General features: G+C 67.6%; 108 protein-coding genes (2 of these 108 cut by a window edge). 54 read left to right on the forward strand and 54 right to left on the reverse strand.

Annotation, left to right across the window (positions count from 1 at the left end; all coding sequences use genetic code 11):
* Positions 1-1,927 carry the start of an ATP-dependent helicase gene (locus ACWZHB_RS21670; RefSeq protein ID WP_427909247.1) on the reverse strand. The gene continues 1,967 nt to the left of window position 1, outside the view, so 1,927 of the gene's 3,894 nt are visible here — the first part of the coding sequence; it begins with the start codon at positions 1,925-1,927; its stop codon lies off the left edge, out of view.
* Positions 1,928-2,015: 88 nt separating this feature from the next.
* Between ACWZHB_RS21670 and ACWZHB_RS21675 the strand changes: the two genes are divergently transcribed.
* The 4 genes from ACWZHB_RS21675 (at position 2,016) to ACWZHB_RS21690 (ending at position 5,421) form a co-directional block, all read left to right on the forward strand.
* Positions 2,016-2,804, forward strand: a complete 789-nt coding sequence (locus ACWZHB_RS21675; RefSeq protein WP_427903670.1) for an alpha/beta fold hydrolase — start codon at positions 2,016-2,018, stop codon at positions 2,802-2,804.
* A 4-nt stretch (positions 2,805-2,808) separates the two neighbouring features.
* Complete coding sequence (locus ACWZHB_RS21680; protein WP_427903671.1) at positions 2,809-3,099, forward strand: MGMT family protein; 291 nt, start codon at positions 2,809-2,811, stop codon at positions 3,097-3,099.
* Between the two features lie 144 nt (positions 3,100-3,243).
* Entirely contained in the window at positions 3,244-4,986 is a 1,743-nt protein-coding gene (locus tag ACWZHB_RS21685; protein WP_427903672.1) for an NTP transferase domain-containing protein, read from the forward strand.
* Between the two features lie 276 nt (positions 4,987-5,262).
* A complete protein-coding gene (locus tag ACWZHB_RS21690) occupies positions 5,263-5,421 on the forward strand; it encodes a hypothetical protein (protein WP_266292381.1) in 159 nt (52 codons plus the stop codon).
* A 50-nt stretch (positions 5,422-5,471) separates the two neighbouring features.
* On the opposite strand, the gene ACWZHB_RS21695 is transcribed toward ACWZHB_RS21690, so the two are convergent.
* Genes ACWZHB_RS21695 through ACWZHB_RS21710 form a run of 4 tightly spaced genes read right to left on the reverse strand, consistent with a single transcriptional unit; the run spans position 5,472 to position 10,676 of the window.
* Positions 5,472-7,298 carry a dipeptide ABC transporter ATP-binding protein gene (locus ACWZHB_RS21695; protein ID WP_427903673.1) on the reverse strand — a complete coding sequence of 609 codons (1,827 nt, stop codon included), beginning with the start codon at positions 7,296-7,298 and terminating at the stop codon, positions 5,472-5,474.
* Positions 7,295-8,146, reverse strand: coding sequence for an ABC transporter permease (locus tag ACWZHB_RS21700; RefSeq protein WP_427903674.1), 852 nt, complete (start codon positions 8,144-8,146; stop codon positions 7,295-7,297). The genes ACWZHB_RS21695 and ACWZHB_RS21700 overlap by 4 nt, the downstream gene beginning before the upstream one ends.
* Positions 8,143-9,102, reverse strand: a complete 960-nt coding sequence (locus ACWZHB_RS21705; RefSeq protein ID WP_427903675.1) for an ABC transporter permease — start codon at positions 9,100-9,102, stop codon at positions 8,143-8,145. Before ACWZHB_RS21705 ends, ACWZHB_RS21700 begins: the two co-directional genes overlap by 4 nt.
* Positions 9,099-10,676 carry an ABC transporter substrate-binding protein gene (locus ACWZHB_RS21710; RefSeq protein WP_427903676.1) on the reverse strand — a complete coding sequence of 526 codons (1,578 nt, stop codon included), beginning with the start codon at positions 10,674-10,676 and terminating at the stop codon, positions 9,099-9,101. Before ACWZHB_RS21710 ends, ACWZHB_RS21705 begins: the two co-directional genes overlap by 4 nt.
* Positions 10,677-10,850: 174 nt before the next feature.
* Here ACWZHB_RS21710 and ACWZHB_RS21715 point away from each other — a divergent pair, with 174 nt between their 5' ends.
* From ACWZHB_RS21715 to mtnC, 4 genes are all read left to right on the forward strand, one after another.
* Positions 10,851-13,304 (forward strand): arylsulfatase, encoded by a 2,454-nt coding sequence (locus ACWZHB_RS21715; RefSeq protein WP_427903677.1) that lies wholly within the window; start codon positions 10,851-10,853, stop codon positions 13,302-13,304.
* 93 nt (positions 13,305-13,397) lie between these two features.
* Positions 13,398-15,143 carry an S-methyl-5-thioribose-1-phosphate isomerase gene (gene mtnA / locus ACWZHB_RS21720; RefSeq protein ID WP_427903678.1) on the forward strand — a complete coding sequence of 582 codons (1,746 nt, stop codon included), beginning with the start codon at positions 13,398-13,400 and terminating at the stop codon, positions 15,141-15,143.
* Positions 15,140-15,709 (forward strand): 1,2-dihydroxy-3-keto-5-methylthiopentene dioxygenase, encoded by a 570-nt coding sequence (locus tag ACWZHB_RS21725; RefSeq protein WP_427903679.1) that lies wholly within the window; start codon positions 15,140-15,142, stop codon positions 15,707-15,709. The genes mtnA and ACWZHB_RS21725 overlap by 4 nt, the downstream gene beginning before the upstream one ends.
* The gene (gene mtnC, locus ACWZHB_RS21730) at positions 15,706-16,401 is read left to right on the forward strand and encodes an acireductone synthase (protein WP_427903680.1); all 696 of its coding nucleotides are present in this window, start codon (positions 15,706-15,708) and stop codon (positions 16,399-16,401) included. The genes ACWZHB_RS21725 and mtnC overlap by 4 nt, the downstream gene beginning before the upstream one ends.
* 85 nt (positions 16,402-16,486) lie before the next feature.
* On the opposite strand, the gene ACWZHB_RS21735 is transcribed toward mtnC, so the two are convergent.
* Both ACWZHB_RS21735 and ACWZHB_RS21740 read right to left on the reverse strand, forming a co-directional pair.
* Positions 16,487-18,031 carry an alanine/glycine:cation symporter family protein gene (locus tag ACWZHB_RS21735; protein ID WP_427903681.1) on the reverse strand — a complete coding sequence of 515 codons (1,545 nt, stop codon included), beginning with the start codon at positions 18,029-18,031 and terminating at the stop codon, positions 16,487-16,489.
* Between the two features lie 114 nt (positions 18,032-18,145).
* A complete protein-coding gene (locus tag ACWZHB_RS21740) occupies positions 18,146-19,051 on the reverse strand; it encodes a hypothetical protein (RefSeq protein WP_427903682.1) in 906 nt (301 codons plus the stop codon).
* A gap of 218 nt (positions 19,052-19,269) precedes the next feature.
* Here ACWZHB_RS21740 and ACWZHB_RS21745 point away from each other — a divergent pair, with 218 nt between their 5' ends.
* Positions 19,270-20,103, forward strand: coding sequence for an alpha/beta fold hydrolase (locus tag ACWZHB_RS21745; protein ID WP_427903683.1), 834 nt, complete (start codon positions 19,270-19,272; stop codon positions 20,101-20,103).
* Here ACWZHB_RS21745 and ACWZHB_RS21750 read toward each other — a convergent pair.
* A complete protein-coding gene (locus tag ACWZHB_RS21750; protein WP_427903684.1) occupies positions 20,100-20,891 on the reverse strand; it encodes a helix-turn-helix transcriptional regulator in 792 nt (263 codons plus the stop codon). The two genes, ACWZHB_RS21745 and ACWZHB_RS21750, sit on opposite strands and share 4 nt — an antisense overlap.
* 686 nt (positions 20,892-21,577) lie before the next feature.
* Between ACWZHB_RS21750 and ACWZHB_RS21755 the strand changes: the two genes are divergently transcribed.
* From ACWZHB_RS21755 to ACWZHB_RS21775, 5 genes are all read left to right on the forward strand, one after another.
* Complete coding sequence (locus ACWZHB_RS21755; protein WP_427903685.1) at positions 21,578-25,288, forward strand: nitrate reductase subunit alpha; 3,711 nt, start codon at positions 21,578-21,580, stop codon at positions 25,286-25,288.
* An 11-nt stretch (positions 25,289-25,299) separates the two neighbouring features.
* On the forward strand, positions 25,300-26,979 hold the full coding sequence (narH, locus tag ACWZHB_RS21760) for a nitrate reductase subunit beta (RefSeq protein WP_427903686.1): 1,680 nt from the start codon (positions 25,300-25,302) through the stop codon (positions 26,977-26,979).
* Complete coding sequence (gene narJ / locus ACWZHB_RS21765) at positions 26,976-27,656, forward strand: nitrate reductase molybdenum cofactor assembly chaperone (RefSeq protein WP_427903687.1); 681 nt, start codon at positions 26,976-26,978, stop codon at positions 27,654-27,656. The genes narH and narJ overlap by 4 nt, the downstream gene beginning before the upstream one ends.
* Positions 27,653-28,408: a respiratory nitrate reductase subunit gamma gene (gene narI / locus ACWZHB_RS21770; RefSeq protein ID WP_427903688.1), complete on the forward strand. Its 756-nt coding sequence runs from the start codon at positions 27,653-27,655 to the stop codon at positions 28,406-28,408. Before narJ ends, narI begins: the two co-directional genes overlap by 4 nt.
* Positions 28,409-28,512: 104 nt before the next feature.
* Positions 28,513-29,232: a maleylpyruvate isomerase family mycothiol-dependent enzyme gene (locus tag ACWZHB_RS21775; RefSeq protein ID WP_427903689.1), complete on the forward strand. Its 720-nt coding sequence runs from the start codon at positions 28,513-28,515 to the stop codon at positions 29,230-29,232.
* Between the two features lie 116 nt (positions 29,233-29,348).
* Here the strand turns inward: ACWZHB_RS21775 and ACWZHB_RS21780 are convergent, their stop codons facing one another.
* From ACWZHB_RS21780 to ACWZHB_RS21805, 6 genes are all read right to left on the reverse strand, one after another.
* Positions 29,349-29,696 carry a hypothetical protein gene (locus ACWZHB_RS21780; RefSeq protein WP_427903690.1) on the reverse strand — a complete coding sequence of 116 codons (348 nt, stop codon included), beginning with the start codon at positions 29,694-29,696 and terminating at the stop codon, positions 29,349-29,351.
* A gap of 187 nt (positions 29,697-29,883) precedes the next feature.
* Complete coding sequence (locus ACWZHB_RS21785) at positions 29,884-31,623, reverse strand: N-acyl-D-amino-acid deacylase family protein (RefSeq protein ID WP_427903691.1); 1,740 nt, start codon at positions 31,621-31,623, stop codon at positions 29,884-29,886.
* Positions 31,624-31,636: 13 nt separating this feature from the next.
* Entirely contained in the window at positions 31,637-33,283 is a 1,647-nt protein-coding gene (locus tag ACWZHB_RS21790) for a class I adenylate-forming enzyme family protein (protein WP_427903692.1), read from the reverse strand.
* Between the two features lie 11 nt (positions 33,284-33,294).
* Positions 33,295-34,338 carry an NAD(P)-dependent alcohol dehydrogenase gene (locus ACWZHB_RS21795; protein WP_427909248.1) on the reverse strand — a complete coding sequence of 348 codons (1,044 nt, stop codon included), beginning with the start codon at positions 34,336-34,338 and terminating at the stop codon, positions 33,295-33,297.
* A gap of 2 nt (positions 34,339-34,340) precedes the next feature.
* Positions 34,341-35,489, reverse strand: a complete 1,149-nt coding sequence (locus ACWZHB_RS21800; RefSeq protein WP_427903693.1) for a serine hydrolase domain-containing protein — start codon at positions 35,487-35,489, stop codon at positions 34,341-34,343.
* Positions 35,486-36,859: a flavin-containing monooxygenase gene (locus ACWZHB_RS21805; protein WP_427903694.1), complete on the reverse strand. Its 1,374-nt coding sequence runs from the start codon at positions 36,857-36,859 to the stop codon at positions 35,486-35,488. The genes ACWZHB_RS21800 and ACWZHB_RS21805 overlap by 4 nt, the downstream gene beginning before the upstream one ends.
* A 115-nt stretch (positions 36,860-36,974) precedes the next feature.
* Here ACWZHB_RS21805 and ACWZHB_RS21810 point away from each other — a divergent pair, with 115 nt between their 5' ends.
* Entirely contained in the window at positions 36,975-37,592 is a 618-nt protein-coding gene (locus ACWZHB_RS21810; protein ID WP_427903695.1) for a TetR/AcrR family transcriptional regulator, read from the forward strand.
* Between the two features lie 2 nt (positions 37,593-37,594).
* Here the strand turns inward: ACWZHB_RS21810 and ACWZHB_RS21815 are convergent, their stop codons facing one another.
* Positions 37,595-40,192, reverse strand: coding sequence for a LuxR C-terminal-related transcriptional regulator (locus ACWZHB_RS21815; RefSeq protein ID WP_427903696.1), 2,598 nt, complete (start codon positions 40,190-40,192; stop codon positions 37,595-37,597).
* A gap of 145 nt (positions 40,193-40,337) precedes the next feature.
* Entirely contained in the window at positions 40,338-40,559 is a 222-nt protein-coding gene (locus tag ACWZHB_RS21820; RefSeq protein WP_427903697.1) for a hypothetical protein, read from the reverse strand.
* A 176-nt stretch (positions 40,560-40,735) separates the two neighbouring features.
* Here ACWZHB_RS21820 and ACWZHB_RS21825 point away from each other — a divergent pair, with 176 nt between their 5' ends.
* Complete coding sequence (locus tag ACWZHB_RS21825) at positions 40,736-41,164, forward strand: Ig-like domain-containing protein (protein WP_427903698.1); 429 nt, start codon at positions 40,736-40,738, stop codon at positions 41,162-41,164.
* A 55-nt stretch (positions 41,165-41,219) separates the two neighbouring features.
* Here the strand turns inward: ACWZHB_RS21825 and ACWZHB_RS21830 are convergent, their stop codons facing one another.
* The 13 genes from ACWZHB_RS21830 to ACWZHB_RS21890 form a co-directional block, all read right to left on the reverse strand.
* Positions 41,220-41,669, reverse strand: coding sequence for a VOC family protein (locus ACWZHB_RS21830; protein WP_427903699.1), 450 nt, complete (start codon positions 41,667-41,669; stop codon positions 41,220-41,222).
* An 80-nt stretch (positions 41,670-41,749) separates the two neighbouring features.
* Positions 41,750-42,082, reverse strand: a complete 333-nt coding sequence (locus ACWZHB_RS21835) for a TfoX/Sxy family protein (RefSeq protein ID WP_427903700.1) — start codon at positions 42,080-42,082, stop codon at positions 41,750-41,752.
* 33 nt (positions 42,083-42,115) lie between these two features.
* Complete coding sequence (locus tag ACWZHB_RS21840; RefSeq protein WP_427903701.1) at positions 42,116-43,081, reverse strand: alpha/beta hydrolase; 966 nt, start codon at positions 43,079-43,081, stop codon at positions 42,116-42,118.
* Positions 43,082-43,137: 56 nt separating this feature from the next.
* Positions 43,138-43,815: a DUF6875 domain-containing protein gene (locus ACWZHB_RS21845; protein WP_427903702.1), complete on the reverse strand. Its 678-nt coding sequence runs from the start codon at positions 43,813-43,815 to the stop codon at positions 43,138-43,140.
* On the reverse strand, positions 43,812-47,891 hold the full coding sequence (locus ACWZHB_RS21850; RefSeq protein WP_427903703.1) for an amino acid adenylation domain-containing protein: 4,080 nt from the start codon (positions 47,889-47,891) through the stop codon (positions 43,812-43,814). Before ACWZHB_RS21850 ends, ACWZHB_RS21845 begins: the two co-directional genes overlap by 4 nt.
* A 57-nt stretch (positions 47,892-47,948) precedes the next feature.
* Positions 47,949-48,077 (reverse strand): hypothetical protein, encoded by a 129-nt coding sequence (locus ACWZHB_RS21855; protein ID WP_427903704.1) that lies wholly within the window; start codon positions 48,075-48,077, stop codon positions 47,949-47,951.
* A 175-nt stretch (positions 48,078-48,252) separates the two neighbouring features.
* Complete coding sequence (locus tag ACWZHB_RS21860) at positions 48,253-48,951, reverse strand: hypothetical protein (RefSeq protein ID WP_427903705.1); 699 nt, start codon at positions 48,949-48,951, stop codon at positions 48,253-48,255.
* Positions 48,952-49,031: 80 nt separating this feature from the next.
* Complete coding sequence (locus ACWZHB_RS21865; protein WP_427903706.1) at positions 49,032-49,766, reverse strand: sirohydrochlorin chelatase; 735 nt, start codon at positions 49,764-49,766, stop codon at positions 49,032-49,034.
* Positions 49,763-51,007: a uroporphyrinogen-III synthase gene (locus tag ACWZHB_RS21870; protein WP_427903707.1), complete on the reverse strand. Its 1,245-nt coding sequence runs from the start codon at positions 51,005-51,007 to the stop codon at positions 49,763-49,765. The genes ACWZHB_RS21865 and ACWZHB_RS21870 overlap by 4 nt, the downstream gene beginning before the upstream one ends.
* Positions 51,004-51,384 (reverse strand): nitrite reductase small subunit NirD, encoded by a 381-nt coding sequence (gene nirD, locus ACWZHB_RS21875; RefSeq protein ID WP_427903708.1) that lies wholly within the window; start codon positions 51,382-51,384, stop codon positions 51,004-51,006. Before nirD ends, ACWZHB_RS21870 begins: the two co-directional genes overlap by 4 nt.
* 63 nt (positions 51,385-51,447) lie before the next feature.
* Positions 51,448-53,997 (reverse strand): nitrite reductase large subunit NirB, encoded by a 2,550-nt coding sequence (gene nirB / locus ACWZHB_RS21880; protein WP_427903709.1) that lies wholly within the window; start codon positions 53,995-53,997, stop codon positions 51,448-51,450.
* A 29-nt stretch (positions 53,998-54,026) separates the two neighbouring features.
* The gene (locus tag ACWZHB_RS21885) at positions 54,027-55,481 is read right to left on the reverse strand and encodes a nitrate/nitrite transporter (protein ID WP_427909249.1); all 1,455 of its coding nucleotides are present in this window, start codon (positions 55,479-55,481) and stop codon (positions 54,027-54,029) included.
* A 337-nt stretch (positions 55,482-55,818) separates the two neighbouring features.
* Positions 55,819-56,964: an MFS transporter gene (locus ACWZHB_RS21890; protein WP_427909250.1), complete on the reverse strand. Its 1,146-nt coding sequence runs from the start codon at positions 56,962-56,964 to the stop codon at positions 55,819-55,821.
* 407 nt (positions 56,965-57,371) lie between these two features.
* Here ACWZHB_RS21890 and ACWZHB_RS21895 point away from each other — a divergent pair, with 407 nt between their 5' ends.
* The 8 genes from ACWZHB_RS21895 to ACWZHB_RS21930 all read left to right on the forward strand — a co-directional run bounded on the left by ACWZHB_RS21895 (position 57,372) and on the right by ACWZHB_RS21930 (position 64,798).
* Entirely contained in the window at positions 57,372-58,043 is a 672-nt protein-coding gene (locus tag ACWZHB_RS21895) for a FadR/GntR family transcriptional regulator (protein WP_427903710.1), read from the forward strand.
* 168 nt (positions 58,044-58,211) lie between these two features.
* Positions 58,212-59,693: an MFS transporter gene (locus ACWZHB_RS21900; protein WP_427903711.1), complete on the forward strand. Its 1,482-nt coding sequence runs from the start codon at positions 58,212-58,214 to the stop codon at positions 59,691-59,693.
* A 155-nt stretch (positions 59,694-59,848) separates the two neighbouring features.
* Positions 59,849-60,172, forward strand: coding sequence for a hypothetical protein (locus tag ACWZHB_RS21905; RefSeq protein ID WP_427903712.1), 324 nt, complete (start codon positions 59,849-59,851; stop codon positions 60,170-60,172).
* Positions 60,169-61,095 carry an SCO2523 family variant P-loop protein gene (locus ACWZHB_RS21910; RefSeq protein ID WP_427903713.1) on the forward strand — a complete coding sequence of 309 codons (927 nt, stop codon included), beginning with the start codon at positions 60,169-60,171 and terminating at the stop codon, positions 61,093-61,095. The genes ACWZHB_RS21905 and ACWZHB_RS21910 overlap by 4 nt, the downstream gene beginning before the upstream one ends.
* On the forward strand, positions 61,096-62,097 hold the full coding sequence (locus tag ACWZHB_RS21915) for an SCO2522 family protein (RefSeq protein WP_427903714.1): 1,002 nt from the start codon (positions 61,096-61,098) through the stop codon (positions 62,095-62,097).
* A gap of 13 nt (positions 62,098-62,110) precedes the next feature.
* Complete coding sequence (locus tag ACWZHB_RS21920; RefSeq protein WP_427903715.1) at positions 62,111-63,103, forward strand: SCO2521 family protein; 993 nt, start codon at positions 62,111-62,113, stop codon at positions 63,101-63,103.
* A gap of 294 nt (positions 63,104-63,397) precedes the next feature.
* On the forward strand, positions 63,398-63,943 hold the full coding sequence (locus tag ACWZHB_RS21925) for a GNAT family N-acetyltransferase (protein WP_427903716.1): 546 nt from the start codon (positions 63,398-63,400) through the stop codon (positions 63,941-63,943).
* A 3-nt stretch (positions 63,944-63,946) separates the two neighbouring features.
* Positions 63,947-64,798, forward strand: a complete 852-nt coding sequence (locus tag ACWZHB_RS21930; RefSeq protein WP_427903717.1) for a hypothetical protein — start codon at positions 63,947-63,949, stop codon at positions 64,796-64,798.
* 3 nt (positions 64,799-64,801) lie between these two features.
* Here the strand turns inward: ACWZHB_RS21930 and ACWZHB_RS21935 are convergent, their stop codons facing one another.
* The 8 genes from ACWZHB_RS21935 to ACWZHB_RS21970 all read right to left on the reverse strand — a co-directional run bounded on the left by ACWZHB_RS21935 (position 64,802) and on the right by ACWZHB_RS21970 (position 73,702).
* On the reverse strand, positions 64,802-65,779 hold the full coding sequence (locus tag ACWZHB_RS21935) for an SCO2521 family protein (protein WP_427903718.1): 978 nt from the start codon (positions 65,777-65,779) through the stop codon (positions 64,802-64,804).
* A 69-nt stretch (positions 65,780-65,848) separates the two neighbouring features.
* Complete coding sequence (locus tag ACWZHB_RS21940; protein ID WP_427903719.1) at positions 65,849-66,868, reverse strand: SCO2522 family protein; 1,020 nt, start codon at positions 66,866-66,868, stop codon at positions 65,849-65,851.
* On the reverse strand, positions 66,868-67,791 hold the full coding sequence (locus ACWZHB_RS21945; protein ID WP_427903720.1) for an SCO2523 family variant P-loop protein: 924 nt from the start codon (positions 67,789-67,791) through the stop codon (positions 66,868-66,870). The genes ACWZHB_RS21940 and ACWZHB_RS21945 overlap by 1 nt, the downstream gene beginning before the upstream one ends.
* Before the next feature lie 4 nt (positions 67,792-67,795).
* On the reverse strand, positions 67,796-69,652 hold the full coding sequence (locus ACWZHB_RS21950) for an SCO2524 family protein (RefSeq protein ID WP_427903721.1): 1,857 nt from the start codon (positions 69,650-69,652) through the stop codon (positions 67,796-67,798).
* Between the two features lie 255 nt (positions 69,653-69,907).
* The gene (locus ACWZHB_RS21955; RefSeq protein WP_427909251.1) at positions 69,908-70,450 is read right to left on the reverse strand and encodes a GNAT family N-acetyltransferase; all 543 of its coding nucleotides are present in this window, start codon (positions 70,448-70,450) and stop codon (positions 69,908-69,910) included.
* Positions 70,360-71,211: a TIGR02569 family protein gene (locus ACWZHB_RS21960; protein WP_427903722.1), complete on the reverse strand. Its 852-nt coding sequence runs from the start codon at positions 71,209-71,211 to the stop codon at positions 70,360-70,362. Before ACWZHB_RS21960 ends, ACWZHB_RS21955 begins: the two co-directional genes overlap by 91 nt.
* A 111-nt stretch (positions 71,212-71,322) precedes the next feature.
* Entirely contained in the window at positions 71,323-72,504 is a 1,182-nt protein-coding gene (gene moeZ / locus ACWZHB_RS21965; protein ID WP_427903723.1) for an adenylyltransferase/sulfurtransferase MoeZ, read from the reverse strand.
* Positions 72,505-72,613: 109 nt separating this feature from the next.
* The gene (locus ACWZHB_RS21970; protein ID WP_427903724.1) at positions 72,614-73,702 is read right to left on the reverse strand and encodes a DUF3152 domain-containing protein; all 1,089 of its coding nucleotides are present in this window, start codon (positions 73,700-73,702) and stop codon (positions 72,614-72,616) included.
* Positions 73,703-73,898: 196 nt separating this feature from the next.
* Here ACWZHB_RS21970 and ACWZHB_RS21975 point away from each other — a divergent pair, with 196 nt between their 5' ends.
* Positions 73,899-74,582 (forward strand): TetR/AcrR family transcriptional regulator, encoded by a 684-nt coding sequence (locus tag ACWZHB_RS21975; RefSeq protein WP_427903725.1) that lies wholly within the window; start codon positions 73,899-73,901, stop codon positions 74,580-74,582.
* Between the two features lie 57 nt (positions 74,583-74,639).
* Here the strand turns inward: ACWZHB_RS21975 and ACWZHB_RS21980 are convergent, their stop codons facing one another.
* On the reverse strand, positions 74,640-74,867 hold the full coding sequence (locus tag ACWZHB_RS21980) for a DUF3107 domain-containing protein (protein ID WP_427903726.1): 228 nt from the start codon (positions 74,865-74,867) through the stop codon (positions 74,640-74,642).
* A gap of 100 nt (positions 74,868-74,967) precedes the next feature.
* Positions 74,968-75,504, reverse strand: coding sequence for a YceI family protein (locus ACWZHB_RS21985; RefSeq protein WP_427903727.1), 537 nt, complete (start codon positions 75,502-75,504; stop codon positions 74,968-74,970).
* 100 nt (positions 75,505-75,604) lie between these two features.
* Between ACWZHB_RS21985 and ACWZHB_RS21990 the strand changes: the two genes are divergently transcribed.
* Positions 75,605-76,477: a helix-turn-helix transcriptional regulator gene (locus ACWZHB_RS21990; protein WP_427903728.1), complete on the forward strand. Its 873-nt coding sequence runs from the start codon at positions 75,605-75,607 to the stop codon at positions 76,475-76,477.
* Here the strand turns inward: ACWZHB_RS21990 and ACWZHB_RS21995 are convergent, their stop codons facing one another.
* Positions 76,478-77,167: a ferritin-like fold-containing protein gene (locus ACWZHB_RS21995; protein WP_427903729.1), complete on the reverse strand. Its 690-nt coding sequence runs from the start codon at positions 77,165-77,167 to the stop codon at positions 76,478-76,480.
* 28 nt (positions 77,168-77,195) lie between these two features.
* Positions 77,196-78,248, reverse strand: coding sequence for an alpha/beta fold hydrolase (locus ACWZHB_RS22000; RefSeq protein ID WP_427903730.1), 1,053 nt, complete (start codon positions 78,246-78,248; stop codon positions 77,196-77,198).
* Between the two features lie 481 nt (positions 78,249-78,729).
* On the opposite strand from ACWZHB_RS22000, the gene ACWZHB_RS22005 reads away from it, so the two are divergent.
* From ACWZHB_RS22005 to ACWZHB_RS22025, 5 genes are all read left to right on the forward strand, one after another.
* Positions 78,730-80,421 (forward strand): DEAD/DEAH box helicase, encoded by a 1,692-nt coding sequence (locus ACWZHB_RS22005; RefSeq protein WP_427903731.1) that lies wholly within the window; start codon positions 78,730-78,732, stop codon positions 80,419-80,421.
* 110 nt (positions 80,422-80,531) lie between these two features.
* Complete coding sequence (locus ACWZHB_RS22010) at positions 80,532-81,767, forward strand: Rv3212 family protein (protein ID WP_427903732.1); 1,236 nt, start codon at positions 80,532-80,534, stop codon at positions 81,765-81,767.
* Positions 81,768-81,790: 23 nt separating this feature from the next.
* Positions 81,791-82,408, forward strand: a complete 618-nt coding sequence (locus ACWZHB_RS22015; RefSeq protein ID WP_427903733.1) for an acid phosphatase — start codon at positions 81,791-81,793, stop codon at positions 82,406-82,408.
* A complete protein-coding gene (locus ACWZHB_RS22020; protein WP_427903734.1) occupies positions 82,405-82,890 on the forward strand; it encodes a GNAT family N-acetyltransferase in 486 nt (161 codons plus the stop codon). Before ACWZHB_RS22015 ends, ACWZHB_RS22020 begins: the two co-directional genes overlap by 4 nt.
* Positions 82,891-82,895: 5 nt before the next feature.
* Positions 82,896-83,573, forward strand: a complete 678-nt coding sequence (locus ACWZHB_RS22025; protein ID WP_427903735.1) for an endonuclease V — start codon at positions 82,896-82,898, stop codon at positions 83,571-83,573.
* Here the strand turns inward: ACWZHB_RS22025 and ACWZHB_RS22030 are convergent, their stop codons facing one another.
* Positions 83,574-83,963, reverse strand: coding sequence for a hypothetical protein (locus tag ACWZHB_RS22030; protein ID WP_427909252.1), 390 nt, complete (start codon positions 83,961-83,963; stop codon positions 83,574-83,576).
* Between the two features lie 147 nt (positions 83,964-84,110).
* Between ACWZHB_RS22030 and ACWZHB_RS22035 the strand changes: the two genes are divergently transcribed.
* Together ACWZHB_RS22035 and ACWZHB_RS22040 are read left to right on the forward strand one after the other, a co-directional pair.
* A complete protein-coding gene (locus ACWZHB_RS22035) occupies positions 84,111-85,055 on the forward strand; it encodes a diacylglycerol/lipid kinase family protein (protein WP_427903736.1) in 945 nt (314 codons plus the stop codon).
* Between the two features lie 251 nt (positions 85,056-85,306).
* Positions 85,307-85,561: a WhiB family transcriptional regulator gene (locus tag ACWZHB_RS22040; protein ID WP_266292507.1), complete on the forward strand. Its 255-nt coding sequence runs from the start codon at positions 85,307-85,309 to the stop codon at positions 85,559-85,561.
* A 114-nt stretch (positions 85,562-85,675) separates the two neighbouring features.
* Here the strand turns inward: ACWZHB_RS22040 and ACWZHB_RS22045 are convergent, their stop codons facing one another.
* Both ACWZHB_RS22045 and ACWZHB_RS22050 read right to left on the reverse strand, forming a co-directional pair.
* On the reverse strand, positions 85,676-87,190 hold the full coding sequence (locus ACWZHB_RS22045; RefSeq protein WP_427903737.1) for a sensor histidine kinase: 1,515 nt from the start codon (positions 87,188-87,190) through the stop codon (positions 85,676-85,678).
* 27 nt (positions 87,191-87,217) lie between these two features.
* Positions 87,218-87,433, reverse strand: a complete 216-nt coding sequence (locus tag ACWZHB_RS22050) for a biotin/lipoyl-binding carrier protein (protein WP_387222929.1) — start codon at positions 87,431-87,433, stop codon at positions 87,218-87,220.
* Positions 87,434-87,518: 85 nt separating this feature from the next.
* Between ACWZHB_RS22050 and ACWZHB_RS22055 the strand changes: the two genes are divergently transcribed.
* Positions 87,519-87,593 (forward strand): 50S ribosomal protein bL37, encoded by a 75-nt coding sequence (locus tag ACWZHB_RS22055; RefSeq protein WP_022597109.1) that lies wholly within the window; start codon positions 87,519-87,521, stop codon positions 87,591-87,593.
* 81 nt (positions 87,594-87,674) lie between these two features.
* Here ACWZHB_RS22055 and rsrA read toward each other — a convergent pair whose 3' ends face one another.
* Both rsrA and ACWZHB_RS22065 read right to left on the reverse strand, forming a co-directional pair.
* Positions 87,675-87,932: a mycothiol system anti-sigma-R factor gene (rsrA, locus tag ACWZHB_RS22060; RefSeq protein ID WP_427909253.1), complete on the reverse strand. Its 258-nt coding sequence runs from the start codon at positions 87,930-87,932 to the stop codon at positions 87,675-87,677.
* Between the two features lie 20 nt (positions 87,933-87,952).
* A complete protein-coding gene (locus tag ACWZHB_RS22065; protein WP_427909254.1) occupies positions 87,953-88,660 on the reverse strand; it encodes a sigma-70 family RNA polymerase sigma factor in 708 nt (235 codons plus the stop codon).
* Between the two features lie 170 nt (positions 88,661-88,830).
* Between ACWZHB_RS22065 and ybaK the strand changes: the two genes are divergently transcribed.
* The 6 genes from ybaK to ACWZHB_RS22095 all read left to right on the forward strand — a co-directional run bounded on the left by ybaK (position 88,831) and on the right by ACWZHB_RS22095 (position 93,778).
* Positions 88,831-89,307 carry a Cys-tRNA(Pro) deacylase gene (gene ybaK / locus ACWZHB_RS22070; protein WP_427903738.1) on the forward strand — a complete coding sequence of 159 codons (477 nt, stop codon included), beginning with the start codon at positions 88,831-88,833 and terminating at the stop codon, positions 89,305-89,307.
* An 89-nt stretch (positions 89,308-89,396) separates the two neighbouring features.
* Entirely contained in the window at positions 89,397-89,708 is a 312-nt protein-coding gene (locus tag ACWZHB_RS22075; protein WP_427903739.1) for a hypothetical protein, read from the forward strand.
* A 161-nt stretch (positions 89,709-89,869) separates the two neighbouring features.
* On the forward strand, positions 89,870-90,889 hold the full coding sequence (locus ACWZHB_RS22080) for a FecCD family ABC transporter permease (protein ID WP_427903740.1): 1,020 nt from the start codon (positions 89,870-89,872) through the stop codon (positions 90,887-90,889).
* Positions 90,883-91,959, forward strand: a complete 1,077-nt coding sequence (locus tag ACWZHB_RS22085) for a FecCD family ABC transporter permease (RefSeq protein ID WP_427903741.1) — start codon at positions 90,883-90,885, stop codon at positions 91,957-91,959. The genes ACWZHB_RS22080 and ACWZHB_RS22085 overlap by 7 nt, the downstream gene beginning before the upstream one ends.
* Positions 91,956-92,771 (forward strand): ABC transporter ATP-binding protein, encoded by an 816-nt coding sequence (locus ACWZHB_RS22090; protein ID WP_427903742.1) that lies wholly within the window; start codon positions 91,956-91,958, stop codon positions 92,769-92,771. Before ACWZHB_RS22085 ends, ACWZHB_RS22090 begins: the two co-directional genes overlap by 4 nt.
* Before the next feature lie 23 nt (positions 92,772-92,794).
* The gene (locus ACWZHB_RS22095; protein ID WP_427903743.1) at positions 92,795-93,778 is read left to right on the forward strand and encodes an ABC transporter substrate-binding protein; all 984 of its coding nucleotides are present in this window, start codon (positions 92,795-92,797) and stop codon (positions 93,776-93,778) included.
* A gap of 3 nt (positions 93,779-93,781) precedes the next feature.
* Here the strand turns inward: ACWZHB_RS22095 and entS are convergent, their stop codons facing one another.
* The gene (gene entS, locus ACWZHB_RS22100; RefSeq protein WP_427903744.1) at positions 93,782-95,023 is read right to left on the reverse strand and encodes an enterobactin transporter EntS; all 1,242 of its coding nucleotides are present in this window, start codon (positions 95,021-95,023) and stop codon (positions 93,782-93,784) included.
* Entirely contained in the window at positions 95,020-95,787 is a 768-nt protein-coding gene (locus ACWZHB_RS22105; RefSeq protein ID WP_427903745.1) for an SOS response-associated peptidase, read from the reverse strand. Before ACWZHB_RS22105 ends, entS begins: the two co-directional genes overlap by 4 nt.
* A 111-nt stretch (positions 95,788-95,898) precedes the next feature.
* On the opposite strand from ACWZHB_RS22105, the gene aroA reads away from it, so the two are divergent.
* Together aroA and rsgA are read left to right on the forward strand one after the other, a co-directional pair.
* Positions 95,899-97,191 (forward strand): 3-phosphoshikimate 1-carboxyvinyltransferase, encoded by a 1,293-nt coding sequence (gene aroA / locus ACWZHB_RS22110; protein WP_427903746.1) that lies wholly within the window; start codon positions 95,899-95,901, stop codon positions 97,189-97,191.
* Positions 97,167-98,192, forward strand: a complete 1,026-nt coding sequence (rsgA, locus tag ACWZHB_RS22115; protein WP_427909255.1) for a ribosome small subunit-dependent GTPase A — start codon at positions 97,167-97,169, stop codon at positions 98,190-98,192. The genes aroA and rsgA overlap by 25 nt, the downstream gene beginning before the upstream one ends.
* A 27-nt stretch (positions 98,193-98,219) precedes the next feature.
* Here the strand turns inward: rsgA and ACWZHB_RS22120 are convergent, their stop codons facing one another.
* Positions 98,220-99,074: an Ig-like domain-containing protein gene (locus ACWZHB_RS22120; protein WP_427903747.1), complete on the reverse strand. Its 855-nt coding sequence runs from the start codon at positions 99,072-99,074 to the stop codon at positions 98,220-98,222.
* Positions 99,075-99,252: 178 nt separating this feature from the next.
* On the opposite strand from ACWZHB_RS22120, the gene ACWZHB_RS22125 reads away from it, so the two are divergent.
* On the forward strand, positions 99,253-99,570 hold the full coding sequence (locus ACWZHB_RS22125; RefSeq protein ID WP_427903748.1) for a hypothetical protein: 318 nt from the start codon (positions 99,253-99,255) through the stop codon (positions 99,568-99,570).
* On the opposite strand, the gene ACWZHB_RS22130 is transcribed toward ACWZHB_RS22125, so the two are convergent.
* The 3 genes from ACWZHB_RS22130 to ACWZHB_RS22140 all read right to left on the reverse strand — a co-directional run bounded on the left by ACWZHB_RS22130 (position 99,567) and on the right by ACWZHB_RS22140 (position 104,422).
* A complete protein-coding gene (locus tag ACWZHB_RS22130; RefSeq protein WP_427903749.1) occupies positions 99,567-100,658 on the reverse strand; it encodes a hypothetical protein in 1,092 nt (363 codons plus the stop codon). The genes ACWZHB_RS22125 and ACWZHB_RS22130 overlap by 4 nt on opposite strands.
* A gap of 169 nt (positions 100,659-100,827) precedes the next feature.
* The gene (locus ACWZHB_RS22135) at positions 100,828-102,354 is read right to left on the reverse strand and encodes a serine/threonine-protein kinase (RefSeq protein ID WP_427903750.1); all 1,527 of its coding nucleotides are present in this window, start codon (positions 102,352-102,354) and stop codon (positions 100,828-100,830) included.
* A 133-nt stretch (positions 102,355-102,487) separates the two neighbouring features.
* Positions 102,488-104,422 carry an N-6 DNA methylase gene (locus ACWZHB_RS22140; RefSeq protein ID WP_427903751.1) on the reverse strand — a complete coding sequence of 645 codons (1,935 nt, stop codon included), beginning with the start codon at positions 104,420-104,422 and terminating at the stop codon, positions 102,488-102,490.
* A gap of 336 nt (positions 104,423-104,758) precedes the next feature.
* On the opposite strand from ACWZHB_RS22140, the gene ACWZHB_RS22145 reads away from it, so the two are divergent.
* The 3 genes from ACWZHB_RS22145 (at position 104,759) to ACWZHB_RS22155 (ending at position 106,431) form a co-directional block, all read left to right on the forward strand.
* A complete protein-coding gene (locus ACWZHB_RS22145) occupies positions 104,759-105,349 on the forward strand; it encodes a DUF4352 domain-containing protein (RefSeq protein WP_427903752.1) in 591 nt (196 codons plus the stop codon).
* Positions 105,350-105,455: 106 nt separating this feature from the next.
* Positions 105,456-105,914 carry a MarR family winged helix-turn-helix transcriptional regulator gene (locus ACWZHB_RS22150; protein ID WP_427903753.1) on the forward strand — a complete coding sequence of 153 codons (459 nt, stop codon included), beginning with the start codon at positions 105,456-105,458 and terminating at the stop codon, positions 105,912-105,914.
* A 73-nt stretch (positions 105,915-105,987) separates the two neighbouring features.
* Positions 105,988-106,431: a hypothetical protein gene (locus ACWZHB_RS22155; protein ID WP_427903754.1), complete on the forward strand. Its 444-nt coding sequence runs from the start codon at positions 105,988-105,990 to the stop codon at positions 106,429-106,431.
* A 31-nt stretch (positions 106,432-106,462) separates the two neighbouring features.
* On the opposite strand, the gene ACWZHB_RS22160 is transcribed toward ACWZHB_RS22155, so the two are convergent.
* Complete coding sequence (locus ACWZHB_RS22160; protein ID WP_427903755.1) at positions 106,463-106,795, reverse strand: ArsR/SmtB family transcription factor; 333 nt, start codon at positions 106,793-106,795, stop codon at positions 106,463-106,465.
* A 95-nt stretch (positions 106,796-106,890) separates the two neighbouring features.
* Here ACWZHB_RS22160 and ACWZHB_RS22165 point away from each other — a divergent pair, with 95 nt between their 5' ends.
* From ACWZHB_RS22165 to ACWZHB_RS22195, 7 genes are read left to right on the forward strand one after another with little or no spacing between them, the layout of a single operon-like run.
* Positions 106,891-108,474, forward strand: a complete 1,584-nt coding sequence (locus ACWZHB_RS22165; protein WP_427903756.1) for an ABC transporter substrate-binding protein — start codon at positions 106,891-106,893, stop codon at positions 108,472-108,474.
* Positions 108,435-109,466: an ABC transporter permease gene (locus ACWZHB_RS22170; protein ID WP_427909256.1), complete on the forward strand. Its 1,032-nt coding sequence runs from the start codon at positions 108,435-108,437 to the stop codon at positions 109,464-109,466. Before ACWZHB_RS22165 ends, ACWZHB_RS22170 begins: the two co-directional genes overlap by 40 nt.
* The gene (locus tag ACWZHB_RS22175; protein WP_427903757.1) at positions 109,459-110,313 is read left to right on the forward strand and encodes an ABC transporter permease; all 855 of its coding nucleotides are present in this window, start codon (positions 109,459-109,461) and stop codon (positions 110,311-110,313) included. The genes ACWZHB_RS22170 and ACWZHB_RS22175 overlap by 8 nt, the downstream gene beginning before the upstream one ends.
* The gene (locus tag ACWZHB_RS22180) at positions 110,310-111,293 is read left to right on the forward strand and encodes an ATP-binding cassette domain-containing protein (protein WP_427903758.1); all 984 of its coding nucleotides are present in this window, start codon (positions 110,310-110,312) and stop codon (positions 111,291-111,293) included. Before ACWZHB_RS22175 ends, ACWZHB_RS22180 begins: the two co-directional genes overlap by 4 nt.
* Complete coding sequence (locus ACWZHB_RS22185; protein WP_427903759.1) at positions 111,293-111,934, forward strand: ABC transporter ATP-binding protein; 642 nt, start codon at positions 111,293-111,295, stop codon at positions 111,932-111,934. Before ACWZHB_RS22180 ends, ACWZHB_RS22185 begins: the two co-directional genes overlap by 1 nt.
* 52 nt (positions 111,935-111,986) lie before the next feature.
* The gene (locus ACWZHB_RS22190; protein ID WP_427903760.1) at positions 111,987-113,384 is read left to right on the forward strand and encodes an FAD-binding protein; all 1,398 of its coding nucleotides are present in this window, start codon (positions 111,987-111,989) and stop codon (positions 113,382-113,384) included.
* Between the two features lies 1 nt (position 113,385).
* On the forward strand, positions 113,386-113,544 hold the full coding sequence (locus ACWZHB_RS22195) for a hypothetical protein (RefSeq protein WP_427903761.1): 159 nt from the start codon (positions 113,386-113,388) through the stop codon (positions 113,542-113,544).
* 13 nt (positions 113,545-113,557) lie between these two features.
* Here ACWZHB_RS22195 and ACWZHB_RS22200 read toward each other — a convergent pair whose 3' ends face one another.
* A complete protein-coding gene (locus ACWZHB_RS22200; protein ID WP_427903762.1) occupies positions 113,558-114,712 on the reverse strand; it encodes a cytochrome P450 in 1,155 nt (384 codons plus the stop codon).
* A 167-nt stretch (positions 114,713-114,879) separates the two neighbouring features.
* On the opposite strand from ACWZHB_RS22200, the gene ACWZHB_RS22205 reads away from it, so the two are divergent.
* Positions 114,880-115,343, forward strand: partial view of a 3-oxoacyl-ACP synthase III family protein gene (locus ACWZHB_RS22205; protein WP_427903763.1) — the beginning only. Its footprint extends 565 nt past the window's final position; the window shows 464 of its 1,029 coding nt (coding positions 1-464); it begins with the start codon at positions 114,880-114,882; its stop codon lies off the right edge, out of view.

A 115,343-nucleotide genomic window follows, 5' to 3' on the forward strand; every position in this document is an offset into this window, starting at 1 on the left:
CGGGCTCCGGCATTTCCGGCGGTGGCGCGGCTTCGTCCCAGAGCAGGAACTGATCGGCACCGTCGGTGAACGGTTCGGCCAGCGCACCTGTTCGCTCCAGGTCGAGCACGCTGCGCCGCACCCCACGACGCAGCCGGCGCAACGCGATCTGATCGGCCCCACCGAGCGGCCCGGACAGCAGATCCATCGCATCGTCCGGCGAGAACATCGCGTCGATCGCCCGCCGCGAACCCGGCCGCGAGGAATCCCCCGCCAGCAACACCCGCAGTGCCAGCACCATCCACGCCGCCCCACGCCGCCGCGCCAACGGCTCGGCCACCGCGGGCCTGCGCACCGGTACCCCCGAGGCCAGCAAAGCCCGCCGCAACGGCGCCAGCGACAACGGCACCGACCGCACGATCACCGCCATCGACGACCACGCGACCCCATCGGTGAGGTGCGCGCGGCGCAGATGATCGGCGATCAGCGCCGCCTCCTTGGCGGGGGTCGACAACACCCGCACCCGCACACTCGACTCGTCGACGGGCGGCAGGTCCTCGGGCGGCACCCAGTCGTCATCGGGCGGCGGTTCGTCATCGGGCGGCAACGGTTCCGGCACCGCCCATGCGGCGGAATCGCTGAGCGACGAACCATCGAGTCCTGTCGCACGGTGGGCCGATTCGCCGCGCTGCGGAACGCTCGAGTCGTGCCGGTCCGAGTCCTCGGCGGCGAACCGCTCCCCGCCGGGCCGAGTCGGGTCGAGGTGCGCGACCAGATCCGCGGCGCGTTCGCCCGTCGAATCGCCGCCCGGTATTCCCCTCGACTCCGGCTGGTCGTTCTCCTGCCCCGGCAATACCCGGTGCCGCGCGCTGCCCGGCAATCTCGCCGCGATCCGCGCATTCGCCAAGCGGATCGGCGCACCGCTTCGATAGTTGTGGCGCAAGGTGATTCGCCGCTGCGCGATGGTGTCGATGTCGGTGAGGAAGTGCGAATCCGCGCCGCGGAAGGTGAACACCGCCTGGTCCGGGTCGCCGGTGACGACGGTGCTCGCGCTGCCGCTGCCGATCGCGCGCACGAGCATCGCGGCCTGCGGGTCGAGGTGCTGTGCGTCGTCGACGAGCAGGTAGCGGATCCGATCCCGTTCGGCGGCAAGCAGATTCCGGTCACCGGCGAGGGCATCGAGCGCCGCGCCGACGAGTTCCGCGGCATCGAGAGCGGGTGCGGTGGCCTCCGGCGCGGCGACACCGACCGACCAGCGCAGCATCGACGCCTGTTCATAGCGCTGGAAGAACCGCCCGGCCGCCACCCACGCATCGTTGTCGTGTGCGCGACCGAGCGCCATCAAGTCCTCGGGTCCGAGGCCGCGCTCGGTGGCGCGCAGCATCAGATCACGCAGCTGCTCGGCGAATCCGCCAAGCGCCAGCGCCGGCTGCAACCGCGGCGGCCACAATCCACCCGCCCCGTCTTCGATATCGGCGAGATCGCCGCGCAGCATCTCGCGCAGGACCGCGTCCTGTTCCGCGCCGGTGAGCAACCGCGGCGGCGGGTTCCCGTGCAGATCGGCATGCCGACGCAGCACCGAGAAGGCATAGGAGTGCAGCGTGCGCACCATCGGTTCGCGGCTCGCCCCCGGGATACCACCCGCGGCCGGGCCGAGCTGATGCGTGATCGCGTCGCGCAAGGCGGCGGCCGCGTGTTTGGTGTGGGTGAGGACCAGCACCGATTCCGGGTCGGCGCCCGCGACGATCCGGGCGGTCACCAGGTCGACGAGCAGCGCGGTCTTACCCGTCCCCGGCCCGCCGAGAACCTGCCACGGCCGCCATCCCGGCCGTGGTGGCGCGGGCTGGGCCTGCTCGGCGAACAGCGCGCGAACCGACGCACCCCAGGCCCGCGGCCGGGGCGCCCGCGTTGTCCGGCGCACGAGTCGCACCGAGCTATCCGATCGCACCACATCGGCTATTGCAACAGACCAGTCCGACACACCGGCGCACCCCTACCGGCAGGACACGCTGCGAGACAGCGCCCGACCGGCCAGAATGGCAGTCGTGTCGTCGCTTCATGTGCACCGTTTCGGCCCCGCCGACGGTCCCCTCGTCCTCGCCCTGCACGGTCTCACCGGCCACGGCAACCGGTGGGAAACCCTCGCCACCGAGCACCTGCCCCAGGCCCGGATCATCGCCCCCGACCTGCGCGGACACGGCCGTTCCACCTCGCTGCCGCCGTGGGATTTCGAAACGATCGTCGACGACCTCGCCGAGCTGCTGCGCGCCGAGACCGGCGGTGGAGCCGTCGTGGTCGGCCATTCCTTCGGCGGCGCCATCGGCATCCATCTGGCCCGGCGACACCCCGCCCTCGTGCGCGCGCTGGTCCTGCTCGATCCCGCCATCGGCATCGACGCGAAGCTGATCGAACAGGTCGCCCTCGCCAACCTCGCCTCCCCCGATTACACCGACGTCTCCGAAGCGCGCTCCGACAAGCAGGTCAGTGCGTGGGGACCCGACGAGGTGGATCCCGAGGTGCTGGAACGGGAGCTGGCCGAACACCTCGTGCCCACCGAGGGCGGCCGGGTCGGCTGGCGCGTCTTCCAGCCCGCGATCACCTCGTACTGGGGTCAGCTGGCGCGCGAGTTCGTGCTGCCGCCCGCCGACCTGCCGACCGTGCTGGTGCGGGCCGCGAAGGTGCAGCCGCCGTATGTCACCGCGGAGTTCCTGGCCGCCCTCGCCGCCCACCTCGACAACTTCACCGCCGAGGTCTGGGACTGCGATCACATGGTCGCCCAGGCCCGCCCCGCCGAGACGGCCGCGCTGATCGCCGAGGTCCTGTAGCCCGATGGCAGTCACGACGGAGGAACAGGTGGAGAAGGTCCGCGAACTCGTCGCCGCGATCCCGCCGGGCCGCGTCTGCACCTACGGCGATATCGCCGCCGCGGCCGGGCTGTCCTCGCCCCGCACGGTCGGCTGGATCATGCGCACCGACTCCGCCGACCTCCCGTGGCACCGCGTTATCGGCGCGTCCGGCCGCCCGGCCTCGCACCTGGCCGCTCGTCAACTGCGGCTCCTGGGCGAGGAAGGTGTCGCGATCGTGGACGGCCGAGTCGACCTGCGGTCGGCAAGACTCTGACCCCCGCGCCGGACACCGTCGCCGCATCGGGAGCCGGCAACGCTCGGGACGCGGCGGTCGGCGGGCCCACGCTGACGCTCCAGCATCCGCGGACAGGCCTACTAGCATGGCATTCGTGCCGATTACCCGATCCAGGATCAGCCGATGACCGCCGCCGACGCCATCGTGCTCGCGGGCGGGCGAGCCAGCCGGATGGGCGGGGTGGACAAACCGGCGATCATGATCGGCGGGCGGTCGATGCTCGACGCCGCGCTGGATTCGGTGCGCGAATGCGGTGAGGTGGCCGTGGTCGGACCGCATCGTCCAGAACTCGACTCGCGGTTCCGGCAGGTTCGTGAGGTGCCGCCCGGTTCCGGGCCCGTCGCGGCGGTCGGTACCGGCCTCACCGCGCTCGACTCCACGGCCGCCTTCGTCGTCGTGCTCGCGGCCGATCTGCCCTTCGTTACCGGCGACACGGTGGGTCGATTGCTCTCCCGCGCAACCGAATCCACCGCCGACGCCGTCTTCGCGATCGACGATTCGGGCCGGCCGCAATATCTCGTCGGAGTGTGGCGGCGCAGTGCGCTGACCGCGGCGCTGGCCGGACTCGACTCACTGGTGAACCAGCCGATGAAGGCCATCGTGCCCGCCGAGACCATCCTGATCGAGCTACCGGATATCGCCGACTGCGATACCGAGGACGAGGTCCGCCGCGCGCGCGAATCCTTGGCCACCGACCGTGCGTCGACCCGCCTCGACCTCACCGAAGCACGGGAACGCATCAGCACCGGCCTGACGCTCCTGGTCGCCTACGAGGCCGCGCTGAGCGAAGTCCCCGGTGCCGCACTGGCCGCACCGATCACCGCCGCGGGCCCGCTCCCCCGCTTCGACGTGTCCGCCATGGACGGTTACGCCGTCCGTGGCGACGGCCCATGGCGATTGCGCCGCGACGTCGGGTTCGCCGGTGGCGCAAGGCCGGAGGGACTGCGCCACGGCGAAGCGGTGCGCATCGCCACCGGCGCCCACGTCCCGGACGGCACCACGTCGGTCCTGCGCGACGAGTTCACCGCCATCACCGCCGACGAACTGACCCGCCGCCACGGCACTCCGATCCGTGACGATGTCCGCAAGAGCGGTGAGGACAGGAAGGCCGGTGATCTCGTCGCCCCCGCCGGTACCCGGGTCACCGCCGCCTTGCGCTCGGCCGCAGCCTCCGTCGAGGTCACCACCGGTTCGGTCCGCGGACCGGTTCGCGCTCGAATTGTCATGACCGGCGATGAGATTCGCAGCGCGGGCCCCCTGCAGACCGGCCAGACCCGCGATTCGATCGGTCCCGTCCTGCCAGACCTGCTCGCGGGCTGCGGCGTTCGCGTCATCGACCGCGTCCACCTGCGTGACACCGCCCACGGCTTCGACGACATGCTCACCGACACCAGCGATTTCGACCTGCTGGTCGTAGTCGGTGCCACCGGCGGCGGTGCGGCGGACCAACTGCGCACCGCCATCGCCCGAGCCGAGGCGCGCATCCTCGTCCCCCGACTCGCCCTGCGCCCAGGCGGTTCCACCGTTGTCGCCGAACTCGCCACCGGCCCAACCGTTCTCGGCCTTCCCGGCAACCCCTTCGCCGCCATCGCCGTGCTGCTCGCTCTCACCCCCGCCATCGTCGCCGCCCGCACCGGCGCCGAACTCCCCCGAAAAATCCTCGGCCCACTCCACAACGCCGCCGCGATCACCGCCCCCGTCCACCGCATCACCCCCGCCCGCTACGCCCCCACCGGCGGCTGGCTCGGCGACCCCACTGTCCGCACCGCCCACCTGGCCGGCCTGATAGACCGCGACGGCCTGGTAATCGTCCCCCCGAACGCTCCCGACGGATCAACCGTCGAATTCCTCCCGCTCCCGTCCTGAAAACGCTGTCCAGCATTCCCGCATCTGCACTAATGGCGACTTCCCGATTTCGCGGGTCGATTGGTCCGATGCCTGCGTCCGATACGGAAAAGTTCGCTTGACACGCCGAATTCACACAGGTCAGGAACCTATTTTCGGCGCAGGTCTATCGTCGAGCCGTAATGGTGCTTATTGTGAGATGGTCAGGCGTGGGACGCCCCGCACGCGAGGTGGATTGCGTCGGACAGTGCGTTTGAAAGGCTTTATCCTTTATCCCTCGGAAAGGACCGTGTGGAGATGGCTGACAAGTCTCGAAAAGCACCGAAGAAAATGCCCAAGCAGATGCCGCGCCAGCAGCAGGAGCAGCGGCAGGAGCAGGGGCAGGACTCGCAAGGGATGCCGCGAGCAGGTCAGGACGATCGGCGTGATCAGCAGCGCCGCCCCGGCCATCACTGATATACGTGTGTCGACGAGCCGCCGGTATCGCTACCGGCGGCTCGTCCACGTCAGGCCCCGATACTCGCTGGCGCGCCTGCCGCGGATTCGTCCCGCCCGCGCCGCGCCGTCGACGGATCGGGAACGGGAACCGCGTCGAGCAGGCGGCGGGTGTACTCCTGAGCCGGTGCGGCGAATACCGCGCGCACCTCGCCGGTTTCGACGATCCGGCCCTGCCGCAGCACCACTACCCGGTCGGCGACCTGGTGCACCACGGCCAGATCGTGACTGATGAACAAGCTGGCGAAACCGTATTCGGCGCGCAGGTCGGCGAACAGGTCGAGCACCTGCGCCTGCACCGACACATCGAGCGCGCTGGTGGGCTCATCAGCTACCAACAGTCGCGGTGCCAAGGCCAGCGCGCGCGCCAACGCCACCCGCTGACGCTGCCCACCGGACAACTCCCCCGGCCTGCGCTGCGCGTAATCCCTTGGCAGCCGCACCGATTCGAGCAGGTTCTCGACCTTGGTCCGCAACAGCGCGCCCGACGCTGCCCGATGTACCTGCAACGGTTCGGCGATGGCGGCGGCGATACTGCGTCGGGGATCGAGCGAGGCACTCGCGTCCTGATGCACCAGCGCGACGTGCTTGCGCAGCCCACGCAGCTCACGCCGTGACAACCCCGCCAGCGAAACACCCTGCAGCTCGACTCGTCCCGAAGTTGCCGGTACGAGTCCGAGCGCGGTGCGCCCGAGAGTGCTCTTACCCGACCCGGATTCACCGACGAGACCGAGCACTTCCCGCGGTCCGAGGGTCAGCGAAATATCCTGCAGTGCGGGGAACGACGCGGCGCCGTGCCGTCCTGGATACACCACCGACAGATCGTCGATCCGCAGCACCTCGCGGTACTCGGATTCACCTCGCCCGCCACCCTTTTCGGCGACAACGGCAGGCTCCCGCGCGACCACCCGCCGCAGTATCCGGCGCACATTCCCTTCCGGGGGTGCCACCGCGACATCGTCCTCCGGCTCGACCACGAGTGGTGTCTGCTCGTCGGCGTCATCGGGCGGGCCGACCACGCCGGCGTCGGTGATCTGAGGCCGCACCGCGGGTAACCGTGGCACCGCGGCCAGCAGCGTCCGGGTGTATTCCTCGCCCGGATCGGCGAACAACCCGAACACCGTCTGCTCCTCGACCACCCGCCCCGCGCGCAGCACCACGACCCGGTCGGCGATCTCCGCGACCACGCCGAGGTTGTGGGTGATGAACAGGATCGCGGTGCCGCGCCGACGTTGCAGGGAGCGCAGCAGGTCGAGGATCTCGGCCTGCACAGTGACATCGAGAGCGGTGGTCGGCTCGTCGGCGATCAGCAATTCGGGCTCACCGGACAGCGCGAGTGCGATGACCACGCGCTGCTTCTGCCCGCCGGAGAGCTGATGCGGGAACCAGTCGATCCGCTTCGCCGGTTCCGGAATATCCACGGCGGCAAGCAGTTCGACTGCTCGGGCCCGCGCGGCGGCTTTGTCGGTGACACCGTGCGCACGCAGTGCCTGCGCGAGCTGGGTGCCGATCTTCTGCACCGGGTTCAGCGCGGTCTGCGGTTCCTGAAAGACCATGGCGGCCTTGGTTCCGCGCAGCTCCCGCAACGCCGATTCGGCGGCACCGACGACCTGCGCGCCCGCGAGCCGGACCGATCCGCCCGCCCGCGCGGTGCCCGGCAACAGCCCGAGCACCGATCGCGCGGTGAGCGATTTCCCCGAACCGGATTCACCGACCAGCGCGACCACCTCGCCCCGGCGCACCCGCAGACTCACCCGGTCGACGACCGTCTTGTCCCCGAATCCCACTGTCAGCTCATCGATCTCGAGCACCGGATCGAGCTCGGATGGTGCGCTCATGCCAATCTCCTTGCCCGGCCCAATGCTTGGGCGATCAGCAGAAATCCCAGGGTCAACGCGGCCACCACGACCAACGGCCCGATCGCTATCCACGGATTCGCGTCGAGGTTGGCGATCGAGGCGGCGATCAGACCACCCAGCGACGGCTGCGGTGGGAGCACGCCGATGCCGATGAAGCTCATCGCGCCTTCGATGAACACCGCCACCGACAGCGACAGCGCGAACTGCACACCCAGCGGCTCGATCACATTGGGCAGCACATGTTTTCGCAGCGTCCACCAGGTGTCGGCCCCGATCACCTCTGACGCTTCGACGAACGGCTGTTCGCGCACGGCCAGCACCGCCGTGCGGATCTGACGTCCGAAGATCGGGATCTCGGCGGCGATGATCACGATGACCACCGCGTGCCAGCCCGGCCCGGTGATCGCGGCGAGCGTGATCCCGAGGATCAGGGTGGGGAAGGCCAGAATCAGGTCGAACACCCGCTGGACGGTCACGTCCGCGACCGGGTGGGCGGTGGCAGCGAGTCCGATCAGCGCCCCGATCACCGCGCCGGCCGGCACCGCGAGCAGCGCGATCAGCAGGTCGATCCGGATTCCCGCCAGCACGCGGGCGGCCACGTCGCGATTGAGGTGGTCGGTGCCGAGCCAGTGTTGCGCGCTCGGCCCGAGCAGGTTGGCGCCGGGGATCTGGGTGAGTGGATCGTAGGAGCTGAGCACTCCGGCGAACACGCCGGCGAGCGCGACCACAACGACCAGCAGTACCCCAGCCAGGCCCTGCCCATGACGCAGCGCGCGCAAGGGACCGTCGGTGGGCGGTGCGACATCGGCTGTCTTCTCGATCGTCATGCCCGTCCGCCGATCCGGATACGCGGGTCGAGCCACGCGTGGGCGATATCGGTGATCAGCTGGATCACCACGAACACCGCCACCGACAACAGCAACAGCACCTGCACGAGCGGGTAGTCACGACGACTGATCCCCTGCTCGATGAGCTGTCCGATCCCCGGCCACACGAAGGCGGCCTCCACCAGCACCGCACCGCCGAGCAACTGCCCGGTCTGGATACCGAGCACGGTGAGCATGGTCGGCAGCGCGTTGCGCAGCGCGCCGCGGGTGACGATCTCGCGATGTCCGACGCCGAGCGAACGTGCCGTCAGCACATACTGTTTCGCGAGTTCGGTGCGTAGCGCCTCGGTGAGGAAGCGGGTCAGCGCCGCCGACACCGGCAGGGCGAGGCAGATCGCGGGCAACAGCAGATACTGCACCGCGATATCGGGTCGCGCGGTGAATCCGTCCGGCGGCACCCCACCGGCGGGCAGCACCGGAACGACGACGGCGAACACGAGCACGAGCAGCGGGCCGACGACGAAGGTGGGCAGCGCGACCGCGATCGTATTAGCCGCGGCTACCACGGTATTCAACCAGCGGCTCGGCCACAGCACCGAGGCCACCGACACGACCAGGCTCACCAGCACGGCCAGCAGCAGGGCGGTCACCGTGAGCACCAGGGTGTTGGTGAGCCCACGGCCGACCAGGTCGGTGATCTCCCCGCCGATGATGTAGGAGCGGCCGAGGTCGAGGGTGAACAGGTCGCCGAGCCACCGCAGGTACTGCACGGGGATGGATCGGTCGAGGCCGAGCTGGTGGCGGATCACCTCGATGGTCTGCGGTGTCGCGTCGTTGCCCGCCAGGATGGTGGCCGGGTCGCCGGGGACCAGCCGCAGCAGCAGGAAGATCAGCACCGAGGCGGCGAAGAGCACCAGCAGTGCCGACGGGAGGCGGTGCAGCAGATAGCGCGTCATGACAGGAAGGTGTCGGTGAGGACGGGCTCGCGGCGCTTGGTCCAGGCGAAACCGTGCACCTTGTTCACAGTGGAGTACTGCTGGAAACGGACGCCGATCTCGATCAGGAACAGTCCATCGAGCAGCTGGTCGGTGACGGCCTGATAGGCGCGCACCGCGTCGGGCCCGGTGCCCTGCGGCAGCTGCCAGGCTGTGTCGGCAGCGGCGGTGTAGACCGGCGATTCGTAGCGGGAGGCATTGCGGCGGGCGTTGAACGGGTAGGCGCTCACGGTGAGCGTCGACGGGACGAACTGCGCCCACGAATGGTCGGTGACCCACAGGCCACGGAACTGCTGGCCGGTGAGTTGCTTGACGAAGGTAGCGGCGTCGACCGGGTCGAGTTCGACCTCGATACCCGCGTCGGCGAGATTGGCCTGCACGATCTGGGCGACCTCGCCATAACCGGGGGCGAAGGTCAGCGGCAGCTTCGGTGGTTTGGCCACCTGGCCGAGTAGCTGCTTCGCCTTGTCGATGTCGCGGGTGTATTTCGTATTGCGGGTCTCGTCGAAGGCGGGCGAGTTCTTCGGCCACGGCACGTTCAGCGGATATCCCGCGCCCCGGAACACCTCGTCGATGATGCGATCACGGTCGAGGGCGTAGGCGATGGCCTGGCGGACCCGGACATCGGCCAGCGCGGGTTCGGTCACATTGACGCCCACATAGGCTTGTAGCTCGGCGCCATCGAGATTGTGCACCGTGAATCCGCCGCTCCTGCCGAGGTTTTCGGCATCGCGGTAGCCGAGTTCGCGCGCCGCGGCGATCTGACCGGACTTCAAGGCGTTGAGCAGCGCGTTCGGGTCGGGGATGATCGAGATCTCGACCCGGTCGAGATAGGGGCGCTCCGGCACCCAATAGTTCGGGTTCTTCTGGAAGATCAACTGCGCATTCGGGATGCGCTCGACATATTCGAACGGACCGGTGCCGATGTAGGTGTCGCCGGTGCCGAGTTTGTCCGCGGTTTCGCTGTCCAGAATGGGGACGGTGTCGAGCAGGTCGAAGATGTTGCTCAGCGGGTGGGCGAGCCGCAGCACGATTCGCGTGGGCGAGACGATGTCGAAGCCGGTGATGGCCGCCGCCGAACTACGCAGTTGCGCGGACCATTTGACGTCGGCATAGGTGCGTAGCGAGAACTCCACATCTTTGGCGGTGAAAGGACGGCCGGAATGGAATTTCACGTCGTCGCGCAGGTCCAGGCTCAGCGATCGGCCGTCGGCGGCCAGCTGCCACGATTTCGCCAGTAATGGTTGCGGTTCCAGACTGTCGTTCGGGTAGCGGATCAGCGATTCGTAGACCAGCCCGATCACAATCGGAACCGCCGCGGTATTGGTGAGCAGGTTCGCCGGGACCAGGTCCTCCCGGATGCCGACCTTCAGGGTGCCGCCGCGCACCGGTGTCGCGTCGTCGCCGCTCGCCTTCTGTTCCGAGACCGCCGAGGTGCAGGCCGCCAGTGCGGCACCACCGAAGATGGCCGCGGCGGCGATGCCGCTGGTGCGCAGGAAGTTTCGGCGGCCGAAGCCACTTGGCGTTGAACTCATCGTGAAGATCCTCGAAGACGCATCGACCCGCGCGGCGGGCCGAGGAGGGTGCGCAGCGCACCACGGGGGAAGGGCCGGCAGTGACGCTAACAAGTTGCGCCGCACCGGTCACCGATTCGACGCACCGTGTACTTAACCCTGGTGACCAGCGGGTATGTCGCCTTTACTGCAGGAATGCCTGTTCCACCCCATGCCCGCGGTTACGAATCCTTTCCCGGCTCGGCCGGTCGCACGTCGGCGCAATCCACGCCCGCTTGGACCTATCCGCCCGCCGCGCCCGCCGGCGCGCCGAACATCGTCGTCGTGCTCGTCGACGACATGGGCTACAGCGATATCGGTCCGTTCGGATCGGAGATCGAGACGCCGACGCTGGATCGTCTCGCGGCACAGGGTGTTCGACTGTCGAACTACCACACCACGCCGCTGTGCTCGCCCTCGCGGGCGGCGCTGCTGACCGGAATCAATTCCCACCGTGCGGGTTTCGGATTCGTCGCCAATGCCGATCCCGGCTATCCCGGCCTTCGTCTCGAACTGGCCGACGATGTGCTCACGCTCCCGGAGATATTGCGGAGCAATGGATACGCCACCTACGCGGTGGGCAAATGGCATCTGGTGCGCGATGCCACGATGAACCCGTCAGCCCCTCGCGATTCGTGGCCGACCCAGCGTGGATTCGACCGCTACTACGGGTCTTTGGAGGGCTTGAACTCCTTCTACTACCCCAACCAGCTGGTGTCGGACAGTTCGGTGGTCGACGTGGAGGAGTACCCGCGGGGCTACTACCTCACCGACGATCTCACCGACAAGGCGCTGTCCTACATCAAGGATCTGCGCGCCCATGACGCGGAGAAACCGTTCTTCCTGTACTTCGCGCACGTGGCGATGCACGGGCCACTGCAGGCCAAGGCCGAGGACCAGGCCAAGTATCGCGGCCGCTACGCGCAGGGCTGGGATGAGCTGCGCAGGCGTCGCTTCGCCGAGCAGCTGGCTCAGGGCTTGTTCCCGCCGGGGACCGAGCAGAAGCCGCGCAATACCGAGCCGGGTTATGAAGCGGCGGAATGGGATTCGCTGTCTGCCGAGGAGCAGCGGCGGTATGCCAAGTACATGGAGGTGTATGCGGGCATGGTCGACAGCATCGACCAGAGCCTGGGGCGCATCGTGGACCTGCTCGAAGACCTCGGCGAACTCGACAACACCATCATCGTGTTCACCTCCGACAACGGCGGAACAGCCGAGGGCGGACCGGAGGGCACCCGCTCCTATTTCGCCGAGTTCGCCCACGTCGACGACCCCGACTGGGTAGGCGATGTCGCCCATGACGAGGATCTGATCGGCACCGCGAAGCTGGGCGTGCACTACCCGCGTGGGTGGGGTCAGGCGTCCAACACGCCGTTCCGGTTCTACAAGGGGCAGACCTTCGCGGGCGGCGTGCGGGTGCCTTTGGTGGTGTCGTGGCCGAAGGGGCTGCCACGCGCGGATACCGATTCCGGCATCCGCCACGAGTACGCCTACGTCACCGACCTGGCGCCTACCCTGCTCGAACTGGCGGGCCTCGACCGTCCGTCTGTGCGTAGTGGGTTGCCCGCCAAGGACTTCGACGGCATCTCGGCGGCCGAACTCCTACGCGATCCGGCGGCACCGACCCGGCACACCGAGCAGTATTCGGAGATGACCGGCCATCGCGGCTTCTACCGCGACGGCTGGAAGCTGCTGTCGTTGCACGACTCCGACGCCGACATCGATGCGCCGAACTGGCAGCTGTTCGATGTGCGCGCCGATCCGACAGAGCTGCACGACCTTTCGGCGACCTTCCCCGAGAAGGCCGTCGAGCTCGCGGCTGCCTGGGACGAATCAGCTTGGTCCAATACGGTCTTCCCACTGCTCACGCGAGCCGATCTGTTCCGCCGTCGCCCGGAGGAAGCCCGTTTCGCCGCGCCGGTCCGACTCCTGCCTGGCACCCCCACCCTCGAGCGCTATCGCTCCCAACGCCTCATCGCCTATCGCGATTTCACCATCACCGCCGACCTGGCCGCCGTCAACCCGTCCGGCGCGCCGGGGCGAGCAGTGCTGCCGCTCGCGGGGACTCCGTCCGCCGCCGCGGTGCCGAGTGCCGATGAAGCACGTGTCGACGTGGTCGGACGCGACGCAGGGAGGCCGGTCGCCCCGCCGGAGATCGGCTATCGACTCGGCGACGAGGGGGTGTTGGTCGCCCACGGTGATCCGCTCGGCGGATACCTGCTCTACGTCGAGAACGGCGAGGTGGTGCTCGGTGTGAACAGTTACGGCCGCTACGCGTCGGTGGGTGTGGCACTGCCGATCGGGACGCGCGAGATCACCGTGCGCGCAACGATCCGGCCGCAGCTGCGCTGGGACTTCACCATCGAGGTCGACGGCACGCCGCTCGCCGAGTTGACCGATCAGGTGCAGCTCGTCGGCATGGCGCCGTGGACCGGGATCTCCGTGGGCGTCGACGCGCGCGGGCCGGTCTCGTGGGAGCTGCGCGAGCGCCGGGGACCGTTCCGCTACACCGGCGCGTTACGGGCGATCACATATACGCCGGGACCGGTCCAGGTGCCGCAGCGCACGATCGACGCCGTGGAACGCGAGGCCGAGTACGCCGCGGAGTGAGGGGCGCGTGGTCAGCGCAGGCCCCGGAGAACGGCTCTCGACCAGGTCGGATACCGTTTACCAGCCAGAATCACCACGCAGTGAGGACACCCGATGGACGACAGTTCCCTGATCTGGGACGACGGTGCGCTCGTCACCATCGACCAGCGCGGACTGCCGCACGAGGTCCGTGAACTGCGCCTACGCACCGTCGACGAGATCATCGACGCGATCACCACCCTCGCCATCCGCGGCGCCCCGGCGATCGGCATCGCCGGTGCTTTCGGCGTGGTGATCGCGACCCTGGCGCACACTCGCCACGACTCGGCAGGCGCGCGGACCGTCGATGTGGGCGCGGTGCGGGCGGAGGCCGATCGGATCGCCGCGGCGCGACCGACGGCGGTGAACCTGGCATGGGCGGTCGACAGGGTGCGGGGACGGATCGCCGAGGGCGCCGACGCGGTGCTGGCCGAGACCCTCGACATGCTGGCCGAGGACGGGCGAGTCAACCTCGCGGCCGCCACCCATGCCGCTGACCTGGTCCAACGTCTGTGCGGCGAGGGGCCGCTGCGCCTGCTCACCCACTGCAACACCGGCCGCCTCGCCACCAGTGCGGTGGGCACCGCGATCGGCGCGTTGCGAGTGCTGCACGAGCGTGGCGCCGTCGAGGACGTGATCGTCGACGAGACCCGCCCATTGCTCCAGGGCGCCCGGCTCACGGCCTGGGAACTGGCCGAGGCGGGCATCCCGCACCGGCTGACCATCGACTCCGCGGCGGCCTGGGCCATGGCGACCGGGCAGGTCGACGCCGTGCTCGTCGGTGCGGACCGGATCACCGCCAACGGCGACGTCGCCAACAAGATCGGCACCTTCGCCCTGGCCCTGGCCGCCCGCCACCACCGCATCCCGTTCATCGTGGTCGCCCCGGAATCCACCCGCGACACCGCGATGGCGACCGGCGCACAGATCGTGGTCGAGCAGCGGGCTCCCGCCGAGGTCACCGGGTTCGGCGGGCACGCGACAGCGCCGGCGGACACCGCGGTGTTCAACCCGGCATTCGACGTGACACCCACCGACCTGGTCACCGCCGTCGTGACGGAAAACGGTGCGGTCTACCGCAATTCGGACACGTTCGACGGGCGAGGCCGGGGGATTCACCACGCCGCGGCCACGCCGCTCGCCGAGCACGGTCGGGCAATCGCCGCTGTCGCCCGTCAGCTGTACGGCCGGGGCTGGATGCCTGGGACCGCGGGCAATATCTCGGTGCGGATCGCGTCGAGCTCGTCCGAGTCCGGGCGGAGCGAGGCGACAGCGGGCGAGGACACGCTCATCACCGCGAGCGGGCTGTCCAAGGGTGAACTGAGCGAACACGATACGGTCCTCGTCGCGATCGCCGACACCATCCCACACCCCGGCCAGAGCCGAAAGCCGTCCGCCGAGACCAGCATTCACACTGCCGTCTATCGCACTCGTCCCGCCGGTGCGGTCGTGCACGTGCACTCGCCTTTCGCCACCGCACTGGCCACCACCGCCGCACGACCCGGCGACGCGGTGACCCCCTTGCGGATCAGCGGTTTCGAACTGCTCAAGGGATTCGGTCTGACCGACCCGTCGACGGTCGTGATCCCGGTGTTCCCGAACTGGCCCGAGGTGGCGCGGATCGGCGCCGACATCGAAACCTATCTCCGCGAAAACCCCACCGCCCCACCGATCCTGTTCATCACCGGGCACGGGATCACCACCTGGGGTGACACTCTTGCCCAGGCGCGTGATCGCGCCGAATGCCTGGAAGCCCTGTGCGAGTTGATCGCCCGCACCGGACGTACCGACGCCACACCCCTCGAGATCGGACCGACATGACCCTGCTGCAAGTGATGGCCGCCGACAACGCCGCCGACGTCCGGGTGCGCACCACCGACCCCACCGAGATCGGCACCGAGCTGGCACAGCACGGAATCGCCTACTCGCACTGGGAAATCCGCCCCGATGCCGCGGCCACCGACTCCGACACCCTGCTGGCGCACTACGGCCCGCAGATCGCCGAGCTCAATGCCTCGGGCCGCTATCAGCACATCGACGTCGCCCGGATCCACCCCGACGCCGACAACCCGGAGTGGCCTGCCATCGCCGCCGGTGCGCGCGCGAAGTTCCTCGACGAGCACCGCCACGCCGAGGACGAGGTGCGCTTCTTCGCCGCCGGCCGCGGCTGCTTCTACCTGCATGTGGGCGACACCGTGCTCGCGACGGTCTGTGAAGCGGGCGACCTGCTCTCGGTCCCGGCGGGCACCCTGCACTGGTTCGACATGGGCACCACCCCCGACTTCATCGCCCTTCGCTTCTTCGAGGAGGCCGACGGCTGGGTCGGCGACTTCACCGGCGACAAGATCAGCGCGGGCTTCCCCACCCTCGACGAACTACTCGCATGACCCGCGCGATCGTCCTCGACATCGAGGGCACCACCAGCCCCACCGACGCGGTCCGCACCGACCTCTACAGCTACACCGCCGCCCACCTACCCGCCTGGCTGACCGAGAACCCCGACGGCACAGCCGATTCGGTGATCTCCGCGACCCGCGAACTCGCCGGCGAACCCACCGCGGGCACGGACCGCATCGCCGAAATCCTGCGCGGCTGGCTGAAATCCGATGTCAAAGCCGAACCACTCAAGACGGCCCAGGGCGCGATCTGCGCCAAGGGGTTCCGCACCGGCGCCCTGCACGGCCGCTTCTTCGACGACGTGGCACCCACGCTGAAAGCGTGGCACGCCAACGGCTTCCAGCTGTTCGTCTATTCCTCCGGTTCCGAACGCAACCAACGCGATTGGTTCACCTTCGCCGACGCGGGTGATCTGTCCGGCCTGATCACCGACCACTTCGACCTGATGACCGCAGGCCCCAAACGCGAGCCCACCTCCTACGCGTCCATCGCCGACCGCATCGGCGTCCCCGCACCGGAAATCCTGTTCCTGTCCGACCACCCGGACGAACTCGACGCCGCCGTCACCGCGGGCTGGCAGACCATCGGCATCCACCGCCCCGGCGAACCCAACCCCCCACGCCCGCCCCACCTCTGGGTGAGTTCCTTCGCCGACATCGAGGTCGGCCGGCACCACCGATGACCCCTCCTGCGCGAACTCGGCGTCACCGTCGTCGAGCGCTAGGACTCGCCGAGGTCCGGGATGACCGGACCTCGGCGAGGGCGTGTCACGACCCGACCGAGACCTTGTCGCGGTCCGGCTCGGGCTCGTAGGTCTCCCAGAAGGTGGCGTTGCGGATGTCGAGTTCCTTCGGGTCGAAGACCGGGTCCTTGCCCGCCTTCTGCTGGCGCTCGAAATCGCGCAGCGCGATGAACGCGGGCCGCTGGATGACGATGATTCCGATGATGTTGAGCCAGGCCATGAGGCCGACGCCGATATCGCCGAGTGCCCACGCGTCGCTGGCGGTCGACACCGCGCCCGCCGCGACCGACACCAGGATCAGCGCCTGCAGGACCAGCGTGGTGTTGCTGCCGATGGTGCCGCGAAGCAACGGAACCGGTGTAGCGGCCTTCTTGCCGAGCAGGAACCGGACGTTGGTGTCCGCCATGTAGTAGTAGGCGATGATCGTGGTCAGGCAGAAGAAGGCCAGCGAGATCGCGACGAAGGTCGAGCCGAAGCCGCCCCAGAGGGTGTCGACCGCGGTCTGCGCGTAGGCCGGTCCCACCGCGATGTCGGAGGGCAGTGCGCCACCGTCGGCCAGGACAGCGCCGGCGGCCGACTCGCCTTCGAAGACCCGGTAGGCACCGGTCGACAGGATCAGCAGACCGGTCGCGGTGCAGACGAACAGGGTGTCGATGTACACGGCGAACGCCTGGACGAGGCCCTGCTTCGCGGGGTGGGACACCTCAGCGGCGGCAGCCGAGTGCGGGCCGGTGCCCTGCCCCGCCTCGTTGGAGTACACGCCACGCTTGACGCCCCACATGACCGCGGACCCGACGATCGCGCCGAACGCCGAGTCGATGCCGAGCGCACTGCGGAAGATCAGCGAGAAGATCTCGGGAATCTGGCCTGCGTTCGCGAAGACGATGATCATGGCGATCAAGATGTAGGCCACGGCCATGAACGGCACGACCACCGAGGCGAACGCGGCGATCCGTTTGACGCCGCCGATGATCACGAAGGCGAGCACGATCACCGTGCCGACCGCGATGGCCCATTCCGAGATGCCCCATGCCTGGTGCATCGCCGCGGCCATCGAGTTGGACTGCACGCTTGGCATCAGCAGACCGCAGGCGAGCACAGTGACCGCCGCGAAGATCACGCCGTACACCTTGAACAACGGCGCGGCCTTGGTGTGCGCCATCGCGGTGCTGAAGTAGTACGCGGGCCCGCCGCGATATTCACCGGTGATCCGGTCGCGGGTCTTGTAGATCTGGCCGAGGGTGCATTCGACGAAGGAGGTCGACGCGCCGAGGAACGCGACCATCCACATCCAGAACAGCGCGCCCGGCCCACCGAACGCGATCGCCGTCGCGACACCGGCGATATTGCCGGTACCGATACGTCCGGACAGCGACATCGCCAGTGCCTGGAACGAGGAGACGCCCGACGCGGATTTCTCGCCGTTCACCAGCAACCGGATCATCTCCGGGATCTGCCGGATCTGGACGAATCTGGTCCTGATCGAGAAATACACGCCCGCGGCCAAGCACAGGTAGATCAGCGAGTCACTCCAGATATACCCGTTGATCGTGGTCAAGAACTCGGACACTTGATTTTGCTCCCTAACGATGTCGAGGTCGGGAGCCATGATCGCATGTCCGGTAACCGCCGAGTAACTGAACCCGTTACATTCTTGTGAGCAAAAGTAACAATATCGGCCGATTCACCTTCCCACGGCCCGCAGCTCCGTTGAGCCTCCCGCCTGCCCCGCACTCTCGCGAAACACCCGCCGCGCGTGCACCGCGACCGGACCGGTCGACCACGGCGCCAAGGTGGTCGTGAACATCAGCTCGCACCACGACAGCGCCGGTATCTCGCCCGCGCACAACGTGGCGATCAGCGAGAGCTCGGTGTCGTGCCCCAGCCACGACGCCACCAACCACGAGGCGTCGAATCGGCCGAGGAATTCTTCCGCGTCCGCCGGCGGTCCGTGCGGTGTGTCGACGGTCAGGTGGACGACCGCGGCGACGGCGTGGCGCATCGTGGCGTCCATGCCGACGGCGTCGTGCAGCAGCAGACTTTCCAGTGCCGAGCGCAGTTCCATCGAGGGATCGAGTGCCAGTTCGTGCATGACGAGCCTTTCCTGTGGTTCGGACTGCTGGTCGAGGCCGCCGGTGATCGCGCGCAGCGCCGGTATCGGCGGTGGCGCTTCCGGATCGACGAGTTCGGTCAACGGGCCCGATGTCCAGTCGAGCCTGCCGAAGGCCTGGCACCAGTCCAGGGCCGGATTGTCGTCGGTGACAACCAGTTCCAGCGCCAGTCCGGCCATCGAGGCGGTGCAGGCCAGGGTGATGGCGTCGAGTCCCGGTTCGCTGACCGACAGGTGCAAGGTCACTTTCTCGACTCCGGTGTCCTCGCGCGCTCGGCCCGCGAGCCAGATCGCGCGGCCCGCCGCTCCCATCGCGGCGGTGCGCTGGTCACCGCGCGGATGGTCGGCGTCGGCGTCGATGAACGGGCCGTACCAGATCGCCCTGCCCTCCGCGTCGCAGACCGCGAATGTCGCCGAGACGCCGTCGCCCGCGGCCGCCAGACTTATGTGTGCGTCGAGCCCTTGCTCCGTCACCCTCATCAAAATCCCCATTTTCCGATTCGAGCCGAATATCGCCTGCGCCCTCTATCCAATCGGCCATGAACAGACATGTCCACAGGGCGCGCACAAAAATGTCGCCCCGGTGAGGGACATACACTCGTCAGTGAATTCACAGGACGGGCGCTACACCGAACAGGCGACACCGCATTCGGTCCGCAACCGGGCGAAATCGACTGATTCGCTTGTATGTTCCGAACATGCCCTTCGTGCACTCCGATTCTGTGAACATTCATTTCCGCACCGACGCCGTCCACGGTCCGACGCTGTTGCTCGCCCACGGATTCCTCATGGACGAATCCATGTTCGACCCGCTCCGGAAAGTCCTGGCACACACCGATATCAATGTCGTCGCCTGGGACGCGCGCGGTCACGGCCGCACCGGCTACGGCGACAACCCACGCTTCGACTACTGGGATCTGGCCACCGACGGCCTGCGGGTGCTCGACGCACTCGGCATCGAGCACGCCGTTGTCGGCGGCGTGAGCCAGGGCGGTTACGCGGCATTGCGCATGGCGTTGCTCGCTCCCGACCGCGTCACCGGGCTGGCATTGCTCGATACCGAAGCCGATGCGTGCACCAGGGCCGACGAGACCTATTACGAGAACTTCTTCGACGAATGGTGTGGCACCGGCGCATTGCGGCCACTGGCGCAAGATCTCGCCCCGCGCTTGATCGGCGGCAACGATCCGCGAATCTGGCAGACCTGGATCACCCGCTGGCTCGCCGCCGATCGCACCGCGATCCGTCCCGCGGCCGACTGCCTGATCGGGCGCGAGTCGGTGCACGGGCGGCTCGGCGAGATCACCGTGCCCGCCCTCGTCCTGCGCGGCGAAAACGACCTCAGCAGCACCGCGGACAAGTGCGCGCGGTTGGCGGCCGGGCTGCCCGGCGCGAGCGGTGTGCGCACGGTGGCGGGTGCGGGCCACGGCTGTGCGCTGACCCATCCCGAGCCGGTTGCCGCGGCGCTGTCGAGTCTGGTCACGGCCTGCACCAAGTACGCCGTCGAGCCGGTGGCAGCCGCGGGCATCTAGTCGTCGGGACCACGAACGCCCAGGTAGTACTGGATGCGGCCGGGGTAGGCGACGGAGTCGAGCCGGAACAGCTGCACGTCGACGGTGTAGTACTCGCCGGTGTGCAGATCGCACAGGCGCATGGCGGCGTGATCGCGACCGTAAACGGTGTCGCCGTCGTCCCAGATGCGGCGGAAGTCGCGGTATTGCGCCAATTCGTCGAGCAGTTCGGTGGCCCACTCACCGCCGCCCTGCTGACCGATCAGCCCGCGCAGCCAGTGCACGGTGAGCGTGGATTCCTTCTCCCACTCCACCATTACTTTGCGCGAGATCGGGTTGCCGAAGAACCAGCGCAGAATATTGACGTCTTCGACCAGACCGGGGAACGCGCGATCATAGGATTCGTTGCCCGCGAGCACGTTCCAGCGCGTGTCGACATAGGCCGCCAGGTCCGGTTCCTGTAGTGCCAGGGTCCGGCGCATCTCGGCGCTGATCTCGGCGCGCAGATCCTCGACCGTCGGATTGTCCACCGGCGCGAGCCCGGCCAGATCGAACAGATGTCTGCGTTCGATATCGGTCACCGGCGCGATCCGATCGAGGTAGCGCACGAGCGCCTCGATCACCGCACGCGTCGGCCGGTCGCGGTCCCCGCTCTCCAAATGCGTGATGTAACTCGAGCTGACTCCCGCCGCGAACGCGAGCTTTTCCCGGGAAATCCGCCGATCGTCGCGAAGCCGCCGCAGCAACCCGCCGAGCGTCGGCGGTTTCGGCGGCCCATCAGGTCCGTCGAACGATGACTTCGGTATCACCCCAACCCTCCCTGTCTGCACCGCCCCATACTGGATGACCGCTCAACCTCGAACCAACCGCCGACCGGAAAAGATGCCGTTTCTTTATATTGGCGCTGTGCCATTTGGGTAGTTACCCTCGGGCAACTGTGCGTTCGGTCACGAAATGCGGTGTCCTGAACCGAATTAAAAGGATTCGAATTCGCGCCGTTCAAGAGTGCTATAGGATTCCGCGCGGCTCACCCGCGGCCGCTGCGGGCCGCCCGTCCGAGACCTTCGCCTGCCCACCCGTCGCACCGAGGGAGTCCGCCCGGCTCGGTGACGCCACCGCCGGCGACCCGATCACGGTGCCCGACGCCGACAGGGTCGGCCATAGTTGTGCGTGGCGTCACATCAGCGCTGTTCAGCAGGCACGCCAGGTGTGTAAACAAATGTAAACCGCGGGAGAACCAGTCGTTTCCGAAGCATCACCGCCGACCTCCCGCCGCACCCTCCGATCACCCCGTTCGGCCAGCTCGCGGCTCGTTCACCCTGGTGAGCCCCCGATCGCGAACGACGCCACGCGTCTCCCCCGTGACCACGACATTGCGCCGACCTCACAGCTCACCGTGGCCCGAATCCGGATGTGAAAAGTTCGTTTTGCCGAAGGAGTCGGCCTCTTTACAGTTCCCCTCAACAGCCCGATTTCACAGTTCGAAGGGGGCGTCGTGGTTAATTCGCGTACGCAAGGTCCGTCGCCCGCCGATTTCGGCGACACATTGCTGAACCTCGGTAAGTATTTCCAGCGGGGCGAGGCCTCGCCCGACAACCGGTCCATCTACAAGGTCGGTGGCCGCGATGCCGACGAGTTCTACCGCGACCGCTGGTCGCACGACAAGGTGGTGCGCTCCACCCACGGCGTGAACTGCACCGGCTCGTGCTCCTGGAAGATCTACGTCAAGGACGGCGTGATCACCTGGGAGTCCCAGCAGACCGACTACCCGTCGGTGGGCTCGGACAAGCCCGAGTACGAACCGCGCGGCTGCCCACGTGGCGCCTCCTTCTCCTGGTACACCTACTCCCCGGCCCGCGTGCGCTACCCGTATGTGCGTGGCACACTGCTCGACCTGTACCGCAAGGCCAAGGCCGAGCTCAAGGACCCGGTGCTGGCGTGGGAGTCGATCGTCGAGGACCCGGCCAAGGCCAAGGCCTACAAGATGGCGCGCGGCAAGGGCGGATTCGTCCGCGCCGAATGGTGGGAAGCCGCCGAAATCGCCGCCGCCGCACATGTTTACACGATCAAGCAGTACGGGCCCGACCGGGTGGCCGGCTTCTCGCCGATCCCCGCGATGTCGATGGTCAGCCATGCCACCGGCGCGCGCTTCGTGTCGCTGATCGGCGGCTACATGCTCTCGTTCTACGACTGGTACGCCGACCTGCCGGTGGCCTCGCCGCAGGTGTTCGGCGATCAGACCGACGTGCCGGAGTCGGCCGACTGGTTCGACGCGGGCTACCTCATCATGTGGGGCTCCAACGTCCCGGTGACCCGTACACCTGACGCGCACTACATGACCGAGGCGCGCTACCGCGGCCAGAAGGTCGTGGTGGTCTCCCCCGACTACGCCGACAACACCAAGTTCGCCGACGAGTGGGTGGCCGCGCGGCCGGGAACCGATGCGGCGCTGGCGATGTCGATGGGGCACGTGGTGCTCAAGGAGTTCTTCATCGAGAAGCAGACTCCGATGTTCACCGACTACATCAAGTCCTACACCGATCTGCCGTACCTGATCTGCCTCGACGAGGCGGCAGATCAGGACGGCGCCCTACCCGGCAAGTTCCTCACCGCCGCGGATCTCGGCCACACCGGCGAGGGCGTCGAGCACAAGCCGGTGCTGCTGGACCAGGCCGGAAACCCGGTGGTGCCCAACGGTTCACTGGGTCACCGCTTCGGCGAGGGCGACGCGGGCAAGTGGAACCTCGACCTCGACGGCGTCGACCCGCTGCTCACCCTGCTCGGCCACTCCGACGACGCACCCGCCACCATCGCGCTGCCGCGCTTCGACACCGATGTCGCCGGTTCGATCATCCGCGGCGTGCCGACGAAAATCGTTGCGGGCAAGCGGGTTACCACCGTATTCGACCTGCTGCTGGCCCAGTACGGCGTCGGCCGCGACGGTCTGCCGGGCGAGTGGGCCAAGGGCTATGACGATGCCGAGTCGCCGTACACCCCAGCGTGGCAGGAGGCAATCACCGGAGTGCCCGCCGTTCAGGCGGCGCGCATCGGACGCGAATTCGCCGACAACGCCGAACGTTCCGGCGGTCGCTCGATGATCCTGATGGGCGCGGGCACCAACCACTGGTTCCACTCCGACCAGATCTACCGCGCCTTCTTCACCTTGACGCTACTCACCGGCTGCCAGGGCAAGAACGGTGGCGGCTGGGCCCACTACGTCGGCCAGGAGAAGTGCCGTCCCGTAACCGGCTGGGCCACTTTGGCTTCGGCGAGCGACTGGCAGCGGCCGCCGCGCCAGATGCAGGGCACCGTGTTCTGGTACCTGACCAATGATCAGTGGCGCTACGACCCGTTCACCTCGGACTCGTTCGCGTCGCCCCTTGGCAAGGGCAAGTTCGCCGGGCGTACGGCCGCCGACAACATCGCCCTGGCGAGTCGTCTGGGCTGGATGCCCAGCTATCCGACCTTCAACCGCAATCCCCTCGACCTGGCCGATGAGGCCGCCGAAGCAGGCAAGACCCCGGCCGAGCATGTGGTAGCCGGGTTGAAGTCCGGCGACCTGCGCTTCGCCTGCGAAGACCCCGACGCCCCCGAGAACTTCCCGCGCGTACTCACCGTGTGGCGCGCGAACCTGCTCGGCTCCTCGGGCAAGGGCAACGAGTACTTCCAGAAGCACCTGCTCGGCTGCGGCTCCAACCTGCAGACCACCGACGCGACCGGGGTGCGCCCACAGGAACTGGAATGGCGGGAGGAAGGCGCCGAGGGCAAGCTGGATCTGCTGCTCGCACTGGACTTCCGGATGACCAGCACCACCCTGTTCGCCGATATCGTGCTCCCCGCCGCCACCTGGTATGAGAAGCACGACCTGTCCTCGACCGACATGCACCCGTTCGTGCACGCCTTCTCCCCGGCCATCTCCCCGCCGTGGGAGGCCAAGACCGACTTCGAGGCGTTCCACCGGATCGCGCGTGGCTTCTCCTGGCTCGCCGAAAAGCACCTGGGCACACGCAAAGACATCGTCGCGGTGCCGCTGCAGCACGACTCCCCCGACGCGCTGGCGCAGGCCGGCGGCAAGGTTCTGGACTGGAAAGCCGGTGAGTGCGAACCGATTCCGGGCAAGACCATGCCCAAGATCGTGGAGATCGAACGCGACTACACCAAGATCGCGGAGAAGCTGGCCGCGCTCGGGCCGCTGGTGGAGAAGCTCGGCCTGACGACCAAGGGCGTCACCACCTTCCCCGAGGAAGAAGTGGCCTACCTCGCCGGACAGAACGGCACCATCGTCTCCGGCATCGCCGCGGGACGACCGTCGCTGGCCAAGGACACCCACGCCGCCGAAGCCATTCTGTCGCTGTCGGGCACCACCAACGGCCGCCTGGCGGTCGAAGGGTTCGAGGCGCTGGAGCGGCGGACCGGCACCGAACTGGTCGACCTCGCGAAAGAGGCCGAGGGCAAACGGATCACGTTCGCCGATACCCAGGCTCGTCCGGTTCCGGTGATCACCTCGGCTGAATGGTCGGGCTCGGAATCCGGTGGCCGCCGGTACTCGCCGTTCACCATCAATGTCGAGCGGCTCAAGCCGTGGCACACGCTCACCGGTCGCCAGCACTTCTACCTCGACCACGACTGGATGATCGAACTCGGCGAGCAACTGCCGATCTTCCGTCCGCCCCTTGATATGTCGGCGCTGTTCGCGGAGCCGAGCATCGGCAATGTGAGCGGCAACGGTCTCACCGTGCGCTACCTGACCCCGCACTCCAAGTGGTCGATCCACTCGGCCTACCAGGACAACCTGCATATGTTGACGCTCTCGCGCGGCGGTCAGACGATCTGGATGTCGGACGTCGACGCCAAGAAGATCGGCGTGGCGGACAACGACTGGATCGAGGCGATCAACCGCAACGGTGTCGTCGTCGCCCGGGCGATCGTGTCGCACCGCATGCCCGAAGGCACGGTCTTCATGTACCACGCCCAGGACCGCGCGGTCGACGTGCCACGCATCGAAGGCGCCGAGGATACGACCAAGGAAGCCAAGGGCAAGCGCGGCGGTATCCACAACGCGCTCACTCGCGTGCTGATCAAGCCCTCGCACCTGATCGGCGGCTACGCCCAGCAGTCCTTCGCCCTGAACTACCACGGCCCCACCGGAAATCAGCGTGACGAGGTCACGACTATCCGCCGCCGATCGCAAGAAGTGGAGTACTAACCATGCGCGTAATGGCTCAACTTGCGATGGTCATGAACCTGGACAAGTGCATCGGCTGCCACACCTGCTCGGTCACCTGCAAGCAGGCGTGGACCAATCGCGGCGGCACCGAGTACGTCTGGTTCAACAATGTGGAAACCCGTCCGGGACAGGGTTATCCGCGTCAGTACGAGGACCAGGAGAAGTGGAAGGGTGGCTGGACGCTCAACAAGCGCGGCAAGCTGACCCTCAAGTCCGGCTCGCGGTTCAAGCGCCTGATGAACATCTTCGCCAACCCCGACCTGCCCACGGTCGACGACTACTACGAGCCGTGGAGCTACGACTACGACAACCTGCTGTCGTCGCCGCCCATGGACACCACCCCGGTGGCGCGGCCCAAGTCGCTGATCACCGGTGAGGACACCAAGGTCACCTGGGGTGCGAACTGGGACGACGACCTGGGTTCGGGTCCCGAGCAGGTCGGCAAGGACCCCATCCTCGGCAAGCTCGAGACCAAGGTGAAACTGGAGTTCGAAGAGACCTTCATGTTCTACCTGCCGCGCATCTGCGAGCACTGCCTGAACCCCTCGTGCGCCGCGTCGTGCCCCTCCGGCGCGATCTACAAGCGCGAGGAAGACGGCATCGTGCTCGTCGACCAGGACAAGTGCCGTGGTTGGCGCCAGTGCATCACCGGCTGCCCGTACAAGAAGATCTACTTCAACCACAAGACGGGCAAGGCGGAGAAGTGCACCTTCTGCTACCCGCGCGTGGAAGTCGGCATCCCGACGGTGTGCTCGGAGACCTGCGTCGGGCGGCTGCGCTACATCGGCGTGATGCTCTACGACGCCGACGCGGTGCTCGAAGCGGCCCAGGTCACCGACCCGCAGGACCTCTATACCTCGCAGCTCGGCGTGTTCCTCAACCCGCATGACGAGCGCGTGATCGCCGAGGCCGAGAAGGCCGGGATCTCACCGGAATGGATTCAGGCCGCCCAGGATTCGCCGGTCTACAAGCTGATCGTCGACTACCAGCTGGCGCTGCCGCTGCACCCGGAATACCGCACGATGCCGATGGTTTGGTACGTGCCGCCGCTGTCGCCGGTGGTGGATGTGCTCACCGAGACCGGGCACGACGGCGAGGACGTGCGCAACCTGTTCGGCGCCATCGACGCGCTGCGCATCCCGCTCGACTACCTCGCCGAGCTGTTCACCGCAGGCGAGATCGGACCGGTGCGCTCCTCGTTGCAGCGGTTGGCCGGAATGCGGGCGTTCATGCGTTCGGTGAACCTCGGCGAAGAACCCGAACCCCATATCGCGCCGTCGATCGGTCTCGAGCCCGAGGAGATCGAGGCGATGTACCGGTTGCTCGCCATCGCCAAGTACGAGCACCGGTACGTGATCCCGATGGGCGCGACTTCCAAAGCGCACGAACTGGATTCGCTGGCCACCGGGTGCAGTCTCGATACCGACGGCGGACCTGGCATGACCGCGTTCGACCAGGTCGTCGAGAAGTTCTCGCTCTCGGACGTCAATCAGGCTGCGCCGGAGGAGAAGTCGGGCCGGATCAACCTGCTCAACTGGGACGGGCGCAGCACCAGTGGACTCGTGCCGACCACGAACGGCAACGGGGGTACCGGCAACGGCGCCGGTAACGGCAACGGCAGCAACGGCGCTGCCATTACCGACTCACCCGTGAGCGGTGTCGCGCCATGAGTCTGTTGTCGATTCGTAAACGGCCCCAACCGGTTACCGCGATGCCCGAGCACGACCGCTTGGTCGTGTGGCGGCTGGCCGCGTTCCTGCTCGACTACCCCGGCGAGCAGACCCTGGCCATGCTCGACCAGTTGTCCGAGGCCGCAGCGCACTTGCCCGACGAGGTGCAGGCGCAGTTCGCCGAGATATTCGCCTATCTGCGTGACACCCCGGCGATCGAAGTGGCGCAGAGCTACGTCGAGACTTTCGACATGCGCCGCCGCGCCAGCCTGCACCTGACCTTCTACGCCTTCGGCGACACCCGCAAACGCGGCATGGCACTGCTGCGTTTCAAGCACGCCTACCGCCAGGCGGGAGTAGAACTCGGCGACGAGGAACTCCCGGACCACCTGCCGGTGCTGCTGGAATTCGCCGCCACCATCGACCCGATCGGCGGCGAACGCCTGCTCGGCGAGCACGTGCCGGTGCTGGAGCTGTTGCGACTGTCGCTGGGCGACAACAACTCTCCCTACAGCGGTGTCCTCGGCGCGGTCCTCACCACCCTGCCCCCGGTGACCACCGCCGACCGCAGGCGCATCGCCGAACTCGCCGCCCAGGGTCCGCCCGAGGAAGAGGTCGGCCTCGAGCCCTACGCCATGGACCCCGCCCTCTTCGAAGCAACAGAAGGCCGCAGATGAACGCAACCATCCCCCTGCCCGAAGGCCTGTGGCTGATCCTGCCCTACATCGCGGCGACTTCCTTTGTGCTCGGCCATGTCTGGCGCTACCGCTTCGACCAGTTCGGCTGGACCACCCGGTCCTCACAGATCTACGAGTCCAAGCTGCTGCAACTGGGCAGCCCGCTGTTCCACTTCGGCATGCTCGGGGTGTTCGGCGGACATGTCATGGGTCTGTTGATCCCCGAATCCTGGACCGCGGCGATCGGCATCTCCGAGCACGCCTACCACCTCGTCGCGGTCGGCGCGGGCTCGATCGCCGGACTGATGGTCGTCGCGGGGGTGGCGATCCTGTGCTACCGCCGCATCGCCATCCCCGCCGTACGCAAGAACACCAGCCGCAACGACGTCATGATGTACACGCTGCTGACCTTGGCCCTGGTCACCGGCCTGCTCAACACGTGGGGCTCCAACCTGCTGTGGGGCACCTACAACTACCGCACCACGGTCTCCCCCTGGTTCCGCAGCCTGTTCTCGATCAACCCCGAACCGGGCCTGATGGTCGGCGTTCCCTGGACTTTCCAACTCCACGGCCTCGTCGTCCTCGCCCTGGTCTTCGCGTGGCCCTACACTCGCCTGGTCCACATGTTCAGCGCCCCCATCGGCTACCTCACCCGCCCCTACATCGTCTACCGCCGCAAGGAAGTAGACACCAAGGACAAGACCCGCTTCGCCAAGGCATGGGACGCACCGGTCACTCCCGACCGCTGGTAGTTCGTTCGTTTCGGCGCCCGCCCGCGCGCCACGCAGGCGGGGCGTGGTCATGACGCACCGATGAGTTCACGCGGGCCGAACCGTCTTCATTACGGAGCGTCGAGGTGGCACCGTCGCGCTCCGGTGGCCTGCGGGTGCCCGAATCGAGGTTTCTCATGTCCGGTGGGCCCGTGGGTCCAGACCGTGCGGCGCTGTGGGCGATGGCGCACGCCGAGCGCGCCGCCCTCGCCGACGATCTCGCTGACCTCGACGACGACCAGTGGGGCCGACCTTCGCTGTGCGGATCCTGGACCGTCGAGGATGTGCTCGCTCATCTCACGGCCGCGGCCAGCGTCGGCCGGGTGCGCTGGGTGACCAGCGTCCTCGGCGCCCGCTTCGACTTCGACAAACACAACGAACGACGCAAGGCCGAGCATCTCGGGAAGACGCCGGCCGAGACCCTCGCACTGTTCCGGGCGATCATCCCCAGTACGACCTCGGCCCCAGGCCCCACGGCGGCCTGGCTCGGCGAGGTCATCGTCCACGCCCAGGACATCCGCCGCCCGCTCGGCCTGGGTTACACACCGTCGATCGAAGCGACCACCGCCGTCGCCGAGTTCTACGCGAGCCGCGATTTCACCGTCCCCGGCCGCACACTCACCGAAGGTCTGCGGCTGGAAGCGACCGACGGCCCGTTCACGACCGGAACCGGACCACTGATCAGCGGAACTACGATCGCGCTGACCATGGCGATGGCCGGGCGGGCCGCCTACTGCGACGACCTCACCGGGCCCGGCGCACCCGCCCTCACCGACCGCGTGACCGCGGGGACGGTCGACGGCTGACGGAACCTTCGCGGAATCCGGCGCAGCGGACCGTTAACGCCCGCGATGGTCGAGCGCCACGGACTCCCGCAGCGCCCACCGACAACAGGCTGAGATCCCAGAACTACCCGTCGGTCTCACGTCGACGTGTCGCCCAGTGCCTTGCGAACAGTGTCGAACCACGCCTGGGTGCCGACAAGTCCGGCCTCGATGTCCTTGCGTCCCTTGATGAATCCGAACAGATCGGCGGCATAGCGGCTCAGCACCGTGCCCTCGTTCTCGTCGAATTCGGCCAGCACCTCGGCATCACCGAGTACATAGGCGACAACGGCGACCTGACCTGCCGACCACTCGGTGCGGTGGTTCGCCCAGCCGCCGGAACGGACCGCGCGGGCCCTGGTGAGAAGGTCCTCGCGCAAGGCGTCGCGGCCGGCGTCGGTGGGGTGGCGTGGTTTTCCCCAGGTGATCCGTTTCGCGTCCGACATGTCGCGTCCTCTCGCTGATGTGCGGTGTTTCGCGCGGGGCCGACCGGATTCAGGTCGGACGCCACACGGTCGTCACGTGAGGGTCGCAGATCGGGGCGGGTGCGTCGCGCACCGGGTGCGCGACGTGTCGGTGCCGAGGACCCGGCCGCGGGCGGGTTCGACTGCCTCGCGACCTGGTCGGCGGGTCCTACCCGGCGCGCAGGAATTCCCCCACTCGTTCGGTGCCGAGCACGGGATCGGCTTCGCCCTCGCCGAAGACATAGCGCCCGTTGACGAAGACCGCGGTGACCGTCTCGTCGTTGCGGTTGACCATGCGCGGGAGGTTGCCGAACACAGCGACGGGGCTCTCCGCGTAGGCGTCGAGGGTTTCGTCGAGATGGGCGGGGTCGATGACGACGGCGTCGGCACGGTCGCCCACGCGCAGGTGGCCGGTGTCGAGGCCGTACCAGTCCGCCAGTTCGCCGGTGAGGCGGTGGACCGCGTGCTCGACCGTCATGAACGGCTTCTCGCTGGTCGCGGCATCGTTGACCCGGCGGAGCAGGCGCAGGCCGAAGTTGTAGAAGGCCATGTTGCGCAGGTGGGCGCCCGCGTCGGAGAAGCCGAGCTGCACCGACGGGTCGGCGGCCAGGATGTCGGCCACCTCGGGGCGGTGGTTGGAAATGGTGGTGCGCCAGCGCAGTTTGTCGCCGTGTTCGACGACGAGGTCGAGGAACGCGTCGACCGGGTGCAGGCCGCCGCGATCGACGCCGACCTCACCGAAGGTCTTGCCGATGACGGTCTCGTCGGGGCACTCGACGATATCGGCGTCGAAGAAGTCACGGTGCCAGGCGCGGGGGCCGTACTTGTTGTCGTAGTCCTTGCGGAACGAGCGGCGGTACTCCTCGTCCTGCATGAGGTGACGCTGCTCGTCGATGTGATCGGCCAGGTGCAAAGCGGCCGCGCCGGAACCGAACTCCTCGAACACCGGCAGCGAGATGCCGTCGGAGTACACCTCGAACGGAACGGGCAGATGCTGCCAGCGGAAGTTGCCGTCGAGCCCGTTGATGATCTTGCCGACGGCGGGGAACATCTTGGACGCGCCCGGCACCGCCTTCACATCGGCCGCCGAGAGCAGGCTCACCTTGAGCGATTTGCGCCATAGGCCGATGCTCGAGACCGCCATCGACACCAAGCTCTTGGGGTTGGTGATGTCGGGGCCACCCTGCAACGCGCGACCGCGCTTGCGCAGGATCGTGTTGAGCCGGTGCCGTTCCTTGCTCTTGGCATACGTGGACGGCAGCGTCCGCGAACGGCAGGTCTCCCCGTCGAGCTTGTCGAAAAGCAGCTGCTGCGAGGACATTCCGACGAAACCGGCGTCGAGTGCGTCGGTGAGCATGCGCTCGATCTCGGCCAGCTCATCCTTGGACGGTTTCACTTCCTTGCGGGTGGAGCGGTCGAGCCCCATCACCGCCGCCCGAATATCGGAGTGGCCGATGAAGCCCGCCAGATTCGGTCCGAGCGGCGACTGCTCGAGCGCGGCGACGTATTCGCTTGCGGTACTCCAGGTCTGGACGTCGTTCATCGCGCCGACGACGTACGGGCGCGGGATGGCCTCGACCCTGCCGAACAGGTCGCCCGCGGTCTCACCGTCGACGTGCACGGTCGAGAGCGAGCACGAACCCAGCAGCACGGTGGTGATGCCGTGGCGCACCGACTCCGACAGCGACGGGTCGAGCAGGACCTCCACGTCGTAGTGGGTGTGGATGTCGATCATGCCGGGGACAACCCATTTGCCCGTCGCGTCGACGACGCGGGAGCAGCCGGTTTCGTCGAGCGGGGTCTCCGAGATCTCGGCCACCTTGCCGTCGATGATGCCGAGGTGACGGACCGCGGATGGGGCGCCGGTGCCGTCGAACCAACGGCCACCCTTGATGATGCTGTCGAACATGTTCAGACCCCTTTTAGATCGCGAGCTCGCGCCTGGTGACTTTACCGGTCGCGTTGCGCGGCAGCGCATCCGTTGTGAGACGCCAGTGGGCTGGCACCTTGAAATAGGCGAGGCGGTCGCCGACGAACGCCTGCAGTTCCTCGACCTCCACCGCGCCGGGCTCGGTGACGATCACCGCCGCCACCACCTGGCCGAGGTCGGCATCGGCGACCCCGAACACCGCGCATTCGCTGACCGCGGGATGTTCACACAGCACGTTCTCGATCTCGGTGGGGTAGACGTTCTCCCCGCCGCGCAGGATCAGGTCGGTCCGCCTGCCCGACACGGTGAGCCTGCCATCGCGCATCGTGCCGAAATCGCCGGAGCGCAACCATCTTTGGTCGTCGATCGCCGATCCGGTGGCCGCGTCGTCGTTCCAGTAGCCGAGCATCACATAGGGACTGCGGATGCAGATCTCGCCCTCTTCGCCGTCGCCGACCGCGTTGCCCTCGGCGTCGCGGATCTGCACCGCCACCCCGATGATCGGCCTGCCGACCGAGGCGTCGTCGGCGGCCAGGTCGAGCGGGGTGGCCACCGTCGCCGCGGTACCGCTCTCGGTGAGGCCGTAACTGGTGGTCAGCGAGAACTGCAGGGCCGAGGTCTTCTCGCGCAGACTGGCGATCAACGCGGGCGAGGACGGCGCCGAGTTCAGCGAGAGCGCGCTCAGCGAGGACAGATCGTGTTGGGCCACATCATGTTCCAGCAGGCGCGAGGCCATGGTCGGCACCGCGGCCCAGTTGGTGACCCGCTCGCGCTCGATCAGGCTCAGAATCCGGCCGACTTCGAAGCCACCGTGTGGGAACACCGCGGCCGCGCCGGTCAGCAACCGTGGGATGACGAGGTTGTGCAGACTGGCGATGTGAAACAGCGGCGCGGTGACCAGGTAACGGCGATCGCTCGGTGCGTCGCTGGGCTCCTGGCCCATGAACGCGCCCATCATGGCGTCGGTGAAACGGTGATAGTCGCTGATCGCCACCATGTTTCGCTGCGAATGGACCACCCCCTTCGGCCTGCCGCTGGTGCCGCTGGTGTAGAGGATGACGGCCGGATCGTCCTCGGCCACTGGCGTGCTCGGGATCTCGCCACCACCGAATTCGGCGATGAGGGCGGGCAGATCTTCCTCCATGGTGAGGACCGGAACATCTGTTTCGGTGAGCAGCGCAGCCCTTTTCGCGTCTGCGATGACCACTGCCGGGGTGGTGTGGCCCAATCCGTAGGCGATCTCCCGTGGCGCCCACCAGGCGTTGTAGCCGACCGGGATCGCGCCGAGACATTGCGCGGCCCAGAACGCGATCACCCAGTCCGGGCCGTTGGCGGCCAGGATGCCGACCCGATCGCCCTTGCCGACTCCGTACTTGCCTGCCAGCGCGGTGGCCAGAGCGCCTGCGGCAGCGGCGTGCTCGGTGAAGGAGATCCGGCGGTCCTCGGTGACGAGATAGTCGCGCTCCCCCCAGTTCAGCGAGTGTTCGAGCAGTTCGCGCAGGTTCGCGCGGCGCCGCGCGAATACCGGAATCGGCACGCCGAGCACGGGTTCGACGGTCATCTCGAACGGCGCTCCGGGTGCGGTCAGGCCCGCGGCGACCTTGGCTACGAATTCCTGTGGGTCTACAGCGTTGGTCATGTTCTTCTCCATCAAGGAATGAGGACGGCGCGTCCGCGGATCGCGCCGGAGTCGAGTCGGTCGAAGGCGGTGCGGGCGTCGGCCAGGTCGAAGCGCTCGACCTCGGCGCGCACCTTGCCCGCGGCGGCCAGTGCCACCGCATCGATGAGGTCGGATCTGGTGCCGCCGTAGGACTTTCGCACCGTGGCGCCCCACGGCAGGCCGGGCCCACCCGCGGGACCCGAGTCGATGCCGGTGGCACCGCCGCCGAGACCGACCAGCCGGACCGCACCGTTGGGGGCGACGGATTCGACGGCGACCTTGACGGTGGGATCGGTACCGACGAAGTCGAACACCGCTTCCGCGCCACGTCCGCCGGTGAGCTCCAAGATCGTGGCCGCTGTGTACTCGTCGGCCTTCAGCACGATGTCGGCGCCGCATTCGGTAGCCAGGGCGAGCTTGCCTGCGTCCACGTCGACCGCGATCACGGTGGTCTCGGTGAGCGCCTTCAACAACTGCACCGCGACGTGACCGAGTCCGCCGATGCCGATGGCGACCGCGGTCGCGCCCGGCCACAGCTGGTCCATGGCGCCGTGGATGGCGTGCATCGGGGTCAGCGCGGCGTCGGCCAGCGGCGCGGCCAGTGCGAAGTCCAGGTCATCGGCGATGGGCACGAACGAACGCCGCGGGATGCGGACGAACTCGGCCATCCCACCGTCGGGCCCGAGCCCCGGGCACTGCGGCATCGCGGTGCGACCGGCCGCCAGACAGACGTTCTCGTTGCCGCGCGAGCACTCCCGGCATTCGCCACACGACCAGCACAGGTACACGATCCCGCGTTCGCCGACGCGGCGCCCCTCGACCGCGGAGCCGACCGCCTCGATCGTGCCCGCGATCTCGTGGCCCAAGGTCAGAGGCTGCTCGCTCATCGGGAACGGCAGGCTCAGCACGAACGAATCCGAATGGCAGATCCCGGCCGCGCCGACCCGCAGGAGCAGATCGTCCGGTCCGAGCTCGGGGACGGGCACCGTGCGCAACTCGAGGGTGCCCGGGGCCGTCAGCTGCATCGCGCGCATGCTCATCGGGCGCCGCCTACCGCGTCGAAGGTGGCCTTCAGGTAGCTGTCGCACCGATCGGATCCGATCAACCCGGTAGCCATCCGATTCATGGTGTAGGCGAAGGTGATTCGGCGATCCAGATCGTTGACGACCATCGAGCCGCCGTATCCTGCCCACCAGCAGACCCGTCCGTCGGGAATGTGCGGGAAGGTCTCCGGTCGGGGCAAGCCGTAGCCGATGCCGAAGCGCAGCGGTGCCAGCAGCGCCAGGTCGATGCCGTCGGCCTGCTCGCGGAAGATCACATCGATCGTCGCGGGCCTGAGGAACCGCCTGCCGCTCAGCTCGCCGCCATTGGCGATCAGCGACTGGATGCGGGCCACCGAGCGCGCGTTGCCGTGCCCGTTGGTGCCGCCGATCTCGGCCGCACGCCACCCCGGGGTCGCGGTTTCGGAGACCTCCAGCCAGGGGCTGGTGAGCGTCTTGATCAGCACGCTGTCCTGGTCCAGGGTCGACAGGTCGAAGTCCGGCATCTCCGGCGGGATCAGGGTGGCGATCCGGTCGGCGTGCTCGGGACCGGTGCCGATATGGAAGTCGGCACCGAGCGGGCCCGCCAGCTCGTCGGCGAAGAACCGGCCCAGCGAACGCCCGGTGATGCGGCGCACCAATTCACCGATGAGATGGCCGTAGTTGATGGCGTGGTAGCCCGAGGCGGTACCCGGCTCCCACCACGGTGCCTGCGTCGCGAGGCGGGCGGCGGCGGCATCGGTGTCGTAGATGTCGGTCAGCTCGATCGGCTTCTCCCAGCCAGACACACCCGAGGTGTGCGAGAGCAGGTGGCGAACTTCGATGTCGGCCTTGCCATTCGCCGCGAATTCGGGCCAATAGTGGGCCACCCGCTGGTCGACGTCGAGTTCACCGCGGTCGACCAGCAGCAGGGCGCACAGTGCCGTCATCGTCTTGGTGACCGAGAAGACGTTGACCAGGGTGTCGACACCCCACGGCGTGGTCTTCGCCGCGTCGGCGTAACCGCCCCAGAGGTCGAGGACCGGATCACCGTCGACGGTGACGCACAGGGCCGCGCCGAGTTCGGCACCCGACCGGAGATGTTCATCGAATGCCGCACGTACGCCGGCGAATTCGTCACGGCAGAAACCGGAGGAAGCACTCATCGCGCCACCTCGGCCCGCACCCGAGCGGGCACCGGCAGGCGGTAGCCCGCGGCGGCGGCACGTTTCGCGCCGCGCGCCATCTCCTTGGTCATCGAACGCACATACGGCTCGAACTCGGTCTGGATGGTGTGGCGAGGCGAATCGTAATAGCGCCCAGCGCGTTTGGCTTCCTGCGCGCCGAGCACCTCGTCGATCTGCTCGCGCGAGGGCAGGTGGTAGCGCCCGGCCAGGTAGGCGGCGACCAGCTTGCTCTGCTGCTCGGCGAAGTTCACCAGCGTCGGCATCGGCTGGGCGAGACCGAGATAGAACAGATTGTCCACACCCGGCTTCATCATCATCTGGAACAGCGGGAACCGATTGGCCGCGTCGGGCACCAGCGCCGGATCGGTGAAGAACGGGAAGCTGATGTGATAGCCGGTGGCGCAGACGATCACGTCCGCCTGCGCACTGGTGCCGTCGGCGAAGTGCACGGTGTCACCGTCGAGGCGGGCAATCGCGGGTTTGGCCTCGATATCGCCGCAACCCGCGCGGTGCAGGAATTCCTCGCTGGCCGAGGGATGCGCCTCGAACGGCTCGTGATCGGGGGTCGGCAGGCCGTAGGTCGACATCTCGCCACGGTTCTTGCGGACGAAGCGCTGCTTGAGCTTGAGCGCGATCTTGCCGGGAATCCACGCCGGCATCGAAGCACGGTCGCCCACTTGACCATTGACATACTTGGGTAGCACCCAGACGCCGCGACGGGCGGAGACGAACAGTTTCGAGGCGATGAAGCGCTGGGACAGTTCCGAGGCGATGTCGAGCCCGGAGTTGCCCATGCCGACCACCACGATCCGCTTGCCGCGCATGTCGATCGGGTCGAACGGGTCGTTGTAGGCGTGGCTGTGCATGAGCACACCGTCGAATTCGCCGGGGTAGTCCGGGAATCGAGGGTTCCAGTGGTGGCCGTTGCAGACGATGAGCGCGTCGTAGACCTCGGTGTCGCCTGCCGCCGTCGTCACCCGCCACAAGCCCGCGTCGTCGCGTTCGGCCGAAACGACCAGGCTGTTGAACCGAATCCGATCCCGCAGGCCGAAGTGGTCGACATAGTCCTTGAAGTACTGCAACAGCTGCGAATGGTGCGGGAAATGTGGCCAATCATCCGGAGCCGGGAAGTCCTCGAACTGCAAGCGGTACTTGGACGTGTCGATGTGCAGGCTCTGATAGCACGCCGACATGCCATTGGGGTTCTTGAAGTACCAGTTGCCGCCCACCTCGTCGGAGGCTTCGTAACAGTCGAACGGGATTCCGTTCTCGGCGAGCCGCTTCGCGGCGGTGATACCCGAAGGTCCGGCGCCGATGACGCACACCTTGGGCAATTCCGGTGTATCCATGCACAACTCCTGAACGGCTTCGATCATCGATGACCATGCCGGTGACGTGGACCACAGAATAGCCTCTCGCTGGACATCATGTCTAGTGAATGATCGGATCGTCTACGATGAGCCCATGACGACCGAACCTGCCCGCCGGGGCTCGCTACGTGAGGAACAGAAGCGCCTGACGAAGGCCAGGATCGTCGAGACCGCACGCACCCTGTTCGAGACGCAGGGCTATTCCGCGGTCCGCGTCGACGACATCGCCGCCGCCGTCGGCTGCAGCCGGGCTACCTTCTACCTCCACTTCACGAGCAAGGGCGAGGTGTTGAGGGCCATCGCCCAGCAAGGCACCCTCGCCAGCGTGCGGGACTTCTACGCCGACCTCGACCGCGTGCTCACCATCGGTTCCCGGGAAGCGTTCGCGGACTGGATGACTCGCGCGATCGATTGGTTCTTCGCGAACAAGGACATGCTTCCGGCCTGGGACGAGGCCACCGCGCTGGAACCGGAATTCCGCGCGGTGGCACGCGAGGGCATCATGACCCTGGCCGACACCATGCCCGCCTACCTCGCCCGCTGGCCCGAACACCGCCGCGACGAGGGCAGGCTGCGGATCGAACTCCTCGTCGCCCAGCTCGAGCGCTTCTTCACCCGCTGGGCCATGCAGGGCACCATCGACGTCACAGCCACGCAGGCCGCGGCGGTGCTCACCGATGTCTGGTTCCCTGCCCTACAGGCGCCGAACTGAGGTCAGAAGAGTCCGAGCGAGCGGGCCTGGGCGATGGCGTCGGCGCGGGCGTTCACGGCGAGTTTCTGGTAGATGCCGCGCAGGTGCGTCTTGACGGTGTTCACCGAGACGCCGAGATCGGCGGCGATACTGCCCGCCGTCATCCCGGACGGAAGTTGGCGCAGCACAACGAGTTCGGTGTCGGTCAGCTGCGGCGCGCCCGCGCCGGTGCCGCGGTGGGCGCGGATCCGGTCGACGAGAGCGGCGTACTGACCGAAGCGCGCACCCACCCGCGCCAGCAGTTCGGCAGCCGCTGGCACGTCGAGGAACGGGCGGGTCAGCTGTTCGGTCGCCGCGTGCGCGAGTGCCTGTTCGCAGGCCTCGTCGACCTTGCGCGGGCGATCGAGTCGGTCGGCGGCGACCGCGACCAGCAGCCAGGCCGCGACCCGCGAACGCGCCGCCAGGTCCGCGGTCGCCAGCACCGGCTCCAGCACGGTCAGCACGACGGCGGGGCGATGCGCGTAGAGGGCGAGTCCCGCTTCGACGACGGCCATCTCCGGGGTCCGGCCGAGCACCCGCGTCGCGTGGTCGACCAGCTGCTGCGCCTCGCCCTTTGCTTGCACGCGCAGCAACAGCCACAGCACGTCGGTGACCAGTTCGCCGGTGCCGTGCAGCGTCGGGGCTTCGTCGAGCAGGCGCTGGAGCTGTTTGGCGAGCGCGACCGCGGCGGCCGAGCGATCCGCGGCGCCGGCGAACATCAGCACGCCGGTCATGATCACCCCCTGACGCACCGGCGCGGGCACCATGGTCTCGTCGGCCGCGGCCAAGGGCAGGCTCGGCAGCGGCTGCTCGAAATCCACGCCCTGCTGGTAGGCGCCGAAGGCGGCGATCACCCTGGCGGGGGCGGCATCGGCCGATCCGGCGAGTTCGTAGCGTCGCGCGCAGTCGATCGCCTCGGCCGCCAGCGCGCGTAGCTCGTTGATCCGGCCTGCCATCCCGGCCGCCACCGCCGCCGCGGTTCTGGCGCGGACCGCGAAGCTACCGAGCCCGGCCTGCTCGGCGTGCACGATCGCGTGGCGCACAGATGTCGCGCCGCTGTCGATTTCGCCGCTGTAGATCTCGGCGAGGCCGCAGTGCAGCGCGGCGTAGCAGTCGAGGTCGGGTTGCCCGGTCGCCGGCGGCAGCGGCCAGCGCATCGAAGACGAATCACCCACCAGCACAGCGACTCCCGCACTCACCGCGTGGTCGAGCGCGGCCACCCACTCGACGGGAACCACCGGCGGCGCCGAGTCAGGGCCGACGTGGGCGGCTTCGAGATAGACCTCGGCGGCGGCGATATCGCCGGACTCCACCGCGACGGCCGCGCGCAACAGCCGAACGAAAGTGTCGTGTTCGGCAAGGTTTTCGGCGGCGTCGAGCAGGGCATGGCCGTTTCCTTCCAGCACCATGCGCAAAGCCCAGTCCCGCAGGAAGGGCACCAGCCCGGGTGCGCCGGGTTCGGCCAGGACGTGCTCGAGCGCGGCCGCGGGCATCGCGGCCGAGGTGAACCAGGCCGCCACCCGGCGATGACAGGCGGGCAGGCGATCCGGCCTGGTGTAGGCGGCCTCGGCGAGCAGGTAGGCACGCAGGAGCGGGTGGTAGGTGTGCCAGAGCTCGCCCCCGTGGGCGACGGTGTGCAAGGGGAAGTTGGCGCGCAGCAGTTCGTCGAGGATGCGGGCGGCGTCCGCACCGACCAGATCTTGCGCCATCGGGAGACAGAATTGCGTGGGAACCGCGGTGGCGAGCAGGAATTCGAGCGTGGGTGCCGGCAGCGAGGCGAGCAGTTCGGCGACCAGGAAGTCGGCGACCGCGTGCGAGGGGCGCGCCAGCGCGGCGAGGGCGGTATCGCGATCGGTCGCGCTGGCCGACAAGCAGATCGCGGCGATGCGGACCAGCGCGGCCCAGCCACAGGTGAGGTCGTGCACCACGGCGAGGTCGGCGTCGTCGAGCCGGCAGCCGTGCTGGGCGAACAGCTGGGCGACCCGGTCGGCGGAGAGCGCGAGTTCGGGCGCGCCGATCCGGGTGAGCCTGCCCGCGAGGTCGAGGGCGTGCCAGCGCAGCGGCGGGTCGAAGCGACTCGCGATCAGCGCGGTGACCTGGGCGGGCAGGTGGGTGAGCAGGTATTCGAGGCCGGCGAGTTGCAACGGGTCGGTGAGCAGGTGGGCGTTGTCGATCACCAGCACGGTCGGCTCGATGTCGACGATCGCGGCGACGAGGTTCGCGGCGCGGTCCATCGGTGTGTGCAGCCGCCCGAGCGGTACGGAATCCGCGGTGGGATCGAGGGTCCGCGCGATCTCGGCCACCAGGTCGGTGCCGGACTGTTCGGTGACGGTCGACCACACGACGCGGGCCGAGCACCGGCGCCGCACCCAGTCGACCAGCACCACGGTCTTCCCGCTGCCCACCGGCCCGCACAGCAGCACGGTGTGTCCGGCGGCGGCGCTGGCCCGATCCAATCGGGTGAACGCCGCGTTGCAGCGCACCGGCGCGAACGACAGCTCCGGCAGACCGGCGCACAGGCCGGTCGCAGCTATCACCGAGCCGCCACCGTGGAAGTCCAGAGAACCCGACGACGAAGCCATCTCAACCCTCCTGAACACGCTTTTCACCGCTGGGCGGCCGACCTCCGCCGAGATCGACGGTAGGCGAAACGGCCGCTGTTCGGTTGCTGGCGAGGAGAACTGAGGGCGCTCGTTATCAGATCGACGTCGACTCGTCGGCGAACGCTCAGTCGGGCAACTGGGACATGCTCAGCAGGGTGAGCCCGAGGGTGTCGATGCGGGCCATCACGCCACGCATGGCCGTGCTGTCGTCGACGAGGCCGAACAGGGTGGTGGTTCCGGTGGGCGAATGCGAGCTGGGGCGCAGTTCGGGAAAAGCCGCAAGAACACGCTCGGACAGCTCGCCCTCGATGACGAATTGGTAGCGCAGCGGTCCGGACGTCGACATGGTTCCAGTGTCTCGGCCGGTCGCTGCCACTGCCTCATCCGCTCCGGGTGAATTCGCTCGCCACCTGCGGCGTCACCAGCCGTCAAATTTTAAACATTGTTATTTCAGTTTTCGGGACGCGGTGCGGATCCGGTGGCTAATGTCGCGATCGTCAACAGCGCGAACAGGAGAACATCATGAAGAACTACCAGGCGCGACGTGCCGGTTTCGGACTCACCGCATTCACCGCGGTGGCCGCGGCCGCCGTGCTGACGGCACCCCAGGCATCCGCGCTCGTGCAGGGAATCGCGGTGAACGGCAGCACGCACTATGTGGATACCGCCTACACCGTCACCGCCGATGTCACGGCCACCTCGTTCCTGTTCAAGGTGACCTTCACCGACAACGGCACCCAGATCGGCGAGCCGGTCTCGGTAGCCGATGGCAAGGCCACCATCACCTGGACGCCGAAGACCACCGGCGCGCACGAGATCAAGGCGGTGCAGGAGCTCATCAGCTCGAAGACCGTCACGATCACTGTCGTCCCGAAGCCGACCAACCCCGGCCCCGGCGCGGGCGCCGGTTCCGCAGATCTGGGTGGGCTGCTGTCGGGCTCGGCCGGCTAGCCCCACCCGCGTTACGGCCGCCGCGATCCTCTCCCCGCGGCGGCCGTTCGCGCGTTCAGGCCTGGTCGTAGGCCTGTTGCAGCGCGGCGATATCGAGCTTGGACATCGACCGCAGCGCAGTGGCGACGGCGATGACCCGGTCGGGCTCACCGCTCATGAGCTTGGGCAGCACGGCCGGGGCGACCTGCCAGGACACCCCGAAGCGGTCGGTGAGCCAGCCGCACGGGCCGGGGGTTCCGCCCTCCGACAGCGCGTCCCAGAGGGAATCGATCTCGTCTTGGGTATCCACGATCACCTGCAGCGACGCGGCGTCACTGTGCGGGTGGCCGGGGCCGCCGTTCATCAGGGTGACGGCCTGGCCGTCGAGGCCGAGGGTGATGATGAAAGCCGAGCCGTCGCCCTGGCGGGTGACCTCGGCGATGCGCGAATTCGGGACGGTCGCGGCATACAGTTCGGCCGCTGCTTCGGCGTCGGCATCGAACCACAGGAAGGTGTTGACGGACATGATGTGCTCCTCGGTGTGAGTGGCTTGCTTCACCCACTGGTCGGAGCCGATCGCCGCCCTTCGACACAGTCGCCGAACTTTTATTTTCGCGGCAGCGTCTCGGCGAATCGCACGCCGCGTTCGACCCATTCCCGCAGTGTGGGGTCGTCGTCGACCGTTTCGGGGGCCACGCGCAGCCAGCCGTTCAGCTCGCGCCCACCCATCACCATCGGGGTGATCGACGATCCGTCGAGCAGGGCATCGCCTTCGGCCGGGGCGACCCGCACCAGCAACCCACCCTTGCCGCTGACGGCCACGGCCATATTGCCGCCGATCAGGAAGGCGAGCCCGCCGAACATCTTCTTCTCGGCGAGGTCGGGTCGGGGGTAGACGATCTCCCGGATCCGCTCGGCGAGTTCCTCGTCATATGCCATCGGCTCAGTGTGCGCCGAGGCAAAGACAAGGTCTCAGACGCCGAGGGCGGCGGCGAACATGGGCCAGGAATCGTGCACGTCGTCCTGCCAGTAGGGCCAGGCGTGGGTGCCCGCGGCGCGGAAGCGGACGTCGGCGGGAATGCCGAGCTGGCCGAGGCGGCCTGCGAGCGGGCTCGAGCAACTGCCGACCACGGCTTCCATGGTGCCGCCGACCAGCATTCGGTCGAGCAGGACGCCGACGTTGCCCGCGATGCTCGGATCGTTGAAGGCCTCGTGCGGGCCGGGAGCGCCGTTGCCCGAGGACAGGTAGATGGCGGTACCGCGCAGCCGATCGGCGTGCAGGGTCGGGTCGTTGGCCGCCCACGCCGGGTCGCCGGGGGCACCCCACATATTGGTGGCGTCGGCGCCGAAGGTGGCGAGCTGGGCGCGGACCAGGGTTTCGGCGAGCGGGTTACCGGTCTGGGTGCATCCGCTGAAGGCGCCGACCGCACGGTACAGGCCCGGTGCGGCGATGGCCAGATTCAAGGCCGACGTGGCCGACATCGACAGGCCCGCAATGCCATTGGCGCCCGTCATCCCGAAGCGATCGTCGAGCAGCGGGGGCAGTTCGTTCGTCAGGAAGGTGGTCCACTTGTTGCGGCCGAGTGCGCCGTCATCGCGCTGCCAGTCGGTGTACATGCTGGCGCGGCCGCCGATCGGGACGATCACATTGACCGGCTTGTCGGCGAAGAAGTCGACGACGTCGGTGCGGCGCATCCACGGCCCACCGCCCTCGCCACCGTCGACCGCGTTCAGCAGATACAGCGCGGGCGCGCCCGCGCCGGGATGCGACATCCACAGGGTGATCGGGCGGTTCATGGCCGCGGAATACACGACCACCTCGAACTGCCTGCCACCCAGCGGGCGGACGTCGATGATCCCCGATTGCGCCGACGCCGCGGGCGAGACGACGAATCCACAGCCGAGCAAGACGAGCAGACAGCACACAAGCCGACGCATGCGACGTAGTGTGCCGCATGATCCCGCTATTGTCCGGCATTGGCCGGTCCGTGTCCCTATTGTGCGTGTTCATCCGGAAAATGCGCGCGCAGGTCGGTGACCGAGGCGGGTCCCGCGTCGGGGACGTGCATCCGCTCCGCAATCGTGGCGCGCAGTTTGCGCGGGAGTCCGGGGGCGTGCCGGGCGAGGTAGGCCGCGAGCCATTCCGGGGTGCCGACGAGGAACGGGAAATCGGTGTTCATCATCGGGCGGATCACCAGCATCGGCAGTGGGGCGTGCAGCGGGCGGTAGTCGCGGTTCCACAGGCCCGCGACCGGGCAGCCGGGGTAGAACTGGCCGAGCATGGCGCCCGCGCGGACGATGTCGCTCTTGCGCGCGGCGTGGGCGGCATCGATGCGGGTGGTGTCCTCGAGGTCGGGGAAGACGGTGAGCACCGCCGAGACGCGGTCGAGGGTGCGGTAGAGATCGAAGGCGTCGTCGACGGCCTGGGTGATCGCCACGGTGGCGGCCGGTTCGGCGATCCACAACGTGTGTTGTGCGGCAGCGGGATTGACGAAGGGACAGACCGGGCCCGGCCGTCCTTGCGCGGGGTCGTGGCGCATCAGGGTGTCGGCGAACCAGTCGAGCAGTGGCGCGGTTCGGGGGTGTTCGGCGGCCCAGCGGGCGGGGTCGTCGTAGACGCACCACCAGGTCGCGTCGGTGCGTCGGCCGCTCGACGAGCGCAGGGTAATCATGTTGTGGCCGTGACGGTTTCGGCCTTGCGCAGGTGACGGTCGAGGATCGGTCCGATGTGGGCGACGACGTCGGCGTTGGTGAGTTGGGCGTGGGTGGTGTGAACGGGGTGTTCGATGAGGCGTCCGGTCACGACGGGGCGCCACATCTGGGCGTCGAGGAAGGCGGTCATCCCCCGGGTGGCGCAGAAGTAGAGGAGGTCGCCGTCGAAGAGGTCGGGGCGGTAGCCGTGCGAAAGGCGGACTCCGTCGGCGTAGGCCTGGTGCAGATTCGTCAGTTGCTCGGCGGTGAGTCCGGTGCCGAGAGACGCGCCGGCGGCGGCCAATTCGGCGGCGGCCTGGTGGGCCGAGAGGTCGGGGAGGCTGTCGGCGCCGTCGGGTTCGTCGCCGAGAAGGTGGGTGAGGAGGTCGCGCATGCGGGGACGCGGCGGTGGGTCGGCGTGGTCGGGGATGACGACGCTGTCGAGCATGGCGAGGGTAGCGACATCGCGGCCGTGCGCTCGCAGGCGGACGGCGGTGGCGTGGGCGAGTTGGCCGCCGAGGGACCAGCCGAGGAGGTGGATGGGGCCGTCGGGTTGCAGGCGGGTGATCTCGGTGGCATAGGTGTCGGCGAGGTAGTCGACGGTCAGTGCGGGCGCTGGATCGGTGGATGTGTTGTCGGACAGTGCTTTACCGGACCCGGCGAACGTGTCCCCGGCATCGCGGGGTTGCGCGGCCGGGGCCGCCGACAGGGTCGGTGCTTGCAGTCCGTAGACGGGGCGATCGGTGATATGACGGGCAAGACCGGTGTAGCACCAGGCGAGCGGGACTGCGGAATGGACGCAGAACAGGGGCGGCCGGGTCCCACCGGTGCGCAGCGGCAGCACGGTGGCGAGGGCGGCGGCGCCCGGGTCGGCATCGGTGCGGTACGTCTCGATCCGGTGGGCGAGCGCGGCGACTGTCGGCGCGGTGTAGAGCCAGCGGACCGTGATCGGGGTGTTCGTCGAGTGGGCCAGTTCCGCCGAAACACTCACGCCAGTGAGGGAATTGCCGCCGATGGCGAAGAAGTCGTCATCCGCGCCGACCGTGTCGAGGTGACAGGCGGCGGCGAAGGTGGTGGCGATCTGATGCTCGAGGGTGGTCACCGGGGCGCGATAGGCGGCGACGGGTGGAGCGGGAAGTGCGGCACGATCCAGTTTTCCGTTGACCGTCAGCGGGAGGTGCTCGAGGGTGATCAAGACGGCCGGGACCAAGGCCGCGGGGAGGATCGCGCGCAGGCGGGCGAGGGTGGCGGCGCTGTCGAACGGGGTGGTGGGTGCGGCGGTCGGCGTGGGAACGCGGTCCGGTGCGGGGCGGTCTCTGTCGCGAGTGGGGACGACGTAGCCGATGAGGCGGGCCGCGGGGGTGCCCGCGTCGGCGATATCGACGGCCGCGTGCGCGATGGCGGGGTCGGCGAGTAAGGCCTTTTCCACCTCGGCCGGTTCGATGCGGCGGCCGCGGACGGTGAGTTGGGTGTCGATGCGGCCGAGGAACTCGTAGCCGTTGTCGGCGCGGGGACCGACGAGATCGCCGGTGCGGTAGACACGTTCGCCATCACCTCGCGGGTCGGCCACGAACCGTGCCGCGGTGCTCGCGGGATCATTGATGTAGCCCTGCGCCACCCCGGGGCCGCCGAGGAACAGCTCGGCGCGGGCACCGGGCGGGGCAGGTCGCAGGCGTGAATCCAACAGCAGCGCGGCAACTTCCGGTAGCGCGGCGCCGATGGTCACAGGCTCCCCCGCCACCAGCGGCGCCGACTGGGTGGCCATCACCGTGGCTTCGGTCGGGCCGTAGCCGTTGTGCAGACGGACGCGGGGTGCCCAGGTGGCGACCAGTTCCGGTGGGCAGGCCTCGCCACCGACGACCACCACCGCCAGACTCGGCACCTCGTCGGGGCGCAGGGTCGCCAACACCGCGGGCGTGGTGAGGAGGTGGGTGACTCGATGCTCGGTGATCAGCGCGGACAGATCCGCGCCCGCGACGACCGCCGGCGGCGCGACCACCAGGCGCGCACCCGCCGCGAACGCGGCGAGGAGCTCGAGCAGATGCGCGTCGAACGCTGGTGAATGTGCGTGCAGCACTGTCGAATCCGGTGCGGTGCGGTACCGGTCGAGTAGGTGACCGGTCAGCGGGGCGAGGCCGCGGTGCGTGACCGCGACACCTTTGGGTACACCGGTGGTGCCCGAAGTGTGGATCAAGTACGCGGGGTGGGTCGCGATCAGCCGGCCGCCGCGTTCGGCGTCGGTGATCGGGGCCGACGACTGATCGGCGACGCGCGCCAGGGTTTCCGCGTCGTCCAGCATCAGCCACATGACCCCGGTGAATGCGCCGACCGGCTTCGCGGCCCGCGTCGTCAACCCGAGCCTCGCGCCGGATCCCTCGATGATCCGGGCGACCCGCTCGATGGGATCGGCCACGTCGATCGGCGTCAGGCACGCACCGGCCGCCGCGATGGCCCGCACGGCCAGCACGGATTCGAGCGACCTCGGAAGCGCGGTCAGCACCGGGCTTCCGGGCGCGGCTCCCCCCGCGATGAGCAACCTCGCCCACCGCGCCGCCGATTCGGCGAGTTCCCGATAACTCATCGATCTGCCACCATCGATCACCGCGACGCTGTCCGCCTCGTCGAACCGGCTGAACAGCTCACCCAACGTCGAAGTTGTTGTTGTCCAGGCGGTATCAGCGATGGCGACCTCAGCGGCCTCCGCAGGTCGCACAGATTCCGGGGTCAGAGCGCGAATGGGGTGGGTGGGGTCGGCGGCGAGGAAGGTGGCGAACCAGTTCAGGAACAGGCGGTGGTACCAGGCGAGGGTGGCGGGGGCGTAGCGGGCGGGGTTGGCTTGGAAGTCGATGGTGGCGGTGGTGTTGTCGGGGCCGAGTTGGTAGCCGTTCACTAGAAGGTCTTCGACGGGGCCGAGGCTCAGGAGGTGGGCGTGGCCGGTGACCGGGCCGAGGGTCAACGGCGCGGTGAAACCGAGGAGATTGATCACCGGGCCGAATCCGCCTCGCGCCACGTGGGTTTCACCCCGGTCGCGTTGGATGTCCTCGTAGCGGTAGGACTGGTGGCGCAGGGCACCGATCACCCGCATTCGCACCTGGTCGATCAGGCCTTCGACCGTTGTCGTGTCGAGGCCGCGCAGACGCAAGGGCACGACATTGGACACCGATCCCGCCGAGCGACGCAGGGCCGCGGTGGGCCGGGCGGCCACCGGCAAGGAGAGGACGACCTCGTCCGAGCTCGACATTCTCGCCAGGAAAGCGGCGAAGGCAGCGGCGGTCAGTTCCGGGAAGCTGGCCGAATAGCGCTGTCGCGCGGAGGCCAGCAGGTCCGCGGCGCGCTCGTCGAGGCAGGCCGATACCCGATGCGGGCTTGCCGACGCGGGGGCGGCGATACCGGCGAGGCCCACCGGATCAGGCAGTCCCGCCACCTCTTTCGCCCAGAATTCCCGATCCGCCACTGCGCGGGGGGAATTGCGATAGGCCCGATCCACATCGACCAGCTGCCCGATCGACAACACGTCGCCCGGATCGACATCAGCGCCCTGCGAGTAGTTTCCGGCCGCGAGCCGCAGCAGCGCCACCGCGCCGACGCCATCGAGCACCAGGTGATGACTGCGCAGGTAGAGAAGACACCGCTCGTGGCTTACCCGATACAACACCGCGACAGTGATCGCGTCCGCGCACAGGTCAAGCCGAGCCCGGCGATCTGTCTCCATTCGCGACAGCGCTTCGTCCACCGCATCACTCGCGCTGGTCAGGTCGATTTCGGTGAGTTCGCCGAAGACGGTCGGGTCGAGGTATTGGTGTGGCGTGCCGTCGACGAGGCGGATGCGCACCTGTGGTGACTGCAGTCGCGCTGCCGCCGAACACATTGCGGTGCGCAGACGCACGATATCCAGTGGCCCACGCAGATCCAGATACAGCGCGATGGTGGCAGGCACCTCGGGCGCGAGCTGGTGAGCTACCCACCAGCGTAATTGCCCGGCGGACAAGGGAATCGGCGCAACATCGGCCGCCATCACGGCAGCTACCGCGCCGATACCACCCTCACCTTGCCGCACCGGGCCTCCCGGGATTCGGAGCAACCGTTGACTGGTTCTCCGGCAAACCTACGGCATCTACCCGGCGTCGGGCACGGATACCCGCGCGGCCGCGTCAACGGCGAGCACCTCGTCCAGCTTCGACGCGGTGAGCCCGAAGGTGGTCCGCAGTGCCGAATCGTCGACGACGAACTCGCGGTGGGACATGTGTTTCGTCTCGAACAATTCGCCCAGAACGGGTCCTGCTCGGCGAGTTCGGTGATCTGCTCATCGGTGAGCACCACGAGTTCGGGGCAGGCGGCCAGGCTCAATTCGTCGACACCCCACTCCCCGCCGACGACGGCCTCTCGCTCTCGGCCCCCGAGCGTCTACCGCGCGAACTTCAGTACGGCGCGATTGGCGGATAACCCGGGTAGGGCTGGTAGCCCCGCGGCGCCGGAGGTGCGAAGAAGGGCGAGGACATGCTGTTCCACAGCAGGATCACCGCGGCGAGTCCGATGGCCACGGTGACGGTGCTGAACACCAACGCGATCCCCACCGTCGAGGTGACGAACGCCATCACCGTGCCGATGACATAGAACAGCGCGTTGATCCCGAAGAACACCGTCCCCGTGATCCGCCCCCAGTTCTTCCCCGCCCGGCAGACGAACGCCATCCACACCCACAACCCGGCCGTCACCACCGCACTCACCATGGCCCCACCCACGCTCGCGTACACGAGAAGATCGAGGCTTTCCCCCCGCAACACCCCACCCGAAGCGTCGAGCGCGTCACTGCGCGTCTTGTCGAGCAGCGTGAGCGAGTACGCCATGCTGAGCACCGTGACCACCGCCCCCGCCAGCATCACATAGAACGCGATCTGCACACTCTGCGGAACAACCCGCGGCGCGACATCCACCGGCGGATACACACCACCCGGCACGGGATACGGAGCGCCCGGTCCATAGGACGGCGGCGATCCCGCCGCACCCGGCACCGGACCGAACGGCGGCTGCGGGATGGGCTGGCCCGGCGCGTCCGGATACGCCGTCAGCCCGTCATCCTGGGATGGATAGCCCTGGCCTGCGGCCGAATCTGACATCGAGCTGTGCCCCCCTTGTTGTGAAGTCGGGCCAACTCTAGCGGCAGCCGCCGACACCGGCCGACTGTGGACGATCGGCGTCAGCGAACGCCGACCAGCTCCCGAGCCGCACTGCGATACCGATCGACGATCAACCGGACAACCCCCGGATGGACACCGATCGGCTCGGCCACACCATCGGCTCCAGCGTCATGCAACCGCTGGTGAAAGAGACCGTGCGCCAACAGATAAGACGCGATGTACACCCGTTCCGCGCCCGACTCACGCAGCGACGCAACAACTTCAGGCACCCGAGGCGTCCCCGTAGCCACATACGCGATCCGGACCGGCGCCCCCAGCTGCTCGGCCAGCATCCCCGCAGCCCGCCGAACATCCTGCCGCGCACGCGAATCCGAAGACCCGGCAGCAGCGAAGACAACCGCGTCCCCAGGCATCCACCCGGCAGCCCGCAACCGCATCGCCATCACCCGCGTCAACGCCGGATCCGGCCCCATCGCCTCGGTCACGGCAACAGCGCAGTGCCCACTCTCGGCAATCTCACGCGGAACATCCTGATACACGTGATAACCCGAAGCGAGAAACGCCGGAACAACAACAGCGGGCCCATCGAGATCCCGCAGCACCTCAGAAGGCGAAGGCCCGAGCACATCGACAAACGCAGTCCGCAGCGAAGCGTTCGGCGCCGTGGACACCGAAACCCCGAGTTCGGCAGCCACCGCATCGGCGAGCGCCGCGATCATCTCCACCCCACGCGCACTGCGGGTCCCGTGCGCGACGAGCACCAGCGCCGGATCACCCGGCACCCCGGCGCTCACCACACCCCGATCGCTTGGGCAGGCCGAGGCGACCGCGCGGGCGTCCCGATCCCCGCGGGGTGCGGCGGCTGCACAGCCGGACGCACCGCGGGCGTATCGGAGCAGTCAGCCGCATCCAGGGCCAACCGGTACCCACGCTTCACCACAGTCTGAATAGCCTTGGGAGTCCCGAGCCCGGCCCGCAGTCGCGCGATCGCGGTCTCCACCGCATGGGTGTCGTCACCACCACCGGGCAGTGCCGCGAGCAGATCCTCCCGCGAGACGACCCGTCCCGGCTGGCGAGCCAGCGACCGCATCAACGCCATCGGCGCGGGCGCCAGCTGACGCACCTCACCGTCGACGACCACACAGCCACCACGCACGCTGACCAGATGCCCGGCCGCGTAGATCCGGCTGGCGCGACGCGGAAGTTCTTCTGCCACATGGCGAGCCAGCGCACCCAGGCGGGCACGGCCCGGCATCGTCGTCGGCACGCCGAGCTCTTCCAGCGGTGCCGCGGTGATCGGCCCGACACAGGCAGCGAGCACCCGGCCGCGGAACGCGTGCAGCACCGACTCCAGCAGCCCGGTTTCCTTGGCGCGCATCAACAGTGACGCCACGGCGGGCGCGCTGGTGAAGGTGACGCAGTCCAGACTGCCGGAGATGATCGACTCGATCATCGTGTCCATCGGCCCACGGTCGGCCGGCGGTTCCCACCGGTACACCGGCACCGGAACCACGTCGGCGCCCGCGCAGCGCAGCACCTCGCAGAAGTCGGGAACCGGCTCCCATTCGGTGGTCGCGCCGTGCAGCTGCACCGCGATGCGGACGCCTTCGACGCCCTCGGCGAGCAGGTGATCGAGCACTTCGGCCGAGGACTCCGAGGCAGGCGACCATTCCTCGCGCAGTTCGGCGGCGCGGATCGCGCCCTTGGCCTTGGGGCCACGGGCCAGCATCCGGGTCGAGGCGAGGGTGTCGCGCAGGACCTCGGCCAGACCCCAGCCTTCGGCCGCTTCCATCCAGCCGCGGAAACCGATGCCGGTGGTGGCGACGGTGATCTGTGGCGGATCGGCGATCAGCAGTTCGGTGACCCGCTCGAGCTCGGTGTCATCGGCCAGCGGGATGATGCGGATCGCAGGGGCGGACGCGACGGTCGCGCCCTTGCGGGTGAGCAACGTACTGAATTCCTCAGCGCGGCGAGCCGCGGTGACGCCGATGGTGAAGCCGGCAAGGCAGGGGCCACTGTCGGTGGGAGAGGTCATGGGGTCGGCACCGGTTCGTTCGAGACCGCGACGACGCCGCCGTCGAGTTGGACCGCGTAGACCGGCAGGGACTTGGACTCGTCGTCGAGACAACGACCGTCGATCAGCGAGAAAGCCTGCTTGAGCAGCGGCGAAGCGACGACGGGAATGCCGCCACGGTCACCGATGATGCCGCGCGACATCACCGCGGCCCGCCCGAACGGATCGATATTGCCGACGGCGGCCAGCGTGCCGTCGGTGAGTAGGAACAGAGCCGCCTGACGGCCGCCCTTCAGCAGGACAGCTACGCCGCGCCCCGGGATCAGGAAATCGAGTCGGCAGGCCTGGGTCCAGGTCGCAGTCTCAGTGGTGATGGTGGGTGTGTCGATAACGGTCATCGGTTCCTCCTCCGAACGCCTTACCTATTGGTACAGGCGCCCTGTTTCCGCAGCGTTAAGTGCTTATTTCCCGACTGGTGCTGTGTCCGAACCAACACTGACGGGCATGCCCGGAAGGCCGAGGAGCACTGGTACCTTGCGTTCGCCGCTGTCGTCGAACGAAATCGTCGGATCGGCTTCGTCAGGGGCATTGACGAAGGAGACGAAGCGCGAGAGCTTGTTCTCGTCCTCGAGGACCGCCGCCCACTCGTCCTTGTAGCCCTCGACGTGCTTGGCCATGGCGGCCTCGAGGTCACCGGCGATGCCGAGGCTGTCGTCACAGACAACCGCCTTGAGGTAGTCGAAGCCACCCTCGAGGGCCTCCTGCCACGGCGCGGTGCGCTGCAGACGGTCGGCGGTGCGGATGTAGAACATCAGGTAGCGGTCGATGTAGCTGATCAGGGTCTCGTCGTCGAGCTCACCGGCCAGCAGCACCGCGTGCTTGGGGGTCAGGCCGCCGTTGCCGCCGACGTAGAGGTTCCAGCCGTGCTCGGTGGCGATCACGCCGACGTCCTTGCCGCGGGCCTCGGCGCACTCGCGCGCGCAACCCGACACGGCCAGCTTGATCTTGTGCGGCGAACGAAGACCACGGTAGCGCTTTTCCAGCAACACGGCCATGCCGACCGAGTCCTGCTGGCCGTAGCGGCACCAGGTGGAACCGACGCAGCTCTTCACGGTGCGCAGCGACTTGCCGTAGGCGTGGCCGGACTCCATGCCGACGTCGACCAGGCGCTTCCAGATCAGCGGCAGCTGCTCCACGCGGGCGCCGAACAGGTCGATGCGCTGACCACCGGTGACCTTGACGTAGAGGCCGAACTCCTTGGCGACCTCGCCGATCACGATCAGCTGGTCGGCGGTCACCTCACCACCGGGCATCCGCGGGACGACCGAGTAGGTGCCGTTCTTCTGCAGGTTGGCCAGGAAGTGGTCGTTGGTGTCCTGCAGCGCTGCCTGCTCGCCCTCGAGGATGTGCTCGCTCGAGGTCGACGCCAGGATCGAGGCGACGGTCGGCTTGCAGATATCGCAGCCCGAGCCCTTGCCGTGCTTGGCGATCAGTTCGGAGAAGGTGCGGATGCCGGTGACGGCGACCACGTCGTACAGCTCGGCGCGCGACTGCGAGAAGTGCTCACACAGCGACTTCGACACCGCCACGCCGGACTGCTCGAGCAGCTTCTTGATCATCGGCACACAGCCACCGCAGGAGGTACCCGCGTTGGTGCAGCTCTTGACGGCCGGGATATCGCAGGCGCCCTCGGCGATCGCGCCGCAGATGTCGCCCTTGCTGACGTTGTTGCAGGAGCAGATCTGGGCGTCGTCGGGCAGCGCGTCGGCACCCAGTTCGGCGCCTGCCGGGGAGATCAGCGCGGCGGCGTCGGCGGGCAGCGGGCGCCCGACCAGCGGGCGAAGGGCCGCGTACTGGCTGGCGTCGCCGACCAGGATGCCGCCGAGCAGGGTCTGGGCGTCGTCGGAGACGACCAGCTTGGCGTAGGTGCCCTTGGCCGCGTCGTGGAGCACGACCTCGAGGGCGCCTTCGGTGGTGCCGTGCGCGTCACCGAAGGACGCCACGTCGACGCCCATCAGCTTCAGCTTGGTGGACATATCGGCACCGGGGAACTCGCCCGCACCGCCGAGCAGGCGGTCGGCGACGATCTCGGCGGTGGTGTAACCGGGTGCGACCAGGCCGTAGCAGACGCCCTCGATCGCGGCGCACTCACCGATCGCGTAGACGCTCGGGTCGGAGGTCTGCAGGGTGAGGTCGGTGAGGATGCCGCCGCGGGCGCCGATCTCGAGGCCCGAGGCCTTGGCGAGGGCGTCCTGCGGGCGGACACCGGCGGAGAACACCACCAGCGAGGCCTTGATCTCGGCCTCGTCGGACAGGTGCACGGTGACCTTGTCGGCGCCCTCCTCCTCGATCGAGACAATCTTGGCGGTGCCGACCCCGGTGTGCACATTCAGACCGATATCGGTGACGAGCTTCTCCAGGATCGCGCCACCACCGGCGTCGACCTGGGCGGGCATCAGGCGGCCGTTGTACTCGATGACGTGCGGGGTCATGCCGAGCAAGCGCAGCGCGTTGGCCGCTTCGAGCCCGAGCAGACCGCCGCCGACGACCACACCGTGCGCGCCGGGACCGGCCGCTTCGGCGGCGGCGCGGATGCCGTCGAGATCCTCGATGGTGCGGTAGACGAAGCACTCGGGCAGGTCGTGGCCGGGCACCGGCGGCACGAACGGGTAGGAACCGGTGGCCATGACCAGCGCGTCGTAGGCGATGACGTCACCGTTGGTGCTGGTGACTGTCTTGGCTTCGAGGTCGATGGACTCGCCACGCTGGCCCAGCCGCAGGTCGACCAGGTCGTCGCCGTCGTACATGTTGCCGGGCAGGGCCAGGTCGTCGGCGTTCCAGTTGCCGACGTAGTAGGACAGGCCGACGCGGTCGTAGGCGGGCAGCTTCTCCTCCGACAGGATGATGACCTGCCACTGGCCTGCCTCGTCGCGCGAGCGAAGGGCTTCGACGAAACGGTGTCCGACCATGCCGTGGCCGACCACGACCGCTGTTTTACGAGTGCTGTTCATGAGAGTGACCTCCTTGTAGTGGTCGGTTGTCAGCGAGCCGACGAATTGGCCGACGAAGCGTTGGTTTCGGCCTCGAGGACCATGTGCTCGGCCTCGACCACCACAGCGGAGTCGGAGGTGAGACGGGGACGGCGCAGGAAGACCGTCCAGGTAACGGCGGCGCAGACCACGTAGAAGGCGAGGAACACCCAGAACGCGGAGGTGGCCGAAGCGGTGCTGGCGTAGGAACTGCGCAACACCATGTTGATGCCGACGCCGCCGAGGGCGCCGATGGCGCCGACGAAGCCGATCAGCGCACCGGAGGTGTTCTGCGACCAGGCCGCCTGCTCGACCCGCGAGACCGGCAGGCTCTTGGACTTGGCCTCGAACACCGACGGGATGATCTTGGTGACGGCACCGTTGCCGAAACCGGACAGGACGAACAGGGCGATGAAGCCCGCGACCAGCATGGTCATGGTGGCGCCGGTCGCAACGCCGGAGTTTCCGTCGGCCATCGTCGAGGCGGTGACGACGAGCAGGGCCGCGAGCATCATGGCGCCGAAGGTGGCGATGGTGACCCTGCTGCCACCGATCCGGTCGGCCATCTTGCCGCCGTAGGGGCGGGCCAGCGAACCGAGCAGTGGGCCGATGAAGGCGATCGACGCGGCGTGGATGGCGGCCTGCGCGGCGGTGTCGCCACCGGCCTTGAAGCTGATCTGCAAGATCTGGGCGAAGGCGAAGCTGTAACCGATGAATGAACCGAAGGTGCCGATGTAGAGGAAGGCGATCGCCCAGGACTGCGGCACCCGCAGGGCCTTGACCATGTAGGACAGGTCGGCCTGCTGGTTGGTCAGGTTGTCCATGTAGAACGCGGCGCCGACGGCGGTGACACCGACCAGGACCAGGTAGACCGCGCAGATCACCGAGGCGTAGTCGCCGCCGAGGGTGACCAGCACCAGCAGGCCCAGCAGCTGGATCACCGGGACACCGATGTTGCCGCCACCGGCGTTCATGCCAAGCGCCCAGCCCTTGAGGCGCTGCGGGTAGAAGGCGTTGATGTTGGTCATCGAGGACGCGAAGTTGCCGCCACCGAAGCCGGCGAACGCGGCCACGATCAGGAACGTGGTGTAGGAAGTGCCGGGCTGGTTGACGAAGTACAGCGTCAGCATCAGCGGGACGAGCAGCAGGAACGCGGAGAAGATCGTCCAGTTGCGACCGCCGAAGCGGGCGGTGGCGACGGTGTAGGGAATGCGAAGGAACGCGCCGACCAGGGTGGGCATGGCGACGAGGAAGAACTTGCCCGCCGCGTCGATGCCGTACTTGTCGGTGGGCATGAACAGCACCATCACCGACCAGATCGACCACACCGAGAATCCGATGTGCTCGGCGATCACCGACCAGATCAGATTGCGCTTGGCGACGTCCTTGCCACCGGCTTCCCAGGCCGCGACGTCCTCGGCATCCCAGTTGTCGATGTCGTGGTTCCGCTTCAGCGTGCTCAAGATTGGGCCTCCCAAAAGTGCGATGGCCCAACGGTAGGAAATGGGTATTGCCGAAATGCTGCGGGAAATGTCGCTTGAATCAACGGTTTCTCACCTCCCTCCGGTCAGCGAGGTGAGATCAGCCCTTTTGTTTCCAGCATGTGTCGCAACGATTTCCGCGCGTAAGGAAGCAGCAAGAAATCGGGATATTCACCCGTGAGGGTGTGAGCTGCGCCTCCTCTCAGCGACTTTAGGCCAGAGTCACGCGCGCCGCACTTCGGCAGGCGTCCGACGGTGAGAATTTCGTCGCGTCAGCCCGTTCCCGGTGAGTTACCGATGTACTGGCGAAATCAGTCGTCAGTTACCAAGAATCCTCGAGCATGCGCGGCTTGCACGCTTGCCAGGCACCCGCGAGCAGGACACCGAGGGCGACGAAGAGCATGGCGAACGGGACGAGCCAGCCGCCGGTCCACGTGTGCAGCATGCCGAACAGCAGCGGGCCCGTGCAGGCGATCGCGTAGCCGACGCCCTGCGTGAAGCCGGACAGTGCCGCCGAACCCTGGGGGGTGCGGGTGCGCAGGTTGATCAGCGTCAGCGCCATCGGGAAGGTCGACGGGCCGAGACCAAGCAGCACGACCCACAGCAGCGGGGCCTGCATCGGCGCCACCAGCAAGCCGATGAAAGCGGTCGCGAACAGCACCATGCAGCCGACGACGACGGGGAACGGGTTGCGCATCCGCGAGACGACGGTGGGCGCGCCCAGCGCCGGGATCAGGCCGATCAGCGCGAACAGGCCGACCATGCTGCCGCCGAAACCGGCGCTCGCGCCCGCGTCGGACAGGATCTTGGGCAGCCAGGCGAACATCGCGTAGGTGGTCAGCGAGGTCATGCCGAACATGCCCGCCATCCCCCAGGCCACCGGTGAACGCCAGACTTTGCCGGTCTCCGGCGCCTCGGCGGGCAGTCCGGTGGTGTCGACCGTGTCGCGGCCACGCCGATCGCGCAGCACCACGAACCACGGGATCGCGGCGGCGAAACCGACCAAGGCCCACACGCCCATCGAGATCCGCCAGCCGTGCGCCTCGGCCACCGGCACCGCGATGAACGCCGGAATAACGGTACTGAGCTGCACCATCACGATATAGAGCGAGCTGATCGCGGCCAGATGATCACCGAAATACCGCTTCACCAGCGGGGGAATCACCACATTGCCGATGCCCATGCCGAGCAGCGCGACCCCGGAGAACGCCAGCAACGCACCGGTCCCGGTGGCGAACACGCGCACCAGCGACCCGGCGCCGGCCAGCAACATCGCCACGAACACGGTCCGCTCGAGCCCGAACCGGCGCACGAACAGCGGCGCGATGAGTCCGGCGAGACCGAACATCGCGGTCGGCAACATGCCGAACACCCCGACGATCCCCGTCCCGTACCCGACCTCGGCGCCGATCTTCTCGGCAAGCGGACTGAATGCGGTGACAGCGGCGCGCAAGGTCAGCGCCGACATGATGATGGCCGTCAACACGAGAAGGCGGCCTTCGATCAAAGACCGCCGAGTGATCTCCGGAGCGTCGACCTCGGCCGCGCTGATCTCGGGAGCACCTGGGTAACTCACCGGGGACGGGCTGACTGGACCAGCATCGTCGCGCCGGTCGCCCACGAGGGTCGACGCGACGCCTGAGTCTGGCCAAGATTCGCGGAGAGGCGGAATGAGCGGCGGCACTCGGGAATCATAGGATGACCCGATGACTGCTGCCAAGCGACTGTGAGCGATCTCCCGCGCGAACATGGGTAACTCACCGGGAACGGGCTACCGCACAGCCGACATCCCGCCGGTCGCCCGCCCAGGCCAATCCGCGCACCAGTCCGGCCTGAAGTCCCGGAGCGGCGGAACAGCCCAGTACCCTTGCTGACGTGCAACCCGTCCGGCGTACCAGCCTCATCGCCCAGGTGACCGAACAGCTTCGGGCCGAGATTCGTTCCGGCCGTTGGCCTGTGGGCCAGCGAATCCCCACCGAACCGGAGCTCACCGAGCTCACCGGCACCGGCCGAAACACCGTGCGCGAAGCTGTCCAGGCGCTCGTGCACGCAGGCATGCTCGAACGCCGTCAGGGCTCGGGCACCTATGTGATCGCTACCTCGGAGGTCGGCGGCACCCTGGGCAAGTATTTCGCCGACGCGCAGGAACGCGACATCCTCGAACTGCGCCAGGCCCTCGACACCACCGCGGCGGGCCTGGCCGCGCGCCGCCGCGACGACGCCGATATCGCCACACTGCAGCGCCTGCTCGCCGAACGCAGCAACCGGAACTGGTCCGAAGCCGACCCGGTGGCCATCGCCGCCGACGTCGAATTGCACCGCGCGATCGTCGTCGCCAGCCACAACGCGGTATATCTGGAGTTCTACGATTCGCTGCTGCCGATCATCGAACAGGTGATCCACGCGCGGACCGCGAAATCCGACGACGCCTACGACACCGAGCACGCCGAACTCGTGCAGGCCGTCATCGACGGCGACGCCGAGCGAGCCGTGCAGGCCGCCAACTGCTTCCTCGGGTCACTCATCGCGGAATACCCGGACCGCTGAGCTGCGAATTCTCGCAGTTCCTAATTCCAGGTAACCGGGCTGTCACCACCAGCGAATTCGCGCGGTGAGCCGTAGTTGCCTGGAACGTCACCTGAGGCCATTGTCACGCAACAACCGGCTCCTACCTTTATCTCGACACCGCACACGCGCTCGATCGAGAGGAAGCCGATGACCGCAATCGCCGCCACCGGCCAGGCGACGGAATCTCCGTCGTTCGAATATGAGAAGAAGGGTCGCTGGCTCACCCAGTGGGAACCCGACAATCAGAAATTCTGGGAATCGGGCGGCGAGAAGACCGCCAAGAAGAACCTGTGGTTCTCCGTGCTCGCCGAGAACCTGGGCTTCAGCGTCTGGGTGCTGTTCGGCTCCATCGTCACCGCCATGGGCGCGGCGGGCTTCACCTTCCTGGAAGGCCTCGGCAAAGGTAACCCCACCGCCGTCGCCAACGCGCTGCTGCTGACCTCGGTCCCCACCCTCGTCGGCGCGACCCTGCGCATCCCGTACACCTTCGCGGTCCCCAAGTTCGGCGGTCGAGCCTTCACCGTCTTCAGTGCGGGGATGCTGCTGATCCCGACCCTCGGTCTGGCGTTCTTCATCAACCAGCCCGGTACCCCGATGTGGGTCTTCCTGCTGCTGGCCGCGCTCGCCGGTGTCGGTGGTGGCAACTTCTCGTCCTCGATGGCCAATATCTCGTTCTTCTTCCCCGAAGGCAAGAAGGGCGCCGCGCTCGGTATCAACGCCGCAGGCGGCAATCTCGGTGTGGCGCAAACACAGCTGGTCGCCCCGCTGCTGATCACCTTCGGCACGCACCTGCTCGCCAAGGACGCCGCGGGCTACCGGTTCGGCATCACCCTCGCCATCCTGGTCTGGGTACCGTTCGTCCTGGTGGCCGCGTTCGGCGCGCTGCGCTACATGGACTCGATCGTCTCCGCCAAGGCCGACGGCAAGTCCTACAAGCTCGCGCTCACCAACCCGCACACCTGGATCATGTCGTTTCTCTACATCGGCACGTTCGGTTCGTTCATCGGCTTCTCGTTCGCCTTCCCGACCCTGATCAAGGCCAACTTCCCGCACCTGGCCTCGATCGGCTGGATCAGCATGGTCGGCAACCTGGCCTTCCTCGGTGCGTTCGTCGGATCGTTCAGCCGACCGGTGGGCGGGTGGATTTCCGACAAGGTCGGTGGCGCGCGCATCACGGTGTTCGTCTTCAGCGGCATGGCTGTCGCGGTCGCGTTGATCATGACCGCGCTGTCGATGAAGAGCTTCCCGCTCTACCTCGCCGCGTTCCTGCTGCTGTTCGTGCTCACCGGCGTCGGTAACGGCTCCACCTACCGGATGATCCCCTCGATCTTCGGCGCCACCGCCAAGAAGTACGCCGCCGAACACGGCATGGAGATCACCGAGGCGCAGGCTTCCGCACGCCGTCAGGCCGGTGCCGCGATCGGCGTGATCGGCGCCGTCGGCGCGTTCGGTGGATTCGTCCTGCAGCAGGCACTTCGCCTGTCCAACATCAACTTCGGCAGTATGGCGCCCGCCTTCTGGGGTTACGCCGCCGCGTTCCTGGTGATGGCTGGTGTCACCTGGTGGTGCTACCTGCGCACCTCCGTCGCCACCGACAAGGTGCCGTCGCTGGCCTACGCCAACGTGTAACCACGCCCACCCTCCCGAAAGCCACGTTCGGTCCCCTACCGGACGTGGCTTTCGGCCGTCGTCCAGCAGGAGGCATCGAAACCTTCTACGGCGCAACCGATGACAAGGGTGCAGTCCAGCGGCCACACTTGCAGGAGCAGTCCGGAGGGGAATCGATGAGAATGCGGCCGCGGCAACAACTTCTGGATCTCTGGCGCGCGCACCTGCGCACCTCGTTCCGGGATGGCCGGTGGGTCTGGGGCGGACGCGACGGGCGCAATTCGATCAGCGAGGCCGAACATCTACTCGGCCAGGAGTTTCTCCAAGTCAGCGATGCCATGTATTCACCACGCTTCAAGGAACTGGAGGCGATCAGACAGTCGCTGGACCGGGCCACCGAGATCAGGACCAGGCGGCCGCACACCGCCGACGCGCTGGCCGCCGACGCATTGCTGCGCCTCGACGCGCTCGCCCACGCGCGCGAGGACGCCGGCCGATGAGCACCGACGCGACGCTGGTCTTCGCGACCTCTGACAAAGGTGGCACGGGACGCTCGGTCACCAGCTGCAACGTTGCCTACCGGCTATGTCTGCGCGGCCTCGATGTTGCCTATGTCGACTTCGATTTCGGGTCTCCGACAGCGGGCGCCTTATTCGAGATCGGCGGGGCCGAACGCGGCGTCACCGAGGGGCAAGGGTTGCACTCGTATCTGCTCGGGGAGACCGGCGAGCCGCAGCGACTGATCATCAGCCGCGAAACCGACCGCGCCCAACTGCGTCGCGCCACGCCGGGAGCAGGCCGCCTGGTACTGCTGCCCGGTGACGTGGGCGGCGCCGAATTCGGCTGTGACGAAGCGATTGTCGCGCGCGCCGTCGCGTTGCTCGCCAATCTGCTGAGCGAATTCGCGGTGGTAATAGTCGACCTCAGCGCCGGACGCTCAGCCGCCCTGGAGATCGCCTTGTGGGCCACTGCCTCGACCATGCCGGCGCGCCGCGCGCAGCACTGGCTGGTCTTCCACCGATGGACCCGCGAGCACGTGCTGGCCGCCGGTGGCCTGGTGCACGGACCGCACGGGCTGATCCAGACCGGTGCACTCTTCGGTCACGACCGCGAGGAACTGCTGGCATCCACGCGTTGCGTGCGCACGGCAGTCGCCGGGTCCGATCGGACCCGCACAATGGACCCGGCTCAGGCGGCCTGGCTGAACGAGCAGTCCAAGGCGCTGCGCGAACTGGCCACGGCCGAAGGCATCGGCGCGGCCATGGTGCTGGGGCAGACACCGATCGAGCCGATGCTGCAGTGGCGCGAACAGCTCATCCTCGACGCCGACGTGAACGCCCGGCTCGCCGATCTGGCGACTGTCGAGGCATACACGGATCTGGCTCGGCGACTTACCGATTCGGCGACTTGGGATATCGAGTAGATGAATTCACCAACCTATCGCGAGGCGTCGGAGGAATCGGTCACCGCACCGCTACCCATGGCGCACCTGTCGATCGAGATCGGCCACTTCCGACACGAAGAAATCCTTTACGACACCGACCTGGTCCGCGCCCGATTGCGTCGTGTCGTTCCGCTGGTCGCCGCGTTCATCGAATCGGCGCGGATCGAATTCGGGCCCGACACCCGGGTGAGCACCTGCTACCTCACCGACGACTACTTCCAACCCCGCTTCGAACCGACCACCGTGCTCGACCGACTGCTCGGCGCGGCCGCCGACGCCGGCTTGACGATCGACTACCTGGCCAGGGAATCGGCCTGCAACCAAGCGCCGGTGTTCGCGGGCGGGGAGGCCGTCGGCGCAGCCATCCCGATCGCGGAGATGGTGGCGGCTCGGCTTATCGCCGAGCCCGAGGATGAGGAAGTCACCAACGGCCGCCGGCCACCGACCGCCGAATCCGGGTGGCTGTGTAATGGGCGTCGGGAGCAGAACAGTTCATTGCGCCCGGCCATGCATCCGCAGCCGTATCGGCCGCCGCACGAGTACGGCCGCGGCGAGCATTCGATCTTCCAGGATGTGGAGCTCTGGCACGATCGGGACGGCGCGCGACGCTGGTCGTGCCCATTCCTGACCGCGGTGTGGCAGCTCCTGAGGCTGGGCATGCTGCGCTATCACGGTGCGCCCGTAGTGGATCCGCAGCCGTGGCCCGCGGGCCGGGGTTGGCCGGACCACTGGGCAGACCTGCCGCCGGTGGTTCAGCTCAACCCTGACGCGGCGCCATTCACGGCCTACCGGACGCTGTCGATGCTGCCCAAGCGCTATCTGCTGATCGAGTCGGCGGTGCGGGTCATCCTCGATCACCTCGCACCGGATGACGCTGTCACCGCCCAGGTGTCAGCCCAGGGCGCTGCCGAGCGAGTGCTGGTGTCGCCCGAAGTTGTTGAGCGTGTGGGACATCTGCTGATCGACGGAGCCTGCCAATGACGAGCCAACGCGAATGACATCGCCGCTACGCCGTCCCGCGCCACGACCGCGGATACCGCTCGTAGTACTCGGCGAGATCCACACCTGCCTGCTGCCGCATTCGGTGACCCTGGATGGCCAGGCCACCGAGGAACTGCTGTCCACGGTTGCCGGCGCGACTGTCCTACGCCGAGAACGTCCTGGGCCGCTTCCCTTTTCGCCGCGTCGCGCGACCGGCGTCGACTGCCATCTCGGCTGGGGTACGGTGACGACCGCACGCGCGGTTGGGACAGTGGAGTCGACCGCGGTTGTCGTCGGTGGCCGGTTGTCGCAGCTGTCCGCACACACCACCGTCGTGCGGGCTCGGCAGAAAAAGCGCATGCCGTGGTCGCATTACCTCGGTCAGGTCGGGGTGACAGAGGTGATCGGTGACCTGCCCGACCACGAGTTCGCCGACAAGGCATTGGCCGCAGCCTATTTCGCGCCGCCCGGCCCGAACACGCTGGATCTCGCCTCGATCTGTGCCCGACACCTCGACGAGTTGCGTTCCTCGCCGGTACTGGATCAACGACCCCCGCTGCGAGCACCGGCCACGCGGCTGCGCTGGACCGCCATCATCGGTGGCACCGCCGGGCCAACGGTGTCGATGCGTATCGAGGACAAGCTGTCCAGGACCTTACGAGTGACGGTGCGGCAGGCGACGGATCTCCCCGATGCTCTGCGGTTCTGTCAGGATGTCGCCGTCCACGACTGGCTACTTACGGTCATCGACGCGAAAGTATCTGCGGCCGAACGATTCAGCGACGGCCGGCAGGTCGCCGTGCTCGCCCCGGTGTTCGAACATCTTGCGCACCTGTGGATGCCGGGCGCGCAGGTCTCGGCCGCGATGCGGGCACCGTGGCGGGACCTGCAGGCGGCGGCCAACTTCTCCAAACACTGGACCGCCCGCGTCGAACAGATGCGGCGCCGGATCGAGGTGGCGACGTATTACGCCGCGAGCGGCGAAGACTCGCCCGGTGACAGGTGAATTACTGCCGGACAAGCGGAGCTTCGATGCAATCGCCGAAACTCCGTTTGCCGTGCTCGCGCAGCACGAAATAGCTTGCAGGGCAAGCAGGTCCGCCGGCCTCGCCCACCGCATGCCGCCCCCGTGAGACCATCGCCGCACGAGATCGATGACATCCCGAGTCCTATTGTGCAACATGCTAATTCAAAGAATCTGCCGGGCAACGGCGAGAGCCCGGACCGCCGTATTCCTTCCGCCACAACCTGGTTGCTTTACTCTGGGAGGAGGGCGCATCGAAGCTACGGGGGTCGCGAGTTGGACAGTTCGAGCGAGAGCGGTGCCACCGAGCCCTATTTCCGCCCTGTCGACGTTGACGATCTTACGGCGATCGCAGCGCTGGAATCACAGGAGTTCTCCTCGCAGCCGTACCCGTATTTCGTGTTGCGGCAACTATTCGAGGTCCACGGCTCGCACTGGATGGTAGCCGAAATCGAGCGCAAGGTCTGCGGATACGCACTGATCGCGGTCGGTCAAGAGGGGTCCGCCTGGGTAATCGGCCTCGCGGTAGCGGGTAGCCATCGGGGCCTCGGACTGGGCAAAGAGTTGCTGGTGCGCGCGGTTGATCGCTGCCGTGGTGCCCGGATCGACACGTTGTTCATTACGGTGCGTCCCTCGAACACCCCTGCGGTCAACCTGTACAAAAAGTCTGGATTCGTCTGGGTCGACCACGACGAGCACTACTTCGGGCCCGAAGAACCCCGCGACCTCCTCGCTCATCGCCTGGATGACCCCGGGGGGTATTGGTGGGATGCCGGGCCACAGGACCGTCGTTGGTCCAAGGGCGACGGGCCGCAGGGATAGCTCGTGTTCGGGGAAGATGACCATACCGACCAGCTGTCACCGTTCGTCGCATCGAAGATCACCCTCATCGAACGCCATGCCGATGCCTACCTGGAGGTCCTGGCAGCACCCGGGAGCAGCAGCGAGCAGGACAATCTGGATCAGCTCGATCGCCGGGTCGAACGGGTCCTCGCCGAATACGATCCCCCCTCGACACGGCGCGCGGGCGACAGTCTGGTTTTCGCTCATGTATACGCCCTGATCGACGATATTCCCGAGCACCCGCCCGCAGCGGACCACCCGCTGCGGGTGCTGGCGATGGCGATGTTGGCCGCGGAAATCGAAGCAAGAGGACCTCTTCGCCTGAGCAGAAGACAGAACCGCATGCTGGCGTTGATCTACGAGGATCTCGGAGCGCGGCTACTCGACGTCGGGTTACCCGCGCACGCCTGCGTCGCCTTTCGGCAGGCACGGGATCTTCATGCGATCAACGCCGACCTCGACGATCAGGACCGATGTGGGCTCGCATTGGCCCGGGCCCGCACCCGAGCGCAACGCCGGGGAATCCGCCGCGCGCCGGGCTTCATAGCAAATATCTTGTGCGGCTACGGATATCGACCGTTCAGACTGCTGGGATGGATCGCCTGCGAACTGGCCCTGTTCGCCGGCGCACTGATGCTGGTGACCGACGTCGCGGCCACCACAGCGACACATCTGTCCCTGATCGAATTCCTCAACCCACTCGGACTCGGCGACCTCGACGCCATGGGCCTCGAACCGACGGCCCGGGTGCTGCTGATCGTCGAGTCCTACCTCGGTAGCGTGACGACCTCGGTCTTCTTCGCTCTGCTCGTGCGACGATGGTTCCGGCTCTAGCAGCTACCACTGACGCATTTGCGCCGGAGTTCGGTGCAGCGCGGCCAAAGTCGCTACGGCGACGCGGTCGCGCAATTGCCCGATCCTGGCATGCCACTGACGGGAGAAACCCGGATCCTTCTCCAGTTGCTCCCACAGGCAGCGCAGCGGCGCTGGTGTGTGCGCACTGGGCATCCACAGATGGGCGAGGTGCTGCAATGCCGGTGCCAGCACCGATTCCGGTGTGCTGCCTGATGTTTGGGCGAACTCGGCATCCTCGATGACATCGATGACAGCGGTGAGCAGCCAATCGTGCACGGCCAGATCCTGGCAGTATCGACGAACCTCGGGCAGGTCGTCGACGGAGCCGATCGTCACCAGCGCGGTGCGGATTCGATCTTGGTGCAAACCGAAAAGCACCGAAGCCTGCGCACCGGGCACGACGCGGGCGGCCCACCGCAGCTGTGTGGGTTCGACCAGTAGTGGAGGCTGCTGGTCTAGCCGAACATCACTGTGCACCTTCGTCAGCAGTCGGGTGCTGACAGCAGTGAGATCCAGGACCGGGCCTGCGGCCCGGACAGTGCTGAGAAAGCCGACCACCAGACGATCGGAGATCGTGTCCGACGCCCCGGTCAACAGTTCGACGGTGCCCACTCGCCCCAGATAGTGCGACCACGTCCGTCGCTGCCCCGACGACGCCGCCGGCGCGGCGACAATGGCGTGCGCCGAGCTCTGCAACACCCGACCACCGATAATCAGCGCGTTCGTGGCGATGGTACCGACACCGCGGGATCGGACATGTGGCACCAACTGACAGTCGATGCCGACCGCCAGACGCGGCGATTCGGCCCAATCCAAAGGGCGTTCCCGAGAGAGGCCCGGCCGACCGAGCACCACGTCGAGAAGGTCCACCGCCGCACCGCGGCTGAGCGCCGCGGAATCCGGCAGCAGGCAGGTGCGCACTTCACCCAACGCCACCAAGGGGCGCCCGTCTGTAGGCATGACAAAAGTGTAGGCAACCGGAGCACATTATACGCCGCTGACACCTAAATGTCTCGTGCCAGTTACCGATCAGGACCCGTCGAGCAGTCCGTGCCCGATCCGTGCGCTCACCCGTCCGGGCAGGACGAGTCCTTCGCGACTCGCCCGATCGACAACCGAATTCACCACTCGCTCATCGAGATCGAGATGATCGAGAATCACCCGAACCGCGTGTTCGATGCCGATGTATCGCTCCGGCATCAGCGACAGGGAGCGATACGCGGTGAATGGCTTCGCGTTCGGGTTCAGTTGCATCACCGCGGGCAGATCCCGCCAGTCGCTCGGCCACTCGAATCCCTCGACGTCAGGATCTACCGCCACCGGGGTCACCGCTACCTCGTCCTGATACCGAATCATTCCGAGGCGAAGCAAATGCCACACAGAGGCGAGGAACGGACAGGACCAGAGCCGCCCGTCCGCCGAATTCGAATCCGCACGCCACATCTCGATATCGATGAAAATGGACAGACTTCGTTGACGCCCGTATTCCCGCGGCGGCGTGTACGGGCGGATGTCCATCGCAGGGCCCGATTCGCTCTCACTGGAACGGCGACCGTTGGCCAGCCATCCGAGATCTTGTGCGGGGGGACGCTGACCGGTGGTGTGCTCGATCGGCTCCTCCACCAGCATGTCGGCAACAGCCTTCGCCAGCGGGATCACTTCACCCACCCGTGGTGCCTCGTGGCAGCCGGCCTCGCGCGCGAGATAGTCGATCGGCACGCCACATGCGGCGGCCGCGCTCCGCAGCTTGGGGATGATCTCCCGCGGATCGGTATCGGCGCGAAAGTAGTCGTCGAGCAGGAAACATGTGCTCACCCGAAACGGACCATCTCCACCCGTGTGTGACCACGCCGCGGATTCGCTGGCCACGCGCTCATCGAGCATCGCCCTGACCCGTTCGAATTGCGCTTCGATCCGCTCGACTCCGTTGAGTAGATCCTCCATATAGAAGTGCCCGACTTCGATCGACAGGTGAGACATGTCGGTTGCGGGTACCGTAGCCGTCTCCCCGGCCTCGACATAGCCTGCGAATTCCGCGCTCGTCTGCATCAGACCTCCTGCCATTCGTCGCGACTCACCAGTTTGCGCGCCAGTTCCTGGAACGCGGCCACCGTGGCCGCATTGGCGATCCCGGCGCTGACGTCGACGTCGAGAATCAGTTGCTCGCGCCACTGCAGCACCGGTTCGACCGGGGTGGCACCGATCAGCACTGTCTCCCCGATCCGCTCCGCCGACGCCAGTGCCCGCAACGCGGATTCCTGCTTGTTCTGCCACGCCGCCTGCGGTGCCGTAGCGGCCGAGGTCGGAGTGTTCAATTGCGGTACCGCCGTGCGAACAAAGCGCATGTTGCGGCGCAATTCCTCCGCGTCGTGACCGGCGGCCGTCCCGCCGCGCAGCAACCCGTTCGGTCCGAGCATCAAGCCGCCCGCCGCGAGTATGTGCTGGCGTGTCCACCGATGAAAGACCAACCACCGCACCGTTGTCGCCCGCATCTGCGGTGTAGCGGCGGCACGCAGTGCGAGCTCGAGCGCCACCGACCTGCCTGCGCTCAGATCCACGATTACCACCTTGTTGGCGGCGGCGAGCCCGAGCAACAACTCGACGCACCGGGTGACGATCCCGGGATAGTCCGCCAACTTGGTCAGCTCGCCGCCACCCTCGTCACCGGGCAGCAACGTCAGCTTCGCCAACCTGGTTCGATGCTTGCGGAGGTCCTGGCGATCAGTCTGCTTGTGCACGTCGACGCTGTGCACAAGGCTGTTGCGCCCGGTCAGAAAGGAATGCGTCCCGGAACCAGGCGTTGTTCCCCGCTCGAGCGTGCCGATCTCGAATACCGCGCCCGCAGTCGGCGACCCGAAGTCGAAATCGACATAGACAGTGCTCAGCCCGCTCGCACACAGGCGATGGGCGATATTGCAGCTGGTGACAGACCTACCTGTTCCGCCCTTGTCCGAAGTCGCGAACACAATCATCGTCTCAGCTGCTCCTGGTCGCGTCTTGGGTGGCGAACGCCAACCGGTTCAGCGCTACCAGCGCCGCGGATGCCAGCGTGAACGCAGTACCGGGCTGCACATTGACCAGCTTCCTGGCGCGCTCCAACTTGTCCTCGACGTCATCTAGTTCGATCCTGTTGGGTGATTTGTCCTCGATGCTGACGTTGAGCATCCCCTGGTTGAGCAGATGCTCAGCCTCGTTGAGCAACTCGACGGCGCGCGTGACCATCGCGGGTGAGCGCAGCGGCGCTTCCCTATAGGTCCGGTCGGCCGCAACCAGACATTCCACGATGCGCTCGGTCATGTACCAGGAGGGCGCGGTCACCGGTTCTGTTGCGTCCGTGCCGAATACGGCACCTGGATCGTCCCACAGCCCGGTCGCCGGACCTTCCTGAATCATTCTCCGGTCGAGGTGGTCCATGATCGCCTTGGCCAACTCCATCAGCTGATCACGTGCGGTGATGTTGCCGGACAGTCGGGCCGCCTGCAGACTTCGCTTCAGCAACACCGCGGCGAAATCCGAGACCGCCCACGCCAATCTCGGACCGTTGTCGACCTCTTCACTGCCGCGCAGCACCATTCGAACGCCGGGGTCGTGCAGTTCGACAGCGGGATCAGCACTGGTCGCGCGCCGAAGAATCCGTCCGCGCCTGGCCAGCTCGTCGAAGATGTCGACAGCACGGGTGAGGTCGTCGTCGGATGCCGTGCGGGAGACGAGTTCCTGGATCAGCACCGCCGACACGATGAGACTGAAGTAGTCCGACTCCTCACCGTCGGATGTCCGCCAAGGAATGTCTTCCAATGGCCAACGGCCGGAACCGAACCGGGCGACCGTTGCCCAATAGCGCTGGGTCAGATCCCAGCGGATTCGCAACGCTTCGGCCAGTCGATACTGGTCGTCGTTGAAGAGGTCGAGTTCACGAGTGCGCTGCGAGAGGACGTCGTTGATGCCGTCCAACGCAATCACGGTGAAGTACAGATACGGCCGGGCTTCGGCGACACCATCACCCGTGGCGTTCGCCGCGGCGATGAATTCGACATTGTCCGCACCGGAGACGATTCCCCAGCTCCAGCCGCACTCGAACAACATTCCTTCGTCGTCTAGCGCGGCACCAGGTGCCTTGCCGAGCTTGACATCTGTGCGCAGCCTGGTCCGAACCCGCTCCAGACTCGTCGCGAACTCCTCGACCACGGCCCGCTCCGGCAGGTCCTGCTGATTGAACATCCTCAGCATGGCCTTGCCCTCATCCGAGGTCGGTGCCACGGCATTGACAACGAAGCTGCGCACCAGTCCGGTCATCGCCGCCGTCAAACGGGCGCTCAATTTCTCGGTAGCCGCTGTGACGCGGCCGATCTCGCCACGCCGTTCCGCGCGGATCCAATTCTCGAAGACCCGAAGAAAGCCGAGCCCCGCGATACAGAGCGTCACCGACATGGAGTATCCGTCCACCACTTCGATCTTCTGCTGATCGTCAGTCGGCGGTCGATCTGGTTCGGTGGACTGCAGATAGCTGCCTGCGTCGAAGAGCGGTTCACCGGTCGCCACGTCTGTGTTGCGATCCAGGTAATCCTCCATCACCTCGAGGACTTTCAGCCCGATCGCCTTCGGTCCGCCCAGCGGTGATAACACTCCCTTGACATCGTCGGACATGTCGTCGGGGCGGTCGAGCGTGAATCCAACGATCTCGGTGGCCGGATACAGCAAGCAGAGCAACTGTTCGGAGTCGCTGATCGAATTTGCACCACGAATACCGCCCCACTGCCAGGCACCGTCGTCGTAGCACGACCCGACCAGCGCACGCCAGATTTCCAGAATCTGTTTCCTGGGCTGAATCCTCATCTGCGGCCGACCTCATTCAGTCATCGAAGCCTGTGAGCCCATGGGAGGCCCCGCGGGCAATGCCCTGAATTTACCCCGATGAGATGCAAGTCGCCACCGAATCCGATTGCCCAGCACCACATCTCGATCTAGACGACCATCCGGATAGATCAGACATCACAGTGCAGATCGCACCGTATCCGCCGTTCTCGCCAACCCCGGGAATGCTTCAGGGGCACAACACAGGTGCATCGCATGTGCTGAGTTCGCCGTGAACTATCTAGCGGTCTTGTAGACCAGCACGTCGCGCGGTTCGTCATGGCCGAAGTACCGTTCGTCGTGCTCGCGCAGCACGAAACCGAAGTCCTTGAACAGCCTGTAGGCCGCGACGTTCTGTGGGTCGACCGTCAACCAGACCTCATCCACGTCACCCTTTTCCTGGCAGACCTCGACGCTGCGCCGCAGCAGGCCGTGGCCGTAACCGCACCCGCGCCGATCGGGCAAGACAGCCAGGCTGATCAGCCATGCCCTCGCGTATTCGCCCATGATGGTCATCGCGTAGCCGACGACCTTGTCCTCGTCGCCGCCGGATTCGACCGCGACGACGCAGCGGGAACTGTTCAAGTCCATGAACGCCCGCAGCTGATCTCTGACATCGAAATCAGAGGACGTGTACTCAGGATGTGTTCGACAGCGACCGGTGAGGCTGGGCCGGGGTGGTTTCCTCGTCAGAGCGCCAAACGGACCATGTCGGCGGTGCGGGCGAGGCCAGGGAAGGCTTCGGGGGTCGAGCGGGGATGCAGGGCGTGGACTGCCAATCGGAACATCAACGCGCGCAACAACATTTGGGGCCATTCGGGCAGGGTGGCCCAGCGGTCGAGGAGACCGTCGTCGCCACCGCCCCAGGCCAATGCGTCGACGACCACGACCCCCGCGGCCCACGTAGCGGGGCGCCAGTAGGGGGTGATGTCGGTGAGGCCGGGGGTGTGCGCGCCGGTGAACAGGACCGTGCCGAAGAGGTCGCCGTGGACGAGCTGGTCGGGGCCGCGGACCGGCTTGCGCAAGGTGGAGAGCTGGCCGATCAGTTCGAGGGAACGCTGGCCGTCGGGGGTGGCGGCGATGGGGACGCCGCCCGCGCGCAGGGTGCGCAGCGGGACCGATTCCCAGGCGGCGCGGTCGGCGGCGACGAAGACGTCCACGTCGACCCAGGGGGCGACGGGCGGCTGGACCAGGAAGCGGGGGCGTTCCAATTCCGCTGTCGCCTTGTGCAGGCGCAGCGAGACCGAGACGACCTCGTCGTGGCGGGGTTCGGGGGCGCCGTCGACGTAGGTGTCGGCGCGCCAACCGGAGACGACATAGCGACCGTCGGTGGCGCGGACGGGACGGGCCACGCGCAGACCGTCGACGGCGAGATGTTCCCGAACTTTCGCCGACCACGCGGCCCGCGCGTGATCGGCGACGGGGCTGAGTACCACGTCACCCATGCGCCAGCCACCGTCCCAGTCCCCTAGGGAAACCGGCGTCACTTCGCGAAGCCCGAATGTGGCTCGCACATGCTCGGGAGGTTCGACTGAGGTCACGGCCGTACCGTAACCCCGCGATCACCGGAGGTGCCCCAAGGCACGCTGTGATACTCCACTTTGCGACCTCACCGCAATCAGCGGCGAGGTCGCAAACCGGTGGCTATCGGGTCAGTAGACCGGAAGTGACGGATCGACCTGCTTGGCCCAGGCCACCACACCGCCCTGCAGATGCGTCGCGTCGGCGAAACCGGCGCGCTTCAACGCAGCCAGCGTCTCCGCCGAACGGATACCGGTCTTGCAGTACAGGACGACCGGCTTGTCCTGCGGCAGTTCGGCCAGCGCCTCGCCGGACAGGATGCGGTCCTTGGGAACCAGGGTCGCGCCCGCGATGCGGACGATGTCCCACTCCACCGGCTCGCGCACGTCGATCAACTCGACCTTGTCGGCGTCGAGCAGGTCCTTGAGTTCGGCGGCGGTGATGGTCGACCCGGCCGCGGCCGCGGTGCCCTCCTCCGACACCACACCGCAGAACGCGTCGTAGTCGATCAGTTCGGTGATCGGCTCGCGTTGCGGATCGCGGCGCAGCTTGATGGTGCGGTAGTTCATGTCGAGTGCGTCGTAGACCATCAGGCGGCCGAGCAGCGTCTCACCGATGCCGGTGATCAGCTTGATCGCCTCGGTCACCATCACCGAACCGATCGACGCGCACAGCACGCCGAGCACGCCACCCTCGGCGCAGGACGGGACCATGCCCGGCGGCGGGGCTTCCGGGTACAGGTCGCGGTAGTTGATGCCGCGGCCGTCGGGGGCGTCTTCCCAGAACACCGAGACCTGGCCCTCGAAGCGGTAGATCGAGCCCCACACGTAGGGCTTGCCCGCGAGGACAGCGGCGTCGTTGACGAGGTAGCGGGTGGCGAAGTTGTCGGTGCCGTCGACGATCAGGTCGTATTCGGCGAACAGTTCGACCGCGTTCTCGGGTTCCAGGCGGATCTTGTGCAGCCGCACGTCGATCCCGGAATTGATCTCCAGGATGGAATCGCGGGCGCTGTCGGCCTTGGGGCGGCCGATATCGGATTCGCCGTGGATGATCTGGCGCTGCAGGTTGGAGGCGTCGACCTCGTCGAACTCGACGATGCCGAGGGTGCCGACACCGGCGGCGGCCAGGTAGAGCAGGGCGGGCGAGCCGAGGCCGCCCGCGCCGATCACGAGGACCTTGGCGTTCTTCAGCCGCTTCTGACCGTCGACGCCGAGATCGGGGATGATCAGATGCCTGCTGTAGCGAGCGATCTCGTCCTTGGACAGTTCCGCCGCCGGCTCGACTAGCGGCGGCAAGGTCCCGTTGGAAGACACGTAAGAACTCCTGTGTTTTTGGCGGCTGCGAACCATTGGCCGTTCTGCTGACTACAACAAGACCCGCCGCGCTGTTCTTCCCGTCCATGTTCCCGCATGGGCGAGCCGACTAGCCGCGCGGGTACGGCCATGGGTTGAAGCGGCAGGTCTTGCCGTCGGCGGGGACGACACCGTGCGGGTCGAGTTGGGCGATGTCGTTGTTCCTGGTGCCGAAGGTCTGCTGCATCATGATCGGGGCGAGGCCGCCGTCGGTCTCGCACGGCTGATGGCCGTGGTACCCGATGGCGTGGCCGACCTCGTGGTTGATCTGGTACTGCCGGTAGGAGCCGATGTCGCCGTCGAAGGCCAGGGCGCCGCGCACCCAGCGGACCTCCGACAGCACCACGCGGTCGAGGTCGGCGTTGTAGCACGACGAGTCGATCGGGATCTCGAATCCGCAAGCGGCGCGGGTGCTTTCGCGCGAGGTGAGCGAGAGCCGGAAATCGGCCGGGCCCGCGTCGATGCGCTGGAAGCCGAACTTGGGATCGTTGGTCCAGCTCTTCGGGTTGGCCAGGGTGGTCTCCACCATCTTCGCCACCGCGGCGTCGCCACCGAACGGCGCGGTATCGATGCCGTCCTCGACCTCGACGGTGTAGCGGAACACGCGCTCGGTGCCCGCGCCGACCTGGGCGCTGGTGCCGGGCACCACATGCCAGGTGCCTGCCGCGCGCTCGACGTACTCGCCGCCCTCCGGCAGCGCTCCGAGGGGTAGATCGGCGGGGAACTTCCCGTCGCCGGGCGGTGCGCCGATGATGCCGGACTGCGCCACTTTGGGACTCAGCGCGCCGAAACCGGGATCGGTGGGCGCCGCGATCGGGCCGGTACGCAGGGCGTCGGCGACGACCAGCACGGTGATGGCGAGCAGCACCGGCAACGCGTACGCACGCCACCCGTAGGCGGAGACGAAGCGGCCGAGCGCGCTCTGCTTCTTCGCGTCCCGCGCCGGGCTGCGGGGGCGGCCGTTGTCGTGGTCGGTGGGGTCCCAGCGGGCGCGCAGCGGCTGACGGGATCGGTCGGCGGGCTGATAGAGCCCGAGCGGGTCGTAGACCTGCAGTTCGCGCCCTTCTGGCGCCGACGTCACAGAACCGGACTCGGTGGGTTGCGTGGAGCGAGCGACATCGGGCCCGCCGCCGGGTTGGTCGTCCGGTCGGTCGTTCACCTCATCAGATTCTCACAGTGCGCAAATCGGCCATGCGGGCGGCCGCAGGAGTTCGCACGGTTACGGCCCGGCGAACTCCACGGACTGGTACTACATTTCCAGGGCGAGACGCAGGGTGAACACCGTGCGAGTATCGTTCGTGGGATACCCGGACCGCACACCCTGGCGGCCGGGGAAGTCGACCAAGAGAGCCGAGATGACTGACCTCGTGGACCGCATGCCCTCGCGCCGATCGGTGCCGGAGACGGTCCCGGCCAAGCGCGGCACCCGACTACCCCGCGACGAGCGCCGCCAGCAGCTGCTGCTCGCCGCCAGCGAAGTATTCGTCCAGCGCGGTTACCACGCGGCGGGCATGGACGAGATCTCCCAGGTAGCCGGGGTCAGCAAGCCGGTGCTGTACCAGCACTTCGCCAGCAAGCTGGAGCTGTACCTGGCGGTACTGCAGAACTATGTCGACATCCTGGTGTCGAGCGTGCGCCAGGCGCTGCGCTCCACCACCGACAACAAGCAGCGCGTGCGGGCCGCGGTCGCGGCGTACTTCGATTTCGTCGACAACGAGATGCAGGGCTTCCGTCTGGTCTTCGAATCCGACCTCACCAGCGAACCGCAGGTGCAGCGCCGGGTCGAGCAGGCCACCGAGGCCTGTGTCGACGCGGTGTTCGATCTGGTCGCCCACGACTCCGGCCTCGATCCGTATCGCGCGCGGATACTTGCCGTCGGCCTCGTCGGTGCGAGCCAGTTCTCGGCCCGCTACTGGCTCGAAGCCGATCGCCCGGTCCCCAAGGACGAGGCCGTCGACACCACGGTGTCACTGGCATGGGGTGGCCTCAAGCACGTCCCGCTGACCGCCGCGCAGCGTGGGTACGCGCAGGATTTCTGAGCTACGAAAAATGCCCCGTCATCTCGACGATGACGGGGCATTTTCCGCGTTCGCGGCTCAGATGGTGGCGAAACCCACGCGACCGGTGGCCGGGGAACCGATTTCCACGTAGGCGACCTTCGCGGCCTGGATCAGGAACTTGCGGCCCTTCTCGTCGGTGAGCGACACGACGCCGGCGGAGCCGCTCAGCGCATCGGACACCAGCGCCTCGATCTCATCAGGGCTCTGCGCACTGTTGATGACGAGCTCTCGCGGGCTATCCGAAATACCGATCTTGACCTCCACGGCCAACCTCCGAACGTAAGAGTCCTGTGTTGTCAGGTCCCAGGCTAGTGCAGGCCGCCGACACCGGGGTCACTCCCCGCCTGCGCTCTGAGCGAACGGCTCAGGCCGGCTCGACCAGTTCGATCTCGAGTTCGATCTTCACGGTGTCCGACAGCATGCCCGGCATGGCTACGCCGACACCGAAATCGGTGCGCTTGATGGCGCCGGTGGCGGAGAAGCCGGCATGGCGGGTGCCGTCGGGGAAATCGGCGATGCCGCCCCATTCCACGTCGAGGGTCAGTGGCTGGGTGATGGCGCCGAGGGTCGCCTCACCGGTGACGGTGAAGGTCTCGCCGACCTGAACCGGTTGCGTCGCACGGAAACTCAGGGTCGGGCGGTTGGCGACGTCGAGGAAGTCGGCCTGGCGGATGTGGGCGTCGCGGTCGGCGTTGCCGGTGTCGAAGGAGTCGAGCTCGATGGTGGCGCCGAGGGTGACCGCGCCGGTCTCGTCGACGACGAATTCGGTCTCGAAGCGGGTGAAGCCGCCGCGGACCTTGGCGATGCCCAGGTGTCGAACGGTGAACGCGACCGAGGAGTGGGCGGCGTCGAGGGCCCAGGATCCGGTCTTCAGTGGCTGGGTCTGTGTCGAGGAGGTCATGACTCCACCCTGACCGGACTACGGTCCGTTAACCAGACCGCGGTTATCCTGGTCCCCGCAGGGCGTGGCTGAAATTCCCACGACCAGGGAGGATCGAGACATGGTAGGCACAGGTACGACGGACCATCCGGGTGCCCGTTCGGCGTTCGCGGAACTTCTCATCGCCCGTCGTGCCGAGTTGCGCCCGGAGGACGTGGGCCTGCCCGGCGGCGGCAGGCGCCGCACCCCCGGGCTGCGCCGGGAAGAAGTCGCGGTGCTGGCCGGTGTCAGCGCCGACTATCTGGCCCGCATCGAGCAGGGCCGCGACACCAACCCGTCCATGGCAGTGGTCGACGCGCTCGCCACCGCGTTGCGGTTCAACGACACCGAGCGCGCGCATTTCGGCTGGCTTGCCCTGACCACCGGCAGCGAATCACGCTGCCCGAGTACCGCTTTCGACCCGGTCCTCGATCAGGTACCCGCGGCGCTTCGCAGCGTGCTCGACGCACTCGCCCCCACCCCGGCCTTCGCCCTCGGTCCCCGCGCCAACGTGCTCGCCTGGAACAGTGCGTGGGCAGAGCTCGCCACCCCACTCGGCCTGCTCGACAACCCCGACATGGTCAACCTCGCCGTCTGGACCTTCCGCCACCCCCTGGCCCGGACCACGGTCACCGACTGGCCCCAATTCGCCGATCACCTGGCCGACCGGCTCGCCAGAACCCGCCTGCGCCGCCCCGACGACGAACGCATCGCCGGCGTCATCACCACCCTGTGCGAAGAACCCGAATTCGCCCGCCGCTGGCAACCCCACCGCCTGGCCGAAGACATCCCCACCCTCCTCGGCTTCGAACACCCGACCCGAGGCACCCTCACCTACACGGTGCAAACCCTCTCCGCGGACAAGGACCAGGAGGTAGTCATCTGGCTACCCCGCGAAACCGCCGCCCGCACACCGGAATTGCGCTTGGTGCCGGGGCGTGCGGTCGGGCTGTGACTACAGGCCGAGTTCGGCCATGCGGGCGGAGTGGCGTTCCTGCATGCGGTCGAACAGGGTGGCGATACCGTTGAGGTCGCCGGTGGCGGCGAGGACCAGTTCGGCCAGTTCGTCGCGCTGGGCCATCACGAACTGTGCCTGCGTGATCGCCTCGCCGAGCAGCCTGCGGCCCCACAGGGTAAGGCGGTCGCGTTGGGAGCGGCTGGCCGCCACCGCGCTGCGGACCTCGTCGACGACGAACTGCGAGTGGCCGGTTTCGGCGAGCACGTCGCGCACCACATCGGAAACCTCGGCAGGCAGCGCGCCCGCGATTTCGGTGTAGAAGTCGGCGGCAAGGCCGTCGGCGACGTAGAACTTCACCATCGACTCGAGCCAGGTCGAGGGGTCGGTGGAGGCGTGGTAGGAGTCCAGCGCGCCCTGGTACTGCGCCATCGCGGCCTCGGCGTCGGCACCGCGTGCGGTGAGCGCCGCTTCGAGGGTTTCGAAGTGCGCGAGTTCGGCGGCGGCCATCTTGGCGACCCCGATCCGGCCGCGCAGCGACGGCGCCTGCTTCGCCTCTTCGGCGAGCCGATAGAACGCGGACAGCTCGCCGTAGGCGAGGACCGCGAACAGCTCCGTCACCCCCGCGTGGTCCGCGGCGAGCGGTGAGGTCGAGAAGAATTCCGGCGCGGCAGAGGTCTGGGCTCCCATGACTGCCAAGAATAGTCCCGATCGATGATCAGTCGCGTTCGGCCAGGAATTTGTCCAGGTGGGCCCAGGTGGTTTCGCGGGCTTCGGGTCCGGTGAGAATGCCGAGGTGGCTGCCGGGCACGACCTCGTAGGTGACCGACGGCGAACCCGAGAGCGTGCGCAAACCGGCCTCGACGGCGGCCTTGGGGGTGATCACGTCGGACTTGCCGCCGATCAGCAGCACCGGCACGCGCACGTCGGCGAGGTGCACGGTGCGGTCGGCCAGTTCGAGCTTGCCCTTGCCGATGTCGTTGGCCAGCATTATCCGGCCCCACAGCTGGTTGTAGAAGCGGCCGGGGTAGCCGGGCATCGCCGCCTGGAAACGGTCGATCGATTCCATCTTGGCGAGAGTCTCGGTATTGGCGATATTCCGCGCGATGAACCCCGGACGCGCCAGTTCACGGTCGTAGGCGGCGAGCCGGTAGCCGAGTTTGGTGAGCGGTGCGGGAATGCCACCCGCAGCCCGGACGAGGGTGGTGGCGCCCCAACCGCCGGTGAGACTCGCCACGGCGCGCAGCTGCGGAATACCGAGCATCTTGTCGTAGTCCAGCGGCGGACCGACCCCGGTGACCGAGCGAATCGGCAGCTCCGGATTCGCGGCGGCGGTGAGCAGCGAGAACATGCCGCCGACGGACCAGCCGATCAGGTCGACGGGCGCACCGCCGCGATCGGCGCTCACCCGCAGGATCGCCTCGGGCAGGATGTCGGTGACCCAGTCCTCGAAGCCCATCCGGCGGTCAGCGAAGGAGATGTCGCCGTAGTCGACGAGGTAGGGAGCGCGACCGGTCTCCACCAGATAGCGGGCCAGGCTCTGATCACGGCGCAGGTCGAAGCAGGTGGCAGGCGCGGCCAGTGGCGGCACCAACAGCACCGCGGAATCGCTTGCGGCAGATTGGAATTCGGTGTCGTAGCGACGCAGCAGACGGTGCGGCTCGTCCCACAGCACGGTCGAGGGTGCCGGGTCGACGGGCTCGATGCCCGCGCCGAAGCTCAGCGCCCACGCGTTGCGCGCGGCAGTGGTGACGGTGTCGGTGATGCTCACGACAAGAAATGTCTCACACGCGGTACCGCCGGTACCAGTGAGCTCGATTACACCGGTGGACACGCGCGAAATCTGGCGCTCGTGAATTGCGCTGCGACACACCACTCGTGCCGAGGTAATCCCGTGGCGAGCCGGTATTCGCACGGCATTCACCTACGTCGAAATTCGGATTGCGCAGAATATCACGCTACAATCACCGTGGACAACGCTAGTTTCGACGCCCGGAGATACTCCGCGGCGCGGCACTCCACCGGCACACAGCGCGGGCGGACAGCGGCGATGTCCACAGACAGCAATGTCGAGAAAATGTGCGCGCAACGAATCCGCATCACCGCAGCGCCGCGCCGATGACACCGTCTCGACGGCCAGCATAATGCCTGGTCGGCGATGGTTATCCGGCGCCGGCCCGGTGAATATCACAGGCGGATATGTGGTCGTCGCGGGCCGACCGGCCCGCCCCACCTCGTGCGTGCGAGATGCAATGACGAGGAAGGCACGAACACTGAGCAAGATCACTGTCGAACAGGAACCCGGTTTGGCCGACACACTCCTGACGGCCGAACTGGACAACACCCACATCCCGCCGAGTTTCGCCGAATTGGGCGTGCGCGAAGAAATCGTGCGCGCGCTCGGCGAGATCGGGATCGAACGCACCTTCGCGATTCAGGAACTCACCCTGCCGCTGGCACTGGCCGGCGATGACCTCATCGGCCAGGCCCGCACCGGCATGGGCAAGACCTTCGGTTTCGGCGTGCCGCTGCTGCACCGCATCGCCACCGCCGACACCGGCACCACCCCGCTCGACGGCACCCCGCGCGCGCTGATCATCGTGCCGACGCGCGAACTGTGCATCCAGGTCACCAAGGACCTGGAGAACGCGAGCAAGTACCTGACCAACCACCAGGGTTCGCTGAAGGTCGCCGCCATCTACGGTGGCCGCCCCTACGACACCCAGATCGCCGCCCTGCGTGACGGGGTCGACGTGGTCGTCGGCACCCCCGGCCGCCTGCTGGATCTGGCGAACCAGAACCACCTGATCCTCGGCAAGATCGGCGTGCTCGTCCTCGACGAGGCCGACGAGATGCTCGACCTGGGCTTCCTGCCCGATATCGAGCGCATCCTGTCGATGGTGCCCGACAAGCGTCAGACGATGCTCTTCTCGGCCACCATGCCGGGCCCGATCATCACCCTGGCCCGCACCTTCCTGACCAAGCCGACGCACATCCGCGCCGAGCTGGCCAACGATTCCGCGGTGCACGATCGCACGGCGCAGTTCGTCTACCGCGCCCACGCGATGGACAAGGCCGAGCTGGTCGCGCGGGTGCTGCAGGCGGAGACCCGCGGCGCGACGATGATCTTCACCCGCACCAAGCGCACCGCGCAGAAGGTGGCCGACGATCTCGCCGAGCGTGGCTTCAATGTCGGCGCCGTGCATGGCGACCTGGGCCAGATCGCCCGGGAGAAGGCGCTGACCAAGTTCCGCAAGGGCACCATCGACGTGCTCGTCGCCACCGATGTCGCCGCGCGCGGTATCGACATCGACGACGTCACTCACGTCATCAACTACCAGTGCCCCGAGGACGAGAAGACCTACGTGCACCGGATCGGCCGCACCGGCCGCGCCGGCCGCACCGGTGTCGCGATCACCCTCATCGACTGGGACGAGCTGCACCGCTGGGAGTCGATCAACAAGGCACTCGGCCTGAACATGGCCGATCCCGCCGAGACCTACTCCCGCTCCCCCCACCTCTACAGCGACCTCGGCATCCCCGAGGGCATCACCGGCGTGATCCGCAAGCCCGCGGCCCCCACCCGTGACGACGACGCCGTAGTCGAGGAGCGCACCGAACGCCCCAAGTCCTCGCGCAGCCGTCGCCGCACCCGCGGTGGCACCCCCATCACCGAGGGCGCCGAGCCGGCCACCGAGTCAGCGGACAACGCCGGCGACGCGGCCGAAGGCGACAAGCCGGCCCGCCGCAGGCGCCGCCGCCGCAAGCCCGCCGAGGCAGGCGAAGCGGGGACCGATGCGGGAACCACGGAGTCGAGCGAAGCGTCCGATCCGGCTCCGGCCGACAACGATGGCGACGACACGGCCAAGCCCGCCCGCCGCAGGCGCCGCCGCAAGCCCGCGGAAGCCACCGCCGCCGACGCAGCGGCCACCGTGGACGCCTGACCTGGACACCGTGGGAGGGCAGCCCGCGCCGCCCTCCCACCACCCCATGGCGTACCCCTAACCGCACTCCCGACCACACCGCGCACCCCAAGTCCCATACACTCGCGGTCGTGCTCGCACCCGAACGGCGGACGCGCGCCGACATCTTCGTAGCAATCGCGATCGCCGTCACTCTCGTAGTGGCGGCGTTCGTCGTCTGGGCGCGCGCCGACGTCACCGGCACGGATTCGGTCACCGCGGCCTCCCCCGCCCCGACGATCACCGCGGCGACACAATTGCCCACCACCCTGCGCGAGCAGTGGCATGCCGCCGACGAGTCGAGCAGGCGGGCGCTCACCTCCGGCAATGTGGTGGTGACCGGGGACCACGGCACCGTGAGTGGGCGCGATCCGCTCACCGGTAATCAGCTGTGGTGGTATCGCCGGGACATGCCGTTGTGCGGGGTCGAGTCGCAGTTCGGCACCGTGATCGCCACCTATCGCGATCAGCGCGGGTGCAGTCAGTCGGTGATGCTCGAGTCCGATACCGGTGCGCGCCGGGTCGCGCGCAGCAGCTACATGGACGACGAAATCCGGGTCAGCGGTGACGGCACCTATCTGCTCGCGCTCGGCGAAGACCGGCTGGAGATGTGGCGCTCGGACCTGGTGCGCACCCTCGAGTACGGCTACGTCGATGCCCCGGTGAACCCGAATACCCAGCCGCGCACCGGATGTGAGCTGCGGTCGGCCGCGTCGAGTTCCTCGCGGCTCGCGGTACTCGAACGCTGCCCCGGCGACATGACCGACCGGCTGACCGTGCTCAATCCGGCGCCGAAGGAATCGACCGCCCCCGAGGAACACGGCTCACGGGTACTCACCGCACCGGGCGCCGACTCCCCTGACATGCGCGTAATCGCGGTGTCGGACAACAAGATCGCCGTCTACTATCCCCCGACCGAACCCACCGCCACCGGCCTCGGACTGCCCGCGCGGATCGCCGTGCACGACGGCACCGGCAACGAGATCGCGACCCACCAGCTCGCCGCCCCGTGGACCGAACGCACCACGGTGACCCGCCTCGGCTCGGCCATCTACGTCTTCACCGGCGACAGCCTGATTGCCTTGAGCTCCAGCACATTGCAGCCGGTCTGGACGGTTCGCGACGCACTCGGCACGCCCGCGCTGATGGCAGGCAGGCTGCTCGTCCCGGTCGCAGGTGGGCTACTCGCGGTGGACAGCGGCAACGGCGCCACCGTCGCCCGGATCCCGGTCGAACGCACGGACTACCGCGGCGACACCATCTCCACCGCCGTCCTGGGTAACACGGTCTTCGAACGCCGCGGCGGACAGCTCTACGCACTCGGCTGATCCCGCACTGCCATGATGGAGCCATGTCCACCCCCGATGCCCGCCTGGTCCTGCTCCGCCACGGCGAAACCGAGTGGTCGAGTCAGCGCAAGCACACCAGCTTCACCGACCTGCCGCTGACCGAGCAGGGCGAAGCCCAGGCCCTCGCGGCCGGGCTGGTGCTGAAATCTCTCGACCTGCGCGATCCGCTGGTGTTCACCAGTCCACGCCTGCGCGCCAGGCACACCGCCGAGTTGGCGGGGCTGTCCCCGATCCAGGTCGACGACGACCTGGTCGAGTGGAACTACGGCGAGTACGAGGGCATCACGACCACCCAGATCCGCGAAACCGTGCCCGGCTGGACCGTGTGGACCGCGCCCGTCCCCGGCGGCGAGACGGCCGAGCAGGTGGGTGCCAGGGCCGACCGGATCCTCGCCAGGGTCGAGCCGGAGCTGCCACAGCGCGACGTGATCCTCGTCGGTCACGGGCACTTCTCGCGAGTGTTGATCGCGCGCTGGGCGGAGTTCGAGGTGCGCGAGGGTCGCCGCTTCGCGATGTCCACCGGCGCGGTGAGCGTGCTCGGCTTCGACCACGACGCCCACTCCATCTGGGGTCACAACCTCACCACCCGCACCGAACCGATCGAAGGAGTCCAGCGATGAGCGCACTCGTCCGCCGTGCCACCCCCGCCGATGTGAGCGCGATGGTCGGGCTCGTCCACGATCTGGCCGCGTACGAGAAGGCACCCGACGAGTGCACGCTCACCCCGGAGCAGTTGCAGGCCTCGCTGTTCGGGCCGACACCCGCGCTCTTCGCCCATGTCGCCGAGAACGACGGTCAGGTGGTCGGTTGCGCGATCTGGTTCTTGAACTACTCGACCTGGGACGGCGTGCACGGCATCTACCTCGAGGACCTGTACGTACAGCCCGAGACCCGCGGCACCGGACTGGGACGCAAGCTCGTCGCGGCACTGGCCGCCGAGGCGGTCGAACACGGCTACAGCCGGGTGTCGTGGTCGGTGCTCACCTGGAACACACCGTCGATCGAGTTCTACCGATCCCTCGGTGCCGCATCGCAAGACGAGTGGATCGGTTATCGCCTCGCCGGCGCCGAACTGACAGCGCTGGCCGCGACCGCGAGCTGAGTCGAATGCGTATCGCGTTACCCCACGATTGGCCGCGGACTCCCGATGAGGCGATTGCGCTCCAGGACGAACTCCGCCCGTTGGTGTCCACGAAAAACCCTGTGCCGCCGCAATTTTCGACAGCAGCTGGAATCGATTCGGCGTACGCCGAAGACGGCACTGTCGCGACCGCCGCGGTAATTGTCGACATCGCCACCATGCGAACAGTGGAATCTGCTGTCGCACACGGAATTTCGGAATTCCCTTATGTGCCGGGACTGCTCGCGTTCCGGGAGTTGCCCGCAACTGTCAGCGCATTGGAAAAGCTCACTGTCACACCGGATCTGCTCGTGTGCGATGCACAGGGATTGGCGCATCCCCGGCGTTTCGGATTGGCGTGTCACGTCGGGTTGCTCATCGGAATCCCGACCATCGGTGTCGCCAAATCGGTGTGGGGCGAATACTCCGAACCCGGCCCGCGTCGCGGTGATACCAGCGACGTCACCATCGACGGCGAGGTCGTCGGCCGAGCGCTACGCACGCGCGACGAGGTGAAGCCGCTGTTCGTCTCGGTCGGCCACCTCATCGACCTCGACACCGCCTGCGCCCAGGTCCTTGCCCTCACTCAGGGTTTCCGGCAGCCGGAGACCACCCGCAGGGCCGACCACCTGTGCCGCGCGGCCCTGCGCGCGGCAACGGCCTGACTACGCATCGTCGGCGGGGATTTCGTAGTCCTGAGCCATGAAGCGGCTGGTGGCCGGGGCGAACAACGCGGCCAGTCCGGCGACCGCGACGAGCCCGAGCAAACTCCCCCACAGCGGCTGATGCGAGTCCGTGAGCAACGACCAAGCGACCGGCAGCAACAGCAGGTTCGCGATCACCGCGATGGCCCGGCCCCAGCGTTTGCCGCGCAGCAACCCGATGCCAGCGGCGAGCACCCCGCCGAACAGCACCCCGAACCAGATCGCGGTGCCCACCCCGCTGGCCTCGGACTGATCGTGCCCGGTCAGCGCCCGCACGATCAGCACGATCGCGGTCACCACCCCGGCCAGCCCCTCGAGCGAAACCAGCCAACCGGCGGCCCGCACCGTCATCGGGATACCGGTCGGCACCTTCGCGTTCTCGAAGGACCGGTCGTCGTCTGTCACGTCCTGCTCTGCCACGTGCCCCAGCCTACGACGACGTGTCGTGGTCGGCGGCGCGCGCCGGTTGTTCGCCCACGCGCATTACCCTGAGGCATTGTGCGGACGCTGCTCATTGTCAATCCCAATGCCACCTCGACGACCCCGGCCACCCGGGATCTGCTCGCGCACGCCTTGGAGAGCCGAACGCAGCTGACCGTTGCGCACACCCAGCATCGCGGCCACGCGGCCGAACTGGCCCAGTGGGCATCGACCCAGGAAATGGACCTGATCGTCGTGCACGGTGGCGATGGGACGGTCAACGAGACCATCAACGGCTTCCTGCCGGTGCCACAGGTCGGCGACGACCAGGTCTGGCGCCCGCGCCTCGGGATCATCCCCGGCGGCTCGGCGAACGTGTTCGCCCGCGCGCTCGGCATCTCCCCCGATCCGGTGACAGCAACCAACCAGCTCATCGATCTGCTGGCCCGCGACGCCGACCGCCGGATCGGGCTCGGCCTCGCCGACGACCGGTGGTTCACCTTCAGCGCCGGCGTCGGTCTCGACGCCGATGTGTGCGAGGCGATCGACGCCGCCCGCGCGAAGGGTCGCAAGGCAACGCCCGCGCGCTATCTGCGCACCACGGTGCGGCAGTTCTTCCGGGCCAAGCGCCAGGATCCGACCGTCGCTGTCGAGGTCCCAGGACGAGATCCGGTCGAGTCGGTCTATTACGCCTTCGTCACGAATTCGAGTCCGTGGACCTATCTGGAGGACCGCCCGATTCGCACGAATCCCACCACCACCTTCGAATCGGGCCTCGGGGTGTTCGCGGTGCGGTCGATGAGTGTGACGCGCACCCTGTTGCTTGCCCGGCAGTTGCTGGCCGAGAATGGAAACCCGAAGTCGCCCATGCTTTTCCGCGCCGACGACGTTCCTTCGGCGCGAATCGAGACGGCCGAGGAGATCGGCCTGCAAATCGATGGCGACTTCATCGGAAAACGCAAGATGGTGCATTTCACATCCGTACCCAGCGTGCTCGACGTGGTGGCCCCCAAGCCGTCCTGAGCACCGAACTCGGAGAAAAATCTCCTGGTTGCGCTGCGAAAACCTGGCGACGCGAGTACAAAGGACCGGGCAGGTTCCCCTTGTGGGGGCCCAGAGCGTGATCTCCCCCACGGTGCGCCGGAGACCTATTGACATCTACGGTGATCGTGAAAGCATTCACAAGCAACCGTGCGGAAACATTCGAGTCGCACAAGTGAACGATCCACTAACTACCGGCGCCCTTTGTGGCGCCCTCGCAAAGGAGCAGAGGAATGGACTGGCGCCACAAGGCCATCTGTCGCGATGAGGACCCCGAACTGTTCTTCCCGGTGGGTAACAGTGGTCCTGCGCTCGCGCAGATTGCCGATGCCAAGCTGGTCTGCGCCCGCTGCCCCGTCACGGCCGATTGCCTGTCATGGGCCCTGAAGTCCGGACAGGATGCCGGCGTGTGGGGTGGAATGAGCGAAGACGAGCGTCGCGCGCTCAAGCGGCGCAACGCGCGCACCCGTACGCGTACCACCGTCTAAGTCGACGGACTGGCGTTGCCGGGCCATCAGCCCCGGCCCGGTAACGCATGTGTGAGAACCCGGCACCTTCGCGGTGCCGGGTTTATTGTTGCCCACCTGGGCTTTTCAGCTGATTCAGCGCCCGGAACGACGTCCGAGCGGAACCCGTAGCACCGCGTCCGTGCCCACATCGGCACCAGGATGCAAACCGATCGAACCGCCGAGTTCCGACGTCACCAGGGTGCGCACGATCTGCAATCCCAACCGGTCGGAACCTTCCAGACTGAACCCTGACGGCAGGCCACGGCCGTCGTCGGAGATGATCACGTCGAGCCAGCGTGCCGAACGTTCCGAGCGAATCGTCACGGTACCGTTCTCGCCCGCGTCGAAGGCGTGCTCGATCGCGTTCTGCACCAGTTCGGTCAAGACCATCACCAGCGGCGTCGCCCGTTCCGCGGAGAACACACCGAGCGACCCGGCGCGGCGCACCTTGATCCGCGCGGTGTGCACGGTGGCCACATCCGCCATGATCGGCAGCAGCCGGTCGATGACCTCGTCGAGGTCGACTTCCTCGTCCACCGACATCGACAACATCTCGTGCACCGAGGCGATCGAGGTGACCCGGCGCACCGATTCCGTCAGTGCCACTTGGGCTTCCGGATTCTCGGTGCGGCGAGCCTGCAACCGCAGCAGGGCCGCCACGGTCTGCAGATTGTTCTTCACCCGGTGGTGGATCTCACGGATCGTGGCGTCCTTGCTCAGCAACGCGCGATCGCGCCGCTTCACCTCGGTGACATCGCGCACCAGCACCGCGGGCCCGGCCAGTTCGCCGCCCGGACGCAGCACGAGCGTGCGCAACAGCACTGTCGCTCCGCGTGCCTCTACTTCCATCCGGCGCCCGGTGCGCCCGGCCAGCGCGGCCTGGATATCGGCCACCACTTCCTGCGCGTCGAACGGATCGGTGATCAGCGAACGGGTGGTCACCGCGAGATCCTGGCCGACGAGATCGGCCTGCATCCCCATCCGGTGATAGGCCGAGAGCGCGTTCGGGCTCGCGTAGACGACGATGCCCTCGGTGTCGAGACGAATGAAACCGTCGCCCGCGCGTGGGCTGGAGTGCGTGGCCGCCCGATCTTCGGGGGTCGGGAAGCTGCCGTCGGCGATCATCTGGCACAGATCGTCGGCGCACGACACATAGGCCGTCTCGAGCGTGCTGCGCACCCGCGAGCGCGCGAGGTCGGAATCGCGGCTCAGCACGGCGATCACGTCATCGCCGCAGCGCACCGGAATCGCTTCGCGCACGGCGTGCACCGGACTCGGGTGATAGACCCCGCTCACCTCCACCTCGGCATCGGTGCGCGCGGTGTCACCGCTGAGCAGGGCATCGAAGACCTGCGGGAAATCGGTGCGCGAGGCGGTGGTGCCCACCTTGTCCTCGAGATGCACGGTGGGTGCGGTCGTCGGCCTGATCTGGGCCACGCACACCACATCGGATCCGTCGACGACCGGGCCCGCGCCCACCCACAGCAGCAGATCCGAGAACGAGAGATCGGCGAGCAACTGCCAATCGCCCACCACCCGTTGCAGATGGTCCACGGCGATGCCGGGGAGGTCGGTGTGTTCGGCCAGGAGCTCGCTCAGTGTTGCCACGCTGGATCTACCGCTTCGTTGCTCGGGTTACGCGATGGTGGCGATGAGGTCGCCCGCCTGCAGGACCTGGCCCGGCGCGACGTCGACAGAGGTGACGTCGCCCTCGACCTCGGTGAGCACCGGGATCTCCATCTTCATCGATTCGAGCAGCACCAGTGTCTGGTCTACCTGGACGTGTTCGCCCACGGTGACCTCGACAGCGAGCACGGTCGAGACCATCTCCGCGCGCACTTCTTCAGGCATGGCACCCCTTCGCTAGTATCCGCCGGAGCTACAGCCAACCACACGTGAAACAATGGCTCTCGACCAGACATAGAAGGGAGCTCCCATGGGTAAGCGTGGACGTAAGAAGCGCAGCCGCAAGGGCAACGCCGCGAACCACGGCAAGCGTCCTAACGCTTGAGTCGTGCCGCTGCGCACAGACGACAACAGCACGCTCTCGATAGCTACTGAGAGCGTGCTGTTTCCGTATCCGGGGGGCTGATCAGCCTTCGGTGGTCTCGATCCTGGTCACCGTGATCGACCGATGGATCTCCAGTTTCAGCCGGTCGCGCAGCCCTTCGGGCGCGTGCTCACCGCCGCATTTGCGGCTGAGCAGACCTTTGATCTTCTCCTCGATGCCGTAAGCCTCGATGCAGGGGCTGCAGTGATCCATGTGCTGTTGCAGCCGCTCGCGGGTGGCGTTGTCGCACTCGTTGTCGAGCATGAGCCACACATCCGCGAGGACCGCGGTGCAGTCCATGTCGAGATCGGGATCGTCACTCACTTGACTACCTCCTGGCGTTCCCCACGGTCGAATCCACGTTCGCGCGCCACGTCGGCGAGCAGGCCCTTGAGCTGCTTGCGTCCGCGGTGCAGCCGAGACATCACGGTACCGATGGGGGTGCCCATGATGTCGGCGATTTCCTTGTACGGGAAGCCCTCGACGTCGGCGTAGTACACCGCCATCCGGAATTCCTCCGGCAGCTGCTGCAGCGCGGACTTGATCTGGTCGTCGGGCAGCGCGTCCAGCGCCTCCACCTCGGCCGAACGCAGGCCGACCGAGGAGTGCTCGGCGGTGGCCGCCAGCTGCCAGTCGGTGATCTCGTCGGTCGGGTACTGCGCCGGCTGACGTTGCTTCTTGCGGTAGGAGTTGATGTAGGTGTTGGTCAGGATCCGGTACAGCCAGGCACGCAGATTGGTGCCTTCCCGGAAGGACTTGAACCCCTGGAACGCCTTCACGAACGTCTCCTGCACCAGGTCCTCGGCGTCGGCCGGGTTCCTGGTCATGCGCAGGGCGGCGCCGTAGAGCTGGTCGATCATCGGGAGCGCATCGCGCTCGAACCGGGCCGCCAGCTCGGCTTCGTCGACTTCCGTGCCGGACGCACTGTCGGACACCACGTCGTCGTCGCTCGTCACACCAATCCCTTCGATCGCCGTAGTAACCGAATCTACCGGCACGACGGAATCGATCGGCAATCGCGCACCCAGTGGCAGGACAGGACGCTCCTCGAGCAGCAGTGTCACTATCTCTCCTTCACGTCGTCACGGGCCGCGTTGGCTTGTCACTTGGGTGCAACATGCACCCCCGCATTCGTGTTCCCACCCGGCAGAAAATGTGGTTGCCAGGTGGGGCGTGGTCGCGATTAAGGTGACCGCTTATGTCGACTCCCGCGATCAAGGCCCTCAGCGGTATCGCGCATCGAGTGCATTCCTACTCCCACGATCCGCGGGCGGAGTCCTATGGCGACGAGGCTGTCGACGCGCTCGGCGCCGAGCTGGGCGTGCGGGCCGCGCAGATCTTCAAGACGCTGGTGATCGAACTCTCATCCGGTGCGCTGGCGGTGGCCGTATTGCCGGTGCCCGCGCGGCTGTCGTTGAAGGCGGCGGCCGCGGCGCTCGGCGCGTCGAAGGCGAGCATGGCCGACAAGACCAAGGCCGAGCGCACCACCGGCTATGTGCTCGGCGGGGTTTCGCCGCTGGGTCAGCGCAAGAAGTTGCCCACTGTTGTCGACGCGTCGGCGCTCGATTGGGATCGGGTGCTGTGCAGCGCGGGTAAACGCGGTCTCGAAATCGAGCTGGCGCCCGCCGATCTGGTGCGCGCCTGCGCGGGGGTCACCGCACCGATCACCAGCTGAGGCAATCCGGTCAGCGGCTCGTTCCGAATTCATCTCGACGCACTCTGCGCCCGGTACGACCGATTCGACCCGAGGATGTGATGCGAGAAATGTCCGCACGTTCGACGATCGCCGCCCTGTCCGGTGCCCTGGTAATCACTTTCGGCGCCGCCGCTTTAGCCCCGGCCACCGCGGTGCCGCAGGTGGTTCCGCCGTCACAGGCCGAACCCGGCGACTACCCGCTCAACGGCCAGGGCACCGCACCGAAGAATTCGCCGAAGTCCGCACCGGAGACCGACGAGCGGGCCGAGAAGTCGGAGAAGCTCGGCGGTGGAGTCGCTACCGAGGTGATCGATCTGGTCACCGGAATCATCAAGTGCGGGTTGAACATCGCCACCGATTCGGTTCCCTGCTCACTCTGATCACTCGCGCGCGGCCGGGCGATGGTGCCCGGCCGCGCCGTCGTTCGCGACCAGCGCGGCTTCGCCACCGGCAGCTAATCTGAGGCTAAACTAACTCCGAGCGGTGGCAGCAACGTTCCCGGCCACCAAACGGAAACGTCGCGAAGCGAGGAATAACCGCTGTGTCCCGAGCAGGCGTGACCGCACAGCGGACACCACTGTCGCGCACCGTCGTGCTGCCGGCACTGGTCGCGGTCCTGGTCGCGCTGTTGGCCGGTGGGCTGTTCGTCGGCAGCGGCGACTTCACGATCGACGACGCATGGCGCGCCCTGTTCAACGAAGGCGGGCCGACCACTCTCGGCGTGATCCGCGAGCAGCGCATCCCCCGCACTCTGCTGGCCGCCCTGGTCGGCGCGGCCCTCGGGGTCGCGGGCGCGGTGATGCAGGGACTCACCCGTAACCCGTTGGCCGATCCGGGCATCCTCGGTGTGAACTCCGGCGCGTACTTCGCGATGGTGCTCGGTTCGGTCCTGGTCGGCGCCGCGGGCACCGACTACGTCTGGTGGGCGCTCGGCGGCGCGTTCGTCGCGTCGGTGCTGGTCTATTTCGTCGGGTCGCGTGGCATCGGCGGGGCGAGCCCGGCCAAGCTCGTCCTCACCGGCGTCGCGATCGCGTCGATGCTCAGCGGACTCGCTTTCGGCCTCACCATGATCCATCCCCGCACCTTCGATGCCATCCGCGGACTGCTGATCGGCACGCTCGACGGGCGCGGATGGCCGCAACTGTCGGCTACCTGGGTGCTGGTGCTGCTCGGTTCGGCCTGCGCGCTCGCGCTCTCGGGTTATCTCAACGCGCTCGCCCTCGGCGACGACCGGGCCAACGCGCTCGGCGTGCCGGTCACCGCGGTGCGCGCGGTCGGATTCGTGGTGGTGACGGTGTTGTGTGGCGCGGCGACCGCGGCGGTCGGGCCGATCACGTTCGTCGGTTTGATGGTGCCGCACGCGGTGCGTATGGTCGTCGGACCGGATCATCGCTGGATGATTCCGCTGTGTCTGGTGGTCGGACCGATCGTGCTGGTCGGGTCCGATCTCATCGCCAGGGTCGCCACCAGCAGCGAATTGCCCGTCGGGATGGTGACCGCGTTTCTCGGTGCGCCGGTGCTGATCTGGCTGGCGAGCCGGGAGCAGGGGGCGCGATGGTGACCGCCGATCCCGCCCGCTGGCCCCGCCGGGTGCGATTCCTGCGAGTGCCCGCGATCGGGCTGAGTCTGCGCGTCGACATCGTCTCGGTGACGATCACCGTCGCGCTGCTGATGGTGACCGCGGCGGTCGGGATCTGGTCGCTCGGCGCGAGCACGACCAGGGCACCGGGGCTCGGGTTCGTGCGGGTCGTGGAGGTACTCACCGGCCAGGTCGGCGGTACGCCCGCCAATCATGTCGCGACCTGGTTGCCGGTGGTCGTCACCGCGATTCTCGGCGGGGCCTCACTCGCGTTGTCGGGGGCGATCTTTCAGACCATCACCCGTAATCCGCTGGGCAGCCCGGACATCATCGGGTTCACCACCGGCGCCAATACCGGAGCGCTGGTGGCGATGCTGGTGCTCGGGCTCGGCTCGGGCGGCGCCACGATCGGCGCGCTGCTCGGCTGTCTGCTCACCGCGCTCGTCGTGTATTTCCTCGGGATGCGCGGCGGGACCGCGGATTTCCGGTTCATCATCGTCGGTATCGGCGTCTCGGCGATGTTGTTGTCGTTCAACGGCTATCTGATCGCCACCTCCGATGTGCAGAACGCGGGCGTGGCGGCCGCGTGGGGCATGGGCAATCTGCGCGATCTCACGATGGCCGACACCGTTCCGGTGTTCGCGACGCTGGCCGTGCTCGTTCCCGCGTTGATCGTGGTGGCGCCGCGGATGCGGATGTTCGAGCTCGGTACCGACTCTGCCCGCAGCAAGGGCGTCGACACCGCGCGCACCCAGCTGATCCTGTTGGTGATCGGCGTCGGGTTCGCCGCGGCGACCACCGCGATCGTCGGGCCGATCGCCTTCGTCGCGCTGGTCGCGCCGCAGGTCGCGGCGCGGATCACGCCGAGCGCGGGGATCCCGCTTGTCACCTCGGCGGCGGTCGGCGCCACCCTGCTGGTCTCCAGCGAGGCGGTGGCGCGCACGATTCTCGCGCCGCAGACCATGCTCCCGGTCGGGGTGGTCACCACCTCGCTCGGCGGTGTCTATCTGCTGTTCCTGCTGCTCGCCCAGTCCCGAAAGGCAAGGCCGTGACACGCGATATCGAGGCCAGGCTCACCGGCGCCGGACTGCGCGTCGGGTACGGCGAGCGCACTGTTATCGCCGACCTCGACGTCGTCGTGCCGGACGGTTCGTTCACCGTCATCGTCGGGCCCAACGCGTGCGGAAAGTCGACGCTGCTGCGGGCGTTGTCGCGACTGCTGCGACCGCGCAGCGGCGCGGTGCTGCTCGACGGGCGCGAGGTGGCCGGGTACGGCGGTAAGGAGTTCGCCCGCGAGGTGGGGCTGCTGCCGCAGCAGTCGATCGCGCCGGAGGGGATCACGATCATCGATCTGGTCTCGCGTGGCCGTTTCCCCTATCAGAAGATGTTTCGGCAGTGGACCGAGGAGGACCAGCACGCGGTCGATGTCGCCTTGCAGGTCACCCGGCTGACCGAGCTGTCGACGCGCCCGGTCGAGGCGCTGTCGGGCGGTCAGCGGCAGCGGGTGTGGATCGCGATGGCACTCGCCCAGGAGACGCCGATCCTGCTGCTCGACGAGCCGACCACCTATCTCGACCTCGGTCATCAGATCGAAGTGCTCGAGCTGTGTGTCGACCTCAATCGGCGCGGCACCACCCTCGTCGCGGTGCTGCACGATCTCAATCAGGCCGCCCGCTACGCCTCGCACATCATCGCGATGCGCGGCGGCGAGATCGTCGCCGTCGGTCCACCTGCCGAGATCATCACCGCGGAACTGGTCGAGCAGGTCTTCGGCGTGTACGCGCAGGTCATCGATGATCCACAGACCGGAACACCGCTGGTGGTTCCGCTGGCCGCGGGCGCGGTGCGCCTCGACAGCGTGTGACCACCCAACCGAGAAGGAGAACCATGTCGACACGGCGTCTCAGCGTGGCCGTCGCGGTAGTGGCGAGCGCGATCCTGGCATCGACGGCCTGCGTGAAGTCCGACAATGCCACCCACGAGGTGTTCAACGATCCCGCGGGCTCGCCCGGCTATTCGCTGCCCGATCAGCCGCGGGTGGTGGCGCTGGGCTGGTCCGACGGTGCCGTCGCGGCGGAGCTGGGTGTGCCGCCGGTGGCCATCTACGACTGGATGGGATTCGGCGCGGCCACCAAGGGCGTCGGCGAGTGGGATGTGGCGGCGTTCGGGGGCGCGAGCCCCGAGTTGATCTCCGCGCAGAGCGCGGGCGAGTTCAACATGCAGGAGATCGAGGAACTCGACCCCGACCTGATTCTCGATGTGCGCGCCAAGGCCGACAGCGCCGTTATCGACAATCTGCGCAAGATCGCGCCGGTCGTCACCGCACCGGAGGGCACCGGCGACTACGCGGTGAACTGGCAGACCCAGGCGCAGATCATCGGCGCGGCCCTCGGCAAGCGCGACGAGGCGGGCAAGATCATCGCCGAGACCACGACCGCGCAGCAGACCGTCAAGCGCGAGCACCCGGAATTCGCGAACAAGACCTTCGTCTACGGCGCGAAGTTCGGCACCGCCTATGGCGCCTACCTGGCAGGCGATGCGCGCTTCGACTTCTTCGCCGAGCTCGGGTTCGTCCCGAATCCCCCGGTCACCCGGCTGCAGAGTTCCGGCTTCTTCGCGCAGGTCCCGGTGGAGCGTGTGGGTGATCTCGACGCGCGGACAGCTCTCTTCACGACCATCGGGTTGCCGTTCGCCGACCTGGAGAACGACACCCTGATCAACTCGCTGGCCGTGGTCCGTGACGGTCGCGCGGTGCGGCTGCCGGAGAGCGATCCGACCGTGCAGGCGCTGTCGGCGGGCACCCCGAAATCACTGCGCTTCGCACTGGAAAGAATCACGCCGCAGCTCGCGACGGTCGCCGCGGCGGGATAGCGGTCACGACGACGGGATGACGTTGCTGTCCAGCCTGCGCAGGGTGGCGAGCAGGCACCAGCCGAGGACGGCCAGCGCGCAGCCGCCCGCGCCGTAGACCAGGAACACCGCGCGGGTGGGCACGGCGCTCGACACCAGACCGGCCACCGCCGCACCCAACGACAGCGCGATGGTGAGCTGCGCGGTCCACAGGCCCGATACCCGGCCACGGAACTCATCGGGCGTATTCGACTGCACCACTGCGAATCTCGCGATATCGCTGACCACCCGGCCCGCACCGTGCGCGGCCAGACCCGCGAAGACCACCGCGGTGACGCCGACGAGTCCGGCACCGAGGATGCCGGCCGCGCACACCAGCGTGGACACGAAGATCACCTGCCCACCGCGCCGGATCGACCCGGTCCACCCCGAGGTGAGCGAGCCGAGCACCGCCCCGACCGCGGGCGCGGCGAACAGCAGGCCCGCGGTCACTTCCCCGCCGTGCAGTACCTTGCTCACGTATTCCGGGACCAGGACGGTCCATCCGGACATCAGCATGGTCACACACCCGATCAGCAGCGTCGCGCCCACGATCCGGTGCCCGACCACGAAACGGAAGCCAGACAGCACGGCACGCACCGGTGACTCGGTGTGCCCGCGCTCGGCGATCATCGGGCCGAGCCGGGCAATGAGCACGGTTGTCACCAGGCTCGCCCCGGCGGCCAGCCAGAAGTTCGCGGCAACCCCGAGCCAGGCGATGAGCAGACCGGCCAGCGCGGGTGCGGCCATCGAGCCGAGGTCTGCCGTCAGTGCCATCAGCGCGGCGCCCGCGGCCAGTTTGTCGGGTGGGATCAGGTTGGGCATCGCGGCGACCAGCGCGGTCTCGGAGATTCCACCGGTCAGGCCGTCGATGACGGCGCAGACGAAGATCAGCCAGACGCGCGGTTCGGGCAGCATGGCGTTGATCGCGAGCAGGGCGAAGCCGATCGTCGCGGCGGCGCGCGAGGCCACGATGACCGTCCGGCGGTCGTAGTGGTCGGCCGCGGTGCCGCCGATCAGGGTGCCGGCGAAGGCCGAGATCCCGATGACGGTCGCGACGGTGGCGACCTGTGCGGTGGACCCGGTCAGTTGATAGACCTGGATCGGCAAGGCCACCACCAGGAACCCGATGCCGAACACCGAGATCGTGCGGGCGAGGAACAGTGTGCGGAACGCGGGGCTGGTCCGCAGGGGCGCCAGATCGATCGCGAAGGTGCGCGGGCTCACCGGTCGATGTCGCTGGTCCCGTCGGGCACCAGGAGTTCCGGCCCGTTGTTGCGCACGTTGTTGACCAGGGTGGAGACCGGGCGCGCCACGATCGCCGCCAGCTCCGCCCGCGAGGGCGGTCGCAGCAGGTCGGCGGGTGCCGGGTGGTCGGGGTCGAGCCAGGCGTCCCAGTGTTCACGCGACATCGGCAACGGCATCCGGTCGTGGATGTCGGCCAGTTCGCCGCTCGCGTCGGTGGTGAGAATCGTGCACGACATCAGCGGCTCGGCATCGGGCACGCTGCGATCACGCCATACCGACCACAGCCCGGCCATGTAGAGCAGGGAACCGTCGCTGTGCGACATATAGAAGGGCCGCTTCACGGCCTTGCCCTTACCGGTCGGCGCGGGCTCGACCAGCCACTCGTACCAGCCGTCCATCGGCACCAGGCAGCGCTTGTGCTTGGCCGAATCGCGGAACGAGGGCGCGGTGGTCGCCTTGTCGGCGCGCGCGTTGAACAGTGGCTTGCCCTTGGCGGGCACGCCGGGTTCGGCCGCCTTGGTCCAGTGCGGGATCAGCCCCCAGCGCATCCGCCGGATGCGCAGGCGCGGGTCGTCGTCGGGTTCGCCGTGCGCGTGCCGCTCCACGACGGTGAGTACCTGGGTGGTCGGCGCGACGTTGTAGCTGACGGCGGCATCCGGCTCGTCGAGCCCCGTCTCGTCGACAGCGTCCAGTTCAGCCGCCAACCGGCCCGGATTCGTGGTCGTCGCATATCGTCCACACATAGTGGTCAAGATACGCGCGGGGACCGACATCAGGCGCTGCCGACAACGCCTCCCCACGCCGAAACGCGCACCACCGGTGTGTTCGAACCGCACATAAGCGAAGATGGGGGCGTGAGTTTCTGGCCTGCGCCCCATATCGAGGTCCCCGTCCACGCGACCGTGACCCTGCCCGGATCGAAGTCCATCACCAACCGCGCGCTCATCCTGGCCGCACTGGCCGATGGGCCGTCTACGCTCACCGGTGCGCTGCGCAGCCGCGACACCGACCTGATGATCCACGCTCTGCGCGCCCTCGGCACCGAGATCACCGGCGACGCCGAGATCCTCGAGGTCACCCCCGCCCCCCTGCACAGCGCCGCCGTCGACTGCGGCCTCGCGGGCACCATCATGCGCTTCCTGCCGCCCGCCGCCGCGCTGGCCGCGGGCGATGTCGCGTTCTTCGGCGACGAGCAGGCGAAGCTGCGCCCGCTCACCACCATCCTCGACGCCCTGCGCAAGCTCGGCCTCGATGTCGACGGTGACGCGCTGCCGTTCGTCGTGCACGGCACCGGCGCCCTGCGCGGCGGCACCGTCACCATCGACGCCTCCGGTTCCTCGCAGTTCGTGTCCGGGCTGCTGCTCTCGGCCGCCCGCTTCGACGAGGGCATCACCGTCCACCACGACGGCAAGGCGCTGCCGTCGATGCCGCACATCGAGATGACGGTCGAGATGCTGCGCCGTGCCGACGTGGCCGTGCAGACCCCCGCCGATTCCGGCAACGCGCAGACCTGGACGGTGGCGCCCGGCCCGATCCGCGCGGTCGACTGGGACATCGAGCCCGACCTGTCCAACGCCACCCCGTTCCTGGCGGCGGCCGCGGTCACCGGTGGCGAGGTGAGCATCCCGATGTGGCCGCGCGGCACCACCCAGCCCGGTGACGTGATCCGCGAGATCCTCGTCCGGATGGGCGCCGAAGCCCGCATCACCGACGGCATCCTCACCGTGACCGGCCCGGATCGCTTGGCGGGCATCGACATCGACCTGCACGCCGTCGGCGAACTCACCCCCACCGTCGCCGCACTCGCCGCCCTCGCGGATTCGCCCTCGCGGCTGCGCGGCATCGCCCACCTGCGCGGTCACGAAACCGACCGTCTCGCAGCACTTTGCGCCGAGATCAACCGTCTCGGCGGCGATGTCACCGAAACCGAGGACGGTCTGGAGATCGTGCCCGCCCCGTTGCACGGCGGTCAGTGGCATTCCTACGCCGATCACCGAATGGCCACCGCCGGTGCGATTCTCGGCCTGCGCGTGCCCGGCATCGAGATCGAGGACATCGGCACCACCGCCAAGACCCTGCCGACCTTCGTCGCGCTGTGGGAACAGATGCTGGCGCCCGCGTTATCCGGCGAGGGAGTGGCGCGCTGAGCCGCCAGGGGCGATCATCGGCCAGCTACGACGAATCCGATGTCCGGGTGCGCCCGGGCAAGGCGTCGTCGCGGCCACGCACCAAAACCCGTCCGCAGCACGCCGATGCCGAGGCCGCCATGGTGGTTGCCGTCGACCGCGGCCGCTGGGGGTGTGTGCTCGACGGTGACGCCGACCGGCGCATCGTCGCCATGCGCGCCCGCGAGCTGGGTCGCACGCCGATCGTCGTGGGCGATCAGGTCGACGTGGTCGGCGACCTCACCGGCAAACCCGACAGCCTGGCCAGGATCGTGCGGGTGAGCGCGCGCAGCACCGTGTTGCGCCGCACCGCCGACGACACCGACCCGTTCGAACGCATCGTCGTGGCCAATGCCCAGCAGCTGTTCATCGTTGTCGCACTCGCTGATCCACCGCCGCGCACGGGTTTCGTCGAGCGGGCGATGGTAGCCGCGTATGCCGGTGGGCTGGAACCGATTCTGGTGCTCACCAAGCGCGATCTCGTCTCTGAATCCGAATTCGCCTCCGCTTTCGAAGGTCTCGATCTCAAGATCCTCTACGCCGGCATCGACGACCCGATGGAGCCGGTGCTCGAGATCCTCGACGACCGGCTCACCGCGCTGATCGGGCACTCCGGCGTCGGCAAGTCGACAATGGTGAATCGTCTTGTGCCCGATGCCTATCGGGCCGTCGGCGAGGTGTCCGGTGTCGGCAAGGGCAAGCACACCTCCACCCAGTCGGTGGCCTTGCCGCTGCCCGAGGGCGGCTGGGTGATCGACACTCCCGGTGTGCGTTCGTTCGGCCTGGCCCATATCACCCCCGACGATGTGATCGCCTCGTTCACCGACCTCGCCGGTGCCATCGAGGACTGTCCGCGCGGCTGCACCCACCTCGGTCCGCCCGCCGATCCGGAATGTGCGCTCGATCAGCTGCCCGGCACGGAACGGCGGGTCGCCGCGATTCGGACGCTGCTGACCGCCCTCATCTCCAATGATGCTTGGTAGCAACCGATTCCGTGCCGGACAGGCTCGCTAGAAGCTGAACGACCCGGTATCGAGGCCGCCGCCGCCATCGCCACCGTCGGTCGGCACCTCGGCCACGCTCACCGTTTTGGTGGTCGACGAACTCGCCACCCCGCTGCGCCCGGAGAAGGCCGCGCCGATGTTGTAGGAACCAGCGGCGCCCGGCGTCCAGACGATGCTCGCCTTACCGTTCGCGCCGACGGGGATGTCACCGAGGACGTTGTCGCCCGCCTTGAACTGCACCGTGCCGCCCGCCGCGGCCGGGCTCACGCTCGCCTCCAGCGTGATGGCCTTGCCGACCTGCGCACCCGATACGTCGGTGAGGGTGGTGCTCGACACGGCGTCGCTCGATACCGTGATGGCAGGCCCCTTGGCCTGATAGATGCCGTCGCCGAGCGACCCGCCGTAGTGCATCGATGTGGGCAGCGGGGTATCGCGGGCGCAGTTCACGCCGACCTTGTACTGGATCTCGAAGGTCTGCGATTTCGGCGAGATGTTCGGGTACACCGGGTATTTGGTGACGCCGAACTCGGCCCGGATCCAGTCCGAGGACGACGTGTCGATCTGCACGACGTCACCCGACATCTTCGCCGAGCCCGGGACCGGGGACAGGCACGCCGGGTGCAGGTCCTTGATCGAGTAGAGGTATTCCACCGGGATCCCGGTGCGCTCGAACTTCGTCGTCACGGTGATCGTGTCGCCGACGACCGGGTTGGCATTCGACACCGTCCGGGTGAAGCGGCTGTTGCCGTCGTCCCAGGTGATCGTTCCCGGGGCGGCCGCGGCCGATCCGGGAAAGGCCGCCATCGCCAGCCCTGCCGCGGCGGCAAACGCGGCCACCCGCTGCACTCTTCTGTCCACCATCATCTGTCTCCAAGTACGCCGAACGCCCTCGCGCTGATTCGCCCGAGTGGCGAGCAGTAGATCACGCCCTCGGTGCCGCCGGATCCAAATCAGAAATAGATCTCATTCAGATTTCGAATTCGACTCGCGTTCGCTCGCGTTCACAACCTCGACACGGTCCGCCGGTACCGTCATGCCCATGAAGCCACCGGCGATCGGGTACCTGCGCCGCGACATCTCAGGTGTCGCTCAGTCCTGGGACGAAACGCAGATCCGTTCCCTAGCCGAGCGTCTGGGTTACCGCTTCACCAAGACCGTCGTCTTCAGCGACCGCACCGCCGATCCGATCGGCCGCCTGCTCGACGTGGTCACCACCACCGAGGCCGCCGCGATCGTCACCCCGAGCCTCACCCACCTCGGCACCGACCTGCCCCATCGCATCGTCGCCGCCTGCGACATCATCACCGTCTCCCCCGAGGTCACCCACGAGCGCACCCTGCCCGCGCTGCCCGCTTAGGTCAGTGCGCGGTAGCGGCCGCCGGAGTCGCGGGCGAGGCGTCCACGCCGCACCGCCGCGGTCAGGCAGGCTTCGATGCGGTCCTCCGCGGCACCGGTGCGTTCGTGGCCGAATTGCGTGAGCGTCGCCCAGACGATCTCGTCGAAAGTGGCGCGATTACGGTGCGCCGCCTGGGTGATCGCGTTGACGATTTCCTCGGCGGAGATCGTGTCGATGGCGCGCGACACGGTCGGTGGGGTGAACCGGAAGCCGCGCCAGGTTGCCGGGTCCAGGTCCGACGGCCAGACGAAAACGCCCAATGAGGTTGCGCGCATCAGCGATTCCGGCACCTCGCCGAGGACACAGATCTGCTGCTTCTCCGACGGTTTGCGCACACCGAATCGCTGGGCCACCCGCGCTACCAGCTGATTTCGCTCGATCGGGCCCTCGATGGCGATCGTTTCGCGGACGGCGTCGCGGACGCGGAGCGGGATGGTGGCGGAGCTGTCGCGGTCGAGGTCGGCGGGGGAACCGAGGACGCTGGTGGGTGCGCTCGCGTAGGGGATGCCGGTGGGGAGCCAGTGGTGGGCGGTGCGGGTGCGAGTCTGCCAGTCGGGGGTTTGGGCGACGGTGGGCGCAATCGGGGCCGACGGTGGGGTGTACGCCGCCGGGTACGGGGGTGCCGGTGGCGGATTCGGCACCTGTGGATACGGGTTCGCGGGGGTTTCCGGGCGGGGCTGCGCGGGGGCCGGTGGGCCGTATCCGTGGTGGGACATACCATGACCCGCCGCACCCGGCTGCCCGTAACCCTGCTGGGGCGCACCGGGATCGGTCGGCTTTCCGTACCTGTGCTGATGCACCCCACGATCGGGATCCCAGCGCGGGCTGTCGTGGGTGAACGTTCGGCGTTTGTGCCGGTCGCTCACCACGAGCTGCCAGATCGACACGCTCGCGAGTGCGGTGCCCGCGACCAGGAATCCGACCGCGAGGACGATCTCGGGCGTACTCGCGTTACCGATGCCGCTGAAGTAGCCGGTCGCCCCGAGCAGCACGCCGAAGACGCCGGCTATCAGCCCGACGACCCATCCGACCCTGCCGAACCACCGCACCTGGCACTCCACTTCCGTGCGAACTGCCCGATCGCGGCCGCACCCGACACCCGACGCGCTCCCCCGTCGGCGAATGCGAGGAGCATACTCGGCTGGTCGGACAGGGTCTGCGTGTCACCGGTAGTGCCCGCCAGATCCAGGGTCGGTGCGGTAGGTGCACCCGAACCGGTCAGCGGCGGAGTTCGGCGACCAGCTGCTCGACTCGCCGACGGACTGGATCTTCCGCAGGCCGGAGCACTTCGAGGTCGGTGCGCAGCTGGGCGAGGAACCGTTCCGCTCGGGACCGATCACCCACTGCGGGCAGGATTTCCGCGATGGCCAGCCGAACGTGCACGGCATCGTCGCTGAATTCGTCTTCGACGGAACGTATTTCACCGAACAGCCGGTACAGCTCGTCCACTGCCGCGGGCGCGCTGAGGTCGCCGAGGGTGGCGCGACACTCGATCGCGGCGACCCGCGCCCGCCAGATCCGGCTGCCGGACGTGGCACCTGCCCGCAGTTCGATCGCCTCGACGCGTTCCCATTCCGCCAGGGCTCGGCGGTGTTCGCCGCTGTGGGCGAAGGCGGTGGCGATGTCGCGGTGCAGTTCGCCGAGTTGGCGGCTGTGGGCGCCGTAGCGGTGCTCGGCCTCGTCGACGACGGTGACCAATGCCTCGGCGGCCTGGGCGAATCGGCCGAGTTCGCACAGTTCGCGGTAGCGGGCGGCGACGTCGGCGAGGCCGCCCGTCGCGGCGGCGGGCTTGCCGGGCGCGGGGCGTGGCGCCGCGGGTGCCATGTCGGCGGGCGGGTTGGGGCGGCGGAAGATTCTGGTCGGATCCGGATATCCAGCCGGAGTGGAACATTCGGTCGTTCCCGGTCCAGGGAAGAACGGCAGTAGGCGGTCGTAGACAGCCCGCGCGGTGGCGGGCCGGTCGGCCGGATCCTTCGCGAGCAGCTCCAAGACCAGCTGTTCGATCTGCCCGGGGATCTCGCGGCGCAACACACGCAAGGGTGTCGGCGCATCGGCGAGATGCCGATTGTAGGTATCGAACTCCGACCGAGCCTCGAATACGCGCCGCCCACTGAACATCTCGTGCATGATGCAGCCGAGCGCGTACAGATCGGCCCGCGGCCCCACGTCCTGCCCGTTCACCAATTCCGGCGACATATACGCGGCCGTCCCGAGCACCGACCCGGTCCTGGTGATCCGGCTGGTACTCCCATCGAGCAACGCCGCGATCCCGAAGTCGATCACCTTCACGGTCCCGTCCCCCGCCACCAGCACATTCGCCGGCTTCAAATCCCGATGCACCACCGGCAACACGTGCGCATGCGACAGAACCGTCGCGATCTGCGCCGCAACAGCAACCCCCCACTCGATCGGCAACTCCCCCACCCCCGACAAACAATCCCGCAGCGTCACCCCCTCGATATGCTCCATCACCAAATACACACTCTCAGCACCCTGGTCGAGCACCGCATCGAAAACCTGCGGCACCCCCTGATGCCGAATCCGCGCGGTCACCCTGGCCTCCCGCCGAAACCGCGCCACGAACTCCTCAGCCAAATCCCCCCGAGAAGCAAACTGCCCCACCGCAATCCGCTTGACCGCCACCGCCCGATCCAGCACTACGTCATACCCCAGCAGAACCTCCCCCATCCCCCCAGCCCCCAACGCCCCGGTGATCTCATACCGCCCGTCGATAACCTCCCGCACCCGGAAACCTCCAGCCCACCGCCCGACAAGACCCCCGCACAATACTGCGCCCCGGCGGGGGGTCGTCGAGGCAGCCGATGCATCAGCACCTGTCTCGCAGGTGGCCGTCGCCAGAGGTCGCGTGCGACGTCGATCAGCCTTCGGGGTGGGGTTCCAGAGCTCCCGCGGTGAGGCCGGTGGCTATGAGGTCGGCGGCTCGGTGGGCGGCGGTGGCGGTGGTGTGGGCGGTCACTCGGAGGTGGTGGAGGCGGCGGAAGGCTTCGCCGTAGGCCTTTTGATCGGGGAGCGGGAGCATGGGGATGCGCAGGCGGGCGGGGTCGAGGCGGATGGTGGTGGTGCCGTACATGGCGGCGGCGTTGTCGGGGCTGCCGATGAAGCCGGCGAAGAACCAGGGGTCGATGCGGGTGGGGTCGGTGCGGAAGACGAGGACACCGGGGGCGGGGACGGCGCCGATATCGGTGCCTTCGGCGACGCGGGAGCCCTGGGCGGCGCCGTGGTCGTCGCGTAGGCGCGAGACCAGGATGTCGCCTTCCTCGATCGGGTCGCCGACGGCGACGCCGGGAGCGGTGAGGCCGGACGGGGCGCGGCTGTCGAGGAGGTCGTGGCCGGTGAGGACGGGACGCTGGGGGGCGTCGCCGGCAGCGGTGTCGGCGCTGCTCGTGACGATGCGCACGGCCTTGCCCGCGATCAGGTTGCCGACGGCGACGTAGCGCCACACGGTGCCCGGTGCCGAATCCCATTCGCGCACAGCGTCGGCGACGGAGTGCAGCTCGGTGAGGTTCTCGCCGAGCTGGCCGATGGCGGCGCGCGCCGAAGCCGAGGCGCTGTCGGGGTCGACGGCGGCGCGTACCTGGCGGGCGGGCGTGAGGTCGACGTCGTCGTCGAGGACGTCCATCACCCGGACCACGGCGGTGACGTCGGGCACGGTGGCGTCCGCACCCCTGTCGAAGGCATGCCACGCGTTGACGACGGTTTCGGCGAGCACGTGCCAATCCGGTTGATCTCCACCATGATCGGGCAAGCGGGTGGTGTCGGCGAACAGCAGCGTGTCGTTCGGATTCCCTTTGCCCGGGCGACGGAGGATCCACAGTTGCAGCCCCACCTGACGCGGTGTCGACGCGCCGGGTGGCAGGGCGATCACGGCACGTAACGCGCCCGCCCGCAACAGTTCCATGCGTATCCGGCGACCCGACGACCTGGCCGCGACGGCAGGCGGGAGCAGCAGTACAGCGGTGCCACCGGGGTGCAGATGGGCGATGGCGTGCTGCACCCAGGCGAGTTCGGATTCGCTGCGCGGGGGTACCGAATACACCCAGCGCGGATCGAGCGCCAGTTCGTCGGCGCTCCAATCTCGTTGTGAATAGGGCGGATTCGACAGCACCGCGTCGAACTCGACATCGGTGAACGCATCCGCGAGCAAGGCATCGCCCACGCGGATATCCGCGGCGGCCCCGGGTGCCAGCGTGCTGAGCAGCGCGGCCGTACGACTCACCTGGACCGGCAGAATGTCCTGACCGTCGAGCTGCTCGGCGCCGATCCGGGACGCCTCGAGCAACAGGGTGCCCCCACCGCAGGCCGGATCGAGCACCGAGCGCGGGGCGGGCGACGCGGACGCGGCGAGCACGTCGGCCATCAACGCGGCCACGGGTTGATCGGTCGGGTAGACGCCGGTGCTGGGACCGTCGAGTCCACGCTCGGCCAGCACCGCGAGGGTCTGCTGCACGCCGACCTCCCCGATCGCCGCACGGACTGCCTTGTGCGCCGCGCCCTTCGCCTTGCTCGCCGGGTCCGCCACGAACGCCATCAAACCCGCGACATCCTCGGGCGCGACCTCCGAGCGCAGCACAGTACGCAGCCGCTGCACCGGCGAGTCCGCCGCGGTCACACCGTGTCCGCGCAACCACTGTTGCACCTCGGCGAGGTCGAACAGTGGCCGCGATTCGGAGCCCCCCGGCACCGGCGCGGGGAAATCGGCATGTCGGCGGCGCCAGTTGCTCACGGTGGCGCGGGTGACACCGGCCAGCCGGGAGATCTCGGCGGCGGCGACGGTGGGGGTCGAGTCTGACATAGGTCTCCTCTGGTCAAGGTCAAACCTTACACACCTTCATTGACATAACCCGACGTCAGTACACATGTTTTCAACGTCCACAGTGAAAACATTGTTTCCTTGTTGCTATTGGCGTTACGGACGTGTAGCGTCCTTCTCAACGGAGCGGCAACAACTCGAACGCCAGTCTCCGACGCAGGAATACGGTTGCGAGACAACAACTCTCGCAGCACCATTCGTCGATCCACAGTCCCGCACCGGACGGCCCATTCGGGCCGCGATCAGTCATGCCATCAGCAGCCCAGCACAACCGGAGCCATGGCGACCGAGGGCGTTTCCCAGAGAAGGAAGATCATCATGACCAACCCCCAGTACCCCGCCGGTCCCGGCGTCCCGCAGCAGCCTTACTACCCGCAGCCACCGCGCAAGAAGAAGGTGTGGCCGTGGGTGCTCGGTGGGTTCGTCCTTGCCGTGCTCGTCCTGTTCGGCGGATGCGTGGCTGTGATCGGCACGGCAGCCAACGAGGTCGCCAAGGTCGAGGAGAGCAAGTCGGTCGCGGCGCCGGCGGGCACCGAGGTGCGCGACGGCAAGTTCGGATTCACGGTGACGAAGGTGGACCCGCCGGTCACGACCGTCGGCGACAATCAGTTCCTGCAGAAGACCGCGCAGGGTGAATTCGTCCTGGTCTATGTCGACGTCGCGAATACCTCGAATGTCGCCCAGAGCTACTTCGGCTCGAACCAGAAGCTGATCGACGATCAGGGCCGCGAGTTCGCCAACGACACCACCGCCGAGATCAACGTCAACGACCAGCTCTCCGCCGAAATCAACCCCGGCAACAAGACCTCGATGGTCCTCGTCTTCGACGTCCCGGTAGGTACCGTCCCCACCGCGATCGAATTCCACGACTCCGCCTTCTCCGACGGAACCCGCGTCGCCCTGAAGTGATCCCGCACCGGATTCGGGCTCAGCGAACCCGCTGGGCCCGAATCCGTTTCGCGCCGTCTACCGCCCGGAACACGACGATCGCGGTCTCGTACGGGAAAATGGGTTGGTGACCACCGAGAACGAGCGCCCTGGACCACCGGCTATGAGCCCGAGCATTTTGGTGATCACGATGTCGCGGCGGGTGGAGGCGGCACTGGGGATGGAGTTGGCGGCGCTGGATCTGACGGTGGCCCGGTTGGGGTTGCTCGGGCATATCAATGGCGTGCCGGGGGCCTCGTTCAGCGAGTTGGCGCGGATGTCGGGGACGAGTGTGCAGAGTGTGCATGCTGCAGTGAAGGGCCTGGTGGGTGCCGGACTGGTGCAGGATCGGACCGCGCGGGCGGGTTCGGCGTCGGCGATCGAGTTGACGGCGGCGGGGTCGGAGTTGCTCGCGGAGGCACGGAAAGCGGTGGCGCGGGTCGATATTCAGGTGTTCGGGGCGGAATCGGATCCGATTCTGCGGCGGGTCGGCGCGGCGATCGTCGACGCGTTCGCCGGGGAAATCCCGCCCCGCCCCCAGGCGTGACGAATCCGACCTTCAATTTGACTGAAGCTCGAGCTAGGCTTCAAGCACATTGAAGGTCGGAGGGAGTCGGTAGTTGGAACACGTCCTGTTGTCCGTGCATGTGCTCGCGGGCATCGTCTTCGTCGGCGGCTCAGCAGTCGCCGCCAGTCTTTTTCCTCGATACGCGCCGGTCACGGGACCGGACCCGGACGCGATCCGCAGTGTGCCGGTGGCGGTCGCCATGCACCGGATCACCAGGAGCTACGCGAAACTGGCGATCATCGTGCCGGTGATCGGCATCGTGCTGGCCACGATCCAGGGCCGGATGAACGAAATCTGGATCACCACCGCGATGATCACCACCGCGGTGGCGGGCGGACTACTCGCCGTGCAGATCGTTCCGATGCAGCGCGATGCCCTCGACAAGCCCGACGACGGCAAGCGCCTGCGCATGCTGGCCATGCTCGCGGGTATCTACAACCTGCTGTGGACGGCCGTGGTCGTTCTCATGATCGTCCGTCCCGGGTCGGCCAACTGAACTCCAGCACACCGCGGAGTGGATTTCGACGTCAGTGCTTGGCGCCGATGGTGTGCAGGATTTCGTGGATGATCGGGTCGGTGAGCCGGTTGGTGACCGAACGACCTTCACGGCTCGAGGTGACGCAACCCTCGTGCCGCAGCACGCGCAAGGCCTGGGAGATCGCGTTCTCGTTGCGGCCGATCGCCGCGGCCAGTTCACCGACGCTGATGCCGGGCGAGCGGTGCAGGCACAGCAGGATTTCCAGGCGGCCGGGGTCGGACAGTAGGTCGAAGCGTTGCGCCCAGTCCCGGATCTCGACATCGCCGATCGCGCGACGGCCGAGTTCGACCGGCGACCCGTGCAGTGTGCGTGGCTCTCCCATAGCGGTGCCCAGCTTAATCGCCGAGTGGACACGGTGGCACTGCCCGCGACTATCATCTGTCCATCTGTTCAGATAAACACAAGTTGGGATGATGGATGCGCGTTCGGCCGCTGATCGCTGTGGGGGTCGCGTGCGCGATCGCGTTGACATCGTGCGGTGCGCCCGAGCGCGGGTCCACCGATGCGCTGGTGCTCGCCGATGCGGCTGAGCTGGGCGGATACAACCCGGTCGCCGGGTACGGAGCCGCCGGTGAGGCGAAGATCTACGACGGGTTGCTGCGGCTGACCGGCGGCACCGGCGTGCCCGGCTTCGCCCCCGCGTTGGCCACCGCGCTGCCGACGCCGGACGCCGATGCGACCGTGTGGACGGCGCCGCTGCGCCCCGGAGTGCGGTTCAGCGACGGGTCGGCGTTCGATGCCGAGGATGTCGTGGCGACCTATCGGGCGATTCTGGATCCGGCGTCCGCCTCGGAGGTGCGGTCGTCGTTTTCGATGATCGAGCGGGTCGAGGCTGTCGATCCGCTGTCGGTGCGGTTCACCCTGCGTCATCCGTATGCCGCGTTCCCGGCCAAGCTGCTGATCGGGATCGTTCCGTCGGAAGCCGTCGCAACGCCAGGGCCCGCGACCGAATCGCCGCTCAATACCGCCCCGATCGGCACCGGCCCCTATCGGCTCACCTCGTTGGAGCCGACGCGGGCGGTGTTCGAGGCGAACGAGACCTATTGGGGTGGTGCGCCTTCGGTCAAGCGGCTGACGGTTCTCTACGTGCCCGACGACAACACCCGTGCGCAGCGGATGGCCAGCGGTGAACTCGACGGGACATCGCTGCCGCCCCTGCTGGCCGCGACGTTCGGGAATCGAATGACTGTGCGGGCCAACACCTCCGCGGACTGGCGTGGGGTGTCAATGCCCGAGGACGATCCCGTTGCCGGGGACTCCGCTGTCCGGTTGGCACTGAACTACGCGGTGGACCGTCAGGGAATGATCGACAACATTCTCGGTGGTTACGGCCGCCCGGCCTACACACCCATTGCCGATGTCTACGGCGAATCCCACAACCCGGCAGTCTCTTTCGCATTCGATCGCGCCCGAGCCGAGCAGATCCTGGACAGTGCGGAATGGCGGACAGGCGCCGACGGTGTGCGCGCGAAAGATGGTGTGCGCGCGCGATTCACCGTGATGTACAACTCCACCGACACGTTGCGCCGCGATCTGGCCATGGCTTTCGCCTCCGATGCGCGGCGCGTGGGTATCGAGGTGGATCTCGAAGCGCTGTCCTGGGACCGGATCGAGCCGCGGATCGCGCAGGCCGCGATTCTGCTCGGCGGCGGAAGCGAGCCCTACGATCCCGACACCCAGGCCTACAACACCCTGCACTCGCCGCTCCTCGATCCGAGCGCGGGCAGCCCGTACGACAATGCGAGCCGGCACGCGGATCCCGCGATCGACGCACAACTCGACACCGCGCGGCGCAGTACGGATCCCGTCGTGCGGGCCGCCGCGTACCGCGAGGTTCAGAGCCGGTACGCCCAGGACCCGAGCCACGTGTTCCTGGTGCATCTCGATCACACGTATGTGGTGAAGGATTCGTCCTGGCAGATGTCGGGACCGATCCTCGAGCCGCACGCGCACGGCGTCACCTGGGGACCGTGGTGGTCACTACAGACGTGGACGCGCTGATGGGGCGCAGCCGCTTTCGCGGGCGCGGCCTCCGGGCGATGGTCGGGTGGCGCCTGGTGACATTGATTCCGGTACTCGCCGCCGTATCGGCCGCCCTGTTCGCCGCCGCCGCGCTGTCACCGTTCGATCCGCTGGTCGGATATCTCGGTGCTCGCTACGAGACGACGAGTGCGACGGATCGGGTGCTGCTCACTGGTCAACTCGGACTGGACGCGTCGTGGTACCAGCTGTACGGGCGGTGGATCGGCGACCTGTTCAGTGGCGATCTCGGCGTTTCGCGCGGGTTCGCGCAACCGGTGAGCACCTTGCTCGCCCAACGGCTTCCGTGGACAGCGCTGTTGGTCGTGGTCGCGATGAGCGTGGCTGTCGCGGTCGCGCTCGGTGCGGGTGTCTGGGCGGGTATGCACCGTGGTGGGCTGGTCGACCGGCTGGTCACCGCGGCGTGCGTGATGATGCAAGGGCTGCCGCCGTTCGTGGTGTCGCTGGCCGCGATCGCGGTGTTCGCGGTGGGTCTCGGCTGGTTGCCGCCCGCGGGGCTCACCGATGCCGGGGCCGAGGTCGGGTTCGGTCAGGTGGTGCGACACCTCGTTTTGCCCGCCGCCGCGTTGGCCGTCTCGCAGGTGCCGTGGTTGTTGCTGGCGGTACGGGAGTCGGTGTCGGGCAATCGCGGTGAGGATTTCGTGGTCGGGGCGGCCACGCGCGGCATCGATACCGCGACGATCACCCGCAGGCACATCCTGCCGTCGTCGCTGGCCCCGTTCGTGACGATCCTCGGCGCGCGGCTGCCGGAGGTCGTGGTGGGGGCGGTGCTGGTGGAGGAGATCTTCTCCTGGCCGGGGATCGCGGGGGCGTTCGTCCAGTCGGCGAAGGATCTCGATATGGCGCTGCTGGCCGTGCTCACGGTCGGCACGACGTGCGCGGTGATGCTCGGGTCGCTGCTCGCCGACGTCGCGGTGGTGCTGCTCGATCCTCGGGTGCGCGCCGATGGGTGAGCGGTGGCGCGACCTCGAGCGCGGACCTGGTGCGCGACGGCTGTTTCTCGCGCTGTCGGTCCTGGTCGCGGTGGTGCTGTATGCCGTGATCGTGCCGTGGGCCGGTGGGGTCGACGATCGGCTGACCGATTTCGCGAGCGCGCGGCAGGCGCCGTCGGAGCAGTGGTGGTTCGGGACCGACTCGGCGGGGCGGTCGCTGTTCGTGCGGATCGCGGCGGCGTTGCGGACCTCGCTGATCGTGGCGGCGTGCGCGGCGGCGGTGTCGACGGTGATCGGGGTGCTGGTCGGCGCGGTGTCGGCGCTGGCCGGTGGCTGGGTGGATCGGGTGGTGATGCGGTTCGCCGATACCGCGAACGCGCTGCCGCATCTGCTGCTCGGGATTGTGATCGTGGCGCTGTTCCGTGGCAACGCGGTGGCGGTGGTGTTGTCGATCGGGCTCACCCACTGGGTGCAGGTGGCGCGGATCGTGCGGGCGGAGAGTTTGAGTCTGCGAGAGCGCGAGTATGTGTCCGCGGCGGTGCTCGCAGGCGCGAGTCGCACGCACCTGCTGCTCAGGCATCTGCTGCCCGCCGTCGCCCCGCAGGCTTTGATCGCGGTGGTTCTGCTTCTGCCGCATGCTATTTGGCATGAGTCGACGCTGTCGTTCCTCGGGTTCGGTTTGCCTCCGCACGAACCAAGCCTCGGCACCCTGCTGGAGGAAGCGCGCACGTCGCTGTTACTTGGCGGGTGGTGGACATTGATGTTTCCCGCGGGGTTCCTGGTGCTGACGACAGTGGCGGTGGCTGTCGCGGGGTCGTCACTGCGCGGACTGCTCGCCCCGCCGAAACCTTCGAGGATGCCGCGATGAGCCAGTTGTCCATCGACGCGCTGACCGTGCGCATTCCGGTGAGTCGCACAGCTGTGGTGCACGCGGTGACCGACCTGTCCCTCGACATCGCGGCCGGCTCGATCACCGCGCTCGTCGGCGAATCCGGTTGCGGGAAGTCGATTGTCGCGAGTGCGGTGATGGGGGTGCTGCCCCACGAGGCCAGCACGACCGGGACCGTTCGCCTGATCGGTCGGGGCACGCGCGCGGCGGACACCGCACTGCCCCGGCCCGGCCCCGGCGCGGGCACCGGCCGTTCCCACGATGCCGCCGAAATCACCGGCTCGGGCCGGAGCGACGGGCCGATCGATATTCTCACCGGCGACGATCCCTATCGCGGCCGTCATATCGCCCTCGTACCCCAGTCGCCGAGCACCTATTTCACCCCGGTACGCACCGTCGGCTCGCAGCTCGCGGAGGCGATCGCCGCACTCGGCACCACGCATACCCCCGCTGACCTCGTCGAACGGGCAGGTCTGTCCCCCACCGCGCTCGACCTGTACCCCCACGAACTCTCCGGCGGCATGGCCCAGCGGGCAGCCGTAGCGGCCGCATTGGCAGGCGACCCCGACGTGATCATCGCCGACGAACCCACCTCCGGGCTCGATCGCTCCCACACCGACCAGATCGGAAAGCTGTTGCGCGAGTGCGCTGATGGTGGTGCCGCGGTCCTGCTGATCACCCACGATCTCGGGCATCTGATCCGCGCCGACATCGCCGACACTGTCGCGGTGATGTACGCCTCACGCCTGATGGAGGTCGGTCCCGGCGCGCAAGTACTCGACGATCCATGGCACGACTACACCCGCGACCTGCTCGCCGCCCTGCCCGAACGTGGCCTGCACCCACTCCCCCATCCCCCGCGAGCGCTGACGAATCTGACCGAGATCTGCCCCTACGCGGGTGGCCCGACGCAGCTGATTCCACAGCGGGAGCGCATGATTCGCGAGTTGAGGTCCTGATGCTGATCGCCGACGCCATCACCGCGGGCTACGACGCGGAACCCGTCCTTCGCGGGGTCGACCTGCGGATCGCCCCGGGCGAGATCGTCGGAATCACCGGCGACTCGGGATCGGGGAAAACCACGCTCGCTCGAACGATGGCGGGACTTCTGACGCCTACCTCGGGCACGGTCACCGTCGACGGGCACCCACCCCGACAAGCCCGCGGCGCCATCGCCATGGTCTTCCAATCCCCCCGTGCCGCAACGAATCCGCACTTCACCCTCGCCCAGATCATCACCGAACCCGCGCGCATCCGCCGCACCCCGCCGCCCGATCTCGCAGCCCTGATCAGCACCGTCGGCCTCACCCCCGACCTCCTCGACCGCCGCCCACACGCCCTCAGCGACGGCCAGCTCCAACGCGCCTGCCTGGCCCGCGCCCTGGCCCAGCACCCCCGCTACCTCATCCTCGACGAAGCCACCGCCATGCTCGACGCGGCCACCACCGCCACCATTGTCCGCCTGGTCATGAACCACGCCAGCGACGACCTCGGCGTCCTGCTGATCAGCCACGACGAAGCCCTCCTCGCGGCCGCCTGCACCCGGATCGCCACGATGCGCGAGGGCACACTCGCCGCACGGCCGGTATCTCCGCAATAACCGCACGATTACCTCAGGCTGCGCTCAGGAATCCGTTTTAGCGTGAGCCCCTGTGACATTCACGCAGGGTAATCCAGTCGTCGCCTGCCGCAGCCTCAGTGGTTGGGCGCGCACCGCACCGACCGTCGCCGAAGTGCTGCGCACGCCGGACATCGCGGTGATCGCCGAGCGGGTGCGGACCGCGGGGCCGCGCGGAGTGATCGCGCGCGGGCTCGGACGTAGCTACGGGGACCCGGCGCAGAACGCGGGTGGACTGGTCGTCGACATGACCGCGCTTGACCGCATCCACAGCATCGATCCGGACAGCGGGATCGTCGAGGTCGACGCGGGCGTCAGTCTGGACACTCTCATGAAGGCCGCGCTGCCGTTCGGGCTGTGGGTGCCGGTCTTGCCGGGGACCAGGCAGGTGACGGTCGGTGGCGCGATCGGTGCGGACATCCATGGGAAGAACCATCATTCGCAGGGCAGCTTCGGCAATCACGTCGTGTCGATGGACCTGCTGACCGCCGATGGGTCGGTGCGAACGCTGGCGCCGGAAGGGGCGCAGGCGCAGCTGTTCTGGGCGACGGTCGGTGGCATGGGGCTCACCGGGATCGTCGTCAGGACACGAATTCGGCTGAAGCACACCGAGACCGCGTATTTCCTCGTCGACAACGACCGGACGCGCGACCTCGACGAGACGATGGAATTGCTGACCGGTGGGTCCGATGACGGATACGACTACTCGATGTCGGTGCCGGACACCATTTCCACCGGGGCGAAGCTCGGGCGGGCCGGGTTCAGCCGAGGGTCCCTCGCAACGGTCGATCAGTTGCCGGTGAAATTGCGCAGCAAACCCTTGAACTTCGATGCGCCACAATTGTTCACAGTGCCCGATATCTTTCCGAACGGGATGGTCAACGCGGTGACCACCCGCATTGCCGCCGAGGCCGCACATCGCCTTTTTCCCCGGCGGGCGCGCGGCCGCATCCAGAATCTGACGCAGTTCTATCACCCGCTGGATCTGCTCGGCGAATGGAATCGGGCCTACGGCAAGCGTGGGTTCCTGCAGTATCAGTTCTCCATGCCGTACGGGGCCGAGCAGCAGCTGGCCGACACGGTGCGCGCCATCGCCGAGTCCGGGCACCACTCGTTCCTCAACGTCTTCAAACGAATGGGCCCGAGCAACCCGGCGCCACTGTCATGGCCGCATCCCGGATACATGCTGAGCTTGGACTTCGCACTGACCAGCGGGCTCGACCGGTTCTGCGTAGACCTTGACGAACGGGTACGTGCGGCCGGTGGCCGACTGTACTTCGCGAAGGAATCACGGACCACGCCGGAGATGATCGCGACAATGTATCCGCGGCTCGGTGAATGGCGGCAGATCCGGGATCGGGTCGACCCGGAGCGGGTCTTCGCGTCCGATCTTTCCCGGCGGTTACAGCTGGTCACAGGAGCGCGACAATGATGTGCTTCAGATCACCTCCGCACTCGTCATCGCCGCGGCCACTCAGTTCGGCATCATCACCGCGATCGGCGGCCTCGCGGGCTGCGCCATCGCTGACGTCGGCGGGCTGGTCCTCGGCATCGGCTTCCACAACCGGATCAACGCGCCGGAAAACCAGTAGTAGGCGTGGGAGTTCAGGGTGCGAGACGGATGCGCAGCTTCTCGTAGGTCGGGATGAAAACCTTTCGGCGGTACCGGCGTTCGACGATCTCCCACGGGCGACCGGCAGCGGTCAGTGCTTCGAGTAGCGCGGTGAGTTCGGAGTGGACGAGTTGTGCCCCGAGGCACAGGTGCCTGCCGCCACCGAACCAGAGCTGGCGGGTTTCGGGGTTGTAGTCGCGGTCCACCCGGAACTCACCCGCGGCATTGTTGATGGTCCAGGTCAGAATCTTGACGTGCTCGCCCGCGCGCAGATCGCGGTCGGCCACCCGGACGTCCGCGGTCACCGAGCGGCCGACGAGATAGGCCGGGCTGGTGACCCGCAGAGTTTCGCGGACCGCGTCGGGGAGGCGGTCGGGGGCCGCGAGCAGGGCGCGATGCTGCGCGGTGTCGTGCATGATCGCGACCATTCTGGTCATCGCGCTGGCGAGAGTGTCGGTGCCCGCGACCGCCATGAGGATCGCCAGACCGCCGGCGTGCTCGACGTCGAGGCCGAGTTCACGGCAGCGGCCAAGGGTGGTGTCGGGGTCGGCGCGGGCGTAGGCGTCGGGGACGTTGACAGCGAGCTGGGTGGCCAGCTCACGAGCGCGAGCCAGCGCAACGGGATCGAGGGTGGTCGAGGCCATGGTGCCGAAACCCAGGTTGACCAGCTCTTCGACGTGATGGAACAGCCGCAGGAACAGGGCGTCCTGGTCGTCGGTGTAGTCACCACCGATCGCCGCGGCGATGTCTTCGGGACGCATCCCGACCAGGTCGGAGACGCTGCGGCCGACGAGGATCTGCGCGCGGGCGGCGATGTCGACAGTCTCCCCCGCGGCGAGCCGTTCGCGCAGGTCACGCAGATCGGGACCGATCACCCGCTCGACCAGGGCGTCGGTGTGCGCGAGGGTGAACAGGTCGCGCACCTTGGTCCGCAGGTCGGTGTGGCCGGGGCCTTCGAACAGGTCCTCGACCCAGTCGCCGATCACCTGCGCCCACCAGTGCCCGGCGGCACCTTCGGAGACGATGCTGAAATGCGTGCTGTCGTTGTAGATCTGGCGGGCCACCAGCGGATCAGCGACGAACCAACCGAGTTCGGGAACCTTGCGAATCGGCCGCGCGAACCGTCCGAGCAGCAATAATCCAGGCAACCAGGGTTGACCTGCGGCGAGTAGGGTGAGTTCATGGCGTCGGGCAGAGCTCCACACCCCGGCACAATCTAATCGAGCGAGCCCGATTAGTGAAGATCTGTGGCTAGGATCGGCGAGATGCGCTGGTGGTGATCTGTGCATCACGCGATATCTGGAAGTGAACAAGCATGGTGAGATCGACAATCGAAGCCGTCGGCGCGTATCTGCCGGCCAGGGAAGTGACCACGGCGGAATTGCTGGCGCAGCTGGCTGTCGACGCGCCGCTGGATCTGGAGAAGGTCAGCGGGGTCAGGGCGCGACGGGTGCGCGACGAATCCGAGGATTCCTTCACCATCGCCCTCGCCGCCGCCCGCGGCGCACTGGACAACTCGCGCTACGACGCCGCCGATCTGGACGTGATCATCTCCTGCTCGATCACCCGGACCCGCGGCGAGGACTTCTGCCTGGAACCGTCCTTCGCCCTGATGCTGCGAACCGAGCTCGGGGCAACGCGGGCGATCCACTTCGACGTGTCCAATGCGTGCGCCGGGATGATGACCGGAGTTCTGGTGCTGGACAGGATGATTCGGTCCGGCGCGGTGCGTCGCGGCATGGTGGTGTCGGGGGAATGCATCACGCCGATCGCCGATAC

The sequence above is a fragment of the Nocardia sp. FBN12 genome (assembly GCF_054031145.1).

Coding starts and splice junctions, on each gene's coding strand:
- ACWZHB_RS21905 (WP_427903712.1), top strand. CDS start 59,849: ATGAGAATGCGGCCGCGGCAACAACTTCTGGATCTCTGGCGCGCGCAC.
- ACWZHB_RS21890 (WP_427909250.1), bottom strand. CDS start 56,964: ATGTCGGCGCTGACCTTGCGCGCCGCTGTCACCGCATTCAGTCCGCTT.
- ACWZHB_RS21945 (WP_427903720.1), bottom strand. CDS start 67,791: ATGATTGTGTTCGCGACTTCGGACAAGGGCGGAACAGGTAGGTCTGTC.
- ACWZHB_RS22140 (WP_427903751.1), bottom strand. CDS start 104,422: ATGTCAGACTCGACCCCCACCGTCGCCGCCGCCGAGATCTCCCGGCTG.
- ACWZHB_RS21740 (WP_427903682.1), bottom strand. CDS start 19,051: ATGAGGGTGACGGAGCAAGGGCTCGACGCACACATAAGTCTGGCGGCC.
- nirD (WP_427903708.1), bottom strand. CDS start 51,384: ATGACCGTTATCGACACACCCACCATCACCACTGAGACTGCGACCTGG.
- ACWZHB_RS21900 (WP_427903711.1), top strand. CDS start 58,212: ATGACCGCAATCGCCGCCACCGGCCAGGCGACGGAATCTCCGTCGTTC.
- ACWZHB_RS21935 (WP_427903718.1), bottom strand. CDS start 65,779: ATGCCTACAGACGGGCGCCCCTTGGTGGCGTTGGGTGAAGTGCGCACC.
- ACWZHB_RS21700 (WP_427903674.1), bottom strand. CDS start 8,146: ATGACGATCGAGAAGACAGCCGATGTCGCACCGCCCACCGACGGTCCC.
- ACWZHB_RS21990 (WP_427903728.1), top strand. CDS start 75,605: ATGGTAGGCACAGGTACGACGGACCATCCGGGTGCCCGTTCGGCGTTC.
- ybaK (WP_427903738.1), top strand. CDS start 88,831: ATGTCGACTCCCGCGATCAAGGCCCTCAGCGGTATCGCGCATCGAGTG.
- ACWZHB_RS21715 (WP_427903677.1), top strand. CDS start 10,851: ATGCCTGTTCCACCCCATGCCCGCGGTTACGAATCCTTTCCCGGCTCG.
- nirB (WP_427903709.1), bottom strand. CDS start 53,997: ATGAACAGCACTCGTAAAACAGCGGTCGTGGTCGGCCACGGCATGGTC.
- ACWZHB_RS22145 (WP_427903752.1), top strand. CDS start 104,759: ATGACCAACCCCCAGTACCCCGCCGGTCCCGGCGTCCCGCAGCAGCCT.
- ACWZHB_RS21685 (WP_427903672.1), top strand. CDS start 3,244: ATGACCGCCGCCGACGCCATCGTGCTCGCGGGCGGGCGAGCCAGCCGG.
- ACWZHB_RS22120 (WP_427903747.1), bottom strand. CDS start 99,074: ATGGTGGACAGAAGAGTGCAGCGGGTGGCCGCGTTTGCCGCCGCGGCA.
- ACWZHB_RS22165 (WP_427903756.1), top strand. CDS start 106,891: ATGCGCGTTCGGCCGCTGATCGCTGTGGGGGTCGCGTGCGCGATCGCG.
- ACWZHB_RS21790 (WP_427903692.1), bottom strand. CDS start 33,283: ATGACCAACGCTGTAGACCCACAGGAATTCGTAGCCAAGGTCGCCGCG.
- ACWZHB_RS22050 (WP_387222929.1), bottom strand. CDS start 87,433: ATGCCTGAAGAAGTGCGCGCGGAGATGGTCTCGACCGTGCTCGCTGTC.
- ACWZHB_RS21705 (WP_427903675.1), bottom strand. CDS start 9,102: ATGACGCGCTATCTGCTGCACCGCCTCCCGTCGGCACTGCTGGTGCTC.
- ACWZHB_RS21695 (WP_427903673.1), bottom strand. CDS start 7,298: ATGAGCGCACCATCCGAGCTCGATCCGGTGCTCGAGATCGATGAGCTG.
- ACWZHB_RS21680 (WP_427903671.1), top strand. CDS start 2,809: ATGGCAGTCACGACGGAGGAACAGGTGGAGAAGGTCCGCGAACTCGTC.
- ACWZHB_RS21675 (WP_427903670.1), top strand. CDS start 2,016: ATGGCAGTCGTGTCGTCGCTTCATGTGCACCGTTTCGGCCCCGCCGAC.
- rsrA (WP_427909253.1), bottom strand. CDS start 87,932: ATGGACTGCACCGCGGTCCTCGCGGATGTGTGGCTCATGCTCGACAAC.
- ACWZHB_RS21995 (WP_427903729.1), bottom strand. CDS start 77,167: ATGGGAGCCCAGACCTCTGCCGCGCCGGAATTCTTCTCGACCTCACCG.
- ACWZHB_RS22105 (WP_427903745.1), bottom strand. CDS start 95,787: ATGTGTGGACGATATGCGACGACCACGAATCCGGGCCGGTTGGCGGCT.
- ACWZHB_RS21920 (WP_427903715.1), top strand. CDS start 62,111: ATGACATCGCCGCTACGCCGTCCCGCGCCACGACCGCGGATACCGCTC.
- ACWZHB_RS22160 (WP_427903755.1), bottom strand. CDS start 106,795: ATGGGAGAGCCACGCACACTGCACGGGTCGCCGGTCGAACTCGGCCGT.
- ACWZHB_RS22030 (WP_427909252.1), bottom strand. CDS start 83,963: ATGACGGTGCGGGCCGCCGGTTGGCTGGTTTCGCTCGAGGGGCTGGCC.
- ACWZHB_RS22075 (WP_427903739.1), top strand. CDS start 89,397: ATGTCCGCACGTTCGACGATCGCCGCCCTGTCCGGTGCCCTGGTAATC.
- ACWZHB_RS21910 (WP_427903713.1), top strand. CDS start 60,169: ATGAGCACCGACGCGACGCTGGTCTTCGCGACCTCTGACAAAGGTGGC.
- ACWZHB_RS22085 (WP_427903741.1), top strand. CDS start 90,883: ATGGTGACCGCCGATCCCGCCCGCTGGCCCCGCCGGGTGCGATTCCTG.
- ACWZHB_RS21815 (WP_427903696.1), bottom strand. CDS start 40,192: ATGGCTTCGTCGTCGGGTTCTCTGGACTTCCACGGTGGCGGCTCGGTG.
- ACWZHB_RS21800 (WP_427903693.1), bottom strand. CDS start 35,489: ATGAGTGCTTCCTCCGGTTTCTGCCGTGACGAATTCGCCGGCGTACGT.
- ACWZHB_RS21840 (WP_427903701.1), bottom strand. CDS start 43,081: ATGCGTCGGCTTGTGTGCTGTCTGCTCGTCTTGCTCGGCTGTGGATTC.
- ACWZHB_RS21745 (WP_427903683.1), top strand. CDS start 19,270: ATGCCCTTCGTGCACTCCGATTCTGTGAACATTCATTTCCGCACCGAC.
- ACWZHB_RS22185 (WP_427903759.1), top strand. CDS start 111,293: ATGCTGATCGCCGACGCCATCACCGCGGGCTACGACGCGGAACCCGTC.
- ACWZHB_RS22020 (WP_427903734.1), top strand. CDS start 82,405: ATGAGCGCACTCGTCCGCCGTGCCACCCCCGCCGATGTGAGCGCGATG.
- ACWZHB_RS21940 (WP_427903719.1), bottom strand. CDS start 66,868: ATGCAGACGAGCGCGGAATTCGCAGGCTATGTCGAGGCCGGGGAGACG.
- mtnC (WP_427903680.1), top strand. CDS start 15,706: ATGACCCGCGCGATCGTCCTCGACATCGAGGGCACCACCAGCCCCACC.
- ACWZHB_RS21810 (WP_427903695.1), top strand. CDS start 36,975: ATGACGACCGAACCTGCCCGCCGGGGCTCGCTACGTGAGGAACAGAAG.
- ACWZHB_RS22180 (WP_427903758.1), top strand. CDS start 110,310: ATGAGCCAGTTGTCCATCGACGCGCTGACCGTGCGCATTCCGGTGAGT.
- ACWZHB_RS21725 (WP_427903679.1), top strand. CDS start 15,140: ATGACCCTGCTGCAAGTGATGGCCGCCGACAACGCCGCCGACGTCCGG.
- ACWZHB_RS21690 (WP_266292381.1), top strand. CDS start 5,263: ATGGCTGACAAGTCTCGAAAAGCACCGAAGAAAATGCCCAAGCAGATG.
- narI (WP_427903688.1), top strand. CDS start 27,653: ATGAACGCAACCATCCCCCTGCCCGAAGGCCTGTGGCTGATCCTGCCC.
- ACWZHB_RS22040 (WP_266292507.1), top strand. CDS start 85,307: ATGGACTGGCGCCACAAGGCCATCTGTCGCGATGAGGACCCCGAACTG.
- narH (WP_427903686.1), top strand. CDS start 25,300: ATGGCTCAACTTGCGATGGTCATGAACCTGGACAAGTGCATCGGCTGC.
- ACWZHB_RS22095 (WP_427903743.1), top strand. CDS start 92,795: ATGTCGACACGGCGTCTCAGCGTGGCCGTCGCGGTAGTGGCGAGCGCG.
- ACWZHB_RS21870 (WP_427903707.1), bottom strand. CDS start 51,007: ATGACCTCTCCCACCGACAGTGGCCCCTGCCTTGCCGGCTTCACCATC.
- ACWZHB_RS21835 (WP_427903700.1), bottom strand. CDS start 42,082: ATGGCATATGACGAGGAACTCGCCGAGCGGATCCGGGAGATCGTCTAC.
- ACWZHB_RS21805 (WP_427903694.1), bottom strand. CDS start 36,859: ATGGATACACCGGAATTGCCCAAGGTGTGCGTCATCGGCGCCGGACCT.
- ACWZHB_RS21820 (WP_427903697.1), bottom strand. CDS start 40,559: ATGTCGACGTCCGGACCGCTGCGCTACCAATTCGTCATCGAGGGCGAG.
- ACWZHB_RS22015 (WP_427903733.1), top strand. CDS start 81,791: ATGTCCACCCCCGATGCCCGCCTGGTCCTGCTCCGCCACGGCGAAACC.
- mtnA (WP_427903678.1), top strand. CDS start 13,398: ATGGACGACAGTTCCCTGATCTGGGACGACGGTGCGCTCGTCACCATC.
- ACWZHB_RS21915 (WP_427903714.1), top strand. CDS start 61,096: ATGAATTCACCAACCTATCGCGAGGCGTCGGAGGAATCGGTCACCGCA.
- narJ (WP_427903687.1), top strand. CDS start 26,976: ATGAGTCTGTTGTCGATTCGTAAACGGCCCCAACCGGTTACCGCGATG.
- ACWZHB_RS21860 (WP_427903705.1), bottom strand. CDS start 48,951: ATGTCAGATTCGGCCGCAGGCCAGGGCTATCCATCCCAGGATGACGGG.
- ACWZHB_RS22005 (WP_427903731.1), top strand. CDS start 78,730: ATGACGAGGAAGGCACGAACACTGAGCAAGATCACTGTCGAACAGGAA.
- ACWZHB_RS22025 (WP_427903735.1), top strand. CDS start 82,896: ATGCGTATCGCGTTACCCCACGATTGGCCGCGGACTCCCGATGAGGCG.
- ACWZHB_RS21795 (WP_427909248.1), bottom strand. CDS start 34,338: ATGCGCGCGATGCAGCTGACGGCCCCGGGCACCCTCGAGTTGCGCACG.
- ACWZHB_RS22175 (WP_427903757.1), top strand. CDS start 109,459: ATGGGTGAGCGGTGGCGCGACCTCGAGCGCGGACCTGGTGCGCGACGG.
- ACWZHB_RS21845 (WP_427903702.1), bottom strand. CDS start 43,815: ATGATTACCCTGCGCTCGTCGAGCGGCCGACGCACCGACGCGACCTGG.
- ACWZHB_RS21825 (WP_427903698.1), top strand. CDS start 40,736: ATGAAGAACTACCAGGCGCGACGTGCCGGTTTCGGACTCACCGCATTC.
- ACWZHB_RS21950 (WP_427903721.1), bottom strand. CDS start 69,652: ATGAGGATTCAGCCCAGGAAACAGATTCTGGAAATCTGGCGTGCGCTG.
- ACWZHB_RS22125 (WP_427903748.1), top strand. CDS start 99,253: ATGAAGCCACCGGCGATCGGGTACCTGCGCCGCGACATCTCAGGTGTC.
- ACWZHB_RS21985 (WP_427903727.1), bottom strand. CDS start 75,504: ATGACCTCCTCGACACAGACCCAGCCACTGAAGACCGGATCCTGGGCC.
- ACWZHB_RS21975 (WP_427903725.1), top strand. CDS start 73,899: ATGACTGACCTCGTGGACCGCATGCCCTCGCGCCGATCGGTGCCGGAG.
- ACWZHB_RS21830 (WP_427903699.1), bottom strand. CDS start 41,669: ATGTCCGTCAACACCTTCCTGTGGTTCGATGCCGACGCCGAAGCAGCG.
- ACWZHB_RS21785 (WP_427903691.1), bottom strand. CDS start 31,623: ATGTTCGACAGCATCATCAAGGGTGGCCGTTGGTTCGACGGCACCGGC.
- ACWZHB_RS21710 (WP_427903676.1), bottom strand. CDS start 10,676: ATGAGTTCAACGCCAAGTGGCTTCGGCCGCCGAAACTTCCTGCGCACC.
- ACWZHB_RS21855 (WP_427903704.1), bottom strand. CDS start 48,077: ATGTCCCACCGCGAGTTCGTCGTCGACGATTCGGCACTGCGGACCACC.
- ACWZHB_RS21780 (WP_427903690.1), bottom strand. CDS start 29,696: ATGTCGGACGCGAAACGGATCACCTGGGGAAAACCACGCCACCCCACC.